This window comes from Nonomuraea sp. NPDC026600 (assembly GCF_040638335.1).
Lineage (GTDB): Bacteria > Actinomycetota > Actinomycetes > Streptosporangiales > Streptosporangiaceae > Nonomuraea.
On the sequence record NZ_JBEZYD010000034.1, the window covers coordinates 1 to 115,343 of the forward strand.

General features: G+C 70.2%; 87 protein-coding genes and 1 pseudogene (1 of these 88 running past the window's edge). 34 read left to right on the forward strand and 54 right to left on the reverse strand.

Annotated features, from left to right (window positions below):
- Nucleotides 1–82: 82 nt before the first annotated feature.
- The 3 genes from AB0F17_RS49025 to AB0F17_RS49035 form a co-directional block, all read right to left on the reverse strand.
- Nucleotides 83–301 carry a nitroreductase family protein gene (locus AB0F17_RS49025; RefSeq protein ID WP_358038391.1) on the reverse strand — a complete coding sequence of 73 codons (219 nt, stop codon included), beginning with the start codon at nt 299–301 and terminating at the stop codon, nt 83–85.
- Nucleotides 298–1,914: an AMP-binding protein gene (locus tag AB0F17_RS49030; protein ID WP_358038394.1), complete on the reverse strand. Its 1,617-nt coding sequence runs from the start codon at nt 1,912–1,914 to the stop codon at nt 298–300. Before AB0F17_RS49030 ends, AB0F17_RS49025 begins: the two co-directional genes overlap by 4 nt.
- Nucleotides 1,915–2,009: 95 nt before the next feature.
- Nucleotides 2,010–3,785: a PA14 domain-containing protein gene (locus AB0F17_RS49035; RefSeq protein ID WP_358038397.1), complete on the reverse strand. Its 1,776-nt coding sequence runs from the start codon at nt 3,783–3,785 to the stop codon at nt 2,010–2,012.
- Nucleotides 3,786–4,056: 271 nt separating this feature from the next.
- On the opposite strand from AB0F17_RS49035, the gene AB0F17_RS49040 reads away from it, so the two are divergent.
- Nucleotides 4,057–5,814: a serine/threonine-protein kinase gene (locus tag AB0F17_RS49040; protein WP_358038400.1), complete on the forward strand. Its 1,758-nt coding sequence runs from the start codon at nt 4,057–4,059 to the stop codon at nt 5,812–5,814.
- Here the strand turns inward: AB0F17_RS49040 and AB0F17_RS49045 are convergent.
- The 5 genes from AB0F17_RS49045 to AB0F17_RS49065 all read right to left on the reverse strand — a co-directional run bounded on the left by AB0F17_RS49045 (nt 5,807) and on the right by AB0F17_RS49065 (nt 10,190).
- On the reverse strand, nt 5,807–6,268 hold the full coding sequence (locus tag AB0F17_RS49045; protein WP_358038403.1) for a hypothetical protein: 462 nt from the start codon (nt 6,266–6,268) through the stop codon (nt 5,807–5,809). The two genes, AB0F17_RS49040 and AB0F17_RS49045, sit on opposite strands and share 8 nt — an antisense overlap.
- Before the next feature lie 60 nt (nt 6,269–6,328).
- A complete protein-coding gene (locus tag AB0F17_RS49050) occupies nt 6,329–7,096 on the reverse strand; it encodes an alpha/beta fold hydrolase (protein WP_358038406.1) in 768 nt (255 codons plus the stop codon).
- A 252-nt stretch (nt 7,097–7,348) separates the two neighbouring features.
- Nucleotides 7,349–8,233 carry an alpha/beta hydrolase gene (locus AB0F17_RS49055; protein WP_358038409.1) on the reverse strand — a complete coding sequence of 295 codons (885 nt, stop codon included), beginning with the start codon at nt 8,231–8,233 and terminating at the stop codon, nt 7,349–7,351.
- Nucleotides 8,234–8,628: 395 nt separating this feature from the next.
- On the reverse strand, nt 8,629–9,192 hold the full coding sequence (locus tag AB0F17_RS49060; protein WP_358038412.1) for a DinB family protein: 564 nt from the start codon (nt 9,190–9,192) through the stop codon (nt 8,629–8,631).
- Nucleotides 9,193–9,317: 125 nt separating this feature from the next.
- Nucleotides 9,318–10,190: a TetR family transcriptional regulator gene (locus tag AB0F17_RS49065; RefSeq protein WP_358038415.1), complete on the reverse strand. Its 873-nt coding sequence runs from the start codon at nt 10,188–10,190 to the stop codon at nt 9,318–9,320.
- A gap of 92 nt (nt 10,191–10,282) precedes the next feature.
- Here AB0F17_RS49065 and AB0F17_RS49070 point away from each other — a divergent pair, with 92 nt between their 5' ends.
- From AB0F17_RS49070 to AB0F17_RS49095, 6 genes are all read left to right on the forward strand, one after another.
- Nucleotides 10,283–11,545 (forward strand): FAD-dependent monooxygenase, encoded by a 1,263-nt coding sequence (locus AB0F17_RS49070; protein ID WP_358038418.1) that lies wholly within the window; start codon nt 10,283–10,285, stop codon nt 11,543–11,545.
- Between the two features lie 134 nt (nt 11,546–11,679).
- Nucleotides 11,680–12,051 (forward strand): nuclear transport factor 2 family protein, encoded by a 372-nt coding sequence (locus tag AB0F17_RS49075; RefSeq protein ID WP_358038421.1) that lies wholly within the window; start codon nt 11,680–11,682, stop codon nt 12,049–12,051.
- Nucleotides 12,052–12,906: 855 nt separating this feature from the next.
- Nucleotides 12,907–13,797, forward strand: a complete 891-nt coding sequence (locus AB0F17_RS49080; RefSeq protein WP_358038424.1) for a hypothetical protein — start codon at nt 12,907–12,909, stop codon at nt 13,795–13,797.
- A 112-nt stretch (nt 13,798–13,909) separates the two neighbouring features.
- The gene (locus AB0F17_RS49085) at nt 13,910–14,323 is read left to right on the forward strand and encodes a peptidase inhibitor family I36 protein (RefSeq protein WP_358038427.1); all 414 of its coding nucleotides are present in this window, start codon (nt 13,910–13,912) and stop codon (nt 14,321–14,323) included.
- Nucleotides 14,324–14,608: 285 nt separating this feature from the next.
- Nucleotides 14,609–15,577 (forward strand): NlpC/P60 family protein, encoded by a 969-nt coding sequence (locus AB0F17_RS49090; protein WP_358038430.1) that lies wholly within the window; start codon nt 14,609–14,611, stop codon nt 15,575–15,577.
- 72 nt (nt 15,578–15,649) lie between these two features.
- Nucleotides 15,650–16,255 carry a Chromate resistance protein ChrB gene (locus AB0F17_RS49095; RefSeq protein ID WP_358038433.1) on the forward strand — a complete coding sequence of 202 codons (606 nt, stop codon included), beginning with the start codon at nt 15,650–15,652 and terminating at the stop codon, nt 16,253–16,255.
- 50 nt (nt 16,256–16,305) lie between these two features.
- Here AB0F17_RS49095 and AB0F17_RS49100 read toward each other — a convergent pair whose 3' ends face one another.
- The 3 genes from AB0F17_RS49100 to AB0F17_RS49110 form a co-directional block, all read right to left on the reverse strand.
- Complete coding sequence (locus tag AB0F17_RS49100; protein WP_358038436.1) at nt 16,306–16,518, reverse strand: hypothetical protein; 213 nt, start codon at nt 16,516–16,518, stop codon at nt 16,306–16,308.
- 9 nt (nt 16,519–16,527) lie between these two features.
- The gene (locus AB0F17_RS49105; RefSeq protein WP_358038439.1) at nt 16,528–17,319 is read right to left on the reverse strand and encodes a hypothetical protein; all 792 of its coding nucleotides are present in this window, start codon (nt 17,317–17,319) and stop codon (nt 16,528–16,530) included.
- Nucleotides 17,320–17,413: 94 nt separating this feature from the next.
- Entirely contained in the window at nt 17,414–18,640 is a 1,227-nt protein-coding gene (locus tag AB0F17_RS49110; RefSeq protein ID WP_358038442.1) for a serine hydrolase, read from the reverse strand.
- A 203-nt stretch (nt 18,641–18,843) separates the two neighbouring features.
- Between AB0F17_RS49110 and AB0F17_RS49115 the strand changes: the two genes are divergently transcribed.
- Nucleotides 18,844–20,391 (forward strand): FAD-dependent oxidoreductase, encoded by a 1,548-nt coding sequence (locus tag AB0F17_RS49115; protein WP_358038445.1) that lies wholly within the window; start codon nt 18,844–18,846, stop codon nt 20,389–20,391.
- Nucleotides 20,392–20,462: 71 nt separating this feature from the next.
- On the opposite strand, the gene AB0F17_RS49120 is transcribed toward AB0F17_RS49115, so the two are convergent.
- Genes AB0F17_RS49120 through AB0F17_RS49135 form a run of 4 tightly spaced genes read right to left on the reverse strand, consistent with a single transcriptional unit; the run spans nt 20,463 to nt 25,790 of the window.
- The gene (locus tag AB0F17_RS49120; RefSeq protein WP_358038447.1) at nt 20,463–20,705 is read right to left on the reverse strand and encodes a hypothetical protein; all 243 of its coding nucleotides are present in this window, start codon (nt 20,703–20,705) and stop codon (nt 20,463–20,465) included.
- A gap of 11 nt (nt 20,706–20,716) precedes the next feature.
- A complete protein-coding gene (locus AB0F17_RS49125; protein WP_358038450.1) occupies nt 20,717–22,897 on the reverse strand; it encodes a hypothetical protein in 2,181 nt (726 codons plus the stop codon).
- Nucleotides 22,894–24,480, reverse strand: a complete 1,587-nt coding sequence (locus AB0F17_RS49130) for a peroxidase family protein (protein ID WP_358038452.1) — start codon at nt 24,478–24,480, stop codon at nt 22,894–22,896. The genes AB0F17_RS49125 and AB0F17_RS49130 overlap by 4 nt, the downstream gene beginning before the upstream one ends.
- A gap of 2 nt (nt 24,481–24,482) precedes the next feature.
- Nucleotides 24,483–25,790, reverse strand: a complete 1,308-nt coding sequence (locus AB0F17_RS49135; protein ID WP_358038455.1) for a cytochrome P450 — start codon at nt 25,788–25,790, stop codon at nt 24,483–24,485.
- A 215-nt stretch (nt 25,791–26,005) separates the two neighbouring features.
- On the opposite strand from AB0F17_RS49135, the gene AB0F17_RS49140 reads away from it, so the two are divergent.
- Nucleotides 26,006–26,962 carry an acyl-CoA desaturase gene (locus AB0F17_RS49140; RefSeq protein ID WP_358038458.1) on the forward strand — a complete coding sequence of 319 codons (957 nt, stop codon included), beginning with the start codon at nt 26,006–26,008 and terminating at the stop codon, nt 26,960–26,962.
- A gap of 71 nt (nt 26,963–27,033) precedes the next feature.
- The gene (ppk2, locus tag AB0F17_RS49145; RefSeq protein ID WP_358038461.1) at nt 27,034–27,930 is read left to right on the forward strand and encodes a polyphosphate kinase 2; all 897 of its coding nucleotides are present in this window, start codon (nt 27,034–27,036) and stop codon (nt 27,928–27,930) included.
- Nucleotides 27,931–27,933: 3 nt separating this feature from the next.
- On the opposite strand, the gene clpB is transcribed toward ppk2, so the two are convergent.
- The 11 genes from clpB to AB0F17_RS49200 form a co-directional block, all read right to left on the reverse strand.
- Nucleotides 27,934–30,549 carry an ATP-dependent chaperone ClpB gene (gene clpB, locus AB0F17_RS49150; protein ID WP_358038463.1) on the reverse strand — a complete coding sequence of 872 codons (2,616 nt, stop codon included), beginning with the start codon at nt 30,547–30,549 and terminating at the stop codon, nt 27,934–27,936.
- Between the two features lie 38 nt (nt 30,550–30,587).
- The gene (locus tag AB0F17_RS49155) at nt 30,588–30,881 is read right to left on the reverse strand and encodes a chaperone modulator CbpM (RefSeq protein WP_358038466.1); all 294 of its coding nucleotides are present in this window, start codon (nt 30,879–30,881) and stop codon (nt 30,588–30,590) included.
- Complete coding sequence (locus AB0F17_RS49160) at nt 30,878–31,819, reverse strand: DnaJ C-terminal domain-containing protein (protein WP_358038469.1); 942 nt, start codon at nt 31,817–31,819, stop codon at nt 30,878–30,880. Before AB0F17_RS49160 ends, AB0F17_RS49155 begins: the two co-directional genes overlap by 4 nt.
- Complete coding sequence (locus tag AB0F17_RS49165) at nt 31,819–32,337, reverse strand: nucleotide exchange factor GrpE (protein ID WP_358038472.1); 519 nt, start codon at nt 32,335–32,337, stop codon at nt 31,819–31,821. Before AB0F17_RS49165 ends, AB0F17_RS49160 begins: the two co-directional genes overlap by 1 nt.
- A 1-nt stretch (nt 32,338) precedes the next feature.
- Nucleotides 32,339–34,237, reverse strand: coding sequence for a molecular chaperone DnaK (gene dnaK / locus AB0F17_RS49170; RefSeq protein WP_358038475.1), 1,899 nt, complete (start codon nt 34,235–34,237; stop codon nt 32,339–32,341).
- Between the two features lie 12 nt (nt 34,238–34,249).
- A complete protein-coding gene (locus AB0F17_RS49175) occupies nt 34,250–34,726 on the reverse strand; it encodes a general stress protein (RefSeq protein ID WP_358038477.1) in 477 nt (158 codons plus the stop codon).
- A gap of 91 nt (nt 34,727–34,817) precedes the next feature.
- Entirely contained in the window at nt 34,818–37,439 is a 2,622-nt protein-coding gene (locus AB0F17_RS49180; RefSeq protein ID WP_358038479.1) for an AAA family ATPase, read from the reverse strand.
- A gap of 146 nt (nt 37,440–37,585) precedes the next feature.
- The gene (locus AB0F17_RS49185) at nt 37,586–38,869 is read right to left on the reverse strand and encodes an FAD-dependent oxidoreductase (protein WP_358038482.1); all 1,284 of its coding nucleotides are present in this window, start codon (nt 38,867–38,869) and stop codon (nt 37,586–37,588) included.
- The gene (locus AB0F17_RS49190; RefSeq protein ID WP_358038485.1) at nt 38,866–39,606 is read right to left on the reverse strand and encodes an amino acid ABC transporter ATP-binding protein; all 741 of its coding nucleotides are present in this window, start codon (nt 39,604–39,606) and stop codon (nt 38,866–38,868) included. Before AB0F17_RS49190 ends, AB0F17_RS49185 begins: the two co-directional genes overlap by 4 nt.
- Complete coding sequence (locus AB0F17_RS49195) at nt 39,603–40,316, reverse strand: amino acid ABC transporter permease (protein WP_358038488.1); 714 nt, start codon at nt 40,314–40,316, stop codon at nt 39,603–39,605. The genes AB0F17_RS49190 and AB0F17_RS49195 overlap by 4 nt, the downstream gene beginning before the upstream one ends.
- Nucleotides 40,317–40,330: 14 nt before the next feature.
- Entirely contained in the window at nt 40,331–41,188 is an 858-nt protein-coding gene (locus AB0F17_RS49200; RefSeq protein ID WP_358038491.1) for a transporter substrate-binding domain-containing protein, read from the reverse strand.
- Nucleotides 41,189–41,369: 181 nt separating this feature from the next.
- On the opposite strand from AB0F17_RS49200, the gene AB0F17_RS49205 reads away from it, so the two are divergent.
- Complete coding sequence (locus AB0F17_RS49205; RefSeq protein ID WP_358038494.1) at nt 41,370–42,533, forward strand: sugar diacid recognition domain-containing protein; 1,164 nt, start codon at nt 41,370–41,372, stop codon at nt 42,531–42,533.
- 8 nt (nt 42,534–42,541) lie between these two features.
- Here the strand turns inward: AB0F17_RS49205 and AB0F17_RS49210 are convergent, their stop codons facing one another.
- Entirely contained in the window at nt 42,542–43,216 is a 675-nt protein-coding gene (locus AB0F17_RS49210) for a neutral zinc metallopeptidase (protein WP_358038497.1), read from the reverse strand.
- Between the two features lie 213 nt (nt 43,217–43,429).
- Between AB0F17_RS49210 and AB0F17_RS49215 the strand changes: the two are divergent.
- Both AB0F17_RS49215 and AB0F17_RS49220 read left to right on the forward strand, forming a co-directional pair.
- Nucleotides 43,430–43,864: pseudogene (locus AB0F17_RS49215) on the forward strand (MFS transporter); the annotation flags it as partial.
- Nucleotides 43,865–43,976: 112 nt separating this feature from the next.
- On the forward strand, nt 43,977–44,360 hold the full coding sequence (locus AB0F17_RS49220) for a hypothetical protein (RefSeq protein ID WP_358038717.1): 384 nt from the start codon (nt 43,977–43,979) through the stop codon (nt 44,358–44,360).
- Nucleotides 44,361–44,503: 143 nt separating this feature from the next.
- Here AB0F17_RS49220 and AB0F17_RS49225 read toward each other — a convergent pair whose 3' ends face one another.
- The 4 genes from AB0F17_RS49225 to AB0F17_RS49240 all read right to left on the reverse strand — a co-directional run bounded on the left by AB0F17_RS49225 (nt 44,504) and on the right by AB0F17_RS49240 (nt 49,936).
- Nucleotides 44,504–44,662 (reverse strand): hypothetical protein, encoded by a 159-nt coding sequence (locus AB0F17_RS49225; protein ID WP_358038500.1) that lies wholly within the window; start codon nt 44,660–44,662, stop codon nt 44,504–44,506.
- A gap of 67 nt (nt 44,663–44,729) precedes the next feature.
- Entirely contained in the window at nt 44,730–45,710 is a 981-nt protein-coding gene (locus tag AB0F17_RS49230) for a hypothetical protein (protein WP_358038503.1), read from the reverse strand.
- A gap of 2 nt (nt 45,711–45,712) precedes the next feature.
- Nucleotides 45,713–49,183 carry a serine/threonine-protein kinase gene (locus AB0F17_RS49235; protein WP_358038505.1) on the reverse strand — a complete coding sequence of 1,157 codons (3,471 nt, stop codon included), beginning with the start codon at nt 49,181–49,183 and terminating at the stop codon, nt 45,713–45,715.
- A gap of 63 nt (nt 49,184–49,246) precedes the next feature.
- Complete coding sequence (locus tag AB0F17_RS49240) at nt 49,247–49,936, reverse strand: response regulator (RefSeq protein ID WP_358038508.1); 690 nt, start codon at nt 49,934–49,936, stop codon at nt 49,247–49,249.
- A 65-nt stretch (nt 49,937–50,001) separates the two neighbouring features.
- Here AB0F17_RS49240 and AB0F17_RS49245 point away from each other — a divergent pair, with 65 nt between their 5' ends.
- Nucleotides 50,002–50,496 carry a hypothetical protein gene (locus tag AB0F17_RS49245; protein WP_358038511.1) on the forward strand — a complete coding sequence of 165 codons (495 nt, stop codon included), beginning with the start codon at nt 50,002–50,004 and terminating at the stop codon, nt 50,494–50,496.
- Nucleotides 50,497–51,019: 523 nt separating this feature from the next.
- On the opposite strand, the gene AB0F17_RS49250 is transcribed toward AB0F17_RS49245, so the two are convergent.
- The gene (locus AB0F17_RS49250) at nt 51,020–52,174 is read right to left on the reverse strand and encodes a hypothetical protein (RefSeq protein WP_358038514.1); all 1,155 of its coding nucleotides are present in this window, start codon (nt 52,172–52,174) and stop codon (nt 51,020–51,022) included.
- Nucleotides 52,175–52,438: 264 nt separating this feature from the next.
- Between AB0F17_RS49250 and AB0F17_RS49255 the strand changes: the two genes are divergently transcribed.
- The gene (locus AB0F17_RS49255; RefSeq protein ID WP_358038517.1) at nt 52,439–53,215 is read left to right on the forward strand and encodes a SpoIIE family protein phosphatase; all 777 of its coding nucleotides are present in this window, start codon (nt 52,439–52,441) and stop codon (nt 53,213–53,215) included.
- A gap of 108 nt (nt 53,216–53,323) precedes the next feature.
- Complete coding sequence (locus AB0F17_RS49260; protein ID WP_358038520.1) at nt 53,324–54,052, forward strand: class I SAM-dependent methyltransferase; 729 nt, start codon at nt 53,324–53,326, stop codon at nt 54,050–54,052.
- On the opposite strand, the gene AB0F17_RS49265 is transcribed toward AB0F17_RS49260, so the two are convergent.
- Nucleotides 53,991–55,028 carry a pyridoxal-phosphate dependent enzyme gene (locus tag AB0F17_RS49265; RefSeq protein WP_358038523.1) on the reverse strand — a complete coding sequence of 346 codons (1,038 nt, stop codon included), beginning with the start codon at nt 55,026–55,028 and terminating at the stop codon, nt 53,991–53,993. The two genes, AB0F17_RS49260 and AB0F17_RS49265, sit on opposite strands and share 62 nt — an antisense overlap.
- A gap of 86 nt (nt 55,029–55,114) precedes the next feature.
- Between AB0F17_RS49265 and AB0F17_RS49270 the strand changes: the two genes are divergently transcribed.
- A complete protein-coding gene (locus AB0F17_RS49270) occupies nt 55,115–56,125 on the forward strand; it encodes an ADP-ribosylglycohydrolase family protein (protein WP_358038526.1) in 1,011 nt (336 codons plus the stop codon).
- A gap of 75 nt (nt 56,126–56,200) precedes the next feature.
- On the opposite strand, the gene AB0F17_RS49275 is transcribed toward AB0F17_RS49270, so the two are convergent.
- Nucleotides 56,201–56,863, reverse strand: a complete 663-nt coding sequence (locus AB0F17_RS49275) for a TetR/AcrR family transcriptional regulator (protein ID WP_358038528.1) — start codon at nt 56,861–56,863, stop codon at nt 56,201–56,203.
- Between the two features lie 177 nt (nt 56,864–57,040).
- On the opposite strand from AB0F17_RS49275, the gene AB0F17_RS49280 reads away from it, so the two are divergent.
- Entirely contained in the window at nt 57,041–57,805 is a 765-nt protein-coding gene (locus tag AB0F17_RS49280) for an SDR family oxidoreductase (protein WP_358038531.1), read from the forward strand.
- 253 nt (nt 57,806–58,058) lie between these two features.
- The gene (locus tag AB0F17_RS49285; RefSeq protein WP_358038534.1) at nt 58,059–59,039 is read left to right on the forward strand and encodes a teichoic acid biosynthesis protein C; all 981 of its coding nucleotides are present in this window, start codon (nt 58,059–58,061) and stop codon (nt 59,037–59,039) included.
- On the opposite strand, the gene AB0F17_RS49290 is transcribed toward AB0F17_RS49285, so the two are convergent.
- The 10 genes from AB0F17_RS49290 to AB0F17_RS49335 all read right to left on the reverse strand — a co-directional run bounded on the left by AB0F17_RS49290 (nt 59,036) and on the right by AB0F17_RS49335 (nt 74,083).
- Nucleotides 59,036–59,782, reverse strand: a complete 747-nt coding sequence (locus AB0F17_RS49290) for a maleylpyruvate isomerase family mycothiol-dependent enzyme (RefSeq protein WP_358038537.1) — start codon at nt 59,780–59,782, stop codon at nt 59,036–59,038. The two genes, AB0F17_RS49285 and AB0F17_RS49290, sit on opposite strands and share 4 nt — an antisense overlap.
- A 60-nt stretch (nt 59,783–59,842) precedes the next feature.
- Entirely contained in the window at nt 59,843–61,966 is a 2,124-nt protein-coding gene (locus tag AB0F17_RS49295) for a hypothetical protein (protein WP_358038539.1), read from the reverse strand.
- Nucleotides 61,966–64,206 (reverse strand): GTPase-associated protein 1-related protein, encoded by a 2,241-nt coding sequence (locus AB0F17_RS49300; RefSeq protein WP_358038541.1) that lies wholly within the window; start codon nt 64,204–64,206, stop codon nt 61,966–61,968. Before AB0F17_RS49300 ends, AB0F17_RS49295 begins: the two co-directional genes overlap by 1 nt.
- A 4-nt stretch (nt 64,207–64,210) precedes the next feature.
- On the reverse strand, nt 64,211–65,377 hold the full coding sequence (locus AB0F17_RS49305; RefSeq protein ID WP_358038544.1) for a hypothetical protein: 1,167 nt from the start codon (nt 65,375–65,377) through the stop codon (nt 64,211–64,213).
- Nucleotides 65,378–65,381: 4 nt separating this feature from the next.
- Nucleotides 65,382–67,898: a hypothetical protein gene (locus AB0F17_RS49310; RefSeq protein WP_358038546.1), complete on the reverse strand. Its 2,517-nt coding sequence runs from the start codon at nt 67,896–67,898 to the stop codon at nt 65,382–65,384.
- Nucleotides 67,899–67,901: 3 nt separating this feature from the next.
- Nucleotides 67,902–69,485, reverse strand: a complete 1,584-nt coding sequence (locus AB0F17_RS49315; RefSeq protein WP_358038549.1) for an Hsp70 family protein — start codon at nt 69,483–69,485, stop codon at nt 67,902–67,904.
- Nucleotides 69,486–70,013, reverse strand: a complete 528-nt coding sequence (grpE, locus tag AB0F17_RS49320; protein ID WP_358038552.1) for a nucleotide exchange factor GrpE — start codon at nt 70,011–70,013, stop codon at nt 69,486–69,488.
- Between the two features lie 225 nt (nt 70,014–70,238).
- Nucleotides 70,239–70,898: a hypothetical protein gene (locus AB0F17_RS49325; RefSeq protein ID WP_358038555.1), complete on the reverse strand. Its 660-nt coding sequence runs from the start codon at nt 70,896–70,898 to the stop codon at nt 70,239–70,241.
- Between the two features lie 356 nt (nt 70,899–71,254).
- The gene (locus AB0F17_RS49330) at nt 71,255–73,213 is read right to left on the reverse strand and encodes a hypothetical protein (RefSeq protein WP_358038558.1); all 1,959 of its coding nucleotides are present in this window, start codon (nt 73,211–73,213) and stop codon (nt 71,255–71,257) included.
- 129 nt (nt 73,214–73,342) lie between these two features.
- Nucleotides 73,343–74,083, reverse strand: coding sequence for an NUDIX domain-containing protein (locus AB0F17_RS49335; RefSeq protein ID WP_358038708.1), 741 nt, complete (start codon nt 74,081–74,083; stop codon nt 73,343–73,345).
- Nucleotides 74,084–74,227: 144 nt separating this feature from the next.
- Between AB0F17_RS49335 and AB0F17_RS49340 the strand changes: the two genes are divergently transcribed.
- Nucleotides 74,228–74,887, forward strand: a complete 660-nt coding sequence (locus AB0F17_RS49340; RefSeq protein ID WP_358038560.1) for a hypothetical protein — start codon at nt 74,228–74,230, stop codon at nt 74,885–74,887.
- A 13-nt stretch (nt 74,888–74,900) separates the two neighbouring features.
- On the opposite strand, the gene AB0F17_RS49345 is transcribed toward AB0F17_RS49340, so the two are convergent.
- From AB0F17_RS49345 to fxsA, 3 genes are read right to left on the reverse strand one after another with little or no spacing between them, the layout of a single operon-like run.
- Complete coding sequence (locus tag AB0F17_RS49345; protein WP_358038563.1) at nt 74,901–76,904, reverse strand: tetratricopeptide repeat protein; 2,004 nt, start codon at nt 76,902–76,904, stop codon at nt 74,901–74,903.
- Nucleotides 76,901–77,791, reverse strand: a complete 891-nt coding sequence (locus AB0F17_RS49350; RefSeq protein WP_358038566.1) for an SIR2 family protein — start codon at nt 77,789–77,791, stop codon at nt 76,901–76,903. The genes AB0F17_RS49345 and AB0F17_RS49350 overlap by 4 nt, the downstream gene beginning before the upstream one ends.
- A gap of 60 nt (nt 77,792–77,851) precedes the next feature.
- The gene (gene fxsA / locus AB0F17_RS49355) at nt 77,852–78,040 is read right to left on the reverse strand and encodes an FxSxx-COOH cyclophane-containing RiPP peptide (RefSeq protein ID WP_358038569.1); all 189 of its coding nucleotides are present in this window, start codon (nt 78,038–78,040) and stop codon (nt 77,852–77,854) included.
- Nucleotides 78,041–78,192: 152 nt separating this feature from the next.
- Here fxsA and fxsT (AB0F17_RS49360) point away from each other — a divergent pair, with 152 nt between their 5' ends.
- The gene (gene fxsT, locus AB0F17_RS49360; protein WP_358038572.1) at nt 78,193–80,721 is read left to right on the forward strand and encodes an FxSxx-COOH system tetratricopeptide repeat protein; all 2,529 of its coding nucleotides are present in this window, start codon (nt 78,193–78,195) and stop codon (nt 80,719–80,721) included.
- Nucleotides 80,722–81,071: 350 nt separating this feature from the next.
- The gene (fxsT, locus tag AB0F17_RS49365) at nt 81,072–83,561 is read left to right on the forward strand and encodes an FxSxx-COOH system tetratricopeptide repeat protein (RefSeq protein ID WP_358038574.1); all 2,490 of its coding nucleotides are present in this window, start codon (nt 81,072–81,074) and stop codon (nt 83,559–83,561) included.
- On the opposite strand, the gene AB0F17_RS49370 is transcribed toward fxsT (AB0F17_RS49365), so the two are convergent.
- Together AB0F17_RS49370 and AB0F17_RS49375 are read right to left on the reverse strand one after the other, a co-directional pair.
- Complete coding sequence (locus AB0F17_RS49370) at nt 83,521–84,825, reverse strand: HEXXH motif domain-containing protein (RefSeq protein WP_358038577.1); 1,305 nt, start codon at nt 84,823–84,825, stop codon at nt 83,521–83,523. The two genes, fxsT (AB0F17_RS49365) and AB0F17_RS49370, sit on opposite strands and share 41 nt — an antisense overlap.
- Nucleotides 84,822–86,039 (reverse strand): FxsB family cyclophane-forming radical SAM/SPASM peptide maturase, encoded by a 1,218-nt coding sequence (locus AB0F17_RS49375; protein ID WP_358038579.1) that lies wholly within the window; start codon nt 86,037–86,039, stop codon nt 84,822–84,824. The genes AB0F17_RS49370 and AB0F17_RS49375 overlap by 4 nt, the downstream gene beginning before the upstream one ends.
- 361 nt (nt 86,040–86,400) lie before the next feature.
- Here AB0F17_RS49375 and AB0F17_RS49380 point away from each other — a divergent pair, with 361 nt between their 5' ends.
- From AB0F17_RS49380 to AB0F17_RS49390, 3 genes are read left to right on the forward strand one after another with little or no spacing between them, the layout of a single operon-like run.
- Nucleotides 86,401–86,553, forward strand: coding sequence for a pectate lyase (locus AB0F17_RS49380; protein WP_358038582.1), 153 nt, complete (start codon nt 86,401–86,403; stop codon nt 86,551–86,553).
- Nucleotides 86,538–88,037, forward strand: a complete 1,500-nt coding sequence (locus AB0F17_RS49385; RefSeq protein ID WP_358038584.1) for a recombinase family protein — start codon at nt 86,538–86,540, stop codon at nt 88,035–88,037. The genes AB0F17_RS49380 and AB0F17_RS49385 overlap by 16 nt, the downstream gene beginning before the upstream one ends.
- Before the next feature lie 51 nt (nt 88,038–88,088).
- Nucleotides 88,089–88,277 (forward strand): hypothetical protein, encoded by a 189-nt coding sequence (locus AB0F17_RS49390; protein WP_358038587.1) that lies wholly within the window; start codon nt 88,089–88,091, stop codon nt 88,275–88,277.
- Between the two features lie 59 nt (nt 88,278–88,336).
- On the opposite strand, the gene AB0F17_RS49395 is transcribed toward AB0F17_RS49390, so the two are convergent.
- Nucleotides 88,337–89,695 (reverse strand): aromatic acid/H+ symport family MFS transporter, encoded by a 1,359-nt coding sequence (locus AB0F17_RS49395; RefSeq protein ID WP_358038590.1) that lies wholly within the window; start codon nt 89,693–89,695, stop codon nt 88,337–88,339.
- A gap of 194 nt (nt 89,696–89,889) precedes the next feature.
- On the opposite strand from AB0F17_RS49395, the gene AB0F17_RS49400 reads away from it, so the two are divergent.
- The 6 genes from AB0F17_RS49400 to AB0F17_RS49425 all read left to right on the forward strand — a co-directional run bounded on the left by AB0F17_RS49400 (nt 89,890) and on the right by AB0F17_RS49425 (nt 95,206).
- Nucleotides 89,890–90,540, forward strand: coding sequence for a GntR family transcriptional regulator (locus tag AB0F17_RS49400; RefSeq protein ID WP_358038593.1), 651 nt, complete (start codon nt 89,890–89,892; stop codon nt 90,538–90,540).
- Nucleotides 90,541–90,583: 43 nt separating this feature from the next.
- Nucleotides 90,584–91,336 carry a PIG-L deacetylase family protein gene (locus AB0F17_RS49405; RefSeq protein WP_358038595.1) on the forward strand — a complete coding sequence of 251 codons (753 nt, stop codon included), beginning with the start codon at nt 90,584–90,586 and terminating at the stop codon, nt 91,334–91,336.
- Entirely contained in the window at nt 91,333–92,043 is a 711-nt protein-coding gene (locus AB0F17_RS49410; RefSeq protein WP_358038598.1) for a 4-carboxy-4-hydroxy-2-oxoadipate aldolase/oxaloacetate decarboxylase, read from the forward strand. The genes AB0F17_RS49405 and AB0F17_RS49410 overlap by 4 nt, the downstream gene beginning before the upstream one ends.
- A 99-nt stretch (nt 92,044–92,142) precedes the next feature.
- Nucleotides 92,143–93,225, forward strand: coding sequence for a 4-oxalomesaconate tautomerase (locus AB0F17_RS49415; protein ID WP_358038600.1), 1,083 nt, complete (start codon nt 92,143–92,145; stop codon nt 93,223–93,225).
- An 11-nt stretch (nt 93,226–93,236) separates the two neighbouring features.
- On the forward strand, nt 93,237–94,187 hold the full coding sequence (locus tag AB0F17_RS49420) for a catechol 2,3-dioxygenase (protein ID WP_358038603.1): 951 nt from the start codon (nt 93,237–93,239) through the stop codon (nt 94,185–94,187).
- A gap of 101 nt (nt 94,188–94,288) precedes the next feature.
- On the forward strand, nt 94,289–95,206 hold the full coding sequence (locus AB0F17_RS49425; RefSeq protein WP_358038606.1) for an LLM class F420-dependent oxidoreductase: 918 nt from the start codon (nt 94,289–94,291) through the stop codon (nt 95,204–95,206).
- A gap of 11 nt (nt 95,207–95,217) precedes the next feature.
- On the opposite strand, the gene AB0F17_RS49430 is transcribed toward AB0F17_RS49425, so the two are convergent.
- Both AB0F17_RS49430 and AB0F17_RS49435 read right to left on the reverse strand, forming a co-directional pair.
- Nucleotides 95,218–95,991 (reverse strand): ATP-binding protein, encoded by a 774-nt coding sequence (locus AB0F17_RS49430; protein WP_358038609.1) that lies wholly within the window; start codon nt 95,989–95,991, stop codon nt 95,218–95,220.
- Nucleotides 95,981–96,850, reverse strand: a complete 870-nt coding sequence (locus tag AB0F17_RS49435) for an MEDS domain-containing protein (RefSeq protein ID WP_358038612.1) — start codon at nt 96,848–96,850, stop codon at nt 95,981–95,983. Before AB0F17_RS49435 ends, AB0F17_RS49430 begins: the two co-directional genes overlap by 11 nt.
- A gap of 252 nt (nt 96,851–97,102) precedes the next feature.
- Here AB0F17_RS49435 and AB0F17_RS49440 point away from each other — a divergent pair, with 252 nt between their 5' ends.
- From AB0F17_RS49440 to AB0F17_RS49450, 3 genes are all read left to right on the forward strand, one after another.
- The gene (locus tag AB0F17_RS49440; RefSeq protein ID WP_358038615.1) at nt 97,103–97,738 is read left to right on the forward strand and encodes a hypothetical protein; all 636 of its coding nucleotides are present in this window, start codon (nt 97,103–97,105) and stop codon (nt 97,736–97,738) included.
- 45 nt (nt 97,739–97,783) lie between these two features.
- Nucleotides 97,784–98,728 (forward strand): alpha/beta hydrolase, encoded by a 945-nt coding sequence (locus tag AB0F17_RS49445; protein WP_358038619.1) that lies wholly within the window; start codon nt 97,784–97,786, stop codon nt 98,726–98,728.
- A 61-nt stretch (nt 98,729–98,789) separates the two neighbouring features.
- The gene (locus AB0F17_RS49450; RefSeq protein WP_358038621.1) at nt 98,790–101,024 is read left to right on the forward strand and encodes an Orn/Lys/Arg decarboxylase N-terminal domain-containing protein; all 2,235 of its coding nucleotides are present in this window, start codon (nt 98,790–98,792) and stop codon (nt 101,022–101,024) included.
- Here the strand turns inward: AB0F17_RS49450 and AB0F17_RS49455 are convergent, their stop codons facing one another.
- Both AB0F17_RS49455 and AB0F17_RS49460 read right to left on the reverse strand, forming a co-directional pair.
- Nucleotides 101,025–110,687 carry an amino acid adenylation domain-containing protein gene (locus AB0F17_RS49455; protein WP_358038624.1) on the reverse strand — a complete coding sequence of 3,221 codons (9,663 nt, stop codon included), beginning with the start codon at nt 110,685–110,687 and terminating at the stop codon, nt 101,025–101,027.
- Nucleotides 110,684–115,343, reverse strand: the 3' portion of a protein-coding gene (locus AB0F17_RS49460) for an amino acid adenylation domain-containing protein (protein WP_358038627.1). 38 nt of this gene lie beyond the right edge of the window; the window shows 4,660 of its 4,698 coding nt (coding positions 39–4,698); its start codon lies off the right edge, out of view; its stop codon occupies nt 110,684–110,686. Before AB0F17_RS49460 ends, AB0F17_RS49455 begins: the two co-directional genes overlap by 4 nt.

Below are 115,343 nucleotides of genomic sequence, written 5' to 3' on the forward strand. Positions count from 1 at the left end.
GGCCCCACCTACTCGACGGCTGTCTCGCCCAGACCGGCCTGATAATCGAACACCCCTTGAACACATGACCGACCCTACGAATTCAGCCTGTGTAGTAGGCGCCGATCTGGCTGCGGAGCTCGGGATCGGTGACCACGATCCAGTGCCAGCCCTGGCGGTTGCCGCCGCTGGGCGCCTGCAGCGCGATGTCCAGGCACTCCCGTACCAGTTCGATCGGGACGGGGCGGTCGAGGTCGAGGCGCTTGCGCACGCTCCGGGTGGTGGTGAGCAGCTCATCGAGACTGAGCGGTGAGATCGTCATGAGCTCATCGTGCCACCGAGCTTCCGCCGGTCCACCTTGCCGGTCTGGTTGCGGGGCACGGCCGTCACGAACTCGATGTCGCGCGGCACCTTGTAGCCGCCCAGCTCGGCCTTGACGGCCTGTTTGAGCTCGCCGGCCGACAGCCTCGCACCGGGCTCCCGGACCACGTAGGCGGCCAGGCGCTGGCCGTACTCCTCATCCGGTACGCCCAGGACGGCCACGTCGGCGACACCCGGATGCCGGCCGAGGAGGTTCTCGACCTCCTGCGGGAACACGTTCTCGCCACCGGAGACGATCATGTCGTCTTCGCGGCCGTCGATGAACAGCCGCCCCCGGCCGTCCCGGTGCCCGAGGTCGCCGGTGCTCAGCAGTCCGTCCGCTTCCGTGCTCGCGTCGTCGCCGCCGCCCGAGTAGCCGCTGAAGGTGAGTCCGCCGCCGACGAGAACGCGGCCCACCTCGTACGGAGGCAGCTCGCGGCCGTCCGGGCCGGCGATCACCACCGTGGTCCCGCGCGCGGGGCGTCCGATGGTGTCCGGGGCGGCCCGCAGGTCGGCCGGGGTGGCGAGCGTGGCCCAGCCGACCTCGGTGGAGCCGTAGAGGTTGAAGAGCACGTCACCGTAGGCGTCCATGAACGCGGTGGCCAGGTCCGGCGGCAGCGCCGACCCGCCGGAGACCACCACGCGCAGGTGCGGCAGCGGCTGGACGCCGTGGGCCAGCAGCCGCTTCAGCATGACGGGCACGGCGACCATGGCCGTGGCCCGGTGACGGTCGAGGGCGCGAAGGACCGCCTCGGGGTCGAAGCGCCGCGTCAGCACGACCGGGCAGCCGAGCACCAGCGCCACGCCGTACCAGAGCAGGCCGAGACCGTGGAACAGCGGCGGCGCGATGAGGATCGGCTCGCCGGTCCGCAGCGGCACGGTGGCCAGCATCGAGGTGAACGGCTCGGCCAGCGCGGTCAGTGACAGCCGTCGCGTCGCCCCCTTGGGCACGCCGGTCGTCCCGGACGTGAGCAGCACCAGGCGTCCCGGCCGGCGCGGCGCCGGCGGCTCGGGCCCGGCGGCGGTCGCGGTGGCGTTGGGGGTCGCGGTGGGGGTCGCGGAGGTGATCAGCTCGTCCAGGTCACCGACGCGGGTCCCGGCGAAGTCCACGGGCGGCAGCTCCGGCGCGGCGATCAGAGTGTGCACGTCCTCGCGCCGCAGGACGTCACGTAGTCGCGGCCCGGCCAGGCCGGTGTTGAGCAGCAGCAGGTCCGCGCCCAGCCGCGAGACGGCCGCCACGGCCTCGACGAAGCCGCGGTGGTTGGGCCACATGATCGCCACGGTACGGCCCGGCCGTACGCCGAACCGGTCGTACAGGGCCGAGGCCAGCGCCACCACCCGCTCGTCGAGCTCGGCGAACGTCAGGCACCCGTCCTCGTCGAGGACGGCGGGGCGATCCGGCCAGCGCGCGGCGGCCATGGCCACGCCCGTGGCGGGGGTGACGTGGAAGTGGCGGAACGCCTCCACCATGCGCGCCAGGTCCGCGGGCGGCACGGGGCGCAGCAGACCGTTGCGGGCGAACGTTTCGACGGCCTCGGCCCCGAAGCCGCACAGCCTGGCCAACCTGGTGATCATCCGGATACCTGTTCTCAAGGGTAAGAAGGCCATACCCATGGGATCCGGTTCTAGCCCGGACGCCCACCCAGAGAGCGGGGTGGGCGCGGGCGTGCCTACCCGGCGAGCAGCTTCTCCGCGGGAATGAACTGGCGGGGGATGCTCGGGCTCTCCCATCGCAGCTCGGCGATGGCGTCATAGCCGCTGTCGTAGAACTCCATCTTGATGTCGTGCGCCCCGGCGCTCAGCGCCACCTGACCGGTGTCGTCGCGCTTGGAGTGGTCGGTCCAGTTGTCGATGAGCGGCTTGCCGTCCACCCACAGCCGTACCCCGTCATCGGTGGTGGTGACGAAGGTGTAGGTCTCCGCCTTGTCGGCCACGACCTTCCCCGTCCAGCGCACGCTGAAGGTGTCGGCGCCGATGGCCGGGTCCGGGGCGGCCGAGCCCCAGTCGAAGTTCACGGTGGGGTCGATCCTGGTGACCGTGGCGCCGGTGAGGTCGGCGTTGTCGAAGTACGTCGCCGACAGCCCCTGCTGGTCGATCACCAGCGTCGTCGCCGAACCCGCCGGCAGCGTCACCGTGGCCTTGCCGCCGGTGATGGCCGCGGTTCCGGTCTGGTGCGGAGTCCAGGCGTCCGACGTGCTCTGCCAGATCGCCGCGGTCCCCGCCGTCAGCCCGGTGAGCGCGAGACCGGCCTCGATCGGGTCGGCGCCGACGTTGACCAGGACCACGTTCTTGCTCTGGTCCGAGGCGAAGACGTGCAGCTTGTCGTTGTTCGCGCTCGCCTGGACGACGGTCTTGCCGAAGGGCCGGAACAGCCCCTCACCGGTGTACATGCCGATGCCGTGGTAGATGGGCAGGGGCTCGTTGCGCGGAATGTTGCCTTCACCCTTCTCACTGGTCAGGCCGAGCTGCCCGTTCTTGTCGCCGTACTGGTAGGCACCGGCGCCCGCGTGCAGGATCTGCCCGAGCGCCGCCGCGCCCCACAGCGTGTTGAAGTGGGTGAGCGTACGGTGGCCGTCGTCGTCCTTGTGGTCGGAGTTGAACTCGCCGATCTGAAGGTCGATCTTCCGGCCCAGTACGGACTCCGCGAGCGCGCTCACCTCCTTGATGTCGGTCTCGTACTTGCGGATCACGCTGCCGAGGAGCTCCTCGTCGGTGATCTGATCGTCGCCGGCGCCGTAGTCGTGGTAGTCGACGAAGTCGACGCGGCTGCCGGAGCCTTCGAGGAACGTCTTGATGTAGTCGCGGTCGTCCCAGGCCGTGGCCGGGCCGCCCATCTTGACCGCGGGGTTCTCGGCCCGCAGGGCGTCGGTGATCAGGTTGAACCGGCTGCTGTACTCCGCCGCCGTCATCTCCGGCTTGTCGGGAGTGCACGCGCAGTTGAGCTCGTTGCCCAGAATGAACCGCTGGACCGGCTTGCCGGTCGCCGCGAAGTGCTTGTAGAGGGCCACCGCGTCACCGCGGTTCACCTCCGCGCTCTGCCGTCCGTCCACCTGGAGGATGACGACCGGTTCGGCGCCGAGGTCGCGGATCGCGGTGACCCAGGCGTCTCCCGAGACCTCCGTGGCGCATTTGTAGCCGCCGCAGACGATCGGGCTGTCATGGTCGCCCGGCTCCTGGTAGTGCAGCTCGATCCGCATCCGGCCCACGCCTAAAGCACGCAACCGGGCCTGGTGCTGGGGATCGTTGGTGATGTACGAGTTCTCGCCGTACCCGGTGATCCCGATGCCGAAATCGGTGGTCGCGATGGTCCGGATCGGCTTGGTGAAGTCCACCGAGACGGTGGCGGCCACAGCCGCCTCCGCCGGTACGCCCGCCGTCCAGACCACCGCGGCGGCCAGACCGCCCGCGAGGGCGGCGTGCAGCGTACGACGTGCCAGTGCGATCATCCTTCTCCTGTCACAAAGTCCACAAATCCCGTGGATCATGACATATGCGGATTACACGGAAGTGACTTCTCTCGTTGATGTGGCGTGTGACACTGCGCTGGTCTCACGGATCGACGTGGTACAAGCGGACAACCCCGCCATCCGGCACAATCGGCTCTATGCAGATGCCGCCCCATCCGCACGAAGGCGACGACGCGGTTCGCCCGCACCCCCGCCGGCCGGATCCCCGAGCTCGCTGTCTGTCGCGGCCGCTGCCGCGCGCGAGGGTCTGATGCGGCCTCTTCGGTCGACCGATCCCCGGGAAGTCGCCGGGTACGTCCTGCGGGGGCGGATCGGCGAGGGTGGCCAGGGCACGGTGTTCCTCGGCACGTCGCCCAGTGGGCAGCGGGCGGCGGTCAAACTCCTGCACACGCACTTCGGCCACGACCTCGACGCCCGGCGGCACTTCCACCGGGAGCTGGCGTCCCTGCAGCGGGTGGCGCCGTTCTGCACGGCCCGCGTCCTGGCGGCCGATCCCGACGCCGACCCTCCGTACGTCATCAGCGAGTACATCGACGGCCCGTCTTTGCAGGACGCGGTGCGCGACAACGGGGTGCTGCGCGGCGCGGACCTCGACCGGCTGGCCATCACGACGGCCACGGCGCTGGGCGCCATTCACGCGGCGGGGGTGGTGCACCGCGACTTCAAGCCCGCGAACGTGCTCCTGGCCGCCGACGGCCCCCGAGTCATCGACTTCGGCATCGCGCGCCCGATCGACGCCACCGCCGCCACGGTCAGCGGTGTCGTGGGCACTCCGGCGTACATGTCGCCCGAGCAACTGGCCGGTCACCCGGCCGGGCCGCCTCTGGACATGTTCGCGTGGGCGTGCACCATCGTGTTCGCGGCCAACGGCCGGCCGCCGTTCGGGCACGAACCGCTGCCCGCCGTGATCAACCGCATCCTGAACGCCGAACCCGAGCTGGGCTCGCTGGCCGGGACCTTACGTGGCTTCGTGGCCGCCTGCCTGCACAAGGACCCCTCGTGGCGGCCGGCCGCCCGGCAGGTGCTGCTGGGCCTGATGAACAAGCAGCCCGGCCCCCCTTCGTACGGGACACCACCGTCTTATGGGACGCCACCCCCCGGAGGGACACCACCGCCCGGAGGGACACCACCCCCCGGAGGGACACCACCCCCCGGAGGGACACCACCGCCCGGAGGGACACCACCGCCCGGGGGGACGCCGCCGCCTGGCGGGGCGCGACCGCCTTATGGGACACCGGCGCCGCTCCGCCAGGGTCCTTGGCCGATCACGCCGCCACCTGCCACGCCTCACCCGACACAGCCGGGCCGTAAGCGCGCCGGTGTGATCGTCGGCACGGTGCTCGCGGCGAGCCTCGTGATCACTCTCACGGTGGCCGCCGCCATCGCCATCAACCAGGACTGGCCATCGAAGCCCAGCACCAGCCCCTCGGCTTCGGGCCCGACCGGCACGTCCCCGACCGCGACGCCCACACCTACGCCCACGCCCGCGGCGCAAGTGGCGCGCTCACCACGCCTGGGGCTGGAATTCTGGCAGGACAAGGCGGCCAGCCCGATGTCCCTGACCGATCTGGACCGGCCCATCACCACCGTCACCTTGAAGCGCGAACCGTTCGAACTGCGATTCCCCACCCTCCCCAAGGACACGGCCGCCCAGGTCTGCGCCTGGACGGATGACTCCGTCTTCTCCATCAAGGACGGACGCAAGGTGGCCGACCATCCCTGCTTCAGACCGGGGACCGGCATCGCCGACTACGAGCACGGATCGGGGACGCTGTATCTGAACGACCACGGCCACAACTACCTGCTCGGAGACCGGGTCGGGCACAGCTCCGACTCCCAGGACACGGTCCTGTTCTCCTCGGTCTTCAAGGACGGCACCTCGACGCTCCTGGCCGCCCAGCAAAAGGATCTGTATCTGACCGTCTTCATCGACCTGGACGGAGACGGGACCTTCAAACGCGCGGCTCCGGGCGAGTACGAATACGTCATCCTGGATTTTCCTAGTTGAACGCTGATCTCCTTGGCAGCTCCATCTCAGTCTCAGCGAACATCCGGAAACTACGCGCCGGACGGCCGGTGACGCGCTCGACGGTGCCGGTGACCCTGTTGTGCGGAACCTCGTCGACCAGCGCGTGCCCGGCGACGGCGGTGATATCCGTCGCGTCGACGAAAGCCACCCGGCCCTCCTTCGTCGCGGTGACGATCTCACCGCTCCCCACGCCCCGGGCGACGGCATGTTCACCGGTGAAGTTCTGCATGAACCACGACGGCCGCAAGACCGTCCACTCGGCCATGGTCGTACGGACGAGACTGTGCACCGCGCCGAGTCCCGGCGTGCCTTCCGGCAGCGCGGACGAGCTGAGCTGCACGACGCGCTCGACGCCCTGGCGGACGGCCTCTTCGAGGAACGGCTCCACCAGCGGGACGGGATCGGGCACACCGACGGGAGGTGGCTCAGACAAGACTGTTTTCTGGCGTCGGGATCGGTGGGCTACGACCGGCCACCATCCGTTGGCTGTCGTCTACCGGGTCGGTTCGGCGAGGAAGGCTGAGATCGCCGACCGCATTCGCGGGTCGAACAGCGCGGTGGCATGACCTCGGCCGGGAAGCAGGACCAAGCGCGCGTCCGGGATGCCGGACGCGGTGGCACGCACCAGATCGGGTGGAACGAGCCGATCACGTGTGCCGCCCACAACCAGCACAGGCACGCCGATCTCGCCGAGCCGCCCGGTCACGTCCCAGGGCTGGACCGCCTCCACCAGCGCGGCCTCACCAGGCGCCCGAGGCCGGCTCCGGGACAATCCGAACGCGGCCAGCAACAGCAGCCGCAGTGGACCGTGCGCGATCAGGTGGCTGCCGATCCAGGCGGCGGACCGCCCTTCGCGTTCAAGCTCCACCATCCGCAAGAGATCACGCAGGCCGTCCTCGCCGACCCGGCTCGCGGCGATACAGAGCACCAGGCGCCGCACAGTCCGCGGATGGTCCAGCGCCAACTGCAGGGCGGTGATTCCCCCGCCCGAGGTGCCCATGACGTCCACCGGCTCCCCGAACCGTTCCCGCAGCGCGGTCGCATGCCATCCGGCCAGTCTGGCGATGGTCATGCCCGAGGGCGGGCGCAGCGGACGATGGATCAGGTGGACCGTCCGCTTGAACCCACTGGCGAGTGCGGTGGTGGACCAGGCCGCCATTCGCGGCACCCGCACGGACAAGTCGGAACCCTGCCCCAGCCCGGGCAGGACCACCAGCGGCGGCCCGTCGCCCACGGCCATCGCCGACAAACCATCGTTCAACCGCTCACCAAGTACGTGTTCCCGATCTCGGCTCCGGCCAGCTGTCATACCTGCTGAACGGTGCCGAACTCGAAAAGTTCCGACACCTCAATACGCGATGCCTTCAGCAGTGGCACGGCACCATGCGGAAATGCTGGTCGACGTGGAGGCACCACGTCACCGGAACCGTGACGTGGCGCCCTTCCATCCGGCATGGGAGGCACCTCGTGCCCGAGGACTGAAGACTCGGACACGAGGTGGTGCTGATTTTCGCTATACGGACAGTTTGTCGAGGATGGCGGCCACCTCTGCCGCTCTGAACAGGAATCCCACATGGCTCGTGTCGAGGGTGTGAACGTCGTACGGATTGTCAGGAGTCAGGGCGTCCGCCTCAGCGATCAGCCTGTCCTGCATGGCCACAGGTAGGGACAGGTCGCCGGTGAGACGAATGTAGGTGCGGGCGATCGTGCCCCAGGTGTCGGCGTGGACACGTGCGTCGGACATCATCACCGCGATGGACTCGTCCGGCTGCAGGATGTTGAGGAAGGCCCGGAACTGGTCGTCGGTCACGTCCGCCATGAGCGCCGCCTTGAGACCGGCGAGCAACGCGGGGTCGGCGGTGCGGTAGTTGGCCCGGCCGACGCCGAGTTGAGCAGGGTCTCCTATGTTCAAGGCGGCCAGCGGGGCCAGCAGGTTGGTGGCGAACTCGGGCTCCGGCATGTATTCGATGGGATTGGCACGTTGTACGCACGACCATGCGGAGATGTAGACGAGCCGATCCACCAGTTCGGGGATCGTGTTGCCCACTCCGGTGATGGCCGTCCCTCCGAGGCTGGCGCCTACGAGCACCACGGGCCCGTGCTCCGCCACGCGACGGACGACGTCAACGACCATGTCGACGTTGTCCTGCAGAGTGACGCCGGCCAACGTCGATGGCTCGCTCGCCCAGGCATCGAGATCCTGTGGGGCCTGGTAGGCGGCCGGGAATTGCGCGTCGAGACCATGTCCCGGCAGATCGACGGCGAAGCTGCGGTGGCCGAGCAACGCGAGTTCGCGCTGGATGGGGGCCCACATGAACGAACTGGAGCCGGAACCGTGAACCAGCACGAATGTAGGAGCGGCATCGGACGTACGTCCGGCGTTCGAGGTCGATGACATATAGATCAGTCCGATCGGATTGCGGCATGGCGAACACGCCTGATGCCGAAAGTCGGCGTGTTGAGCCGCTGATGATGAGAATGGCGAGGCAGACCGCCAGTCGAGTACGCACAATTTCGGCGATGACAAAGGCGATCGGCGACCAGCTGGCAGCACTGTTCCAGCCCCTGGCGGTCACCACGAAACAGAGCGTAGCTGGGGCCGCCAACAATGGCTGCGAGAAGTAGACGGGTCGGTTCGAGCGAAACCCTGTGCGGTGCGGGGTTTCTAGACCGCAGCACCTACTGGAGGGATTTCCTCAACTGCCGCTGATCGCTGAGCGACCAGCAGAACACACCGTCTCAGATAGTCCGAAGCCGTGTATGTCCGAAGCTCGATCGCCGATTACCGAAAAGTCATATTCGGCGCGGTACGGCTCCGTCCTGCCAGCGGTAGAGGTCGCGCAGCAGGGAAATCTCGGCGCCGTGATGGATCAGCTCCCTGTTGACGTGCTGGACGATGACCTCCATGGGAAACCGCTCGGGACCCACCGTGGGCGGATTCTCCAGGTCGGCGTCCGAGAGTTCGCGGACCCCCGCGTTCCATCTCCCGTACATCTCATCGAGCTGTTTCAGCGCCTCGTCAGCGGTCCCCGCGTAGGCGAATGTCTGGGAGTCGACGTCCTGGCCGCCGAAGTGCCATCCGACCCGATAGCCCAGGCACGAGACGATGATGTGCGCCAGCCGCCAGGCAATCGTGGTCACCGGCGCCGGCACCGGGTCAGGGGACGCGGAGTCCATCGTCCACTCCCCCGAACCTGCCGACATCGGTGCGGCCGACCTGCCACGTGGGCGGATGCTCCAGCAGCCGCGCACCGGCTCCCAGAAGTACTCCTCATCGACAAGACCGTCCAGCCGCGGCCGCAGGTTCTTGCGCCAGTGCCGGTCCAACTGCTCCGCGAGCCGCTCGCTTCTTGGCATTTCCGCACACTACCGGCCACGGAGACCTGGCTGCGAGCCTCGCGGACGCCGTCGCCCGGCGCGCGCCGATCAGCACCACTCGGCCGACTGCCGTCTCAAAATGCGTCGCATATTTAGTCTCAAAATTAGTCGTCCGACAAGTGCCGGTACACGGTCGCGCGAGAGACGCCCAGGGCGCGGGAGATGTCGGCGGCGGTGTGCTCGCCGGTCGCGTGCATCCGCCGGGCGGTCTCGATCATGTCCGGGCTCATCGCGCCGGGCCTGCCACGCCGTCGACCCGGCGGCCGAGTGGGCGCGAGCGAAGCGCCGGACGAGGCCCCGGCCTGGACCCTCACAGGCGGCTCGACCCGAACCTCCTCCGCAGACCCCGCCCGAAGGTCAGACGCAAGCCCTGCCTGAAGGTCGGACGGAGACCCGACATCGAGATCGGTCGCGGCCCCGGTCACACGTCCCGGGGCCGTCTCGCCGAGGAGCCGTTCCACTCCGGCCAGTACCGCGGGCCGGATCAGGTCGGCGGGCAGGTCGGCGAACATGACGACCGGGTCGCTGAGCATGGCGAACGCCTGCACGGCCCGGACCTGTCCGGCGAGATCCGCATCGGGGCCGGCGATGAAGTGCTCGGCCATCATCGCGGTGTCGCGAAAGCGCTCGAACGTCGGGCGGTCGGCGCCCAGCGCCAGGTCCTGCGTGTTCATCCGCATCAGGAACCGGTGCCTCAGCCACACGTCGAGCAGCCCCTCGATGACGACCCACCGCTTCCGCCGGAAGTCGGAGCCCTCGATGCCGTTGGCCGCCTCGACGGCGGCCTCCATATCGGCCAGCATCGGCTCCGCCAGCGTGGCAAGGATGTCCTTCTTACTGGGGAAATGGTAGAGGACCGCGGTCTTCGTCAGGTTGAGCCGCTCCGCGATCTCCCGTACCGAGGTGGCGTGATAGCCGAGCGAGGCGAACAGTTCGAGCGCGACCCGCAGGATCCCGGAGCGGGTGTCGTCAGTCATCTCGCAGATTCTAGCCGCTTGACTGACCTCTGGTCGGGACCTATGGTTCAACAACTGACCGACGGTCAGGGCGAAACGAGAGTGAGAGTCTCATGAACGAGCGGATTCTGATCTCTGGGGCGAGCATCGCGGGGCAGACCCTGGCGTACTGGCTGGCCCGGCACGGGTTCCGGCCCACCCTGGTCGAGCGCGCGCCCCGGCTGCGCGAGGGCGGCAACGGCGTAGACATACGAGGTCACGCCATCGACGTGGCCGAACGAATGGGGATCATGCCCCAGATCAAGGCGAGAGCAGCGGACGTACAGGGCATATCCTTCGTGAACGCCGCGAACCGGAGCGTGGCCCGCATCGACACGCAGGCCATGCAGAGCGGTGGCGACGACGTGGAGATCATGCGTGGCGACCTGGTGGCGCTCCTGTACGAGGCGACGAAGCACGACGTCGAGTACGTTTTCGGCGACTCCATCCGGACGCTGGAGCAGAGCGGCGACGGCGTGGCGGTCTCCTTCGAGCACGGCCCGGCCCGCCGGTTCGATCTGGTCATCGGGGCCGACGGCATGCATTCCACGGTCCGCCGGCTGGCCTTCGGTCCCGAGTCGCGGTTCATCCAGCACAAGGGCCACTACTTCGCGTTCTCGAACGCCGAATCGGCGCTGGGCGAGAACCGCTGGGTGACGATGTACAACGTGCCGGGCAAGATGGCCGGAATCTACCGCTCGGGCAACCACTCCCAGGCCAAGGCGTACTTCATCTTCCGCCGGGCCGAGCCGCTGACGTACGACCACTGGGACGTCGATGAGCACAAGCGCTTGGTGAGCGAGGCGTTCGCGGGTGAGTCGTGGCGGGTGCGGGAGCTGCTCGCCGGAGCGCTCGCGGACCCTGACTTCTATTTCGACGCGTTGAGCCAGGTGCGGATGCCGTCGTGGTCGTCGGGCCGCGTGGCGCTCGTGGGTGACGCTGCCTACTGCGCGTCTCCCGCGTCGGGCGCCGGCGCCGAGCTGGCGCTGGTCGGCGCGTACCGGCTCGCGGGCGAGCTCGCGGCGGCCTCCGGGGATCACCAGGTCGCCTTCCGCCGGTACGAGGACGGCCACCGGGAGCTGGTCGATCAGAAGCAGAAGATCGGGCCCAATGTCCGCCTCATGGTGCCGAAGACCCGCCCCGGCAGGTGGGTCCGCGACGCCATGGCCCGGCTGCCGCTGATGCGGACCATGGCGACAGTGGAGCGCATCATGGCGCCCAAGAACACCGAGCCGCTGCCCGACTACGCACGCGACCAGGTGATTCGCGAACCCCAGCTCGTGACTGCGGACCGAGCGCGGGGCATGTTTCCGCGCTGCGATCGCGCGGCCCTCTGACCTCGCGGACCCACGTGACCGCCTCGAGCTCGACCGCCGTAGGACCGCAGCAACCACTCATGATCTCTTTCTCCCGCCGCGGGGTGACACTGATTCGAAGACTGTCAAATCAAAGGTGATATGATGCATGGGTCATGACGACTCATGACGCCGCACAACTCCCCGAAGCCTTCATGGCCGCGTTCAACGCCGGGGACACCCAGCTCCTGGAGCAGCTCTACAGCGACCCGGGCGTGCTCGTCCCCAGACCAGGTCATCCCGTCACGGGCACGGACCGGGCCGCCGCCAACCAGTACCTGCTCGGGTTCGGCCTGCCGATCGACGCCCGGTTACGGCACGCCTACGTCGCGGGCGACACCGCGCTACTCATCGTCGACTGGACCATTCGCGGCCGGGCGCGCGACGGCCGGGAGATCGACCTCCACGGTACGGCGACCGATGTCGCGCGGCAGGGCTCCGACGGCCTGTGGCGCTACCTCATCGACAATCCGTTCGGAGCCGACTGAACCAATATCGCTGCCGCGGTCTGCCGAAGACGCACTTCGCTTCAACGCTGGCCGTTTAGGTGCTGTGTAGTGGCCGGAGAGTGGCCATATAGCCGCCGGTGTTTAAGTCCTTCTTGAGGCAGCCGGTTCCCATACCGACCGCCCATCGAAGGGCGGAGGCACAAATGCGACCCCCCACCGCAAAGACCGAAGGCAACCGCATGCACGGCAAACAGACGATACTGCCCGCGCTAATCGTCGCAGCCGCGGCCCTCCTCACGAGCATTGGCGTAGCTTCGCCAGCTCAAGCCGCCACCTCGGCCACCGCCACCATCGCCGCGCCAGCTCAAATACGTGCCTGGTATATCAAAAGGGTATACGCGTACCTGCCTTCTTGCAAAGCCGCAGGTCAGGCTTACGTAGACACCGACTACGCAAAGGCATATAAGTGCGAATGGGACAGTCCAGGCGTCGCCCTCTGGCTAAATTCGTACTAAGTTAGCAATTCTCTGGAATCAAGGTCTAAGTCCCAGGTATATCGCATGAAGCGGCGGAGCTCCTGGCAGGCGGACCCAACCAGGAGCTCCCCGCCATCGGGCTGAAGCGTTCTCGCGTGGTGTGGCCGAGTGGCATGTGCGCGGCCGCTGGTACCGTCCACGGCACCTTCGCTCACCGTAACGTCGCGGATCAGGTCGGCGACCGCGCGACGCACCTTCCAGAGTGAGCGAAAGACGTTCCGATCACGGGTAGGGCCGGACCTTTTTGACCCTCCACGACGCCCCGACCTGGCCCTTCCCCGCCGAAGCCGGCTCAACGCCCGCATGACCACCAGAACGCTCTTGAATTGCTGTCACGCACGCGAGGATGATCGCCGGTATGCGAGTTGTCGTTCTCGTCTGGGAAGGCTTTCTCGGGATCCTCACGATCGCGCTGATCGTGGTGGCGCTGCTGAGCGCGCCGCCGGGCCAGTATCTGGTCCTCATACTGGCGCAGGCCGGGGCTCTGGGGCTGGTGGCGACGGGGCTCGCGCTGTCGTTCCGTACGGGCACGCCCAACCTGGCCGTCGGGTCGATCGCCGCTTTCACCGCCATGGTCACCGCCTCACTGATGACCAATGGGCTGGGCTGGGCGGCGGCGATCATCGCGATCCTGGTCGCCACGGTCGGCGGGCTCCTCCTCGGTCTGTTCGCCACCGCCCTCTCGGCGCCGGCGTGGGCCGTGACCCTGGGCGCGGCCGTGGCCTGCGAGGCACTGGTCAACGGCATCGCGGACGGCCGCGTCATCCCCATCGACGTTAATTTTCCGACCTATGTGTGGTTCGTGCTGTTCGCCATCGTGTCCCTGGGCGGCGCGCTGGCCTGGCCCGCCCTGCGCGTGGCGTCGCCGTGGATCACGGCCATGGTGGGGCTGGGCGGGTCGAGCCTGCTCGCCGCCCTCGGCGGAGTGGCGCTGCTGACCCGGATCCACGCGGCAACCCCCGCTTCGGGCTGGACCACTACCACGCTGGCCTTGGCCGCGGTCCTGCTCGGCGGGATCAGCGTGCACGGCAAGCGGGGCGGCGTCGCGGGCACCGTACTCGCGGTGCTCTTCCTCTCCCTGGTCCAGGGGCAACTGGTGCTCTGGGCCGCGCCGCCGTGGGTGTTCCAGGTCATCGCCGGAGCGGTGATCCTGGCCGCGCTGCTGGCCGGGCGGCTGGCCGAACTGGTGGCCCAGGAGACACCGGCCCCTGTGACACCGGCCCCTGTGACGCCCGAAGGCAGATCGTAAGCGATTCGCGGCTGTTCAGGCTGCGCTCTCAGCATTGCCTCTTCCACACCGAAGATCGAGTCATGTATGTTCAAGCCCGTCATCGAAAGAAAGTTTCAACCGAAGAGGGGCAATGGGCAAGAAGCTTCAGATGCTCGCGCTACCGATCGCAGCCGTCGCGCTGTCCATCCTGCCGACCGTTCCCGCCCACGCAGCCACGGGCTACGACCGGTGCCATGACGACAACTACTGCATGTTCTCCGGCCTCGACGGCACGGGCGACATCATCGAGATCCAGAGCGATACGCCGGATCTCGCCACGTTGAACATGGGCGGCAAGGCCAAGTCTGACTGGAACCGGACGGATTCCTACATCCACCTCTTCTCCGAAGCCAACTACGGTGGCTGCTCGGCGGTGACCACTCCGGGTGGCAAGGGCAACTTCTTCTCCGCCTACCGCGACTTCTTCGACTCCGTCCGCATCGGCGGATCGAACGGCCCCTCCTGCGGCACCCAGGAGGACTTCCGGGTCAAGTCCCACTCCTGACAACGGCACGAGGCGCCCCGGCATCGCACCCTTCGATGCCGGGGCGCCCGCATGTCCGCTCCCGGGTAGGTGACCGGCTCGGCCGAACACTGAACGCCCCAGCGCGTGCGCGCGTATCTCCAGATGGGACGGCTCATCACCCCCCTATCGCCGGTAGTAGTGGACCTCGCAGCCGTCCCGACGAGAAATGGCGCTGAGCAGGCCATCTCTCCGATACGGTTTCGCCCCATGCAGGGACGGTTACGAGGAGGCGTCGTAGTGGCCATGCCGACAAGGCTTGGGCGGATGGCAGTGGCCGTGGCGCTGGCGCTGGGCGCGCTGGCCGCCACCCCGAGCGGCGCCGTCGCCGCGCCGACGCCCACCCCGCAGGCCAGGGCCAAGGCGAAGGCCAAACTGGTGAAGCTCAACGAACAGGCCGACAAGGTGGTCGAGCAGTACAACCAGGCCACCGAGAGCTACACGAAGGCCAAGAAGAAGTACGACGCCCTCAACGCCGAGGTCGGCCGCAAGGGCGTGCAAGCCGACGCCCTGCGCAGGGACCTCGTGGCGGTGGCGGTGAACAACTACCAGTTCGGCGAGTTCGCGGGCTGGCAGAGGTTCGTCGTCGAGGGCACCCCCGAGACGACGCTGAGCGGCATGGCCTCACTCGACCAGATGACGCAGGCCAGGGTGGCGAAACTACGCGCCTATGAGGCGACCACCAAGGACCTGCGCGATCGGCGCAATGACGCCAAGACCGTCCTGGCCGAGGCCGACGACGCGCGCGACAAGGTACGCGGGGAGAAGACGGAAGTCGAGAAGCTGGTCGCCGAACAGACCAAGATCCTGCGCAAGCTGGGCGCCTTCCAGTCCGGCGACCCCAACAGCACCGGCATCAAGTACACCGGCCCGGCCTCCGGTAATGCCCGGGCCGCGCTCCAGTTCGCCTTCGCCCAGGTCGGCAAGCCGTACCAGTACGGCGCCACGGGCCCGGGCTCCTTCGACTGCTCCGGCCTCACCCAGGCCGCCTGGCGGACTGCCGGGGTCGTGCTGCCCCGTACCACGTACACCCAGTGGAGCTGGGGCGCCAGCCGTCGCGTGGGGCTGGACGAGCTGGAGCCCGGAGACCTGCTCTTCAGCAGAGGACTGGGACATATGGGCATGTACGCGGGCGGCGGGAAGATGGTCCACGCGCCGCAGACCGGCGACGTGGTCAAGGTGGTCGACCTCGACGACTACTGGCGCGCCCGCCTGCTCGGCGCGATCCGCCCCTGACCCGGCGGGCGGTCGCGTGTGCCGTCAGGGCGGATACGATCGACTCGTTCAGCGCTGCGGAGGAGGCGGGCATTGCCGGGCACCGAGAGGCCGAAGACCGGCCGCACTCCCGAAGGCCAGGAGGCCGTCGAGCCGGCGAAGCATGTCACCTGGCTCATGCTGATCTACCGGGTGCCCAGCGAGCCGACCCGGTTGCGCGCCGCGGTCTGGCGGCGGCTGCGCAACCTCGGCGCCATCTACCTGCAGAACTCCGCGGCCGCCGCACCGCGGACACCGCACAGCGAGCGGCTGCTGCGGGCGCTGCGCAACGAGATCGTCGAGTCGATGTCGGGCCAGGCGTTCCTGGTCAGCACCTCCTCGATCATCGGCGAGACCGAGCTGGTCGCCCTCTACAACGCCGCGCGCGACGACGAGTACGAAGAGATCCTCGACAAGTGCGTCGACTTCCACGCGGAAGTGGCCAAAGAGGTGACCGCGCAGCACTTCACCTACAGCGAGCTGGAAGAGAACGAGGAAGACCTCACCAAGCTCAAGGGCTGGTACGAGAAGGTCAAGGCACGTGACGTCCTGGGCGCCTCGCGGGCCGAAGAGGTGACCCAGGCGCTCGAGGGCTGCGCGAAGACGCTGGAGGAGTTCGCCGCCTCCGTCTACGAGGCCGAGGACAGCGCGATCTTCTAGGTCGGCCACCGGTCACGAACGTCGATCCGCAGCGCGATCATCCAGGTCGGCTACCGATCGCGTACGTCGATCCGCAGCGCGATGACGAAAGCGGCCATGAGGCACGCGCCGAGCACCGGCGTGAGCACCACTTCCGGCACCGCGAACGCCAGCAGGACCACCGTGCCGAGCGCCAGCGTGGTGACGACGGCCACGGCGATCTTCCAGTCGTCGCCGATGATCAGGTCGTACCAGAACTGCCCGACTCCTCGGATGAAACCCATGTTCAGCTCCTAGCTGGATGTGCTCGGGACGGCGGTGGACGCGGCCGCGGCGGGCGGCCTGAGGGCATGGACCATCACCCGTGACAGCCCGAGCCACGCGGCGATGAGCACCAGGATCGCCAGGTCGGCGCCCGGCCACTCCAGGCTCTGGCGGCTCGCGGTGAAGATGCCCAGCCCTTCGACCGCCCAGAAGGTGCCGAATGCCGCGAGCAGCAGGCCGACGCCGTACTTCATGGTGTTCTCCGGCACCTTCGACAGGGGCCCCCTGACGGCGATGCCCACGCCGAGGACGAGGAGCACGCCGAGGACCGCGGCGCCGATCGCCACCGGCATGTTGTCCGCGCTCAGGCCGAAGGTGATCACGATGAAGACCACCTCGACGCCTTCGAGGAAGACCCCCTTGAAACTGATCATGAACGAGAACCAGTCGAGGCCCTTGGCCTTGACCGCGCCCGCGCTCTCGGCCGCCGCCACCTCGTCGGCGAAGATCTGGTCCTCGTCGTGCATGGCCTTGCGCCCGGACGACCGCAGGATCGCCTTGCGCAGCCACTGCAGGCCGAAGATCAGCAGGACGCCGCCGATCGCGAGCTGCAGCGCCGCCTCCGGCAACCAGGTCGCGAACGCGTATCCGGCGACGGCGGTGAAGGCCGTCAGCGCGACGAGAGCCGCCGCCACACCCGCGAACGTGGAGCGCCAGCTCCGCGTCACGCCCATCGCCATGACGATCGTCAGGGCCTCGACCATCTCCACGATCGAGGCGAGCAGCACCGCCGTGCCCAAGCCCCATGCGGCCGCGTCCATCGGCCCACTTCCTTCCGTTGCTTCTCCACCGGCGAACCATCACTCGCAGCAGAATGTAACAGTTGTTAGTTTGCGCAGATATCCAACGCTATGTCTACAAGGAGTCGGCCGACAGCGCGTCGGCGATGGCCAGGCAGCCCGCGATGCTCCCCCGCGCCAGGTCGTCGATCCACGGCTCGGGCCAGGAGGAGAACTTGGCGATGACCACCCCGGCCGCCTCGTGGACGAACAGCATCTGACCGTGGATGCCCAAGGCCATGTACACCCCGCCCCCGTCCGAGGTGCGGGGCGCGGCGACCCACCACTGGTTGCGGTAGTAGGCGCCGGGCACGGTCAGGTACGGCGAGCCGTGCCGGAGAAAGGCCGCGGCCTGGTCGCCGTCGGGGGTCAGGGTGTCGGCGACCCAGCTTTCCGGCACCACCCGCGTCCCGTCGGAGCGCAGCCCGTCTCGCCGCAGGGCCTCGCCGAGGCGGGCCAGATCGCGGGCCGTACAGCAGACCCCGATGTCCGCCAGGGCGTGGCCGTTGCGGTCGACCGTGATCTCGGCGTCGTGTTCGGCGCCCAGTCGCCGCCACAGATGCCGGGAGATCAGCTCCGGCACCCGCAGGCCCGTCGCGCGCTCCGCCAGCAGCGCCAGCACGCAGGTCAGGGTCGAGCGGTACTCGAAGTCGCCGCCGTGCGGGCGCACCTGGGCCAACCGCCAGAAATGGCTGCGCGAGTCCTCGTCCGGCGAGCTCGCCGGGGGCGCCCACTGGCAGATGGAGAAGTAGGCGCGCTGGAGTTCGAGCGTGGTGATGTCCTCGCGCGTCCCCGTGCGCATGTCCAGCAGCTGCCGGACGCTGGCCCCGGCCAGCCCGGTGCCACGGAACTCGGGCACGATCGCGCGGACCTCGTCGTCCGGCGACAGCGCCCCGGACTCGATCACCGAGCCGACGGCCGTGGCGGTGATGGACTTGGACACCGACATGCACAGATGCCGGGTGCCCGCCCGCATGCCGTGGTCGTACTGCTCGTGGACGAGCCGGCCCCGGTGCAGCACGACCAGGGCGTCGGTGTGCGACCACTCGACGAGTTCCGCCACGGTCAGACGGCGCCTCGGGCCATCCTGGAGGCGCAGTTCCAGCGAGCCCAGGCTCGTCCCCTCGGCGATCAGATCGTGGACGAGCCCCTCACCGCGGGAGATCGGCGCGGTGGGGATCAACTCTCCGATGCGCTGGTACGCGCTGACGTTGTACGGCGGACGCATCCAGTTCTCCAGCGTCACCGGTCCCGTGGCGTCGAAATGGTCATATCCGGCTATAGGTGATTCCGCACGCGACATGGGCCTGATTCTCCTATGACGAAACCTTTCGGCAAGGCTAGAAATGGCCTGATCCGCCCGCGCGCTGCGCTCCGGCCGGACCGGGGTCTTCGCCATGTGCCTGCCGCCGGGTCACGTCGGCGTGGGCGACTGGGGGTGGCTGCCGCCCCTGACCCGGCAGGGCGCACGCCGGCCTCTTGGCAAATTCATCACTTAGAGCAATCATGTACTTGCTTTACGTGATGATGAAGGAGCGTGACGTCCTGGAAGAGAGCCCGTCGATGTCGACACCACTGGGTTCGGCCATGCCCGCCGAGCTGGCCGACGCTGGAGTGCCGAGACCGAGTCACGACCTCAGAGTGCCGGCGGACCTGATCGCGACAGCCGAGCATGGCCTGGCCGCCGGCGGCCGGCCCCGCAAACGCGTACTGATCATCGGGGGCGGGATGGCCGGTCTGGTCGCCGCCTACGAGCTGATGCGGCAGGGTCACGAGCCCGTCGTCCTGGAGGCCCAGCAGCGGGTCGGCGGGCGCGTGCTCACCCTGCGCGAATTCGCGCCCGGCCTGTACGCCGAGGCGGGCGCGATGCGGATCCCGCGCGTGCACGACCTCACACTCGCCTACTGCGCGAAGTTCGGGCTGACGCTGCGCCCGTTCGTCATGGGCAATCCCCACACCCTGGCCTACATCCAGGGCGTCAGGACCACGATCCGGGAGCTGAACGACAACCCCGAGATCATCGACTTCGGCCTGGCCGAGCACGAGCGCGGTCGCACCTACGAGGACCTGTGGCGCACCGCCACACAGGAGATCCACGACCTGTACGCCCAGGAGGGCGAGAACGCGCTCGACCGCATCTGCGCCGAGTACGACCGCTACTCCATCCGCAGCTTCCTGCGCGAGCGCGGATTCTCCGAGGGGGCCATCGAGCTCTACGGCGTCATGAGCTTCCGGGAGGCCAACCTCAACGCGGCGATCATCGAGCAGTTCCGTGAGATCATCGGGCGGGCGTTCGAGGACATGCAGGAGATCGAGGGCGGCGCCGACCGGCTGCCGGACGCCTTCTACCGGGAGCTCAAGAACCACATCCGGTTCGGCCACGAGGTCACCGCCATCGAGCAGGACGACCACTCGGTCACCTTGCACCTCAGGACGGGCGCGGGCAAGACCACGCTCACCGGCGACTACGCCATCTGCACGATTCCGTTCTCGGTGCTGCGCGACGTCGAGGCCAGGCCCGCCTTCTCCCGCCGCAAGCAGCGCGCCATCCGCGAGCTGAACTACAACGCCTCCACCAAGATCCTCTTTCAGGTACGGCGGCCGTTCTGGGAGCAGACCGATGGCATCGTCGGCGGCACCACGGTCACCGACCTGCCGATCCGGCGCATCTGCTACCCCTCGCACCCCGCGCCCGACGACGAGCGTACGGTCCTGCTGGCCAGCTACACCTGGGGGCAGGACGCGCTGCGGTGGGGCGCGATGTCGTCGCAGAAGCGGGTCGATCAGGCGCTCGAGGACGTCGCCAAGATCCATCCCCAGATCCACGACCACTTCGAGTTCGGCGTCACCCACGCCTGGTACAACGACCCCTACGCGGCCGGCGCCTTCGCCCTGTTCGAGCCGCACCAGCAGAGCAACCTGCATGACGCGATCATCGCGCCGGAGGGCCGCGTGCACTTCGCGGGCGAGCACTGCTCGCTGTGGCACGCGTGGATCGAGGGCGCCCTGGAGTCGGGGCTGAGCGCGGCACGGGCCATCCACGAAGCAGACTGAACGCAGCGCGGACCGTACAACGAGGCGGGCCGAACGACGAGGCGGGCCGTGCAACGCGGCGGGTGGGCGCGTCAGGGGCGCGCCCGCTCGGCGTACTGGCGCAGGTACGCCGCCGCCGTGGTCAGATCGGCGGCGGCCGTCACGCAGGCGGCGTGGTGGGCGGTCACCGCGTCGCGCAACCAGGGCGGCGCGCCGCCGCCGGCCATCAGCCTGGCCTCGATCTCGCGCAGGCGTACGGCGCAGTCGGCGAGCGCGCGGATGTCGGATCGCAGGATCGCGGCGTGGGCGGCGATCGCCGCGGGTTCGGCTGACATCGGTCCTCCGGTCAGGGGATCAGCACCGGGACGGCGGCGCCCCGGAGCGTCTGGTGGGCGGTGGCCGACAGGCACAGCAGCGGCCGGGCGCCGTCGAGACCCAGCTCGCGAAGCCGCTGCGCCAGCGGGTGCGCCGACTGCGGCTCGACGACCAGCCGCACCCGAGGCAGGGGATGCAGACGGCCCAGACCGCGGGTCCGTACACATGAGCGCAGCATCGCGTCCGCCGCCCCCCGCGCGTAGCCGACCAGATCGCGGTCACTCACGGGCAGCCAGGGGCCGAGCAGCCCGCGCAGCGTGAGGATCCGGTCATCGGCCGGACCGACGTCGACGCGCGCGGCCCTGGTGGTGAGCTCGAACTCCAGCGGTGCCAGGTACGGCTCGCCGCCCCACAACCGCGGCGCCACGGAGTGGACGGTGGCGTCGTCGAGCACGGAGCCGGCCAGGAAGCTGCCCGAGCGCCGCCGGTCGGCGCCGCGCAGCAGATCGGGCCAGACGCGCGGCGACCGCGACCGCCACGGTCCGGGCACCACGATCCCGAGCTGGACCTCGCGGTAGCCGCCCACGCTGGTATGCCGGTTCCAGAAGGCGTGCACGGCCACGAGGGCCCGCCCCGCGACCCGCACGGCGGGCCCGAACCCGGCCCCCTCCAGCAGGGCTGCCGCCACCGCCGGGTCCGCGGCGAAGTACGCCGTGAGGGCGCTGCCGTCCTGGCACCTGATCGGCAGCTCGACGGGCCCCTTCGAATAGGTGGGGACGGCGAGGAAGGCGGAGCCCTCGGGGCCGGGTGGGCGGTCGGACAGCAGGTACGCCTGTGAGCGCACGACCGGCCCCCGGTACGGCGTGAGCCGCCCGTCGATCCGGCGCCGCGCCTCGGGCAGGTCGTCGGCGATGTTGGCGATGTAGTGCTCGATGCTGTGGCAGAGCGGGAACAGGTGGGTGGAGTCGAAGTAGTCCACCACGTACCAGTCGGGATGCAGGTCGAAGCAGTTGCCCGCGCCCTGGCCGTCGAGGGTGGGGACGATGTCGTGCTGGTTGGTGACGCTGGCGACCCAGGTGCGCGGATCGGCGGGGACCTTGAAGTCGACGGGCGAGCCGACCGCGACGGCATGGGTGACCATGTAGCGAGCGCAGAACTCGGCGTCCTGAGCCAGGTTCATGATGGCCGCGCCGCCCGCGCTGTGCCCGATGAGCGCCAGCTCGGCGCCCTGGGGCAGGCCGTAGTCGTCGACGGCCTTGACCAGCGAGCGGCTGTAGGGGCTGCTGGCCAGCACGGCGCTGCTGAAGGCGCCGAGCAGATCCTGGGGTGAGTCGCCGTCCGGCCGTCCCGCCCGCATGCCGGGCGCCTGGACGATGTGCCGCTCCACCCCGTCGGGACCCTCGACGCTCTGGATGAGCATCCGGCCGGTCGTACCGACCACGCTGATGTTGCGCAGGAAGCCGAGCAGCGACCCCTGCGAGCACAGCCGCACGGATTCGGCGGCGGGCAGGTCGACGCGGCGCGCGGCGCCCTCCCCCGTGTCGAGGGCCGCGACGGCCCTGTTGCTCATGCCGGTGATCGGGTCGGCGGTGGCGTAGCCCTTTCCCGTCGCGATCAGCCAGGCGGTGTCGTCGTTGAGCGGGTTCTCGTCGAGCAGCGCCCGCAGGGCGAGGACCTCGCCGAAGATCGGGGCGAGGCCGCTGAGCGCGCGTACCGCCCCACGGTTCTTGATCAGGGCGCGGAGCGCGCGGATGGCCTCCAGGTCGCGGTCGGCGGCGGCCGCCTCGATGAGCCGGGCGAGCATGGGGTCGCCGGTCAACTCGGGGTGGCCGACGGAGACGGCGGCGATCCGCAGTCGCAGCGAGGTGGCCAGCACCCGGACGGCCAGGCTCTCCGCGCCGGCCATGCCGCCGAGTCTGGCCGCCAGGGTGCCCAGCCGGCCGCCGGTGACCGCGTAGCCGAGGCCCTTGCGGTTGAGGATCGCGCGGAGCAGCGCGCGGTGGGCCAGGTAACCCGGCGAGGGGGCGTGCGGCAGGGCACGGAGCAGGGCGCCGTCGGTGAGCGCGGCCGTGGTGTGGACCGCCGCCTCCCGGATCGTGACCCCGATGTCGACCAGCTCGCGCGCCGCGGCCCGCAACGACCCAGCGGCGGGGCCGCTCTCCGACGCGGTCGAGCCGATCTCCGGCCCGGCCGGGTCGGTCTCCCCGCTCACCGGACTCCCCTTCGCGCCATGCTGACGAAGCGGGGGCTCGGATCCTCTGGGATGTTGCGGTGCAGTACGTCCGACAGCGTCCGCGTGCTCGCGATGATCCGCATGCCGTGCGGGGAGAAGGTCGCGGCGTTGGACACCCGCGGGGCCAGCAGCGGGTTGGTCAGCGCCTGGGAGAAGGCGTCGATGGCGATGATCTTCGTGAGCAGCGGCGGCAGAATGGCGTCGGGCGCACTGGGCTCCTCGGCGAACAGGCCGACGTACAGGTCGAGGTCGTCGACGCTGCGGTAGAGCTCCCGCAGCGCGCCGCTGACCCGCTCGTCGCCGGAGACATGTTCGAACCCGCGCACCCGGGGGAAACGGCAGTGCTCGCGGTAGCTGTTGTAGGGCGCCAGGCCGAGGGTGCGCGAGTCGGCGATGCTGGCCACGTCGACCTCCCGAAGGAGAGGGTCGGTGTTGAACAGCCCGATGCGCCCGGCGCGCTGGCGGGAGGCGTCCTCGAAGAGCCGGCCCAGGCCGTGTTCGGTGATCAGCGCGCCGCCGAGCAGGGTCCGCTCCATCGGCAGGTCGCTTCCGCCGACCGACAGCCGGGAGGGGATCAGGCTGTGCCAGCGGTAGACGAGGTTGAACTCCACCGAGGCCCAGTTCTCCCGGTGCCAGGGCACGCGGGCCAGCATCGTCGACAGCCGCGAATCCAGGGCGAAGCGGAAGTGGTAGGGCGTGATGTGGTTGATGTACTCCTCGACCACCAGCTTGATCAGCAGCACGATGAGGATGTTGCGCGCCGTCTGGAACAGGCGCTCGTCGTCCCAGCGCGGGCAGAGCTGACTGAGCAGGCGGGCCACCCTGTTGTGCTCGCGCAGGAACAGCACCGTGAGCATGGTGAAGCCGACCTGGATGTTGCCCCGGTCGCTCCCGGTCGCGAACAGCGTGTCGCGCTGCGCGTCGGTGAGCTCCGCGAAGCGGATGACGCTCAGCGGGGCGAACTCCGGTTTGATCTTGCCGTTCTCGCACAGGTAGGGCGGGAACTCCCCGCCGTTGATGAACTGGCTCTTGAGCAGCCCGCCGTCGAACGTACGCAGCGCGTCCGTCACCGCCTCGCGCAGGCCGTAGAGCTGGTTCAGGTCGATCTGGTGGTTGGAGCTGTTCTTGCGGGGGTCACGCGGGATGTGGGTGTCGCCGCGCAGGAAGCCGTCGGTGAACCACTGGGCGAAGTAGGCGAACAACACCGTGGAGCGCGGGCAGGCGATCATGTTCTCGCCACGGGTGAACAGGTCGGCGGCCCGCTCGGGCGTGGGACGGGCACCCTCGGCCACCGCGACGGGGGGCATGTGCCGGCCGCTGTAGGTGCGGTCGGTCAGCGAGGCCCATGAGGTGTAGTCGGCCATCGTGCTCAGCGGCTCCGGCCGTGGCGGCATCTCGCGGATCGCGTGGTCGATCAGCATGGCGTTGAGCCGGCTCCGTAGCGGCCGGATGGACTGGACGAGATCCCAGAACGGCCGGCCGTTGGTCAGGGCCAGGAACCTGAGCCGGTTGGCGACCCCGTCGGTGGCGATGGTCCGCGCCGTCGCGTCGCGGTGCGCCATCGTCATCCTTCCTGGTCCGCGGAGCCGAGCCCGAGGACGAACCGGTCGGGGAAGATCCCGTCGGCGCGTTCGATCCGCCCTTCCGGCGGTGGGAGCAGGCGCACGCCGGGGCGCAGCAGCAGGCGGCGTACGGCTTCGCAGATGATCGCCCTGGCGGGATGCACGCCGAGGCAGGCGTGGTGGCCGTAACCGAAGAACAGCTGGTGGTGGGCCGGCCGGTCGAGGCGGAACTCGCCGGGCTCGGCCACCACGTCCGCGTCGAACATGGCCGAGGCCGGCGCGGCGAGCACGAACGTGCCCGCGGGGATCACCGTGCGGCGCGGGGTGCCGGCGGCCAGCACGTAGTCGCGCTCGCACAGCCGGGGAAGCAGCTTGAAGAACGGATTGAACCGCAGCGCCTCCCATACATAACGGTCGAAGCGCGTCGGGTCGGGGTCGCCGGCGGCCTCGACGGCCTGCGCCAGCACCTGCGGGCGCAGCAGCAGTTGTTCGGCCGCCTCGACCATGGCGCCGGGCCCGCTCTCCACGAACCCCAGAGGCAGGCCGGCCATGTTGATCAGGATGCGCTCGTCGTCCATGCCGATCTCGGCGGGCAGGGTGGTGCCGGCGAGCCGGGCGAAGACGTCGTCGGGCAGCTCCCGTCCCGCCCGCAGCGCGGCCCGGTGTTCGGCGAGCCGGCCGCGCAGGTATGTGACCATCTCCGAGCCCGCGCGGGCCGACGCCGCCTGGATCTCCGGATCACCCAGGAAGTTGGCGAAGCCGTCGGTGACGATGGCCCGCGTCCACCGCGACAGGGTCTGCGCGTCGGGGCCGGGGAAGCCGAAGTACTGCGCGGACACGCCCAGGGCGACGGTGCGGAACAACCCGTGGACCGCTTCGATGCGGCCGTACGGCAAGGCGGCGTCGAGCAGCTCGTCGGCAAGGCGCCCGGTCAGCTCGCGCACCCCGGCCACGTCGCGCGGGTCGAGCATGACCCGCATCAGCCCTTTGTCCCGCCAGTTCATCGGGGTGGCGTCCCGGCCCAGCATGAACGGCCCGCCCAGGGCGGCGTCGAGGCGCGGGCCGAAGGCGCGGACCGAGAAGACCTCCTCGCGGGAGAGCACCTCGGTGACGTCGGCGAAGCGGGTCACGATCGTGAAGATGGGCGTGACGAAGATGGGGCGCCGCTCGCGGAGCTCGGCGAACAGGTCTCGCCAGTCGGTCCGCATCCACTCCCGGACCAGGCCGAACGCGGCCATCGGAGCACGGGCCAGCGCCTCGTCGTATCTCTCCAGATGGCCGCCTGTGGTCGTCTGATCGACAGCACCCATGCTGTAGGCCCTTCCGTCGACGCCGGAGCGCACAAAGATCATTACGATGTGTAGCCACAACCTAGGCAGGCGATACCCATTTCTTGATGACTACCGTATGGATTGTTTTGATTCCCCTGAGTGATGGCTTCGTCACTTCCAGGTCATTGCCGTGCTCTGGGCACGCGGCCGTTGAATGAGGAGCCGTATCGTCTTCGCCGATCACGGGAGATAGCGTGAACTCGTCATCCATCCCGCAGCCGGATTCGGGGACGGCGGAGACGGTGACGGCCACCACCGGCCGCCGGACCGTCTACCTGATCGTCCTCGTGGTGCTCCCCGTGCTGCTCCCGGCGCTCGCCGTGCCCGCCGCCTGGGGATGGGGCATCGGCCCGCGTGACGTGGTCATCGCGGTGGTGATGTACCTGATCAGCATCTTCGGGATCGCCATCGGCTACCACCGGCTCTTCACCCATCGGGCCTTCAAGTGCCACCGGCCGCTGCGCATCGCCCTCATGCTGGCCGGCGGCATGGCGGTCGAGGGCCCGGTCACCCTGTGGACGGCCGAACACCGCCGGCACCACAAGTACGCCGACCGCGACGGCGACCCGCACTCGCCGTGGCGTTACGGCGACGACGGCCTGGCCCTGCTGCGCGGCATGGCGCACGCCCACATCGGCTGGTTCTACACCGCCCGTCAGCGCTCCAGCCGCCGGCACTGGGTGCCGGACCTGCTGGCCGACCCGGACGTACGGCGCTTCGACGCCGCCTATCCGGCTGTCGCGGCGTTGTCGTTCGCGCTGCCCGCCGTGGTGGGCGGGCTGTGGTCGATGTCGTGGGCGGGCGCGTGGACCGCCTTCTTCTGGGGCGGGCTGGTCCGCTACGCCGTGGTCCACCACGTCACATGGTCGGTCAACTCCATCGCGCACACCTTCGGCGATCGCCCCTTCCGTACCAGGGACCGCTCGTCGAACGTCCGGTGGGTGGCGATGCTGACGCTCGGCGAGGGCTGGCACAACTGGCACCATGTGGAGCCGGCCTGCGCCCGGCACGGGGTGCTGCAGGGCCAGCTCGACCCCAGCGCCCGGTTGATCCGCTGGTTCGAGCTGGCGGGCTGGGCGCACGGCGTGCACTGGCCCGACCCCGACCGCCTGGCCGCCCGCCGCGTCGACCCGCGCGATCCACACCCGTGACGAAAACGAACTGCTCCTGAACACCACTCGAAAACGGCATCGCCGGGCGAAATTTGGGCAAGTCGGGTGTCATGGAACGGGTTTCACTGCTGGACTCCACCCCCGGCCTGCTGGTGGATGACAGCGACGATGACGATCCGGTGCTGCTGCGGCCGGACGGCAGCCGGGTCGACACCTGGCGCGAGCACTACCCCTACCCCGAGCGGCTGCCCCGGGAGGACTACGAACACGACAAGCGGCTGCTGCAGATCGAGCTGCTGAAACTGCAGTACTGGGTCAAGGACACCGGCCAGCGCCTGGTGGTCCTGTTCGAGGGGCGTGACGCGGCGGGCAAGGGCGGCACGATCAAGCGGTTCATGGAGCACCTCAACCCGCGCGGGGCCACCGTGGTCGCGCTGGAGAAGCCGTCCGAACGCGAACGCACCCAGTGGTACCTCCAGCGCTACATCGCCCACCTGCCCTCCGCCGGGGAGATCGTGCTGTTCGACCGGTCCTGGTACAACCGGGCCGGGGTCGAGCGGGTGATGGGGTTCTGCACCGAGGCCGAGTGCCGGGAGTTCATGGTGCAGGTGCCGCAGTTCGAGCGGGCCCTGACACGCGACGGCATCCACCTGGTCAAGCTGTGGTTCTCGGTGACGCGCTCGGAGCAGCGCACCCGGTTCATCATCCGGCAGGTGGATCCGGTGCGGCAGTGGAAGCTGTCGCCGATGGACCTGGCCTCGCTGGATCGGTGGGACGACTACACCGGCGCCAAGGAGGAGATGTTCCTCAACACCGACATCCGCGAGGCGCCGTGGACGGTCATCAAGAGCAACGACAAGAAACGGGGCCGCCTGGAGGCGATGCGCCACGTGCTGAACCTGTTCGACTACGACAACAAGGACCACGAGGTGGTCGGCGCCCCGGACCCGTTCATCGTCAGGTCGGCGTCCGACATCTACGACGAGGACCACACCGCGGAAACATAGGCGTCACCCCGCTCCGTGGAAGGTGACGTTCAGCTCGCCCTTGTCGACGTCGACGGCGATGGTCGAGCCTTCGGGGATGTCGCCGCTGAGCAGGGCGCGCCCGATCCTGGTCTCGACCTCGCGGGCGAGGAAGCGGCGTAGCGGCCGGGCGCCGTAGACCGGGTCGTAGCCCTGGTTGGCGATGAGCCGCCGCGCCTCGTCGGTGACCTCCAGCGTGAGACGCCGGTCGGCCAGCCGCTGCCGGATGTCGTGGAACATCAGCTCGACGATCCGTTCGATCTCGGCCTCGGTCAGCGGCTTGAACAGCACGATGTCGTCGACCCTGTTGAGGAACTCCGGCCGGAAGTGCCGGCGCAGCTCCCCTATCACCCGGTCGCGCGCCTCGGGCTTGATCTCGCCGTCGGAGGTGACCCCGTCGAGCAGGTACTGCGAGCCGATGTTGGAGGTCATGATGATCACGGTGTTGCGGAAGTCGACCGTGCGGCCCTGCGCGTCGGTCAGCCGCCCGTCGTCCAGGACCTGCAGCAGCGTGTTGAACACGTCCGCGTGCGCCTTCTCGATCTCGTCGAACAGCACCACCGAGTACGGCTTGCGGCGCACCGCCTCCGTCAGCTGACCGCCCTCCTCGTAGCCGATGTAGCCGGGAGGCGCGCCGACCAGGCGACTGACCGTGTGGCGCTCCTGGTACTCGCTCATGTCGATGCGGATCATGTTGTCCTCGGTGTCGAACAGCGCGGCCGCGAGCGACTTGGCCAGCTCGGTCTTGCCGACACCGGTCGGCCCGAGGAAGAGGAAGGATCCGATGGGGCGCCGGGGGTCCTTGATGCCGGATCGGGCGCGGATGACGGCGTCGGCGACGAGCCGCACGGCCTCCTCCTGGCCGATGACCCGCTCGTGCAGGATCTCGTCCAGCCTGAGCAGCTTGTCGCGCTCCGCCTCCTGCAGCCGGCTCACGGGGATGCCGGTCCAGCGCGAGACGATGGAGGCGATCTCCTCCTCGGTCACGACCTCGCGCAGCAGCCGGTGCCCGTTCTGCCGGCTGCCCAGCCGCTCCTCCTCGGCACGGAGCCGGCGTTCCAGGTCGGGGAGCCTGCCGTGGCGGAGTTCGGCGGCGCGGTTGAGGTCGTAGTCGCGTTCGGCCTGCTCCGCCTCCCGCCGTACGGTCTCCAGTTCCTGCCGCAGGGCCTGGACCTTGCGCAGGGCCGAGCGTTCGGCCTCCCACTGCGCCCGGGTGGCGCCGGCCTGGGCGCGCAGGTCGGCCAGCTCCTTGCGGAGGTCGGTGAGGCGGGCCTGGCTCGCCGGGTCCTCCTCCTTGGCCAGCGCGGCCTCCTCGATCTCCAGTCGCATCACCCGCCGGGTCAGCTCGTCGAGCTCGGCGGGCATGGAGTCGATCTCGGTACGGAGCATCGCGCACGCCTCGTCGACCAGGTCGATGGCCTTGTCCGGCAGGTACCGGTCGGCGATGTAGCGGTGGCTCAGCGTCACCGCGGCGACGAGCGCGCTGTCCTGGATCTTCACGCCGTGGAAGATCTCCAGCCGCTCGCGCAGTCCGCGCAGGATCGAGATGGCGTCCTCGACGGAGGGCTCTTCGACGAGCACCGGCTGGAAGCGCCGCTCCAGGGCCGCGTCCTTCTCGATGTGCCGGCGGTACTCCTCGATCGTGGTCGCGCCGATCATGTGCAGCTCGCCGCGCGCGAGCATCGGCTTGAGCATGTTGCCGGCGTCCATGGCGCCTTCGGCCGCCCCGGCTCCGACCACCGTGTGCAACTCGTCGACGAACAGGATGATCCGGCCCTCCGCGCTCTTCACCTCGTTCAGCACCGCCTTGAGGCGTTCCTCGAACTCCCCTCGGTACTTGGCGCCGGCCACGAGCGAGCCCATGTCCAGGCTGAAGACGGTCTTGTCGCGCAGCCCCTCGGGCACGTCGCCGTGGGCGATCCGCTGGGCGAGCCCTTCGACGATGGCCGTCTTTCCGACACCGGGATCACCGATCAGGACGGGGTTGTTCTTGGTCTTGCGGGAGAGGATCTGGATCACGCGGCGGATCTCCGTGTCGCGGCCGACCACCGGGTCGAGTTTGTCCGCGCGGGCCTCGGCCACCAGGTCGCGCCCGTACTTCTCCAGCGCCTCGTAGGCCACTTCGGGCATGGCCGAGGTGACCCGCTGGTTGCCCCGGATGGCGGTGAGAGCCTGGAGGAAGCGGTCCCGGGTCAGTCCCTTGCCGTGCAGCAGGCGTCCCGCCGGGGTCGCGCTGCCTTCCTCGATCAGGGCCAGCAGCAGGTGCTCGACGGAGACGTACTCGTCCTTGAGCCGCTTCGCCTCCCGGTCCGCGGTGTCGAGCAGCCGTGACAGCCGCTGGGTGACGAAGACCTGGCCGGGTGTGGTGCCCGGCCCGCTGACCTTGGGCCGATGGGAGAGTTCCGCCTCCAGGTCGGCGCGCAGGCTCGCCGGGTCGGCCCCGGCCACCTCCATCAGCCGGGGTGCCAAACCCTCCGGCTGTTCGAGCAGGGCCAGCAGGAGGTGCTCGGCGTCGACCTCGGTGTGCCCGTGACGCAGGGCCTTGGTCTGGGCGTCGTGCAGGGCCTCCTGCGATTTCTGGGTCATCCGGTTCGGGTCCACTCCACTCTCCTCAATGTCGTCTCCTCAATGTCGTCCCCTTAGTGTCGTGTGGACAGGCTCCGCAGGGTCGTCTCCAGTTCCTCGATCCGGTCGAGCAGGTCGATCACCAGGCCGATGGCGGCGTAGTTGAGCGACAGGCCCGCGTGCAGCCGCTGGATCCGGGCGGCCAACGTCACCTGGGCGGGCGGAAAGCACAACTCCCCCTTGGCGTCCCTGACCGGTTCGAGCAGGCCCAGCGCCACGAGCCGGCGGACGGCCTCCGGGTGCAGCCCGGTGGCGTGCGCGAAGGAGTTCAGGTCCAGCAGCATCGGCCGTACGAGCGCATAGGTCATGAACGCCCCCTCGGATCGAAGGCCGAGACGGCGGCGAGCTGCTCGAACAGGCGCCGCTCCTCCTCGGTGAGCCGGGCCGGCACCATGATCCGCACCTCGGCGAAGAAGTCGCCCGGGCCGCCGCGCGGGCTGGGCATGCCGCGGCCGCGCAGCCGCAGGCGGCGGCCGGTCGAGGAGGCCGGCGGCACTTTGAGTTTCGCCTCGCCGCCCGGCGTGTCGATGGCGACCGTGGCGCCCAGCGCGGCCTCCCAGGGGGCGAGCGGCAGGACGGCGTGGATGTCGCGGCCCTCCACGCGGTAGCGGGGATGCTCGGCGAGCCGCACGATGAGGAAGAGGTCGCCGCGCTTGGCGTCCTCGCTTCCGTGCCCGCCTTGGCCGGCGAGCCTGATGCGCTGCCCGTTGGTGACCCCCGGGGGGATCGCGACGTCCAGCCGCCGGCCGCCGGGCAGCGTGATGGCCCGACGCCCGCCCTGGTAGGCCTCCTCGACCGTGAGCGTCAGCTCCGCCTCCTGGTCGGCGCCGGGCACGGGCCCCCAGCCCCGCCCGCCGCGGCCACCGAACATGCCACCGAGCAGGTCCTCGATGTCGATGCCCTCATCCGTGCCGAACCCGAAGTCCGGCGTCCCCGCCGAGCTCCGCCGGCCGCCCCGGCCCGCGCGTGCTCCGCCGGCGCGAGCCCGCGCCCACTGCGCGGGGTCCACGTCGGGCGGCACCTGGCGGAAATCAGGCCCGAACGCGTCATACCGCCGGCGCGTGCCGGGGTCGGAGAGTACGGAGTACGCCTCCGAGATCTCCTTGAACCGGTCCTCCGCGCCGGGATCCTTGTTGACGTCGGGATGGTGGGCGCGTACGAGTTTGCGATAGGCCCGCTGGATCTCGTCCTGGTCGGCCTTCCTGTCGACGCCGAGCACTTCGTAGAAGTCCCGCCGGGCCACCATCACTCCGCCTTCTTCGCGACGACCACGATCGCCGGGCGGAGCTGCCGCAGACCGTCGCCGTAGCCCGGACGGACCACCTGCACAACGGTGCCCGGCTCGACGTCGTCCCGTTCGACGGTCGCCACCGCCTCGTGGTGAACGGGATCGAACGGCACGCCGGTCTCGTCGTGGCGGGCGTAGCCCAGGCGGGACAGCACCGCGAGAGCCTGGTCCCGCACGGCCCGTACCCCTTCGGCTATCGCGCGCGCGTCGCCTTCCTGACCGGCCGCGTGGCCCAGCGCGAGCTCCAGGTTGTCCAGGATGGGCAGCCACTCGGCCGCCACCCTGTCCCGTTCCTCGGCCCGCAGCCGTTCGGTGTCCCGGGCGATGCGCTTGCGCACGTTGTCCAGCTCGGCGACCGAACGCAGCCAGCGGTCCTCCAGCTCCGCGAGCTTGGCGTCGGTCTCCTCGGGCGCGTCCGCCGTCGCGGGCGCGCCCGGCGCCTCGGTCTCGTCCGTCCTGTCTTCGCGGTCGTTCATGTCACTCCGAGTCGGACGTGGTGTACTCGGCGTCGATCACGTCCTCGTCGCTACCGGCAGCGGTCTCCGTCCTTCCCTGTGGTGGCACGCCGGACCGGCCCTCCTGCCGGCTGGTGGCCGCGAGCCCGTGGAACACCTGCTGAAGTTCGCCGGTGAGCGAACGCAACCGGTCGGCCGGCGCCTCTTCCTTGATCGCCTGCCGGGCGTCCTGGACGAGCTGCTCCGCACGCGCCTTCTCGTGTACGGGGACGGCGTCGCCGAGCTCCTGCAGGCGGCGTTCCACCTGGTAGGCGATCGAGTCCAGCTCGTTGCGGGCGTCGATCGTCTCCCGGATCCTGGCGTCCTCGGTGCGGTTGCGCTCGGCGTCGGCGACCATCCGCTCGATCTCCTGCTTGTCCAGGTTGGAGCTCTCGCTGATGGTGATCCGCTGCTCGGCGCCGGTATCCTTGTCGCGGGCGGAGACGTTGAGTATGCCGTTGGCGTCGATGTCGAAGGTGACCTCGACCTGCGGCTCTCCCCGGGGCGCGGGCCGGATGTTCTCCAGCCGGAAGCGCCCGAGCACCCGGTTGTCGGCCGCGCGCTCCCGCTCCCCCTGCAAGATCACGATGTCGACGGCGCCCTGGTTGTCGTCGGCCGTGCTGAAGGTCTCGGTCCGGCGGGCCGGGATCGTCGTGTTGCGTTCGATGACCTTGGTCATGACGCCGCCGAGCGTCTCGACGCCCAGCGAAAGGGGCGTGACGTCGAGCAGCACGACGTCCTCGACCTCACCCTTGATGATGCCCGCCTGGATCGCCGCGCCGATGGCCACGACCTCGTCCGGGTTCACCGTCATGTTGGGGTCCTTGCCGCCGGTGAGCCTGCGCACCAGGTTCTGCACGGCGGGGATCCGGGTCGACCCACCGACGAGGATCACCTCGTCGATGTCCGCCGGCCTGAGCTTGGCGTCCTCCATCGCCTGCTCGACCGGGTGGACGCAGCGTTCGACCAGGTCGGCGGTGATCTGCTCGAACGTGGAGCGCATGAGCGTGGTGTTGAGGTGCTTCGGCCCCGAGGCGTCCGCCGTGATGAACGGCAGGCTGATCGTGGTCTGGGTCACCGAGGACAGCTCGACCTTGGCCTTCTCCGCCGCTTCGAAGAGCCGCTGCAGGGCCTGCGGGTCCTTGCGCAGGTCGATGCCCTGTTCCTTCTGGAACTCGTCGGCCAGGTAGTCGACGATGCGGCGGTCGAAGTCGTCGCCGCCCAGGTGTCCGTCGCCGGAGGTCGAACGTACCTCGACGACCCCGTCACCGATGTCCAGGACGCTGACGTCGAAGGTGCCGCCGCCCAGGTCGAAGACCAGCACGGTCTCGTTGGCCTTCTTGTCCAGCCCGTAGGCCAGCGCGGCGGCGGTCGGCTCGTTGATGATCCGCAGGACCTCCAGCCCCGCGATGCGCCCCGCGTCCTTGGTCGCCTGGCGCTGGGCGTCGTTGAAGTAGGCCGGGACGGTGATGACGGCCTCGGTCACCTTCTCGCCGAGATACTTCGCCGCGTCGGCGACGAGCTTCCTCAGTACGAGGGCCGAGACCTCCTCCGGAGCGTACTGCTTGTCGCCGACCTGGAAGCGTACGGCTCCGTCCGGCCCTTCCACCACGTCGAAGGAGACCGCGTGGAGCTCGCTCTCGACCTCGTTGTAGCGGCGGCCGATGAAGCGCTTGGCGGAGTAGATCGTCCCTTTCGGGTTGAGTATGGCCTGCCGGCGAGCCAGCAGGCCCACCAGCCGCTCGCCCTGGTCGGTGAACGCGACCACCGACGGCGTCGTCCGGAAGCCCTCCGCGTTGGGAATCACCGTGGGATGACCGTCCTCCGTGGCGGCGATCACCGAGTTGGTCGTACCGAGATCGATGCCGACTGCTTTCGCCATGGCGAGCTCCCCCTAGCCCGTTGTTTTTCCGATCTGTCCGAGTAGTGTCTGGGCCTTGGGCACGTTCTCGGACTCGACGAGGACCTCGTACTTGTCGGCGACCAGCCCGCTCTCCGAGACGAAGTCCCGCCGTCCGCCGTGCACCGAGTGCGCGATCAGACCGTAGATCGCTCCGGCGATCGCTCCCCAGATCAGCCCCCACAGCACGACGGCGAGCGTCATTCTGGGGGAGAAGATCCCCAGGAACAGGCCGATGAGCACGCCGAACCAGGCGCCGGACGCGGCGCCCATCCCGATCGCGCGCAGGTAGGTCATGCGCGAGACCACTTGCTCCACCGAGCGCAGCCCCACGCCTACGATCAGCGTTCCCTGCACGGGGAATCCGTGGTCGGACAGGAAGTCGACGGCCTTCTCGGCCTCTTGATATGTCGGGTAGCTGGCGACCGGCACCCGGTTCGCCGTGATGGGACCATGCGGTGCTAGGGACACGGCTCCTCCTCGTTTCAGGCGCGATACCTCTGCGTACGCTTTAGAGGCTTCACCAGGCCTCCACGCGCCACATCCCCCAGATGTGTAGTCATCAGGCTTCCGCCGTACCGGACGGGCGGGGGTCGGTCCTTCCCTGTGTCACCACGAGACGGACGAGCTCGATGCGGGAGTTGATCTGCAGCTTGCGGTAGACGTGGCGCAGATGGAAGGCCACCGTGTGCACGCTGATGAAGGTCTGCTCGGCGACTTGCCGGTTCGTCCATCCGTCGGCGACGAGCAGCGAGATGTTGCGCTCGGTCTCGGTGAGGCTCTCCCAGCCGGTGACCGGCCGTTCGGCGTAGCTCCAGTGGCGGTGGCGTACGCCCATGCCGCGCAGCCTCCGGCGGACCCGTGCCGAGTCCCTGGCCGATCCGATGTCCTGGTAGATCGCGAGCGCGCGATCCAGGTGGCCGGCGGCGTCGGCGTGCCGCCCGGCCGCGACGAGCAGCACGCCGAGGTCCTCCGCGGCGGAGGCCCGCGCCCATAGGTCGTCCGTCTGCTCGGCGGCCCGCGCGAGGGCGTCGCCGTCACCGTCGAGCAGGCCCCGGGCGTGCGCGGCCGAGGCGACCAGCACGGCGAACTCCGGGTTGGCCCGGCTGAGCGCCTCCGCGGTGGCCACGACGGCCTCGGCCGCCGTGCGGTCGTCGGTGGCGAGGGCGATGCGGACCATCCACGCGCCCGCCGAGGGCTCCATGGTGAGCATCGAACGCTGCCGCCCGAGTGGGCCGGGAAGTCCCGTGAGCAGCGTCATCGCGCTCAGCGGGCCGTCGCGCACCTCCGCGACCTGTGCGGTCAGCAGGGCGTGCCGCGTCTGCCCGTCGAGCGGACCACCGGCCCCCTCCATGGCGTACCGGGTCGCCGCCCGCAGGTCGCCGCGCCGCAGCGCTACGGTGGCGAGAACGGCGTTGGCCCCCATGACCGACAGCGGCGTGCCCAGAGCGGTGGCCAGGTCAAGGGCCCGCTCCGCCTCGGTGACGGCGCTGTCGAACCGGCCCGCGGTGAGCTCGGCTCGGGCCTCCAGCGCGGAGACGTCCGCGAGCCAGGCCAGATGACCATGGGCGGACATGTCCGCACGAGCCTCCTGGAGGATCACCAGTGCCTCGTCGAGGCGATGAATGTCCATGAGCATCGCGGCGGAGACGAGCAGCGAGTCGTAGCGATGCACTCCTGACTCGTCCGCGCCGGCCAGCCGCCGGGCGTCCTCGGCGAACGCCAGCGCGGCGGACAGCCGCCCCTCGTCCCACTCGGTCACCGCGAGCGCGACCAGGGCCGCGACCGTGGCCCCCGGACCGTGCCGGGCGGCCCCTTCCATGACCTCGTGCGCGTACGCCCGCACCGAGTTGCCGGAATCCGGCCGGTGCGCCAGGGCGTACAGCCGGACCAGGACCGCCCGATCGCGTACCGGGCTGGGCAGGTCCGGCACGGCCAGCACCGTCTCGGCCTCCCGCAGGGCCTCCTCGATCTTGCCGGTCAGATACAGGATGTCCGAGAGAACGCCACGCAATTCCACCACGCCGTCCACCGAACCGCTGTCGGCCAGGCCCTCCCTGACCAGTTGCTCGGCCTCCTGCAGCCGGCCCTCGGCGATCGCCGTATCCAGGAAGGCCACGACGTGGCCGAGGCTGGAGCCGGCCGGTGGCCGGCTCGCCGGTAGGGCACGCGTACGGACGCCGAGCTGGTCCAGCAGCGCGTGCCGTAGCGGCTGCGGGACCCGCGTGGCGACCACGAGCCTGACCAGCTCGTGACGGAAGGTGAGACCGCAGGCGTCGGCGGTCAGGATGCCCGCCGCCATGGACTCCTCGACCAGGGGAAGCAGCGCGGCCGGTGTGGTGCCCAGCAGGGACGCGGCCTGTTCCGGCGAGAACGACCGGCCGAGCACGGCGACGGTCTCCACCAGGTTCCTGGCACCGGTGCTGAGGGTGTCGATCCAGCGCCGCACGACCATCCGCAGCCGGAGGGGAACATGCGCGTACGGCAGGTCGGCACCGTCGATCACGGCGCCCAGCAGCCCTTCGTCCCGGAGTCCGGCGAGGAGTTCGTTGATCAGCAGCGGATTGCCGCCGGCGGCGCCCACCACCCAGGCCAGCGTCGCCGGATCGGGCGGCACCCCGAGCGCCTCCGTCACCAGCCCGGCGGCCGCCTCCGGGGAGAGCGGCTCGAGTTCGACCCTGGTTGCCCCTTCGCGCTCCAGGAGGTCGAACAGGAAAGCGGCCCGGCCGTGCTCCAGGACGGTCGAGCGGCTCAGCAGCCAGCCGATGGGCCGGGGCGCCAGCACGTGGTGGAGGGCGCGCAGCACCATGAGTGTCATCGGGTCGGCCGCGTGCAGATCGTCGAGCACGGCCAGCATCGGTTGCGTGGCCCGTTCCTCGAAGCCCGCCCTCAGCCGTTCGAGGGTCCGCGTACGAGAGGCGCCGGCATCATCGCAGGCCGCCGGCTCGAATCGCAGGTCGAGAGCCTGGAACAGCATGCCGCACGGGATCAGCTCGCCCATGTCCTCCGGGCTGCCGCGGACCACGGTGATGTGGCGTCCGGCCGCGGCGGCGGCTGCTTCGGCGAGCAGCCGCGTCCGGCCGGCTCCGGGCTCGCCGTCCACCAGCAGGGTCCCGCCCGCGCCTCCTTCGACCGTGCGCAGCAGGCTCTCGACGTGACGCCATTCCCGTTCGCGCTCCCACATCTCGTATCCCCTAGATGCATGGCTTTCCGGACAGAGACCCATGAACCTCATGCCGGGGGAGATCTTTCGGACCGCGGTCCGGTAGGTCACCGCGGGAATCGGGGATGTGGCGCGCCTTCGCGCCTTCCCGCCGAGCGGCGCGTTGGCTATCGCCGGGCGGTCCGGAGGGGCGGCCGGTCGCCGCGGAAGGCCTCGAGCTCGGCCGGGCGGCGGCCGGTGACGACGTAGTCGGCCATCGCCCGGCCGCTGGCCGGGGCGAGCGTGATGCCGAGCATCCCGTGGCCGGTGGCCGCGTAGGCGTTGGGAGTGCCGGGAACCCGGTCGAGCACCGGCAATCCGTCGGGGAGCATGGGCCGCCCGCCCACCCAGGGGTCGCGGATGAGCGCCATCAGGTCGTCAGGGGTGTCGTACCACGGGCCGAGGTAGTCGCGGCTGGCGCGGGCGATGGCCACCACGCGCCGCCAGTCGAGGCGCCGGTTGTTGCCGCTGAGCTCCATGGTCCCGGCGATGCGGGTGCTCCCCGCGATGGGCGAGACCGCGACGTGCTTGTCCCCGAGGTACAGGGGGTGCTCGGGGGTGGGGTCGAGGTCGACCGAGAAGCTGTAGCCCTTGCCCGCCTGCAGCGGCATCCGCATACCCAGGCCGCGCAGCAGGTCCGCCGACCAGGACCCGGCCGCGACCACCACGGCGGAGCAGTCGAGGTCACCCTCGGACATGCGCAGCGCGGCCACCTGACCGCCGCGCACGCGGAACCCCCGCACGGCCGCGTGCTCGGTGATGCGCACCCCGGCCTTGCGCAGGTGGGCGGCGAGCGACTCGACGAAGGCCGTCGGGTCGAGGACGCCCTCCCCGCGCACGCGGTAGCCCGCCGTGACCTTGCCGCCGAGCGCGGGATCGAGGTCCAGCAGGTCCCTGCCGGTGAGGATGTCGGCGGGCACGTCGTACCCGGCCCACGTCATGGCGCGCTGGGTGCGGTGGAAGCGTGTGGCCTCCTCCATCGAGGTGAACGCGTGGACCAGGCCGGGCCGGGTCAGGGTCGTGTCGACCCCGGCCGCCGCCAGCTCGCCATAGCGGTCGAAGGCGGGCTCGGCGAAGCGGGCGACGGCGGCGTAGCCCCGCTCGAACGCTTGTCTGGTGCTGCTCCGCCGGAACATCAGCAGCCAGCGGGCGAACGCCAGCGTCGCCTGTGGCCGCACGTACAACGGGGAGTCGGGACGACCGATCGAGCTGACGGCGTACCGGACGACGCCGGGCGCGGGCACCGGCGCGGAATGGCTCAGGCAGACCCAGCCCGCGTTGCCCCGCGAGGAGCCGCCACCGACGGGACCCCGGTCGACGACGTGCACCTCCATGCCCTGCCGGCGCAGGTAGAAGGCCGTGCAGAGGCCGACCGCGCCGCCTCCGATCACCACCACGGGCGGCGCGCTCACCGTGCCGACCCGTAGGACGTGAGGAAAGCTCTCGTCCGTGCCTCCCGCGGGTCGTCGAGCACCTTCTGCGGCGGCCCCTCCTCCACGATGCGGCCCCGGTCGAGGAAGGCCACCCAGTCGGAGATCTCCCTGGCGAAGGGCACCTCGTGCGTGACGATCAGCATGGTCATGCCGTCGTCGGCGAGGGTGCGCATGACGCGCAGCACCTCGCCGGTCGACTCGGGGTCGAGGGCCGAGGTGGGCTCGTCGAACAGCAGCACCGCGGGCCTGAGCGCGAGCGCCCTGGCGATGGCGACCCGCTGCTGCTCGCCGCCGGACATCTGCCCGGGGAAGGCGAGCGCGCGGTGCGCCAGTCCGACCCTGCGCAGCAGGTGTACGGCCGTCGCCACCGCCTCGTCCTCGCCGATGCCGGCCGCCTTCATCTGCGCGAGCACCACGTTCTCCACGGCCGTCAGGTGGGGGAAGAGATGGAAGCGCTGGAAGACCATGCCGACGCGCTGGCGCAGCCTGGCCAGGTCGCCGCCCGCCGGGTGGATCCGCTCGCCGGCCAGCTCGATGATGCCGGCGTCCGGTCGTTCCAGCAGGTTGACGCAGCGCAGCAGCGTGCTCTTGCCGCCGCCGCTCTGGCCCAGGATGCTCACGATGTCGCCCGGCCGTACCTCCAGGCTGACATCGTCGAGCACGCGGCGGCCGTCGAAGGACTTGATCAGCCCGTCGATTCTCACGAGCGGTGTCATGAACCCTCTCCCAGCAGTGCGCGGGCCTTGCGCAGGCGGCGACGCCTGCTCATGAGCAGCGGCGAGCCCGCCCTGACCCGCCGTTCCAGCCAGAGCAGCGCCTGCGACAGCGGGTAGCAGAGCGCGAAGTAGATCGCCGCGATGACGAGGTAGACCTCCAGCGCCCTGAACGTGTCCGACGTGATGAGCTGCGCCTGGGTCATGAGCTCGGCCGCCGAGATCGTCACCAGCAGCGAGGTGGACTTCAGCAGGTCCACCAGCATGGTGTTGGTGCCGGGCAGGGCGAGCCTGAGCGCCTGCGGGAAGATCACGTGGGTGAACGTGCCGAGCGGGCTCATGCCCAGAGCCTGGGCGCTCTCCCGCTGGCCGCCGTCCACCCCGGCGAGCGCGGACCGGAAGGTCTCCGACAGGTAGGCGGCGTAGAAGACCACCAGGCTGAGCGCGCCCGCCTCGATCGCGCCCAACCGCACGCCGATCGAGGTCAGCCCGAAGTAGGTGACGAAGATGATCGCCAGCAACGGGATGTTCTTGAAGACCTCGGTGTAGATCGAGGCGGGCAACCGCACCAGGCGCGACCTGCTCAGCCGCATGAGCGCGAGGAGCAGCCCGAGCACGACCGCTCCCGCGAAGCCCAGTGCCGCGTACTCCACGGTGCGCAGCAACCCCTGCAGGAGCGCGTCGGTGTAGTCGGACCAGGGAACCTTGAACACGTCGCGCCTCCGTCTTACAGGCTGGGGGGCTGCCAGCCGGCCGGGCGATCGACACCGCGCCGCTGCTGGGCCATCCAGGGTGAGGGCTTGAGGAACTGCTGGGCGTCGCCGCCGTACTTCTTGATCAGCGCGGCCATCTCGCCGTTGGCGTACATGCCCCTGATCGCCTCGGACACGGCCTGCTCCAGCTTGGGTTCCTCCTTGGGGATGTAGAAGCTGGTCATGTACGGCCGCAGGTACTCGTACGCCGCCTGCTTCTTGACCTCCTCATCCGTCGGCGCGGTGAGGTATCGGGTGCTGAACCGCATGTCCGGGCGTTTCTGCTGGGTGTAGATGATCAGCAGCGGGTCGAGGAAGCCCACCTGGATACGGCCGGCGGACAGATCGTTGAAGACGCCCTGCGCGTCGGGGTAGGCGTGCAGCTTGGCTCCGGGGATGGCCTGGATCGACTTCACCCAGACGTAGCCGGTCACGGTGCCGAGCGGGAGTCCTTCGAGGTTCGCGACCGTGGTGTACTGCTGGTCGCCGTGCACCGCCATCGCCGGCGGCGAGTAGTAGGGCGGGTCGGTGAACAGGCCCTGCGCCTGCCGCTCCTTCGTCCACGCGATGCCGCCGATGGAGATGTCGACCCTGCGGGCCTGCACGTTGCCGAGCATCCCGCTGAAGTCGGTGACCTGGGGTTCGATCCGCAGGTTCAGCTTCTTCGCGACGGCCTGGAGGATCTCGCTGTCGATGCCCACGAGGTCCTGGCCGCGGACCGCGGTGTAGGGCATGTACGGCTGGACGGCGACCTTGAGCACGCCCGGTTCGATGGTGTTGTAGGAGTTCTCGATGGGTTTGTCAGATCCACACCCTGCCAGGGCGGTAATCATGATCAATGCGACTATAACGCCGCTTTTCCGCCTCATGGCGACCTCTTTCCGATATATCCCCCAGAACTCGTATTGCGCCCACCGTAGACGAGCTTCACTCGCGCGTCATTGGACGATAAATTCATAGTTAGCGGGCTTTTTCGGCACGTTGTCGTACGATCCGCACGATAGAGGTGGATGTATGTCCCAACCCTGGCCACCGGTCCTTACGCCCACGCTCGCCCAGGGGATCGCCGGTGACACCAGCGACATCATCGGCTTCAACGTGCTGATCACCGATCCGGACGGCGTGGTCATCGGCAGCGGCGACACCCGCCGCATCGGCTCGTTCCATGAGGCGTCGGTGGAGGTCATGCGCACCCTGAAGTCCGCGGCGCACTCCGCGGAACAGGCTCGCCGGCTGCAGGGGGTGCGGCCCGGCATCACGCTGCCGATCATCATCGACGGCCGGGCGCTGGGCACGGTCGGCATCACCGGCTCCCCCGCCCGGGTCCAGCGATTCGGGCTGGTGGTCAAGCGGCAGACGGAGATCATGCTGCAGGAGTCGATGCGGCTGCGCTCCAGGTTGGTGCTGGAGCGGACGGTGGAGGACCTGCTCCGCGACATCGCGCAGTTCGACCCCGACGTGATCAATCCCGAAGATCTCGTCGCGCGGGCCGGCGAGCTCGGCTACAACCTGCGGGCGGAGCGGACCGCGGTGATCATCGACGTCGGCGAGGGCGCGCCGAGCCCCGACGGATCGGGCACCCGGTCGATGCTGCTCCGTGCCATCCGCGAGACGTTCTCCGGTTCCCAGGACCTCGTCGCCGCGATGACCTCCAGCCGGTTCGCCGCGCTCCCCCGCCGGCCCGCCGGCACCGACCTGCGCTCCCTCTGCCTGCCGCTCGCCGACCACATCCGCCAGCGGATCGGGCTCCGGGTCGCGATCGGCCTCGGCATCGCGGCCGACTCGGTCCCCGGGCTGCACGACTCCTACCAGGACGCGGCCGCCGCGCTGCGCCTCGGGCCGCGCGTCCAGGCCGACGCGCAGGTCCACTCCATCGGCGACCTGCGGGTCCACCAGTTGCTGGCCGCGGTGCCGCGCAGGGCACGGTCGCGCTTCGCCGGCTTCTCCATCGCCGGGCTGAGAGCCCGTCCCGACTGGCCGGTGCTGCGCCAGACCGTCATCGCGTACTGCGAGAGCGGCTGCAACCTCGTCCGGGCCGCGGCCGCGCTGAACATCCACCGCAACACGCTGCTCTACCGCCTGGACAAGATCTCCCAGCTGTCAGGCCGGCCGGCGGACGATCACCGGGCCCGCCTGGCCCTGTACCTGGCCTGCGTGGCCGACCAGGTAGAACCCTGAGCAATGGATCAATCGGGCAGGCAGCCGTCCACTCCCCCGTCGGCCCCTCTGTTGAAAGCCGACAGCCGCTGCGCCGGGGTTCCGTGGTCGCTCTCCTTCGTCCACGGCGTCCTGTCGCCCAGCCTGTCGAAGGCGGCGACCAGTTCGTCGACGTCACCTTCCTCGAATTCCAGCGCCCCGTCCTCGGCGGCACCGAACAGCGCCGCACCCGCCAGGCAGTCCGCCTGCAGTTCTCTGCCGCGCCACCTGAGCGAGGGATCGATCCGCGCCTGGACGGCATGCCCCCACTCGTGCGCGATGACCAGGTACACCCACGCGTCGCCGGAGCGATAGCCGCTCTTCAGGAGATCGATATCCCACGTGATGTAGTCCCCGGAAGGGCAGTAGAACGCGTTGTTGTACGAGACGCGTTTGTTTCCGCAGTAGGGCGGGAGCTTGCCGGAGCGGGAGTAACCGCCGACGATCTTGGGACGGGAATATCTGCCGTCGAAGAAGTCTCCCCAATGCCGCGCCCAGAACCGGTTGACCTCGGTGGTCGCCGTGGAGATGTCCTGTCCCATGTCGTCGAGAGCCGCACTGGTGCCGGCATTCCGGCTGGCCGCCTCGCCGGGGCCGCCGGTCGCCACTACGACGGCGGCCGCGGAAAGGGCCGCGAGGAGCAGGGAGGTCGATAAACGTCGCATGGGGGGCTTCTCCTGTCGTGGGGTACGGCTTACGGCGCTGGCCAAGCACCTCGGGGAGCTGTTGACTCGATAGTTCAGGCGTTCCATTCCGTTCCACCGGTATGCACCGGCCGACCCCCAGGAGCGACGATTCTCATCGACGTCAGGGCCATCGCCAACGCTCGATTCCGGCTGCTCCTGCTGAGCCAGACGGCCTCGGTGATGGGCGAGCAGATGCTCGCCGTCGCGATCACCGTTTCGGTGCTCGGCGCCGGAGGTGACGCCTCGTCACTCGGGCTGGTGCTCGCCGTCCGCGGCGTCGCCCTGGTGATCTTCCTGCCGATCGGCGGCGTGTGGGCCGACCGGCTGCCGCGACGGCGGATCATGATGGCCGCGTACGGGGTCCTGGCCGTCGTGGTCGCCGCGCTGGCGCTGGCTCCCGCCCTGCCGATCTGGACCTCCGCCGTGGTCATCTTCATCGCGGGAGTCACCGAGGCGTTCATCCGGCCCGCCTTCAACGCGATACTCCGAGGTGTCCTCGCGGAGGACGAACGGATGTCCGGCCGGTCCCTGATCGCCGTCTCGATTCGTACCGGCCTCATGGTGGGGCCCGCCCTGTGCGTGGCCTTGGTCGCCGCCACCGGAACCCGCGCCGCCTACGCGATCACCGTGGCGGTGTTCGCGGTGACGGCCGTGGTGTTCTGGCGGATCAGGGAGCCGTGCTGGACTCCCGCGCCGCACGCCTCGTTCGCCGACGACAAAAGCCGTCGGGGTGCTGGCCATGGCGTCCATGGCGCTGTACGCCGCGGCGCCGCTCTCGCTCCTCCTCGCCACCTCTCCGCTCCCCATCCTCGCCGCGTACGTGATCGCCGGAGCGGGCGTCGAGATCTACGCCATCCACTGGGAGGTGGCCCTGCAGCGGGCTGTCCCGGACCAGCTCATCGGACGGATGACCTCGTTCGCCTGGCTGTGCGGCTTCGGGCTGCTGCCCTTCGGCCAGGCACTGACCGGGCCGCTGTCGGAGCTGACCAGCCAGGCGGCCGTGCTCGCGACCGCCGCGGGCATCGCCCTCGTCGTGCCGCCCGCTCTGCTCCTGGTCAGGGGCATGCCCCACCTTCAGGAACCCGGCCTGAAAGACGAGCCGTGTTCATCGTTGCCCAAGTGAGGGTGGCGACGGCTGCCCGAGGGCAACCCACGACGAGTGCATCGTTCGACTGTCAGGAAGCCCTCGCGGGCTCTCCGTTCCCTCGCGCCGAGTGCACTTCATGATCGGTATTGTTCCAGTGCCCGCGGCAGGGCGAGGAGATGTCAGTGCGAGGTGGCAGGGCCGACGGGGCGGTCTCCGCGCAGGGTGATGCGGTGCATGACGCGGTGGGCGGTGCCGTAGTCGCGGTTGGCGTAGTGGGCGGTGCTGCGGTTGTCCCACATTCGGCGCGGCACCGGCTGGTCCGGGGATCTTCGGTACACATGCATTTCCTACTAGTTTAGAGGGGTATAGGCAAGTGGCGGCCCACCGGACGGTGGTGGCCCCCCCTCAGCTGACGGTCACCTTGATCTCCGCGAACTGGTTGCCGGAGCTGGAGATCCTCACCCCCCACGTACCGGTGCTCACCGCCTTGGCGTCGATCTGGTATTTGCCCATGCCGCTGGTGTTGCCCGTGCGGTTGGTAGCGGATCCGTTGAAGAGCAGCTCGACCCGCTCGTGGTTGAGTTTGGTCCACCGAGCGTTGACGTTGTCGCGCTTCTGCACCTTCCCGGTATGCCGGACGTTCGTGTTCCTCGGGACCGACTGGTCACTGACCGTGTGGGACACCTGGTACAGGCCCGCCTTCTCCACCGCCGAGTGCTGCTGGGCGCTGCGCGAGCCGCGCAGCGCCTGGGCGTCGGCGGCGGACAGCCCTCTCCCCGTGCCTCTCGTCCCGGTGCCGGGGAACTCCGCCCGCCAGAAGCCGGAGTTCCGCGCGATCACGACGGCGGTGAACTGCCCGCCATCCCCAGTATCCGTACGGGTGATCTCGGTCCACGCGAACTCGTCGTCCTCGCGGAACTCCAGCAGGATGGGCAGGCCGCTGACATCAGCGTCGTCCGCTCGCAGGACACCGGTGAAGGTCAGCTCGTCGCCCTCGCGCACCGGATCGGGGAAAAGGCCGAACCCGTCGAACCGCGTCTCCGCGCCCGCCTCGGACTCGGTCGCCACCGTGAAGGTCTCCTCCACGGCGTCACCGCGGGCGCGGAGGAGCACCCGCCAGGTCCCCGTGGCCTTCACCACGCTCTCCGCCCGCCACAGGTCGCCGAACTCGCCGGCCTCGACGCGTTCGAACGCGAGCATTTCCCGCTCCCCGCCGGGGCCGCGCAGGAAGCCTCGGAGGTCGCGTACGCCGGAGGTCGCGACGTCGACGGTCAGCGGTGCTTCGGAGATCACGGGGACCGGCGTGATGTCGACCGACTCGATGAGGCCGTCATCTCGCAGCAGCTTCCACAGGATCGTCCGCGGGGTCGTTCTCGGGGTCGCCATGGTCAGCACACCTCTCTGAAGGAGATCTCGGGAATGAACCTCTCCCAGTCGGCCGGGGCCAGGCCGACGCCCGCGCGGGCGCAGATCCGGGCCACGGCCGCGGCGGGATCGACCGGGATATCGTGAATCGTGCCGTCGTCCGCGATGCTGAGCAGGTGCCGGCCGTCGCCGGAGAATCCCAGGGCCAGCACCCCACCGGCGTGCGCCTTGAACGGATCCCCCAGAGCCGTGCGGGCCGCCACGTCCCACAGCTGGACGCTTCCGCTGCTGCCACCGGTGGCCAGGATGGCGCCGGCCGGGTGGAAGGCGATCGCCATGACCGTGTCGAACTCGCCGCGTCCGGGCGCCAGCCGGCCCAGCTGACGGCGGCCGAGCCCGTCCCACAGGTCGACGCCGAGCTGGCGGAAGCCGACCGCGATCGTCGAACCGTCCGGGGAGTAGGCCAGCGACCGGACCCCGTCGACGCTGCCGCCGAACGGCCTGTCACGGATGGCGTTCCCGGTGGCGAGGTCGATGAGGGCGGCGTCGCTGCCGCCGATCACCAAGGTCTTGCCGTCGGGCCGGAAGGCCATCGCGTCGAACCCGTCCCGCGGCAGGTCGGGCAGTCGCTGAGCACGGCGTACGTCCCACCGCTCGGCCCGGCCCCCGGCGGGCGCCACGACCAGGGTCCGTCCGTCGGGGCTGAAGGCCAGGCCGTCGATGTACTGCCGGCCGCCTATCGGCAGCCGCGCGGTCTGGGTCCGGCTCGCCACATCCCACAGCGTGACCGTGGTCGTCCCGGCCGATCCGGCCGCCAACGTCCGCCCGTCGGGGCTGAACGCCAGGGCGTACGCGCCGTCGGCGTCGCTGTCATCGGTGCCGGCGGAATCCTGGTAGCCGAGCGTGCCCGGTGACCGGCCGGCGGCGACGTCCCACAGCATCAGGCCACGTTCGGTCTGCAGCGCGGCGAACCGTCCCGCGGGGTCGAACGTAGCCGCAGTGGCCGAAGCGGCCACGTGGCCGCCCATGGTGAGGTCCAGCACCGCCACCGCGCCCCTGCCCAGCAGGTAGCTGAGCCGCGTGTGCCCGGGGTCGAGCCGGGCCGAGGGCATGCCGGAGGTGTCGGTCAGCGGGTAGTGCAGCGTCGGTTCGCCCGTCGCGACGTCCCAGATGGCGATGGCCGCGCGGTCGTAGGAGATGAGCAGCCGCCCGTCGGCGCTGAAGGACAGCCAGGCCGCCGTGATGCCGTCGACGAGCGACTCCCGGCGGAACCGCCCGGCGGCCAGATCCCACAGCCGGATCTCGCCGCCCGTGGCGATCGCGGCCGTCCCGGGCCCGAAGGCGACCGCGCTGCCCGACCCCTGGATCCGACGTCGCGGACCCAGCTCCCACAGCTCGTAGCGGCCGTCGGTGAAGGTGGCGGCGGCATACCGATCGTCGTCGGAGATCGTGATCCGGTCGATCCGCTCGTCCCGCGTGCCCATGACCCGTTCTCCGGTACGGACGTCCCTGACCTCGCCCCTGCCGTCGGTCGTCGCCAGGCCCAGCAGCCGGCCGTCACGGCTGAGCGTCGCGCCGAGTGCGGTTCCGGCGATCCGCGGCCCGGGCCGGCCCGTCGCCACGTCCCACACGCGTACCGCGTCGGGGCCGCAGACCACGACCTTCCTCTGGTCGCCGCTCAAGGCGATCGCGCGCACGCCCGTACCCACTCCGGCGACCGTACGGACCGGCCGGCCGGCCTCTCGCAGGGTCACCCGGCCCGCGTCGGCGACGGCCAGCACGCGGCCGTCGGCGCTGAGGTCGAAACGCGCGTCCGCCCCGGCGGCCGGCGGCGGCAGCACGGTCAGCTCGCGCTGCGCGAGAGCGCTGTACAGGACTGCCCGCGCCTCCTGGATCGGGGCGATCCGCCAGGCCGCCACGCTCAGCAGCATGGCCCTGACCGGGTCGGAGGTCTGCAGCGTCTCGGCGAGCATCGCGGTCTTGCGGGCCACGGCGATGTCCCGTTCCCGTACCGCCGCCGCCCGCTGTCCGGCGGCCACGCCCGTGGCGGCCAGCGCGATGACCAGCATGGTGGCCAGCGCCGCCATGACCTGCCGCCGGCGGCGGGCCCGGACCCGGCTGTAGGCCAGGCCCGCTTCCAGGAAGGCGTTCTCGAGGAGGTTCAGCGTCACGTGCTGGCGGCCGGTCGCGGCCCAGCTCAGCGCGGCCTCAAGGGAGCCGCCCTGGTAGAGGTCGCCGAGACGGCGCCCGTGCGCGTCCCATCGCTGGGCGGCTTCGCCGAGCCTTCGGTGGATCCGCAGCCCGGCCCGGTCGGCGTCGATCCACCCGCGCATCCGCGGCCAGGCGCGCAGCAGGGCCGCGTTGGCCAGCGACACGGTGTCGTCGTCGCGGACCACCAGCTCGGCCCGGGTGAACCCGAGCAGCACCCGGTCCAGCATGGGCGAGTCGACAACGCCGTCGTCGAGTTCGTCGGCCGGCACCTTGCGCAGCATGTCCTCGGCGCCCTCGCCGGGCATCACCAGGCGCAGCATGATCTGCGGCACGACCGCCTGGTCGGTGCCGCGCAGCCGCCGGTAGATCTGCTCGGCCACCAGCTCCAGGGGCGGCTGCGCGAGCCGGGCGGGCGGGCGGATCATCTCGGCCGCCCGGCTGCCCTCGGTCAGCAGCGCCCGGGTGCCGCCGTCATCGTGCGGGGTGACGTCCTGGCCGCCGACCAGGGCCAGAAGCAGAGCGCGGGAGCTGGGACGGCCGGCCGGGTCCTTCGCGAGGGCCGCCGTCACCAGGGCGCGCAGCGGCTCGGCCAGCCCGGACACGTCGGGGACGGCGGCGAGGATCTGGTGCAGCAGCCCCGCCAGGTTCTCGCCGGTGAACGGGTCCCGGCCGGTCGCCGCGTACAGGACGACGGCGCCCCACGCCCAGATGTCGACGGCCGGGCCCGCGCGCTGGCCGATGACGCTCTCGGGGGCCATGAACGCCGGTGTCCCGGCGTTCTGCCCGGTGGGGGTGAGCGACATCTCCGACGTCCTGGCGATCCCGAAGTCGATCACTCGTGGCCCGTCGGGACCGATCAGGACGTTGTCCGGCTTCAGGTCGCGGTGGATCACCCCGGCCTCGTGGATCGCGGTCAGCGCGGTGGCGATGCCGGTGGCCAGCCGGTGCAGGTCGTCCGGCCGGTACGGCCCGGCGGTCTCGACGGCCCGGCGCAGGCTGGGGCCGCCGACGTACTCGCTGACGATGTACGGCCGGGGGTCGTCGAGCCGGACCGACAGCACCCGGGCCGTACAGAACGCCGACACCTGCCGGGTCGCCGCGGCCTCCTTGGCGAACCGGAGACGCAGCTCCGATCCGGCCCCGGGGTGCAGCACCTTGATCGCCACCCGCTGCCCGGCCGGGTCGTACGCCTCGTAGACCACACCCTGTCCGCCCTCCCCCAGCCGTCCCGCCAGCCAGTACTCACCGAGCTGGCGCGGGTCGCCGGGGACGAGGGCGGGCATGTTCACGATGGTGCAACGGCATCACCTAATCGAGAAGGGGTTGCGGCACAGGTTTGCGGCCGGTCACCTTTCCTGCTGTGCGGCCAGGGAGGTGTAGACGGTCACCTCGTCGGGGCGGATGAGGCCGTCCTGGATGGCGCAGATGAGCAACTTCTCCTTGGTGGGCGCGGGCCGTCCCGCCGCCGCGTACTTGACCCGGGCCCGGTCGATGTACTGGCGTACGGTCCGCTCCTTGATCCCCATCCGGGCCGCCACGGACGCCTTCGACATCGACTGGAACCAGAACAGCAGCGCGGCCCGCTCCTTGTCCGACAGTTGCGGCCGGTGCGGGCCCTCGTCGGTCGCGATCGCCTGCGCCATCGGCGGCGTCATGCTCGGCTTGTCGGCGGCCACCTCCAGGATGGTCTCGAGGCAGGACTCCCGGGTGGCCCGGCCCTTGCCGATGAACGCCGAGGCCCCCGCGTCCAGCACGGCGCGTACCGTCTCCGGCTCCTCGTGCTCGGAGAAGACGATGACCCGCTGCCCGCCCCCGCACAACTCGGCGACGCGGTCGATGACCAGGGTGCCGTTGAGGTTGAGATCGAGCATCAGCACGTCGGCGGCTGTGCCGCGGACGGACTCGATGGTGGACCCCTGGGCGACCAGCTCCACCGGGCTCGGCGGCCCGAACCACGATCTGACGCCGTCCACCACGACCTGGTGGTCCTCCACCAGGGCGACCGTCACGGGCCCTGCCAGATGCTGTTGACCCATACCTCCCCTCCCTGCCGCTGATAGGTGACGACGACCCCGCTGGGCTCGCGGATCGGGTCGGGCTGATGGGCAGGTCGTCGTTGTCGGCCACGACGGCCACGCTCATCATGGTGGACATCGCGGACACGGTGACCCTGGCCCGCGATCTGGCGCCGTCCAGTGCCAGGATCGGCGCTCTGAGCAGGTCCTCTCGTACGCCCTCGGGCAGGTCGGGCAGGTTGTCGCCGAACGGCGGCGCCGTCACCAGGACCTTGCGCCGTTCGGCCGCGTCGATGCGTTCGCGCAGCGCCGACACCAGTTCGTCGGGCACATCCTCCCGCTCGGTGATGAGGCGGCGCAACCGCATGGCCCCGGCCGTGCAGTCCGCGCGTACGCGCGGATCACCGGGATCGGCGCCGTCGGCCAACTGCTTCAGCAGCGACTCCGCCACGTCGCGGATGGCGTCGTACCTGCGCAGCCGGTCGGCGTGGATGCGCCGGGCGGACTCCCGCCAGGCGTCGTCGGCGGCGAGCCGGCGGGCCAGCAGCACGGCGTCCTCAGCGCGGACGCGCAGGGTATGACAGCCCGCCAGGTAACCGAGCTGCAGGGTGATGCTGCCGACCTCGACCATCAGGTACTTGGCGATGGAGACGCGGTCGAGCGTCCCGGTCACGGCCATCGCCGCCAGCATGATGCCGGCGTTGGCCATGAGGAAGGCGAGCAGCTCGCCCCGGCCGCGCGGCCGGTTCCACAGGAGCATGACGCCGAGCCAGCCGACCGAGCCCCAGCCCCAGTCGATGGGGGCGATCAGGTCCTTCGGGTAACAGGCCACGATCACCGCGATGTCCAGGGCCAGCACGGGGATCGCGAGCTCGCGACCTCTGGGCGGCCCGCTGGAGGTACGCAACAGCGCCCGTGCGGCCACCACCGCGATCACGGTGTAGAGGATCCAGGACGCCGCCGCCACTGCCGGCCAGCGGAAGTCGTCCCAGCCGGTGATCGTGACCGTCAGGTCGTAGCCGGTGTGCCAGAGCAGGGCGATCATCACCGCGCCGATCGCGGTGTAGCGGGCATAGCGCTGCGCGACCTGCTCGATCTCCTCGGTCACGGCCGCCACCACAGTCTTACCCGGGTGCCCTGGCCGCCGGAGGAGATCTCGGCGCCGCCGTTCGGCAGGGACCGCATCGTGTCGAGGATCGATCCGCGCACGCCGAACCGGTCGGGCGGCAGCCGGTCCTGGTCGAACCCGCGGCCCTCGTCGGCGACCTCCACCCGGATCTCGCCGTCGTGCCTGCTCGAGAGCAGCTCCGCTTCGTGTACGCCGGCATGCAGCGCGACGTTCGCCAGGGCCTCGGTGACGGCGCGGGCGAAACTCTCCGCGACGTCCCCCGGCACCGTCTCCGGCAGCAGGCTCCGGCGGACGTCCAGGCCCGTCATCCGCTCGGCCACCTCCTCCAGCAGGGTGTCCAGGGCGATGGAGGCGGAGCCGGCGCGCGGCGTGTCACGGAGTTTCTCCAGCGCCGTCAGGTCGGTCGCCGCCTGGTCGCGCAGGGTCGGCGAGGGCCCGTCGTAGGTGCCGAGCCCGACCATCGTCAGCGTGTGCAGGGACGTCTCGTGGATGCTGCCGACCTGCCGCAGCTCGTCCTCGCGCCGCAGCCGCTCCACCATGAGCGCGATCTCGGCGCGCGCGCTCTCCCTCAGGAAGGCGTCGGCCGAGGCCGAGGAGCGGCGCAGCAGCATCATCAGCCCCACGATCGAGAGAATCTGTACGAGATGGGTCCCCGTCGTGATGATCACGTCCGGGGAAGGGGACGCGAGCCGCGCCCCGGCCAGATACGCCCCCGAGATGACCACACCGGTGGGGATGACCACCTTGGGCCGCCATGCGACCCCGGCGACGACGATGGTCATCGTGACCAGCCCCGCGATCCAGCTCGCGCCGGCCTCCAGCGCCTCTTTCGCCACGAGGTCGCGCTGCGCGAGGCATAACGCGACGGTGATGGCCACATCACCGGCCGCCAGCCAGGTGGGCAGCAACTCCCTGCGCCACACCAGGCGGGCGAACAGCAGGGTCCACCCGAGTTCCACCACCAGCAGGGGCGCCAGCCACCGGGTGGAGACCGGCGGGACGGCGCCGATCGTCGCGGCGATGACCGCCACCAGGCCCACCGCGACACGCGCTCCCGCGGCCGTACGCGCGATGGCCTTCTCCAATTGCCTGGCCGCCGAGTCGTATCTCGTGGAACCGGGGTGAGCCATGCGCCGTCCGCTCGCGATGAGAGCACAAAACGGGTCTCACGATAACGCACCCGGTAGGGACGAGCGGGGTGTGGCGGCGGATGGGGTCATGGGTCCGCATGGCTGTTTTCCTCGGGCCGGCTCTCCTGCGGTATGCACCGCGTCTTCGAACCCTGGACCAGCGGCGGGCGGGCCGCATGACGGCTGATCGGCCGTCAGTCGTCATCGTCTCGCGCGGGCGTGTACTGGGCGCGTGTCGCGATGACCGCGACGAGAGGGGACCTCATGACCTTCATCGTGATCACGATTCTGCTCTCCTGCCTTTCCGTGATGGCGGTTCGTGGTCACCGCGGCACCTGGCCGCCCGGCATGCCCGTGGCGCGGCCGCGGCTGTCGGCGGTGGGCGGTACGTACGAGGGCTCGCACCGCCGGCCGTCCGACGCCTACGTCATCCAGGAACGGCTGATCGCGGCGGCCGGCGGCGCGGACGGCGAAGCGGAGGACGCAACGGGCGGCCAGGCCGCCGCCGCCTTGGCCCTGGGTGCCGTGGTCGCCGCCCGGCCGCACTACGCCGGGACGCGGGAGGTGGACATGGACGGCTGGGTCCAGGCGGTACATCACTCCGTGCGTACCGCCTCCCTGCGCGACCCCGCCACGTCCGGCCTGGTCAGCACATTGGACCTGATCATCCTCGATCCGGAGGGCGGCCCGTGCCTGCGCTTCGCGCACGTCGGCGACGGCGCGATCTGGCACTGCGCGAAAAGCGAGCAGCCTCAGCCGCTCACCACGCCGCGCTCCTTGACGGACGGCTCGCCGCCGCACGGGATCGGCCTGGCGTCCGACCCCGATCCGCAGGTCGGCACCGTGTCGCTCCGTCCGGGTGACCGCGTCGTCATCGTCACGAACGGCGCGATCCGCGCCCTCGGCGTCCCCCGCATGAGGGAGCTGTTCGCCGGTGGGCCGTCCCCCGCCGCCTGCCTGGACCGGGTGTTCGACGAGATGGCCGCCGTGGAGCCGAAGGACGACGCGACCGTGGTCATCGCGGACTTCGTCACTACCTGAAGCTTCCCGTGGCGGTAGGTAATTCTGCATGGTCCGCGCGCGTCGGCACTGCTTCCATGAGGAGGGTCTCCGGTGGGGCCGGAGTCGCGAGGAGTGGAGGAACCTCTCATGGCCGACCGCCGACTGCTCGACGAGACGTGGTTACGGGGCACTCCCGGGGACTGGGCGGGGATCAGGGGCAAGGTCACCTTCCCCTCCCGTGCCCAGGTCATCGAGCTGTCGGTGCAACTGGCCCGCGCCGTGCCGGGCCACATCGTCGAGTTCGGCGTCTGGAAGGGCTACTCCACCCGGGTGATCAGGGATGAGCTGTGGCGTAGCAGCCTCTGGGATCGCCGGCAGCGCAGGAAGCGGATCTACGCCTGCGACTCCTTCCAGGGGCTTCCGGAAAGCTACGAGAACCTGCGGGCGGGCACCTTCGCGACGCCGGTGCCACGGCTCAGGGGCGTACGGATCGTCGAGGGGTTCTTCGAGGACTCCCTCACACCGGAGCTCGCCGCCGAGGTGAACCAGGTCAGCCTGGTCCATTTCGACGCCGACCTCGAATCCGCGACGGCCCACGCGCTGGCCTGGGTGACCCCGCTGCTGTCCGACGGCTGCCTGCTGCTGTTCGACGAGTTCTTCGGCGAGGATCCCGCCGAGTGCCGCGCCCTGGTGGAGTGGAGCGAGAAGACGGGCACCAGGACGGCCCTGGTCGCGATTTTCGGCAGGGAACCGAGCGGCAAGGGCGACATGACCGACAGGCGAGCGCTGTTCCAGGTGATCGGCGCCCGCGCGGTCAGGAAGGCCCCGCCGCTGTTCCCGGCCCGTCTGCGGAGGAAGCTGGCGGCGAACTGGTGAGCCACCCCGCATACCGCGAGGCGAACAACCCCGGCAGACCACCGGTATGCAGGAACACCACCCGCATCCCCGGCGAAGCACGCACCGCGGCGAACAGCCCCGCCATCGCCTTGGCCGTGTAGACGGGATCGAGCAGCAACGCGTCGGTCCTGGCCGCCACCCGCAGCGCCACCAGCGCCGCGTCCGTCGGCGCCCCGTACCCGGCCCCGACCTGCGCGGTGTCCATCCGGCACCGGCCCGCCGGCCGGGGCAGCCCGGCCTGGCTCGCCGCCTGGGCGGCGAGCTCCTCCACCGCCGCGCTCAGCCCGGGGCGCGCGCCGACGTCGATGCCCAGCACCTTGCCGTGGTCGCCGAAGCCGGCGACCAGGCCGGCGTGCGTGCCGCCCGAGCCGGCGGCCACCACGACCAGGTCGGGGTCCAGCCGTTGCCTCAGCTCGCGGGCCACCGATATGTAGGTGGCCGCGCCGAGCGCCGATGAGCCGCCGATCGGGATGGCGTACGGTCTGCGCCCCTGCTCGGCGAGCCGGCCGGCGCGCGCCTGGATGGCGGCCTCGAGCTCGTGGTACGGCATCGCCGCGGCGTCCAGGTGGTGAATGTGCGCCCCGAGTATCCGGTCCAGCAGGAAATTGCCGCTCTCGCCGCCTGGAGCGGTTGGCGCGCCTGGCGTGGTCGCCGTGGCGGGCGTGCTCGGCCTGCTCGTTGTGAGGACAAGGTCGCAGTCGAGGCCGGCGATGTTGGCCGCGGCGGCGGTCATCCTGGCGTGGTTGCTCTGCGCGCCCCCGCCGGTCACCAGGTGATCGCATCCCTGGGCCACCGCGTGCGCGACGATCGCGGCCAGCTTGCGCGCCTTGTTACCACCGCCGGCCAGGCCCGTCAGGTCCTCCCGCTTGACCCACAGGTGGTCGGCGTCCATGCCGAGGTGCCTCGCCAGATTCGGCAGCCGGTGCAGCGGGGTGTCCTCGATGGGGAGAATCATTGGCTCCTCCTGTCTGCCGCCGGGCGAGCCGCCCTCGATGACCTGCGGTCTTTCAGTCGCCCTTGGGGACCTGGCAGGATCTTCCCATGGATGTCCGGGATCGAGTTCGAGGCTGCCTGCTCGGCGGGGCGATCGGCGACGCGCTGGGGGCGCCGATCGAGTTCCATTCACTCAGGGAGATCCGCAAACACTGGGGCAATGACGGCATTTCCGGATATGCCGCCGATTGGCGGGGCAAGACCGGGTTGATCACAGATGACACGCAGATGACGCTCTTCACGGTGGAGGGCCTCACCCGCGCCGAGACCGCGGACGGCGCCGTGGAGTCCGTACGGCAGGCGTACCAGCGCTGGCTGGACACCCAGGACCATCCGGCACCTCCGCCACCGGACCGCCCGCACCGTACGGGCCGGCTGCGCGAGGAGGGCTGGCTGTACTCCCGGCGGGCCCCGGGCAACGCCTGCCTGTCGGGGCTGCACCGGCACTTTCCCGGCCCGGCACCGCTCGGCGAGCCAGGCCCGGTGAACCCCGATTCCAAGGGTTGCGGCACGGTCATGCGCTCGGCACCGTTCGGGCTGGCCGTCAGGGACCCGCGGTCCGCCTTCGACCTGTCCGCCGCCTGCGCGCAGATCACCCACGGGCATCCGACCGGCTCCCTGGCCGCCGGGGCGTTCGCCGCGATCGTCGCGCTGCTGGTGGCGGGGAAGCCCCTGACGCACGCCGTACGGGACACCCTGGATCTGCTGGCCACGTACCCCCGGCACGAGGAGACGGCCGGCGCGCTCCGCGCGGCGGAGGAGCTGGCCCGCAGCGGCGAGCACACGCCGGAGGCGGTCGAGTCGCTCGGCGGGGCGTGGGTCGCGGAGGAGGCGCTGGCGATCGGGGTCTACTGCGCGCTGGTGGAGCCGTCGGTGGAACGCGCGATGCTGCTGTCGGTCAACCACTCGGGAGACAGCGACTCCACGGGATCGGTCTGCGGCAACCTCCTGGGGGCCGCGCACGGCGCCGCCGTGTTCCCGGCCGAGTGGTCGCGTCCGCTGGAGGGGCGGGAGACGATCGAGCGGCTCGCCGACGAGCTCTCGGCCGCGTACGGCTGATCTGGCCGGGCCCTGGACAGGCGGTAGGTTGGCCTGCCTGGGAACAGCGCGGCGCGCTTGGTCAGGGGCCCATGCCTAGGGGGAGAGACCACGGGCTGCGGCCAGCATTGCCTGGTTCACCGTCGCTTCCAGCAGACCCGCCTCCTCTGCGGCGGCCGGGTCGGTGTGGAAGGCGTAGTGCTCCACCGCTGTCCGCAGCGCCGTGTTGATCATGGCGGCCTGCACGGTGATGACCAGGTCGGGGCTGGACATCCCGGCGCGCTGGGCGAGCGCGGCGGCGAAAACCGGCTCGGCCTCCCTGTGCGCCTCCAGCCACACCGCGCGTAGTCCCGGCTCGCTGCCGGTCAGCCGTACCAGGTTGAGCAGCGCCGTTCTGTCGGCGGCGAGCTCGCCGGCACTGTCCCGCATGGCGTCGAGCAGCTCCGTCACTCCCTGGTCGGGGCGCCATGAGCGCAGGCAGCGCCTGGTGACTTCGATCCCGCCGGTCAGCAAGGGCAGGACGCAGCTCTCCTTGTTCGGAAAGTAGCGCCACAGCGTGCGAGCGGAGATTCCGGCCGCCGCGGCGATCTCCTCGGCGGATGTGCCGCCGACGCCGTTGGTGGTGAACAGGCGGACCGCCTCTCGGGCGATCTCCAGACGGGTCGCGGCCTTGCGCCGTTCGGTCAGGGGCGGGCGCCCCATCCGCGCGGTGGAGGGAGTCATGGCCACCCCGACCGGCGCCCGTGCGTCGCGAGACACCTCTTACCTCCCGGGCCTGTCGTGCACACGACCTTGGGGACGCTACCACTTCTTGTCGCCCCCTGACTATCTGGCGCATCGCGACAAAAAGTCGTACGGTCTCCTGACCAGGTCTTATCGGCGAGCACCTGAAGCCCTGATGAGAACCCCGTGACGTACGACCGCGAGGAGCGGAACATGAGCAGCAGTGGCCTGGAAGACAGCGGCGTCATCGTGACCGGCGCCGGATCGGGCATCGGGCGGGCCGCCGCTCTGCGTTTCGCCCAAGAGGGGGCCAAGGTGGTGGTGGCCGATCTCAACGGTGAGGCCGCCAAGGCCGTCGTGGCGGAGATCCAGGAGGCCGGCGGCACCGCGGTGGCGGTGGCCGGCGATCTGAGCGACCCCGCGGTGGTCGACCAGGTCGTCGCCACCGCCGTGGACACCTTCGGCAGCCTGGACGTCCTGGTCAACAACGCCGGCATCATGGACCAGATGTCCGGCACGGCCGACGTCTCCGACGCCGAATGGGAACGCGTCATCCGGGTCAACCTGACCGCGCCGTTCCTGCTCACCCGCGCCGCACTGCCGCACATGCTGGCCAAGGGCAAGGGCGCGATCGTCAACACCGCATCCGAGGCGGCCCTGCGCGGCAGCGCGGCCGGCACCGCGTACACCGTCTCCAAGCACGGCATCGTCGGACTCACCCGGTCGGTCGCGGTCATGTACCGCAACGCCGGCATCCGCGCCAACGCCATCGCCCCAGGCGGCACCAAGACCGGCATCGTCGTCAACGCCGACCCCGCCGCGCACGGCCCGCAAGCCATCGGCGCGTACATGCACAACGTCGGCCGCCCCGCCGAGGCCGACGAACAGGCCGCCGCCATCGTGTTCCTCGCCTCGGACGCCGCCAGCAACATCAACGGCGTCGTCCTTCCCGTCGACAACGGCTGGGCCGCGGTCTAGCCCGAGCGGCGGCGCGCCTTCGTCGAGAGCCCATGCGGGCGGGCGCGGGAAATATCATGATCGGTCATGAGATTCGTGGCCGTCCTCGTCCTCCTGCTCGCGGTGTGCGGCGCAGCGCTCGGCCGAGCGCCCACGATCACCAGCCGACCGCTGCATGTCCGGAAATTTCCGTCATATCGGCATCTTCGGGTGGCGAAAGTCGCCATGATATGTCCCGATCTTGCTGTGCCGTCTGACAGATAGGAGCCGACGCATGTTACGTACCGTTCCGGGGACCGCGGTCACCCGCAGGGCCCTGCTCAGCGCGGGGATGGGCGCGGTGGCGCTCGGCCTCACCGCCTTACGCGGCGCCCCGGCCACCGCCGCCTCGCGCGCGGCGAACCGCTTCGAGCTGACCTCCTCCCCGGCGGCGCTGATGACCGAAAAGGCGCTGTACGACGAGACGGTGCTGCAGTCCTTCGCCTTCGACAACGTCAACGGCCACCTCTACACCGTGCAGGTACGCAACGGCTCCGGCTCCGCCGCCGCGGGAAACCTGTGCGTCACCAAGCTCAGCCTGTCCGGTGCGATCCTCGGCTACATGTACCTCACGGGATTCGGGCACGGCGTCCAGATCGGGGTGGAGCCGTCGGGCACGTCGGCGTACCTCTGGACCGAAACGGATGGGGTGTCCGAGGGCTCCGACTCCTGGGGCAGCAAACTGGCCCGGTTCAAGTTCGTGAACGGCCAGACGCTCACGACCGCGTCCACCGCCCTGACGAAGTACGCGCCGGTCGCCGGCGCCGACAGCACGACCTGCGCGATCGACCCCTCCACCAACCGCCTCATCATGCGATACCGCCTGAACGACCAGCGCCGCTTCGCCGCCTTCCCCCTCTCGGCGGTCAAGGCGGGCGGCCGGCCCACTCCCCTGTACGACATCACCCAGCCTGCCGGGCTGGGCACATTCCAGGGGTACACGGCTTACGGGCAGTACCTGTACCTGCTGGACGGCACCGCGTACAGCGACGGCAACCCCTCCCCCGGCAACACCTACCTCACCTCCGTGGACCTGGCGACCGGCGAAGTGGTACAGCGGTCCTTCACCCAGGCGTGGAAGTCACTGACCTTCCGCGAACCGGAGGGCATGGCGATCCAGCTCACGGGCAGCGCACCGCGCCTGTGCTTCGGCTTCGCCACCGGCGTGTCCGGCGCCCGCCAGACCGCCATCATCTACAAGAACACCTTGGTCTAGTCCTGCCGATCGACGACGCGGCCCGAAGCCGTCAGAGGGCGTAGTTGCGGAGGACGGCGAGCGCCTGGCGGCCGTGCGGGCCCGTTGCCTTCAGCGTCGAGTCGGCGGGCGCCGACGCGGCAGAAATCGGCGGCGGGGCCCGTGATGGTGGAGGGGGCGGCGGGATCGCCGAAGTGCCAGAGGTCGCCGTCGGGTGAGGTGAGCTCACAGTAGACGGGACCGCCCTCGACTCCCTCGACCTCGAAGGCGTACGGCAGGGTGCGGTGGCCGAGCCAGGCGATGTGGCGCAGGCGCGCGGTGTCGGGGTAGGGGATGCCGAGGGGGGCGGTGATGTCGTAGGCGTGGGCCCAGTGTTCGGCCAGGCGGGTGGTGGCAAGGGTCGCCGGGGACAGCGGGATGGCCACCCAGGACAGCCGTGTGCCCTTGGGCTGGGCACGCAGGGCGGCGGGGGTGGCGGAGGCGGCCGTGCGCCAGCGGGCCAGCAGGTCGGCGGGGGTGATGTCGCGCTGGGCGGCCACGAGGGTGTCCGCCACGGCGTCGATGCCCTCGCCACCGACCCCGACGTCGTCACCCGCTACCGAGGCGGCGACGAGTTCCTCGGTCTGGGCCAGGTGGAGGACCACGTCGGAGACGGTCCAGCCCGCTGCGGCCGAGGGGTGGGACCACTGGGCGGGGGTTAGAGCGGCGAGGACGGCGTCCAACTGCTCGTACTCGGCTTTGAGGTCGTCGAATATGTCCGTCATGGAGCACAACACTACCGAACAATATTCTGCTATGGGTGGGCCGGCTGACGCCTGGAGCAATCACGTCCTCCTGTCCAGCTTCGCGATGACTCCGGGAGTCCCTCCTTCGGAGACGTCGTCAAGGAGTGAGAACCACCGGTATTCGAGCTTGCCGTCCGACATCCGCGCCAGCGCGATCCACCCGGTGGCCACACATCTGTCCCCGGGGTCTTCGGTGATCTCCTGCCGGATCACGGGCGCGCCGGAGGAGTCCGCGACCGGTTCGAGGGTGAGGGTCCCGGAGCACCGGAGTTCCGGGTAGTCGACGGTACCGGCCCGCTCGCCGGCCGCCGCCCCCTCGGTAAGAGCCAGTCGTACGCGGTAGTCGTCGGAACCGGTCGGGCGGACGATCCCCTGCCAGCGTCCGGCCAGTTCCAGGGGGATCGGCGCAGCCTGCGGCGCGGCAGATGCGGCCAGCGTCGCCGACTCGTCGTTCGGCATCCATGTGCTCAGCAGGAGCAGGCTGAACATGATGAGCATCAGCGCGGAGGTCATCATCGTGGCGCCGGCGAGCGCCCGGCGGAAGATCAGGTAACTCAATGGCAGGTGGCCGACGGGACGCGGCTTGGTGTCCCAGGGCCTTCGCACATCACCCGCCGTCAACTCGACCGCGGCCGGGCTCGATCCGTCGGCCAGGTGTCCGGTCAGCCGCAATCCGCTCAGCCAGCCCATCAGCTCGGCGATCTGCGGCCTCTGCGGCGGCAAGCCCGAGGCGAGGTAGCGGACCTCCGCCCCCTGATGGTTCAGCTCCCGTACGAGGTTGCCAAGCCCCATGAGCGTGAGCCAAGCCGCCAGGTCGTCGATACCGCGTCCGGATGTGGTCTGCCGGAGCAGATCGGCCTTCGTGAGTACGACCGCGACCCGGCGCTGCTTTCCGCCGTCCGCCCGGCTGGCCAACTCGTTGCGGAGCCGGGTGAAGGTGTCGGCCGGATCCTCACGAGACAGCACGACCCCTTTGGCGGTCAACGCCTGCCGCTCGGACTCGAGCAGGTGGTCCTGCACGTCGGGGAGCGCGAAGGGGTCGATGACCAGGATCAGCGCCTCCCCATGCGCCAGGTAGCGCATCTCCTCGACCTTGCTGGCCCCGGTGTAGTGCTCACCGGACGGATCGAACAGATAGAGGATCCGGCTGTCGCCCGTCCTCCCGGGCAGCGCCACGTCCAGCATCACGGCCTTGGGCAGGTCGGGCAGGGTCTTGCTGATCCTGCCCGATGACAGCTCCCCGCGTAGTTTCCGAAACGCCTGCTCATCGCTCTTGTCCGCGAAAAGGACCTGGCCGCCGGCCGCGTCCACCGCGCCGTGGATGGCGTCCACTCCGAGCGCCATGAACGTCGTCTTGCCGGCATCCGGCCCGCCGACGAACGGCAACGGTTCGATGCGCACCCGGCCGACCCTGGTCGGCAGCAGACGATCGCAGTGCGGGCAGTACGCCTGAAGGCGATAGCGGCCGAGCGGGATGGTCGTCGGCAGCCGCGTGCCGCACTGGCAGACGTGCCGGGCGGCGCCGTTGAGGTCGGGTCGCAGATTCGCGTGCTTACGGCCACAGGTCGAGCACGCGTAGACGGGCAGCGTGAAGCGTGCGTAGCAGCCGGGGTACGGGCAGGTCTGCAGAATCCGGTGGGCCAGCATGAAGACCGCCTCCACGGCCCGGAGCATCCCCACGCAGACCAGCCAGACGAGCATGCCGAGCGCGACCGTCACCGCGTACATCAGCATGATCAGTACGCCGATCATGAAGACGGGCACCACAGCCGACACGATCCCGCCACAGATGCCGAACCAGACAGGGAACAGGAACCAGGCTCGCCGGCCGCTCATCAGGGCGTTGGTGACACTGCGCAGCGTCTTGTCCGTCTTGATCCTGATGCTTGGAGCCGTGGTACGCAGGATGGCCCGCCCGTCCTTCCATACCTGGGAGGACAGATAGTGAGGGTAAGCGGGGTCGCGCCCCTTCCCGGTTTTCGGTGGGGGGACCGGCGACAGGCCGGCCGAGGAGTCCGGCACCAGGATGGCCCGGGCCTGCAGCAGATAGAGCCCGACCGCGACGAGCGTACTGCCCAGCAGCGCGATCGGGAAGATCATGGTCGCGAAGACCACACCGGCCCATACCACCGCGACCCAGACGATGAGCACCAGGAGCCACATCAGTTGCCCCTCCAGCGCAGAATTCCACGGCGTTTCGGCTTCATGAGCTCCCGCAGGCCCTCGGACAGCTCGCGGTCCTTCTTGAATCGGTTCTCCATGGACCCGAACGGCGACCAGCTGTTCACCAGGGACCGCGCCCACTCCTCCAGACGGGGAATCCGCACACCGGCCCCGCGGAGCCGAATCGCGATCTCCAGGAGCGCTGCCTGCTCATCCCGGTTCGCCCGCGCGGCGAGCCAGAGGTCGAGCAGCCATTGGCTGGACGGCCTCGACAACTGCCGCATCAGCGCCAGTCGAAACCCCGGATCCTGCTTGGCCAGTGTCTTCGCCGCCCAGGTGCGAACCAGGGTGGCGAGCTCCTGGTCGACTTCACCGGCCAGGGCGGTGAGGCGTTCCACTTCCCCGACGGCATGACCGGGAGTACATGCGTCGGCCAGCCCGGTCGCCAGCAGCACCGCCTCGGCGTCGTCGGCCACGAAGCCGGCCAGCCCGGCGTCGCGGATCCGGCCGGCGATGTCCGCGGCGTCACAGCTCTTCAGCCCCACCTGTACGAACAGGCGGGCGGGCAGGCTGCTCAGCGCGTGATAGTTCGACATCTGTCCGCCTACCGCCTCAATGAGGCGACGTAGTTCAGCGGCCGTCGGATCCTCCCGCCAGATCCCCTTCAGCGCCGTGTCCCGCTCCCCCGCCGTTCGCGGTGCGTGATCCAGTGACAGGAGCCGGATGGTCGCGTCCACGCGATCGAGGCCGCCGGATTCGGCCTGCCAGATGATCACAGCGGTACCGGTGACCGGCGCGGCCCGCAGATCCCGGTCGGCCAGCGACCGGCACAGGTCCGCGGTGAGTACGCCGGCGCGTACGGCGGGCGAGGCGTGTTCCAGCCCGGCGACCAGCCCGGCCAGCAACGACTCGCGCCAGCCGAACGGGGCCCGATCGAGCTGCCCGGGCACGCCGGTGAGCTCGGCCCCGACGAGTGAGGCCGCCAATCGCTCCACCTGCGCGGTGGGCAGTTCCAGACCGGTCGCGTCAGCCACCCGGAGGATGCCGACGAGGTGGTCGAGCCGGTCCGTGGTGTCCAGTTCGGCCTGGGCCGCAGCCGTCACCTGCCGGCGATACGCCTCGGGCAACGGCCGGCGGGGCGGTGCCAGCGCCGGGTCGCGCAGCGCCAGCAGGACGCACCGTGCGACGCACGGACCGGCCGCCTCGATGGGACCGTGCGCGATGACCGCGGCCGCGAGACGGTATCCGAGCAGGTCGGCTCGCTGCCCCAGCAGGGGCCACACCCACTCGGGCAGCCCGTTCCCGACCAGATCGGTGACCGCCGACTGCTCGTCCGCGGAGAGCGAGGCACCGGTCCGGCAGAGGGCTACCAGTGCCGCCGCCGTATCGGGGTCCGCGGCGTCGAACGCGGCGAGTTCGTCGATCCCGTCGAAGTCCATGGACCGCCACAGCTCCCGCACGGTGTCGGAGAAGCGGCCGGTCTCGATCGGCTGCGACTCCTCGGCCAGCGCGACCACGGTCGCATCCACGTCGGAGGGGATCCACACGTCCGGCGTGGTGCCCACGATGAGCTGCGTGGTCGAGGCCGGGTCTCCGCTGTAGGTGACGAAGGACAGCCGGGTGACCGCCTCCCACGGCAACGAGTAGGAGATCACCGCGATCCAGCGCACGATCTCCTCGCCATCCGCGCTGACCAGAATGAGCCGGCCGTGCTCCTGGACGAGGCTCCGCCGAACGAGTTCGAGCAGGATGCTCAGCCGCTGGTAGGCGGCCGGCCCGCCGGCCCGGAGCCACTGTCCCAGGGACTCCGGGTCCAGCGCGGTGCCCGGCATGAGGTCGGCCAGCTCGGGCAGTTCGGAGCCGGGCCGGGCCGGTGAGTCCGCCCAGAGCGACGCCCGCCAGAACTCGATCGGCCGCAGTCCCATCAGATCGCCGTCGGCCGGCATGAGGGCATGGCCCAGGAAGTTGCCGTACCGGCCCGAGTAATCCTGGCCCAGATAAACGCAACGGACCAGGGCGAACTGATCACTGACCGGACCGTACGACAGGGCCACCGGCATCGCACGGATCCGCTCCGGCGAGGGCGCCGTGGGCGTGTTCGGTGGCGGCCGGTAGGTGAGGTAGGGCGTGACCCGCGGAACCAGCCCCGCGGGCAGCCCTGGACTCTCGGCCACGATCTGGAAACCGGCGCGCCCGGACGGCCCTGCCGCCGCCGAGGTGTAGTGGAGCTGCCAAGCCACGGGGCTACCTCCGTATGCCGTCGAGCATCTTGAACCGGTACAGCAGCCACAGCAGTGGGTCTTCTATGCGATACGGGCGGATCCCGCTGCGCGCGACCGTCTCGCCTTCCGGCACCGCGCCGAGGGCGGACAGCCCGAACAGGGCATAGTCGTCGTACTGCTGGCTCAGGTAGCGGTCCACCATGCCCGCCTGCCACTGGTGCAGCAGAGCGCGAACCTGCTCGTCCACCGCCTCCCGGTCGTTCAGGTCCAGCGCCCCGATCGGATCACGGGTCCGGTGCAGAGCCGACTGACGCTCCATCGACTCCCGCAGCTCGTCGATCTTGCTGAGGGCGACGGCCGCCGGGATGGTCAGCCGCCCCTTGTCCCGCTTGCGCAGCAGTTCGGTGACCCGGACGACGACGTCCATCTGGTCACTCATCAGGTCGCCGGCGAGCGTTCCGCTTCGTTCCTTGGCCGAGCCGTGCAGCGCCGCCTGCGCGCCGGGCAGCTCGAGCGGATCCAGCAGGAAGATGACGGCGTCGGCCGCGTTCAGGTAGCGCAAGTGCAGTTCGCTCATCTCGCGCTGACGGAGGTCCTCGCCCGCGGTGTCGAACAGGACCAGGGTCAGCGAGGCCGTACGGCTGCGCAACCGGCCGGCGATGGTGCGCGTGAAGAGATAGACCAGCGGGTCGCGGGGCACCGCTGACGACGACTGCGTGCTGTCCAGGAGCTTGTGGTCGCCGTAGAGCGGACGGGCGAAGTCTTCTTTGTAGCGTTTGATGGTCCGGTCGTCGCACGGCACAAGGGAGGCGTCGAGCTCCTCTCCCACCCGGTTCATCAGTTCGTGGATCAGGACCGCGATGTAGGTGCTCTTGCCCGCGTGTTTCGCCCCGACGAGCGCGACGATCTTGCCGGGATTGGCGCAGTACTCTGCCGGAAGCCTGTTGTGGCACGACGGGCAGGCCCGCGACGCGGTCTCCCGCGAGCAGGACGGGCAGACGGCGCGTCGTCCCGGACGCCGGACGAAGAACACCGGTGGCAACACGGGCGCGTTCGGGGCGCCGCGGAACTTCCCGAGTGCCTCGTCCGGTTGCGGAGCACAGCCCGTGGTCCGGCCGCTCGGTCCCAGGCATCGGAAGGCGATGCGATGGGGCGCGACCTTCACGAAGCAGAACGGACACGTGATCACAGCTTCACCCCATCTTGAGGACGCGTACCGGCGGATCGATGAGCTCGACCGGGCCTTCGGCGAAACAGCGCACCCAGTACGGCTTCGGCTGTCTGGGCAGCGCAACGGCCAGCCGGGCCGGAGGGCTGATGTCGGACCACTCACCGAGTACGCGGCCGTCATCGGCCGAGCCGGGTTGAATCCGGCCCGGCTTGATCACGAGGACCAGCCGCGACACGTGCGCCGGCTGCTCGGCGGTCAGGTTGACGACCAGTTCACGGCGCCAGAACGCGCCCTCTGTCCGTATGTCGTAACGGATGGGCACGACAGCGGAGAGCGGCGCGAGGACCGCCGGGCCCCGGATCCGCGTGCCCTTCAGCACGGTCGTCGGAGCCAACTGGATCTTCGGCGCCTCTCCCTCGGGGATGTCGAGGCGGATGCCGCCCTGCGAGCGGTAGGCCGCCGACGAGACGACCAGGCGCCGGTCACCCCACTGAACCTCGATCTCCGGCACGTCCTTGGGCCACTCCAGACCCACGTGGACCGTCGTGCCTCGGCGCACCGCGCTCACCTGCCGAGGTGCCGTCAGATTGACGTGCTCGCGATGCGCACCGACGGTGGCGCTGTCTCCCACGACCGTGACGGCCAGGAGCACGCCGGACACCTGGGCCGAGCGCAGCACGTACCCGTCCCGTGTGGGCGCGGCCGGCAGGACCCGGCCGGCCGCGCGCACTTCCTCGACGGGGATGTCCGCCCCGTACGGCCAGCGGGGTTCCGCCGTGAGCAGCACGAACTCCAGCACGCCCGACGGCGGCTCGCTACAGCGAATCAGCAGTTCGCCCCGGCCGCCCGGCCCGGACTCCACCGTGAAGTCGGCGACCGGTACCGGCTTGGCCTGAGGCGTGACGGCGCGCCGCAGCCCAGGTGTGGTGACCTCGCCCCGGCCGTCGGGATAGACGGTCGCGATGAGGTAGTCATAGGTGGTCCCGTCGCGCACGTCACGGTCGCGGAAACCGGAGCCCTCCACCGGTATGGGCCTGCCGTCACGCTTGACCACGACGCGCAACGCCTCGGCCGGCATGCGCCACTGACCGGCGACGACGCCGTCCACCGCGGTCAGCCGCAGTTCCTGCGCCTCGGGGCGGAACGTCAGCGGCGCGCAGGCCACCGGAGCCGACGTGGCCTGCCTGCGGCGGGCCGCGACCGAGTAGATCACGGGCGTGTTCACCGACGGACGCTCGTCGGAGGCGTTCGGGCGCGTCACCTCGGCGAACGGAACGCCGTTCCGGTACACCTCGTAGTCGATGTCACCGGCTCGGGATGGTGACGGCTGCCAGACAATGGCCACCACGTCGCCCTGCAGCCTCGCCCGCGCCTCGCCCGGCGGCTTCGGCGGGAGCCCGGCGAGCAGATCCTCGACACCCAGCAGGTCCGGAGCCCGGCGCAGGGCGTCCTCCAGCATCATCCAGGCCTGGTCGGGATCGGCCTCCGTACGCGCCCCGTCGCGCAGCGACACGGCTTTGGCCAGCCGGGCGCGCACCTCTGTGGCCAGTTCGGCCGCCTCAGCGGTCAGCGCTTCGGCCTGGAGCGCGTCCACGAAGTCGGCGGCCGCCTGGATCTGCCCCGCGTCGACCAGCTCGCGCAGCCGGCCCGCCGGGCCACCCGGCACACCGCTCTCCTGACGAATCGCGAAGATCAGCCGCTTGGCGTCGTCCGGATCGAGCCCGAGGTCGTCGGTGGCGTGCCGCATCAGCGTGTCGTCGTAGGGATGCTCGCGGACGCGCTCGCGGAGCCTGGCGGCCATGTCGTAGCGCAGGAGCGCTGCCGGGTCCGGTGTGTTGCGCAGACCGGCGAAGACCGCTTCGGCGCTCACGGTCCACGGGCCCCGTGTCTTGCGCTGCGTCTCCTCTTCCAGCTTGGCGACCCGATCGAGGATTCCGGGAATCTCGCCCATGACCCGGATCCCGCTACGGAGGCCGACGAAGCCGGCGAGGTGGCGCTGGTCCAGCGTGTCGAGTGCCGCGCGGAGCTTGGGGTAGGCCGCGTACGGCGGCGACTGCGGGAGCTGGTCGGGTTCACGTACCTCGATCCCGAGCTCGGCGGTGAGGCCCGCGGCATCCGGCGCGCCGAGCCCGGCCGACTTGGCGATGCCCGCGACGACGTCGGGCGTCAGCAGCCGGAGCTTTCCAGCCGCGTCGTCCAGCCGCCGCCGCACGTCGGCCAGGCGCTCCCTGTCCCGCTCGGCGGAGCGTTCGAACTCGGCGTGCAACGGACCGAGTTCGCCGTCCGCCGCCGCCTGGAAGATCGAGGTGTACCGCTCGGTGTGATCGGCCTCGAGGGCGTCGATCACCTTGCGGAACTTGAGCTTCTGCCGCGAACGCCGCCAGCACTGCCGGACCTGCCGCACGGTCTCGGTGACCTCGGCGGCGCCCATCTCGTCCCTGAGCTGGTAACGCCGGCGCAGGTCCACCGGAGGCGCGCCACCGGCCTGCCTGGCCGGATCCAGCACCTCCCGCACATATCGGTCCTCCTCGAAGGGCATGGGTCAGTCCACGCGGACCTGGGACAGGGAGTCCCGCGACGACGCGACCTCTTCCTCGGACATGCCGCCGATCTGGATGTCGAGATCCAGTTGCCGGCCTTGCTCGTTCTCCCGGGCGGTGACGTGCAACAGGCCAGAGGCGTCCAGGGAGAAGGTCACCTCGATCGGGAAGCCCGCGGGTTTGCCGGGCGGGATGCGCAGGTCGCCCTCCCCGATCTTGTTGTTGTCATCGACCTGCTCGGACTCGGCACTGCCCGCCTGCTCCATCACGCGGATGGCGACGGTGTCCTGGTTGTCGTCCAGGGTGGCGAAGCCCTCGGTGGTCGCGGCGGGGAGCGAGTCGTTGGCGTGCACGAGGTGGGCGACATAGCGGCGGCGGGTTTTGGGCTCCATGGAAATGATGCCGAAGGCCCGCGAGGCGACCGTCTTGATCGTCCGGCCCTCGATCTGCCGCTGCTGCGTGCCGGACAAGCCCGCCTCCAGCGCCATCGCCTCGGCCTTGGCCCGCTCCCCCGAGCTCAGCAGCCGCCGGTAGGTCTCCTCGAACGCGTAGAGCGCGGCGCCCTTGGCCACGGCCAGGTCGGGGTCCTGGAGCCGGGGGGTCAGGCCGAATTCCTTCCGCAGGATCTCGGTCACCGCGGGCATCTTCGACGAGCCGCCGACCAGGACCAGGTGGTCGAAGGCGGTGACCCCCTTCTCCCGTGCCGTCTCCAGGGTCCGGCGCGTGATGGCCACGGTACGGTCCAGCAGGTTCCGGGTGAGCGCCTCGAACGCGTCCCGGGTGAGCTCGACCGTGGTCACGCGTCCCTCATGCATCACCCGGGCCGTCTGCTTGACCCGGGAGGACAGGGTCTTCTTGAGGTCTTCCGCGATCTTGCGCAGATCCTGCTCGGTCGCGCTGCTCTCCAGCGGGTCGCTGACGTCCGGGTGCTCCCGCCTGAAGCTGTCCGCCAGATGCTCGACCAGATGGTCGTCCCACTCGGCGCCGCCGAGGTTGTGGTCGCCGTCGGTGCACACGACCTCGATGTCGCCGCCGCGCAGAGTGATGACGGTCGTGTCGAACGTGCCTCCGCCGAGGTCGTAGACGAGGATGTGGCAGTCCTCCTCCGGGTTGACCACGCCGTAGGTGATGGCCGCGGCGATGGGCTCGGAGATGATGTCGATCACGTTCAGCCCGGCGATGCGGCCGGCCTTCCTGGTGGCGTCGCGCTCGGCCACGCCGAAGTACGCGGGGACCGTGATGACCACGTCCGATACGGTCTCCCCGGTCGCGACCTGCGCGTCCTCGGCCAGCTTGCGCAGCACGAACGCCGAGATCTCCTCGGGCGAGTACGCGCGTTCGTGCAGAGTCCTGGTGACTTCCTGGCCCATGTCACGCTTGATACGGCTGATCACGAGGTCCGGATAGATGACCGCGCTGTCCTTGGCGGGCTGTCCGACCACGACGTTGTCCCGCGTCTCGAAGAAGACCACGGAAGGCGTGGTGTCGGAACCCTCCCGGTTGCGGTGCACCTCTGCCCGGCCGATCTGGTCGATGCTGGCGATGCACGAGTATGTGGTGCCGAGGTCGATCCCATATACGGCCATTTATCCGTCCTGCCTCTGCTGGTCCGCCGGCCCCTGCGGCTGTGCGGTGCGGTCGTCGCCGGCGCTGCCGATCACCACGTCGGCCTTGCGCAGGACGCGTTCCTCCTGCTGGAAACCGACCGCGAGCACCGCCACGACCCGGCCGTCCGGCCCCGGCTCCCTCCTGATCGCCCGGTGCCTGGCGGAGTCGTACGGGTCGCCCGGCGCGACTTCCAGCAGCTCGGCTCCGGTCCTGGCCAGCACCTCCGCCACCTCGGCGGCGATCGCCTCCAGGAGGGAGCCGAAGTGGCCGTCCCCCGGCGTGCCGCGGAGCCTGGCGGCCTCTCGATCGGTCAGGTCGTACAGGCGGTAGAGGCCGGCCCGGACCGGCGTCAGCGCCTCCTGGAGCAGGCCGTGGCGGAGAGCCTGGTTGTCCGCGAAGAGCCGGTCGATGATCTCCTCCCGGTGAACGGCACGGTCGTGATCATGCTTGAACTTCGCCCTGATTTCCTCGGTCAACCGGTCGATTGCGGCCGTACCAGGGCTCATATCCGACATAGTGCGTATTTCAGGAGATTCCGGCGGAGCTTCGGGGTCGGAGGGAGGAATGGTCATAAGGAGTTTCCGTTTACTAGAGGGAACTTTGAAATTCGCGATCCAGAGTGTATCGATACTTCTGGCGATATGAGGACGGCCGAAGCAGACCCATGCGCTAAACAGGATGAAGTCGCCGGCGGCACCTGGATCCGGCTTGTTCTTATTCAGGATTTCGGGCTAACGACGCGTGAGTTGCTGACCGGTGGCCGCGGCGAGCACCTTGCCGTACAACAGACTCAGGGCCTCGGCGTCGTCGAAGCCGTCGGTGACGACCGCGGCCAGCCGGGCGTCGGCGGCGAAGAGCGTCGGCCGATAGCCGGACTCCTGGTCGGGCACGGCCAGATAGACCCGGTCGAAGTGGCGGATGAGGGGCACGAGCTGCTTCACGTCGTCCGCGAACTCGCCGTCGGTGATCGCGACGAGGACCCGCCTGGCGCAACTCCCGCCGTCCTTGTCATGGCCACGGTCGAGAGCCTTGATCGCGGGGATGAAGTACGTGTCCTGGCCCAACTCCACGCCACCCCCGGACGATTCGGCGGCCCGCATGAGGCCTGTCGCCCGAGTCGGAGCGAGCGTCAACGAGGCCGTCCGGGCGAACTTGACCGTCGTCAGCAGGTCGTCCGGCCGCATCTCACGGGCCATGAAGGGCTTGAGCAGAGCCAGCGCCTCGTTCCTGGTGTCCACGCTGTCGTTCATCGAACCGGAGAAGTCACCGGCCACGTCCAGGCAGACGACCCCCTTCGTCTGCCGCGCCCCGGCCAGGGTGGCGTCCCCCAGCGAGTCACGGTGGCCGCCCCCGTTCAGGTACCAGATCACACCTGCCGCGGCAACCGCCAAGAAAAGAACACCAATTACGGCAATTCCAGATAATCTCCCCGAGCTGCCCGGCAAGTCCCCACTTATCCTGCCGGGCAGCCGCCTCGGGGAATTCCCCGGGAGCCGGGGACGATGTGCGAACATGATCGGCCTCCCCCACGATAGGCAGCGAGGAATCAGGATATGACGCCGCTTGCCGCCGGGAGCGGCATTTATCGGCAAGACATATATGCAAATCTGGATATTCATGCGATATCGCATATATCACGAAGAGAGCCACGCGCCCGGCGCCCGACGATCAAAGCGCCATCTTAAGGTCATCCAGACCATATCCCCTTTGCCCGCTTTGAGTCAAGGTGACCTAAAGGCCGAGGACTTCATGATTGTTTGGGGGGCCGGTCCAGCCCGCCGTTGCGCAGCACGTCGAGGATGAACTCGGCCGCGTTGCGCGCTGCCTGCTCATGCCACTCATCGTCCTTGGCCATCCCCCAGTCGCAGATGGCCTTGACCACGATCCAGTCGACCTTCCCCTTGGCCGCCGCCGCGTAGACCCCGAGTCCCTCCATCTCGCCGCCGATCGCGTCGGGCTCCGCCTCGATCATGCGTTCGCGCATCGTCGGCGAGTTCATCAGCACGTTCCCGGACAGGAGCGGACCGAAGTGAACCTTGGGGCCGGTTTGTGTCAGCCGCGCGTTCTGGCATCGGTCGAAGAGCGTCACCGACGGCGTGACCCGGTCGCCCCGCGAGATCTCGACCGGCTTCCCCGGCGTAGGTTCGACGATCTTCTTGTGATCCATGATCCGCAGCTGGTTGCCCACGAGGATGTCCCCGAGCTGCTGCTTTCCCTCACGCAGGCCGAAGCAGATTCCGGTGAGCAGCAGGTAGTCGGGGTTGAGCTGATCGATCAGCGATTGGGCGGTCAAGGTGGCGCCGCCGGGGTCGGTGGACCCCGGCCGGGTCTGCGCGAGCAGCACCCGGGCCCGGCTCACCACGCCCAGCTCGAACGCGGTGTGCATGTTCAGATGGCGACGTTGCGGGTCCGTCCCCGTGACCCCGGTGACGGCCTCGATCACGGCCTGCCGCTCCTCGGGCGTGGCGACCATGATCAAGACGGTTGATGTTCCGAGCACCGGCTCCATCCCCTTCCAGAAGCTGTCAAGTCGCGCCCTGCGCACCTCGGGCGCTCGCCATACCATGACCAGGAACAGCAGCACGGCCATGCCTCCCATGCCCGTGCTGATCCACCCGAGCACCCAAGCCTCGGTGGTGGCGGGCACGAGGTCGGCCGGGTCGCCGCCGATCAGGCGCCAGGCGAGCCAGCGCAGCGCCGTGCCGTAAGTAGCGGGCCGGCCCGCGCAGTCCCCGGCGCACGCCGCCCGCTCCAGGTTCGCCAGCACGCGCGCCGAGACCGCCACGATGATCGCGACTGCGAAGGCGTACAGAGCCAGTCCCGGGCCGAGGCCGACGACCTTCGCGGTACGCACGTCCGATCGCGACCCCGTCGCCAGGAACGTCACCCCGCCGACGCCGGCCCCGTCGGTCGCCGTCGTGATGGCCTCGCGCATCGCGCTGCTCGTCGCGCCATCGAGGAGGCAGAGCAGCGGTTCATTGACCTCGACGGTCCGCGTACGCGCGTCCAGGTCCTCGACCGCCCGCGCCACCTGGGCGCGCACCAGCCCGCGCAGCCGCTCGGTGACCTGGCTCAGGAACGCGGGCGCGGCGGCGGGGTCGGCGCAGTGGCACAGCGGCATCGACCAGTGCAGGAACCTCATCTCCTCGGCCGTCCCCCGATCCCGGCGACCGCGGACCCGCAGGCCCAGGACCCCCCTGACGATCCCGGTACCGACCATCGCGACCATGAACAGGGCGACGTACAGCAGGGCCAGCAGGCAAAGCAGCAGCGCACCCCCCAGCAGCAGGGGGGACCGCTGCCACAGCATGGCCAGTGGAATCGCCGCCAGCGACAATCCCATGAGCACGGCCGGCGGAGCGAAGAACAGCACGAAATCCCAGTGCCTGTCGACGAGGCGCAGCAGCCTGCCCGGCCGGCCGGTGAGCCGCGCGGCGCGCGGCGGCTCCAGCACCGCGAAGGCGTCGGTGCCCCGCCAGACGAGTCGCCCGTCCCGCGCCGCCACGTACAAGATGATCGGCAGTGGCGCGCGCTCCCGGATCAGGCCGAGAATTCCTCTCGGCCGGATCGTGCCGGCCACCGCGCGACCGTGCTCGGCGCGGCGCAGCACCGCGGCCGCCTCTCGCGCGGCACGGAACGATATTCGCAGCCGATCCGAGCTCGCCTCCCCCGGCGGGCGAGTCTCCGGCGAACGCTCAGGAGACACGGAATCCACCTTGCCTCATCCACGGACGAGGCGCGGCGGTCGCGTCCGGACCGTGTCGCCGAGCCCTCCCGGGCAAGCGCGGATCCGGCGTCTTCAGCGAGTGCCGCGACCTGAGCCAAGAGCCGCCCGTCAGGCGGTGACCGTCGACGGGTGGGCCTCACGACCCTCATCGCTCGACCGCGGCATGGGCGGGAACAGCAGCGCGGCCGGCCCCCGGCGATACAGCGCGGCGGGACGGCCGATCTCCGGCGTCCGCGACTCGCCGGTAGGCTCCACGAAGTCCGCCGCCTTGGTCACCTTGCGGCGGAAATTGCTGGGATCCAGCGGGAATCCCCAGATGACCTCGTAGATGTGGCGCAGGTCGGCGATGGTGAACGGTTCGCGGCAGAACGCCGCCGCCACCGTCGTGTACTCGAGTTTGGCCCTGGCCCGATCGAGCCCCTCCTTGAGAATCGCCAGGTGGTCGAAGGCGAGCTCGGCCGACAGGGCTGTCTCGACGGGCACCCAGTGAGCGGTCGCGGCGTCGGTGCCGGCGACCGGCGTGGGCAGGTCAGGGCCCAGCGCGAGGTAGGCGACAGTGAAGGTCCGGCCACGCGGATCGCGCTCCGGCGCCCCGAACGTGCGCAACTGCTCAAGGTACAGGCGGCGGCCATCGACACCCGTCTCCTCGGCCAGTTCGCGCAGAGCGGCCTGATCGAGGTCCTCGCCGACCCGGACATAGCCTCCCGGCAGAGCGAGTCCGCCTTCGAAGGGCGGCTTTCCCCGCTCGATCAGCAGGACACGCAGGCCGGCCTCGCGCACCGTGAAGATCACCAAGTCCACGGTCACCGCCGCCGACGCCGTCCCGTCATGCTTGGATGCCCGATTCACCACACCCACAGAATACCTATGGTCACCTTGACCTCTGCGGCGGCCCAGCGAGCCGCACCGCCCTGATCCCGCCTTGACCCAGACGGCCGCACCACTTATGGTCAGTTAGACCTTAATAGGTGGGCGGCGACCATGGAGACAAGCATGAGTGAGTTCATGCTCGGCGTGGTGAGCTCCTTGCTCGCGACCGCGCTCACCGTTGTCGGCGGTTGGGCCTTCTCGCTACGCTCCCGCCGATGGCCGGCCCTTGTCCTGTCCCGGCTGACCGGGCTGGGAGTGCTCCATGTCCTACCGCGACAACAGCTCGCCGCCCAGGAACTGTCGGCTGAGCTGGCCCGTGCGCGGTGGGTGCGCGTTCTCGCCGGACGTGGAAACGAACTGACGCGTGACAGTTTCGCCACGGTCTGGGACGCGGCGGGCAAGCGTCTGGAATCCGTACAGGTGCTCCTGCCCGACACCACGACCGGCTACGATTCCTGGCTCTCCAGGCGAGAATCGGACCTGCGCCGCGTCGATCCGGGCTTCTCCCCCGGCCTGCTCGCCGAGCAGGTGCGGATAAACGCCACCTACGTGAGCGAGATCACGCGGCATCATCAGCCGGTCTCGCTCCGCTTTTACGATCTGCCGAACCTGCACCGTCTCGTCATCACCGACAACGTCGCCTATCTCACCATGTACCGACAGGGCGAACACGGCCGAAACTCCCCCTGCATCGTCGCGCACCGGCCCGGGGTCCTGTACGACTACGCATTGCTGCTGTTCACCACCGCTTGGGAGCACAGCCGCCCCGCGGAGGCCGGCTGAGAATCCCAGAGCGTCAGAGCAGGTCCGCCAGGACCCTGCGCTGGTAGGAGGTGAGTGGCGGCCGGGTCGCGTCGCGGGCGATCTGGGCGGCGCGGGCGCGGTCGCCCATCCGGGACAGGGCCCGCGCGCACAGGTACGCCACCAGGCCGTGATCACGCCCGCCGACCAGGGCCGCCTCCACCTCGACGGACGCCTCCTCGACGCGGTCCAGCTCGGCCAGTGCCAGGGCGCGGGCGGCGATGGTGGCCGGTTCGGCGGGCTCGCGTACCCGGTCGAGGTCGCGTAACGCCTGTACGGGCTTGCCCAGGTCGGCCAGGATCTCGCCGCGTGCCCGCAGCGCGATGGGGGTGTCGCCGTCCACCGACAGCACGCCGTGCAGGATGGGCAGCGCCGCCTGCGGGTTGCCCGTGTGCCACACCGTTATGGCCAGCTCGACCTGGACGGTGAGGTCGCTCGGCACCCGGCCCACGGCGGATCGCAACTCGTTCATGGCCTCGTCCGGGCGGCCCTGATGCAGGATCACCCGGCCGGCCGCGGCCAGCGAGCGGCCCACGGCCGGGGTGTCCCGCAGCCGCTCGTACACCTGGCTGGCCTGCTTGTAGCACCGCTCGGCGGTCGGCCAGTCGCCGCGCGCGTGCGCGAGATTGCCGAGAAAGGACTCGATCTCCGCGCGCGTGCGCAGCTCGTCCTCACCGCAGGACCGCCTGGCCTTCTCGCCGTGTGTCTCGGCCAGCGTGAGGTCGCCGTCCGCCAGCACCTGCTCGGCCACGCGCAGGTGCTCGGCGGCGCTCACGGGCGCCTGGCCGGAGCCGGGCTGGGGGCGCGCGCCGCCGAGCGCGTACAGCACCGGCTGGAGCAGCCGGTCGTGCTGGAGTTCGCACCAGCGCGAGCCCGAACGCATCTCCGCCTTGAGGACGTGCCGGTCGATCAGCGCCTTGACCACGCTGTTCGGCATGCCGGCGGTCTGGGTCTCGCCCTCGTAGGCGGTGCCGCGGGTGCCGAGCGTGGTGACGAAGGTCTCCCGCAGCCAGGCGCTGAGCCGGTCGAGGGGGATCTCGTGGTCGTGCGCGATCTCCGCCAGGGCCTGGTCGAGGAAGTCGCCCAGGGAGCGGTCGACGTCCGCGTGCCGTTCCACGTACTCCGGCGTGATGACCGTCAGGTCGGGCGGGCACGAGTTCCACAGCGCGGAGCAGACGATCTGCAGCTGAACCGGCTCGACGGTGTCCACGGTGTAGGAGGCTGGGGCGCCGGTGCCGTGCAGCCGCACCGTGCGCAGCTCCTTGACCAGGGTCTCGGCGGCTTGGGGCGCGTAGGAGCGCTCTGTTCCGGCGAGTGGTTCCTTGATCGCGGCCAGCGCCTCCTCCTCCTGGAACGGGGTCAGCACCACCGACGCCGACGGCCCGCCGCTGCGCAGCGGCTCCCCGTGGGCCATGAGCCTGGCCAGGTAGTCCTCCCTGATCGACAGGAGCAGGCGCAGGTCCTCGTTGTCGTCCAGGGCCTCGGCGAGCTGGGCGATGAAGGGGTCGCGGAAGCCCTGGCGGTAGGGGAAGTCGAAGAAGAGCTCTTCGGCCTGGTCGATGGCCACCAGGATGGGGATGGGGTCGCCGTACTTGTCGATCCTGGGCCCGCGACGCCGCAGGAACTGCTGGACGGTGAGCCCCGACAGCCGCGTGAGCGACTCGCCCGGCGCCCACGACGACAGCAGCGCCACCGTGAACGGATTGCGCTCGGGCAGCGCGGCCATCGGGAAGGCGGAGCCGTGGGAGAGCCGCCCGATCGGCAGCACGTCCACCCGTTTGTCCGCCAGCTCCGGCAGCACTCCCGCCTCCAGCACGGACGTCTTGCCCACTCCGGACGGTCCGTGCAGCATCGTGAGCCGGTGCGCCTGCCACATCACGGAGATCTCGTACGCCTTGGCGTCCCGCCCGAAGAAGCGCTCCTGGTCCTCCTTCGTGTACGAACGCAGGCCCACGTACGGTTCGGCCTCGAAGGCGCCGGTCGGCGGCTCGGCGATCACGACCGGTTCCCCATTCGCTCGTCCAGTTCCGCGCAGAACTGGCGGGGGGTGCCCCAGAAGATGGAGACCTCCCATCCGTCGAAATACCGGTCGAGATATTCCTTGGCGCGCAGGGCGGCTCCGGGTTTGACGTTCTCGTTCTCGGGTGTGAGCTGAACACTGACATGACGCCGGCGGCGGATGGCCGGGTAACGCCTGATCAGCCCATGGAACATCACCCGAAATGTCCATTCCTGAAGTGTGTAGCCGAGAAGGAGCAGGGGCCGGTTCGCCAGGGCGTCGAGAATGATCGGCGGAATCACGTGCCGGTTGTTCTGGGCTCGCGCGGTCGTCAGGTGGACCAGGAAGTCGATGTAGTCGTCTTCGGTCAGCACCATGGACGACGGGAGGCTCGTGCTTCCGTGGAGATGGTAGACCATCGGCCGGTTGGCGTCGGGACGTATTCCCGCGCCGCGCTCGAACAGGTTCCGGTCATACGGCACGCCCTCGTGCCACGGGCAGATCGCCGCGCTGGGCTCCTTGCCGGCACCGCGCAGCGCCCGTACGAGGAAGTCGTCGTAATTGGTGGTCAGGAACACCGGGATGGGAAAGGCGGCGATGGACGAGTGGATTTCGCCCGGAGCCGTGAAGTCGGGCGGGCCGATCGCCGTGAGGCGGCGGCCGAGTTCGTGCTTGAGCCCGGAGTCGCCAAGGACACTACGGACATACTGCATAACTCTGGCTAAATCGCCATCATCAGCGAAGGGATAGTCGAAACGGGCCGCCCACTCCCGGCTCAGCTCTCCGCTGGACGGGAGGTTGCCGTCGCTGGCCCCCGCACCGATGAACGGCGTGCAGTCACCGGTACGGAGCTGATCGATCAGCCGGGCCCAGTCGGAATCCTTCATCCGGGACGACCTGCTCTCCTGGCACGATGAGGGCGTGGAGCACGAGGTACGTCCCTATTTTTAGCCGGTCACGGCGGGCCCGTCGATGCTCTGGCTGAACCCCGCGATCGGTCCCATCGCGTCTTCGCCCGCACGAAGCAACATCCGCAGGGCATGGGCGAGCGCTGACTCGTCCACCTTGTCGAGGTCGGCGAGCGACAAGCCACTCACATCGACAAGGCCGGGCGGTTCGGTCAGCTCATCGCTCATTGAAGCTCCTATGTTCCGGAACTCGGGACACAAAAATCACGCCAACCCTATCGGTCTCCATATGGCGCCGTCCGTAAGGGAGGCGTAAATGTTCGTTCGACGCGAAAAGCTCTAAGATGACGGCGGATGTGGTCGTCAGCCGGAGGCGTGACGTGACAGGTTCGCAGCCAGAGTTGGTCCGAACGTCGGGACGGGTTCCCGAGGTCTGGGGCAAGGTCCCCGCCCGCAACGTCAACTTCACCGGCCGGTCCGTCCTGCTTGAACGCTTGCACGCGGGCCTGTCCACCGAGGTGACCGCCGTCGTCCCGCACGCCCTGCACGGCCTGGGTGGAGTGGGCAAGACCCAGCTCGCCGTCGAGTACGCGCACCGTTTCAGGTCCGAATACGACGTGGTGTGGTGGATCCCCGCCGATCAGCCCGTCCTGGTCAAGTCCTCGCTGGCCGGTCTGGCGCCGCATCTCGGCCTCCAGGCCGCCACCCGAAGCGGGGCCGAGGACGCGGCCGACGCGGTGCTCGACGCCCTGCGCCGCGGCGAACCGTACGACCGCTGGCTCCTGGTCTTCGACAACGCCGACCAGCCGGAGGAGATCAGCGAGCTCATCCCCCAAGGGCCGGGGCAGGTGATCGTCACCTCGCGCAACCACCGCTGGCAGGGCATCGTCGACACCGTCGCGGTGGACGTCTTCGACCGCCAGGAGAGTGTGGAGTTCCTCTCCAGGCGCGCGTCGCTCTCCAGCACCGACGCCGACCGGCTCGCGGAACAGCTCGGGGACCTGCCGCTGGCGCTGGAGCAGGCGGGCGCGCTGCACGTGGAGACCGGCATCTCGGTGGACGACTACCTCCGGCTGCTGAAGGAGCAGACCAGCGCGCTGCTCTCGGAGAGCAAGCCGTCCGAATACCCGATGCCCATGACCGCCGCGTGGGCGCTGTCGGTCGCGCAACTGCGCAGCAAGCTGCCCGAGGCCGTCGACGTGCTGCGCTGCTGCGCCTTCTTCGGCCCGGAGCCGATTCCGCGCGACGTCTTCCGCCGGGCCGGCCATCAGGCGTCCGACGCCAAGTTGAGCAGCATCTTCGGTGACACGATCCTGCTCACCAGGGCGATCAGGGAGCTGGGCAGGTTCGCGCTGGCGACCATCGACTCGCAGGCGCGCACGATCCAGGTGCACCGGCTGGTCCAGGCGCTGCTGCGGGACGAGCTGGACGAGGACGAGCGCCGCCGCTTCCGGCATGAGGTGCACCTCCTGCTGGCCGGCGCGGCGCCGAAGGTGCCCGACGAGACGGCCAGCTGGCAGCGTTACAACGAGCTGATCGCGCACATCCTGCCCTCGCAGGTGGCCGACTGCGCCGAACCGGCGGTCCGCACCATGGTGCGCGACGTCCTCTACTACCTCTATCGATCAGGCAACTACCAGTCCGCGCGGATCTTCGCGGAGCGGTTCGTGGAGCGCTGGACCGAGAGATCGGGGCCCGAGCACCCCGACGTGCTGATCGCCCAGCGCCACCTCGGTGGCATCATCCGCGAGCTGGGCGAATACCGGGCCGCCTACGATCTCGACAGCACCACGCTGGCCAAGATGACCGAAGTGCTGGGCGCGGAGGACTCCGAGACCCTGGTGCTCAGCAGCGGGTTCGCGGCCGACCTTCGGGCCGCCGGCGACTGGTCGGCGGCCAGGGAGCTGGACGAGAGGCTGCAGGCCCAGCACACGACCGTGTTCGGCGAGCAGGCGCCGGCGACCCTGCAGATCATGAACAACCTGGCCGTCGACTACGGCCTCAACAGCGACTACACGGCGGCCAGGGCCCTGCACGACGTCGTGCACCGCAAGCAGAACGAGAGCGCGGAGCGGATCGGCGAGGCCGACGTGCTCAACAACTGGAACGGCCTGGCCAGGGCCGTCCGGCTGAGCGGCGACTCGCGGGAGGCGGTCGACCTCGGTGAGGACGCCTACGCCTACGGCGTCCAGGAACTCGGCGCCGAGCACCTGTGGACCCTGAAGACGGCCCGCGACCTGTCGATCGCCAAGCGCAGGGCAGGCGACTTCGACGGGTCGCTCGAGCTCGCCAAGGACGTGCACTCGCGCCTGCAGCGCATCATGGGCGATCACCATCCCGAGACGGTCGCGGCGGCCAGCAACCTGTCCAACGCCCTGCGCGCGACGGGCGACATCAACGCCGCCTACGACATCGCCGAGCAGGCGGTGGCGAGATACCAGGCCATCTACGGGGACGCTCACCCCTATGTGTACGGCTGCGCGACCAATCTGGCGGTCCTCCAGCGGCTGCGCGGCGACGCCGAGGCGGCCATGCACACCGACGAGCGGGCGCTGACCGGCCTCGACGGCAGGCTCGGACGTGACCATCACTACGCCCTGACCTGCGCCGTCAACCTCGCCAGCGACCATGCCGCACTGGAGGACCACGAGGAGGCGAGGCGGCTGGGCAGGGAGACGCTCGACAGGCTGCGCAGGATCTTCAGCGACGAATACCCGCTGCTGCTCGCCTGCCTGGCCAACCTCGTCCTCGACACCCGCGCGTGCGGCCGGCAGGAGGAGGCCGACGCGCTGTACGCCGAGGCCCAGCGCGGTTACGCCGGAGCCATGGGCCTCGATCATCCCGACGCGCGGCTCGCCCTGGAAGAGGGCGCGCGGATGGACTGCGACTTCGACCCTCCGCCCATCTGATCCGGCCCCGGATGGGCGCCTCTCATCGCCATGGCGAAGTCGTGATATAAGGCCGCATGATCGCTCTGGCGTGCCTTGCGCAGCGTAAGTCGAAGCCCCAGGAACAGGATCAGGAAACGCAGCGCACCCAGCAGAAAAGTGGCGGCCGAGAAAAGCAGGATGGTTTCGGGCCACATTGTGCCTCCCTTGCGATATGTCCTGTATTCAGGGAAGCCGGGGGCGGCGGTGTCCCGCAATGATCCTGGTCAATGCAGGAAGAGTCCGGACGACCCGGTACATCTCCTTGGTGGAACGCTCCGATAAAGCGGATAATCCTGAATGACTTCGTACGGAATCCGACAGGGGGGACGATGCCCGAAGAATCCCTCCAGGCTTTCCTCGCCGCTCTCAGCGAACTACGCGGGCGGGCCGGCGGCCCGTCCTATCGCGAACTGCGGCGGCTGAATCCCGAGCGGCTGGCTCCCAGCACGGTGCAGAGCCTGCTGGAGGGCGACCGCAAGCGACCGCCCTCGTGGTCGCTCGTCGACGCGTTCGTCCGCGCCTGCCTGGCCTTCGGGCGGGAGAACGGGCTGCGCCTGGAGGACGATGAGGAGGCGTACGTCCGCGGCTGGCTGGAGCGGCACCGGAGCGTTTCCGCGAGCATGAGTCAGGCGGCCGAGCCGGCACCGGACGACCGGGACGATTCCCTGCCGCGGATCCTGGGCGGCGGCACGCCGCCGGTCAGGGGCCACTTCTCCGGCCGCCGGAAACTGCTCACCGAACTCGACACCGCGATGCTCGCGCAGACGGACTGGCCGGTGTGCCTGGTCGGGCCCGGCGGGCACGGCAAGACGCAGCTCGCCTCCGAGTACATCCACCGGCATTCCTCCAGGTACGTGACCGTCTGGTGGATCAGGGCCGAGCAGCCGAGCCTGATCCGGACCGATCTGGCCTCGCTCGGCAGGCGGCTGGACGGGGACATCGGCGAGGCCGAGATCGTCTCGGAGACGCTGAAACTGCTGCGGGAGGACTCCCGCTGGGCGCCGTGGATGATGGTGTTCGACAACGCGGGGCATCCGGAGAGCGTGGGGGCGTTCCTGCCGCGCGGCGGGTCGGGTCATGTGCTCATCACCTCCCGCGAACCCGCATGGGACGAGGTCGCGGTGCCCATCGAGGTCGGCGCGTTCGAGCGCGGGGACAGTGTCGAGCTGCTCACCCGGCGGGTGCCCGGGATGTCCGTCGACGAGGCCGGGCAGGTGGCCGAGGAACTGGAGGACATGCCGCTCGGCGTCGTGCAGGCGGTCACCTACATCAAGGGCTCCGGCCTGGCCCCCGGGGCCTACGTCGCGCGGCTGCGCGAGCAGCCCGGCCGGATGCTGGACAAGCATCCGCCGGTCGACTACGGACGCGGCCTGGCGTCGGCGTGGGACCTGGGCTTCGAGACGCTCAGGCAGACCTGCCCGGAGGCCCTGTCCCTGCTGCGACGCTGCGCGTTCCTGCGGCCGGAGTCGATCTCGCGCGGCCTGCTGCGCCAGGGCCGCCTGCCGCTGTCGGGCGATTCGGTCGCCGTGTTCCAGGATCCCGTGCTGGCCGACAACGCGATCCGGGTGCTCACCCGCTACGGGTTCGTCCGCCTGGCCGGCCAGGGCACGGTCCAGGTGCACCGCCTGCTCCAGTCGACGGTCAAGGAACGCATGACCGGCGAGGAACGGGAGCGGGCCCGGCGCGACGTCCACCGGCTGCTGGCCGGATCCGACTGCGGCGATCCGGAGGACCGGGCGAACTTCCCCCGATACGCCGAGCTGGCCGGCCACGCCGAGGCGTCGTCTCTGGCCGACTCCACGGACGAGGAGGTGCGGGGCTTCGTCGCCCGGCTGGTCACGTACTTCCTGGCGATCAACGACGGGGAGGGCGCCGAGCGCTACAGCGGCGTCGTGCCGGAAGCCGGGGGCCACACGGCCGTTTACGACAGTGCGCTCCCCCGGCCCGCGCCCGCGCCGGCCGTGCCGCGCCGGGCGCTCATGGCGCGGGAGATGGAAGGCGACGACTGGGCGCGGCTGATCTACCAGGTGACCACGGGTGACTGCACCCCGATCGTCGGCAGCGACATCTCCAGGGAGAAGGCCGCCAGGGTGCGGGCGATGAGCTGGGAGTGGGCCGGCCGGCTCGGCTACCCGTTCGCGGACCCGTGGAACTTCGAGTCCGTCCTCGACTACGCGGTGACGCTGCCCGACCAGTCGGCCATGGCCGAGGAGATCCTGGAGGGACTGCGCCGGGAATGGGAGCAGCAGGACGAGGAGGACCCGCACGCCTTCCTCGCGAAGGTGCCCGCCACCTCCTACCTGACCACCAGCTACCACGGCCGGCTCACGCAGTCACTGCTGCGTGCGGGCAGGGAGCCCGTGATGAAGGTGTTGCCGTGGCGGCCGGAGTTCGGGGCGGCGGAGCCGGTGGTCGCGCCCACCCCTGAGCGGCCCCTGGTGTGCCATCTGGCCGGATCGTACGACCTGCCCGGCTCGCTGGTGCTGTCGGAGAGCGACCGCCTGAGGTGCCTGCGGGTCGAGCACGGCAAATGGTCGCCGGACATCGTCGGGGCGCTGGTGACGTACCCGTTCCTGATGATCGGCTACAACCCGCGGTCCTCGTCGTTCGACCTGCTGATGTCCCTCCTGTCGGGTGTCTCCACCCCCAGGAGGAACATCATGGCGCTGTACGATCCGGGCCCCGGCGGGATGGAGGAGGCCGCCAGGAAATATCACCTGGCCCGGATCGCCCGGCTGAACATGCGCGCGGCCGTCTTCTGGGGAGACGCCCGCGACTTCATCCAGGAATTGTCACGCCGCCTGGAGACGACGGCGTGATCCCGTTGCGTTCCGCCCACATCGCGCGGTGGGCCGCGGCGTCCCGGTGCGCCTTCTCGATGGCCTCGCCGGAGACCTCCTCCTCCCGCCAGGCCCGCAGGGTCGCGGCCATCCGGGCGATGAAGCGCTCGCCGGGCGGGGTGAGGAACCCGCTGTCGGCGATCACCTGGGTCGCCCCCACCGCGGCCTCCCACCACCGGTAGAACTCGGCGCTCGCGGCGAGCGCGGCCTCGCCCTGCTCGTGGTGCCGCTGCCGGCGCCAGAATCCGCTGACCCCGACGTAGGCGTACGCACCCTGGAACAGGCCGCCCAGCGGGCGGGGATCGTTGCGCCACGGCGCGTAGTAGCGCCTGTCGCCGGACGGCCGCAGCAAGGGGATCACGTCGAGCAGCGCCGACAGCTTCCCGTGCTGGACCTCGTGCGCGAACGTCAGCGCCAGCGTCGTCGCGTCGGGCGGCGTGGACAGCGCGACGCAGCCGAACGCCTCACGGGAGCTGCCGCTGATCTGGTCGCCGGGGACGTCGGTCAGCGGCGTCAGCACGCTCGTGGCCACGGACACCTCGTCGGCGACGGTCGGGTGATGGCCGAGCAGCAGCTCCCAAGCGCTCCGCAGCGCCTCCCGCCAGACGGCCAGCTCGTCCTCGGACAGCCGGTCCGCGGCCAGCCGGGCGCCGGGCATCCGGTACGGGTCGAGGTCGTCGACGCAGAGCGTGAGGGTCCTGCCCTGGGCCGTGGCCTCCAGGCGGCGCAGCGCCTGCCAGCCGGGGGCGTCCTGATGGGGGTCGTCGGGGAGGCGTACCGTCTCGTCGCCGATCACCTCCACCGGGCCGCCCGCTCGCCGGACCCTCGCCGACGGGCCGGCGAGTACGGCACGACCGAGCGACGGCAGCGTGATGCCGCCTTCGTCGGCGGGCACCTCGATCTCGAAGTCCAGGCCCGAACGGACGGCGGCCGCGGCGGCGACGGCGGCGAGCCGGGCGGGCGAGTGTCCGCCGGCCCCTGTCGCCAGTGCGTGGTAGGTACGCCAGGCCCAGGCGCCGACGGCGGGATGGCGGAGCACGGCGTCCACCGCTCGCGGCCGATGCCCCTGGGCCGCGCTCAGCAACCGGTACGCCTCCGGGGCCGCGCGGCCGATCCCGTGCAGGAGCAGGACGTGCTTGCTGTGCTGGGCGCCGAGCAGGAGGCGAGCCGCCTCCGCGCCCCCTCCGCCCGAGCCCAGCGCCTGGAAGTGCTCGTCCGGGATGATGTGCTGCTTGAGGCTCATCGGCGCCCTTCCAGCAGGGTGGCGACGTCGCGTTGGACTTCGCCGCGGATGTGATCGATCAGGCGGAACAGGTCGTCGCAGTAGACCGAGCGATTGCCGAAACCGTTGTCCGGGTCGTAACGGTGCGCGTAGAGGCCGCCGCCACAGACGGACAGGATTGGACAGTCCCGGCATTCCTTCGCGAGGGCGTCGGCGCCGAGCTGGCGGGTCATGACGGCCGGATGCCGCAGCACCGCGTCGAAGGTGTCGCGGGCGACGTGGAATCCGGTGACGGGCGCGCCGGGATAGGCGGACTTCAAGGTGTCGGACTGCTGGATGCCGCCGTCGGCCTCGATCACCACCATCCGGGCCGGCCCCAGTCCCAGGGTCTCGCCGGACGACGTCCCGCCAATGAGGAGGTGCAGGATATCGGCGAACAGCCGCACCTCGGTCTCCCTGCGCGCCGCGCCGTACCACCGGTCGAAGATCGGGATCAGCCAGTCGGCGTACGGCGTCGCGCCGTCCTCGGCGGGAAGGCCGGGCGGCGGCTCGGCCCAGTTGCCGTGCGGCAGCAGGAAGTCGATCCGGGGCGGCCCGGATTCGAGCAGTGCCTCGTAGGTGGTGAGGGGATCGTTGTCGAGGTCGACGGTGCAGAGCAGGCCGCCGTACAGGTGGGGGTAGCGCTCGGTGATCAGGTCGAGCGCGGCGGAGATGGTGGCGTGGCTACCGCTCCCATCGGGCCGCCGCCGATGCCGGTCATGATCGTCGGCGCCACCGTCCATGCTGACGCCGACGCGGACTCCGAGATCATCGAACAGTTTCAGGTACGTCTCGTCGAGGCGCATCCCGTTGGTCTGCAGGCTGACGTCGAGACGGACGCCCGGCCCCAGGGCCTGCCGGACGGCGTGGACGGTATGGGCGATGTGGTCGGCACCGGCGAGGAGCGGCTCCCCGCCATGCAGGATCAGGTGGACGGAAGGCATCCGGTGCGCGTGAGCGTGCTCAGCGATCCGGAAGGCGGTGTGTGCGATGACGTCTTTTGAAACCCGACGCGGCTGCTCTTTCCAGCTTTGATCAGCCATTTCATAGACATAACAATAATCGCACCTCAGGTCGCATCTACTGTGTATTTTTAGGATGAACTGGCACAAAGGCCACGGCTGCCATCCTTCGGGTGGCAGCGGTGTGACCTGGGGCTTTACCTCGCCCAGCCGGCTTCCATTCGAGCGTGACACGTGGCCGAACCTTACGCTTATTCATTCGGCAGTGGCCACTTGACGCACGGCCCGCCACCGGCAGGTCGCCACGCGGAAGCCTCCGGACCTGAAAGTTTCACTCTTGGCAAGAGGCTTTGTCATGCCCTGGCCAGCCACGACGCCTTCTCGCCGAAGGCCGAGCCCAAGATTCACATTGACGACTGGAAGGCGCCTTCCTACATCGACCCCGGAGACCTGGGCAGCGGCGGGCAGGACGAGGGCCAGAGCCCGATCCTCAGCTCGCCAACGGCGCGGTGCTGAAGAACGTCATCCTCCGACTCCCCGGCAGCCGACGGCATTCACTGCCGCCACATTCAAGGGCACCTCCTCATCCCAGTCGATGACGATCAACGTCGGCGGGGCCAGGTCGGCCAGCGACAAGGGCTTCCAGCACAACGGCCCCGATGCCATGTACGTCAGGAACTTTCAGGGTAGAATTTCTCATCGGGCAATACTTCCCCGGGCAGGAGGCAAAGAGTGTTCGATGAGCTAGTGCCTGTGGCCGCCTACGCGCGTGCGAGTCTCGACCTGGCGAAGGACGCGCACACCGTCCAGGAACAGCACCGGATGAACCAGCAAACCGCCGCTTGTCACGGGTGGCGGATCGTGCATTCTTACACGGACAACGATCGGTCGGCAGTCAAAGAAGGCGTGGTCCGGGAAGATTTCGAGGCGATGCTCAAGGCCCTTCGTGCGGGCATGTTGCCGGACGGAACCCCTGTGATGGGCGTTATCGTGACGGCGGATGACCGACTCGCCCGGAAGGCGAGCGACTACGAGCGCTTCATCGACGCTTTCACCTCCGTTCCGAACCGCGTCTTTGCGGACAATAGGACCACCAAGTACCTATACAGCGAAGAAGCCGAGTCGATGGGCCTCCTGGGTGCGTTGCTGTCGCGCGCGGAAGCGAAGAAGATCCGCAGACGGGCAATTGACAAGCACCGGGGCATCGCGGAGACGGGGAAGATCGCGATCACCTATCGTGCGTTCGGCTGGAACAAGGACAGGAAGACTCTCAATCCTGTCGCGTCTGCGGCGGTACGTAAGGCTGTTGAGCAGGTAATTGCGGGCCGTTCCTTGAACTCCATCGTTCTGGAGTGGCAGGAGCGGGGTTTGATGACGACACGTGGAAATAAGTGGTCAACGGCGGCACTTAAGCAACTCCTCCTCAATCCCCGCACATGCGGCTGGCGCATGTTGCATGGGGACTTGGTGATGGATGCCAAGGGTGAGCCGGTGGTGGGCGAGTGGGAAGCGATCGTCACTCCTGACCAGTGGTGGGCGGTCCGGGCCATCTTCGAGCAGCGTCGGGGCAAGCGGGTGAACAGGTACGGGGTAGTGGGTGATCTGCCCGACGATTACCGGGATCACCGTTACCTTCTTACCGGCGTTCTTCGCTGCGGCAAGCCGCTCCCGGATGGCGCTATGTGTATGACGAAACTCCGGGTGGGCGTCCGTAAGAAGCTCGGGGACTATGCGTATTCCTGCATGGCCAAGAGCGAGGGCGGATGTGGCGGTCTTGCTCGCAAGGGTGAAATGATCGATATGCACGTCTCGGAAGCCGTCATTTCTAAGCTCGAAGAGATTTCACTGAAGGCTCCTGAAATGGGGCCTTGGGAGGAGGCGGAGCTCGAAGAGTTCAAAGAGCAGAAGATCGCTCTACGTCAAGCGTTCGCGGCGCGGGACATCAAACCCGGCGACTTCTTCGCCGAGATGAAGCGAGTAGACGCTGACATCGACCGCCTGGCAAGGAAACGTCAGGCGCACGCGGTAGCCGTAGAACGCGCCCAGGCGGATGTGACGGACATCAGGCGACGGTGGTACTCCGACACTGACTCGGACCGCCTGGACCTTTCGCAGAAGCGTGCATACGTGCGACGAGTGCTGCACGCGATCATCGTTCTTCCCAGCGGTAGGACGGGCCGTGCTCCGTTCGATCCCAACCTGCTCGATCTCGTCTGGCGTGAGGACGTCTAGGAAACTGGTGTTTTCTGACGATCTCGCGGTGGCCTCTTCTGGTGTGTCAGGGTGATCGGTGTTGGTCATCGGGAGCGTGGAGAGATCCGGCTGATCATCGCCGATGGGTCGCATCTGCGGTACGCCCGCAACCCCGGCACCGGCGAGAAGCCCGACACCTGGACGGGACTGGTGCCTGCCCGGCACTCGATCGTTCACGTTCAGGGCTCCGCGTCACGGCTACTGCCCGTCGCCCCCTGACCGATTCACCCCAGAGCTGACTGCGGGCGCGGCTCCCGGAAGCCGCGCCCGCCACCGCGTCAGGTGGCCACGGCATCACCGGGCCGCCCGGAAGGGACGGACGGGGTGGACGGAGCGGACGGCCTGCCGCTGCGGCCGCTCAGCGTGATCATGATCGAGCCGAAGACCGCGGTGATGGCGAACACGGTGAAGCCCCAGTTCTGAGCGTGGTTGGCCAGCAGGACGCCGCCCAGCCAGGGCCCGAAGACCGCGCCGAAGCGGCCCATGCCGGCGGTCCAGCCCAGCGCGGTGGCCCGGCTCTCGGTGGGGAAGCGTCCGGCGACCGCCGCGTACACCATCGTCTGGGCGCTGAACAGCCACACGCCGGTGAGGAAGACGACGACGTAGGTGATCGGCAGGGGCATGCGGATGCCCAGCAGGAAGGTGCCGACGGCGGTGAGCGCGAACCACAGCGCGGAGACGCGGGTGGCACCGAAGCGGTCGGCGATCCGCCCCGCGACGAGCATGCCCACGATGCCGCCGAGGTTGATGACGAGCAGGAAGCCGAGTGCGGAGCCGAGTTCGTAGCCGTTGGCGCGCATCATGGTCGGCAGCCAGGTGTTCACGCCGTAGACCAGCAGCAGGCCGCCGAAGGAGGCGAGCCAGAACAGCACGGTGGGCAGCCACAGGGAGTTCTGGAACAGGCCGCGCAGGCCGGCCCAGCGGTCGGCGCGGGCGGCCGAGGCGTCCTGACCGGCGGGGAACTCGGCCAGATCGACGCCGTGCCTGCGGGCGAGCGCCTCGGCTTCGTCGCGGCGGCCACGGGTCACCAGGAAGCCCAGCGACTCGGGGAGGAACCGGGCGACGAGCGGCACCGCGATGATCAGCGGCACGACCCCCACCCAGTACAGCGAGCGCCAGCCGAAGGGCGCCACCAGCCACAGGCTCAGCGCGGAGGCGAGGATGCCGCCCGCGTGGTGGGCGGTCATGAGCACGCCGATCATGAGGTTGCCGCGGCCGCGCGGGGCGTACTCGACGACCATGGCGATCGCGATCGGCAGCAGGCCGCCGAGACCGAGACCGGCCAGGAGGCGGCCGAAGCCGAACACGCCGAGCGACGGAGCGGCGGCGCAGACGGCCGACGCGATCGAGAACAGCGCGCAGCATCCGGCGATGACCTTCTTGCGGCCCGCCCAGTCGGTGACGGTGCCCGCGGCGAGCGCGCCGACGAGCATGCCGAAGGTGGCGTAGCTGCCGATCTCGCCGCCCTTCGCGGCGGTCAGGCCCAGGGTGGGGTCGTCGAGCATCTTGGGCAGTACGGCCCCGTACATGAACATGTCGAGCCCGTCGAAGAGCACGACCATCCAGCACAAGGCGATCACCAGGACGACGAGCCTGGTGGGCCGTCCCGAGGCGACGGCAGGTGGGGTGGAGGACATCCTGATTCCTCTCAGAAGGTTTCCTGGGGGGGTGGAATCGCGATCAGGTGTGGCGGCGGTGGGGGTGCGGGCCAGCCCGGTGCCGCCGACCGTAACTTGCCAGAATTCTGTTGGCAATATGGCGAACAAGATTGTTGACATTTTTGTTGCCCTAGATTTAGCCTCGACACGCACGTACAGAGGAAGGGCGGCCGATGCCGTACGAAGACGGCCCGATCAGCGGTGAGCAGGCGAAACAGCACGCGCTCACGGGCCTGCGCGAGGCCATCACGCAGGGTGAGATGGCTCCCGCCCAGCGCCTGGTCGAGGGCGAGCTCGCGGAGCGGTTCGGGGTGACCCGAGGGAGCATCCGGGCGGCGCTGATCGACCTGACCGCCGAGGGGCTGGTGGAGCGCATTCACAACCGGGGCGCCCGGGTGCGGGTCGTCTCCGTCGAGGAGGCGGTCGCCATCACCGAGTGCCGGATGGTCCTCGAGGGGCTGTGCGCGGCCAAGGCGGCGGCGCAGGCCACCGACGAGCAGTCGTCCGAGCTCGCGGCCCTGGGCCAGGCGATGGTCAAGGCGGTCGCCGACGGCGAGCCGCTGACGTACTCGGCGCTCAACCACGAGCTGCACGCCTACATCCGCGACATCTCCGGACAGCAGGTCGCGGTCGAGTTGTTGCAGCGGCTCAACGCCCAGCTGGTCCGGCACCGCTTCCAGCTCGCCCTGCGCCCCGGGCGGCCGCAGAAGTCCCTCAACGAGCACCTGGCGCTGATCGAGGCGATCCGCGCCCGCGATCCGGAGGCGGCCCAGGTGGCCGCGCACGCCCACCTGGCCAGCGTCATCGAAGCCCTGCGCGAATGACGCCCTCCGCCGGCCCAACCCCCATACCGCGAGGAGAACGACAATGACCGACGACGGGAAGCCGGCAGCTCCCGCGCAGTCCACCCTGGTCATCAGCGCGCACGCCGGCGACTTCGTCTGGCGCGCGGGCGGGGCGATCGCCCTGGCCGCCGCGCGGGGCGAGAAGGTGACCATCGTGTGCCTGTCCTTCGGCGAACGCGGCGAGTCCGCGAAGGCCTGGCGCGAAGGCAGATCCCTCGACGAGATCAAACAATTGCGGCGGGCCGAGGCCGAGCAGGCCGCCGCGACCCTGGGGGCCGGCATCCGGTTCCTGGACGCCGGTGACTACCCGCTGCGGGAGACGCCGGAGCTCGCGGACGAGCTCGTAGGCGTCTACCGCGAGGTGGTGCCGACCGTGGTGCTCACGCATCCGCTGGAGGATCCCTACAACGGCGACCACCCCGCGGCTGCCCGGATGGCGCTGCAGGCCCGCGTCCTGGCGCAGGCGATCGGCTACCCGGCCTCGGGTGAGCCGCTCGGCGCGCCGCCGGTGTTCTTCTTCGAGCCCCACCAGCCGGAGATGTGCGGCTTCACCCCGCAGGTGCTGCTCGACATCACCGAGGTCTTCGACACCAAGCGCAAGGCGATGGAGTGCCTGCCTGCCCAGCGGCACATGTGGGACTACTACACCGACCTGGCCACGCGCCGCGGAGTGCAGCTCAAGCGCAACGCCGGCCCGAATCTGGGGCTGCCCCACACGACGTACGGCGAGGCGTACATGCGGCCTTACCCCCAGGTGACGGCGGTGCTGGCATGACCGGGGTGATCGTCACCGGCCCGTCCAGGGCCGACGCCGCCGAGGTGGCCGCGCTGGCGGGGTTCGGAGTGGCCACGGTGCACGAGGCACTGGGCCGCGCGGGAAGTCTCGGCCCCGGGCTGCGGCCCATCCAGCAGGGCGTGCGCATGAGCGGCACCGCGGTCACCGTCCTGTGCCGGCCCGGCGACAACCTCATGATCCACGCGGCGGTCGAGCAGTGCCACGAGGGGGACGTGCTGGTCGTCACCACCACCTCGCCGTCCACCGACGGCATGTTCGGGGAGCTGTTCGCCACGGCGCTGCGGCGGCGCGGCGTGCGCGGGCTGGTGATCGACGCCGGCGTACGTGACACCGCGGAGCTGCGGGCGATGGGATTCCCCGTCTGGTCGGCGGCCGTCTGCGCGCAGGGCACGGTCAAGGCGACCGCGGGCTCGGTCAACGTGCCCGTGGTGGTCGGCGGGCAGGTGATCAGGCCCGGCGACGCGGTGCTCGCCGACGACGACGGGGTGATGTGCGTCCCCCGCGACCTCGTCGCCACGGCCGTGAAGGCGGCCGAGGCCAGGACGGCCAAGGAGGAGGCCGCCCGAGCGGCGTTCGCCGCCGGCGAGCTCGGCCTCGACCGCTACGGCCTGCGCGAGACGCTGGCGCGGCTGGGCGTGCGCTACGTGACGGCGGAGGAGTACGACCGCGAGGGGACTGCGACATGACGGCCGAGAGGTACGACCGCGAGAGGACGGCGACATGACGGCCGAGAAGTGCGACCGCGAGAGGACGGCCGAGGAGCGCTACCGCGAGAGGGCCGTGACGTGAGCGCCGGCGAGCGCGGTCTGCGCTGCATGCTGATGCGCGGAGGCACCTCCAAGGGAGCCTATTTCCTCGCCGAGGACCTGCCGGCCGACCGGGCGGCACGCGACGACCTGCTGCTGCGCGTCATGGGCAGCCCCGACCCGCGCCAGATCGACGGCCTGGGCGGCGCGCACCCGCTGACCAGCAAGGTGGCCGTCGTCTCCCGCTCCGGCGACGACGCCGCGGACGTCGACTACCTCTTCCTGCAGACGGGCGTCGAGACCGCCGAGGTCTCCGACCGGCAGAACTGCGGCAACCTCCTCGCCGGAGTGGGCCCGTTCGCCGTCGAACGCGGACTGGTCCGGGCCGCCGACGGCGAGACCACCGTACGGATCCGGATGCTCAACACCGGCGACCTGGCCGCGGCGACCTTCCCGAGCCCCGGCCGGGTGGTGAGCTACGACGGTTCGACGGAGATCTCCGGCGTGCCGGGAACCGCCGCCGCCATCGTGATCGAGTTCCCCGGCGGCGAGGACCAGCGGCCGCTGCTGCCGACCGGCAACGCCCGCGACGACGTGGCCGGTGTCGAGGTGACGTGCGTGGACAACGGCATGCCGGTGATCCTCGTCCGGGCGGCCGACCTCGGCGTCACGGGCTACGAGAGCCCGGCCGAACTGGAGGGCGACACCGCGCTCGCCGCCCGGCTGGGCGAGATACGCCTCGCGGCGGGGAAGCTGATGGGCCTCGGCGACGTCCGCGACACGACCGTGCCCAAACTGACCCTGCTCGCGCCGCCCCGCGATGGCGGCGCCGTCTGCACCCGTACGTTCATCCCGATCCGCTGCCACACCTCCATCGGCGTGCTGGGCGCGGCGAGCGTCGCCGCCGGCCTGCTCGTCCCCGGCGGCACCGGCCGCGACCTCGCCGTGCTCCCCGGCGCCGGGAGCCGGCTGCGCGTCGAGCATCCGACGGGGTTCCTCGACGTCGAGACCACCGTCGCGGAGGGGACGTCCGGTTCTCTTCACGCGGCCCGTACGGCCGTCGTCCGCACCGCCCGCAAGATCTTCGACGGCACGGTCCACCCGCGCCCATCCGACTCCTAGGAAGGCTCCTCATGGCCCCGCCCCTGGGGGACATCGCCCATCTCGGGCATGTCCAGCTCCTCACCCCCGACCCCGACCGCAGCCTGTGGTTCTTCACCCAGCTGCTCGGCATGACCGAGAGCGGCCGCTCGGGCGACTCGGTCCACCTCCGTACCTGGGACGACTACGAGCACCACAGCCTCACGCTCATCGCCCACGCCACGTCCGGCATCCGCCGTACGGCGCTGCGGACGTCGAGCGAGGAGGCGCTGAACGCGCGGGTCAAGGCGCTGGAGCACGCCGGCCTGACCGGCTCGTGGGTGGAGGACGAGCCCGGGATCGGGCCCCTGTACGTCACCCGCGACCCCGACGGGCACGAGATCGCCCTCTACTGGGAGAGCGAGTGGTACCAGGCGCCGCCCGAGCTGCGCCCCGGGCTGAAGAACCAGCCGCAGGCCAAGCCCTGCCAAGGTGTCGGCGTGCGGCGGCTCGATCATGTCAACTACCTCGCCGCCGAGGTCGCCCCCAACGCCGACTTCACGTACCGGCTGCTCGGGGCCAGGCCCACCGAGCAGATCGTGCTCAACTCCGGCAAGGTCAGCGCGCAGTGGCTGACCTTCACCAACAAGTCGTACGACGTGGTCTACACCGAGGACCGGTCGGGCACGCGGGGGCGCCTGCACCACATCGCGTTCGCCACCGACAGCCGCGAGGACATCCTCCGCGCCGCCGACCTGTGCCTCGACAACGGCGTCCACATCGAGACCGGACCGCACAAGCACGCGATCCAGCAGACGTTCTTCCTGTACGTCTACGAGCCCGGCGGCAACCGCGTCGAGCTGTGCAACCCGCTCACCCGCCTGGTGCTCGCCCCCGACTGGCCGCTGATCACCTGGACGGAGGCGGAACGCGCCAAGGGACAGGCCTGGGGGCTGAAGACCATCGAGTCCTTCCACACGCACGGCACCCCTCCGCTCGGCTGAGGCGCCGCGGGATCAAGTCAACCCGTGAATCGGGCATTAACCAGCCCCGGTGATGCGCTACGTATCGTGAGATGCGCGAGTCAACGGATGGTGGAGGTGTGATGCCCGAGATGACGATCGATGTCGCGGCGCTGAAGCGGCGCATGGGCCGAGTAGGGGTCTGGAACAGCGCGCTGAGCGGCGAGCCGGCGTCGTTCGAGCGGGAAGCGGCCGCCGAGCTGGAGGACCTGGGCTTCGGGACACTGTGGATAGGAGAGAGCCCGAAGGGCAAGGAGGCGCTGGCCCATTCGGCGATCCTGCTCGGCGCGACACGGCGGATGCTGATCGCCACCGGGATCGCCAACATCTGGGTCCGCGACGCCACCGCCGCCTCGAACGGCGCGAACGCCCTCGCGGAGGCGTTCGACGACCGCTTCGTGCTCGGCCTGGGCGTGAGCCACGCGCCCTTGGTGTCGTCGAGGGGCCACGATTACGCCAAACCCGTGTCGGCGATGCGCGCCTACCTCGACGCCATGGACGCGACGGAGTACGGCGGCCCGCTGCCGCACCCGGCCCCACGGCTGCTGGCCGCCCTGCGCGGCAAGATGCTGGACCTGGCCGCGACGCGCACCCAGGGCGCGCACCCCTATTTCGTCACCCCCGAGCACACCGCCCGCGCCCGCGCGATCCTCGGCCCCGATCCCGTGCTGGCCCCGGAACAGACGGTCGTGCTCGACACCGACCCGGATCGGGCGCGGCGGACCGCCCGTCGTTTCATGTCCCTCTACCTCGCCCTGCCGAACTACACGAACAACCTGCTCGATCTGGGCTGGGATGCCAAGGACCTCACCAACGGCGGCAGCGACGCGCTGGTCGACGCCATCGTGGCGTGGGGCGACCCGGAGACGATCATCGAGCGGGTACGGGCTCACCTCGACGCCGGCGCGGACCACGTCTGCGTCCAGCCGCTCGCCGAGACCGCCGGCGACGTGCTGGAGCACTTGCGCGTCCTGGCCCGGAGCGATCTGACCTCGACCTGATGTCGCCTGGGCTAGTCGCCGGCGTTCTCGTAGGTGAACGGGATGAAGCTGATGGAGTCGAGACGCCCCTTGTACTCGGTGGTGAGCCCAGCCAAGGTCATGGTCGCGCCTGGCGTGGCGGCGACGTTCGCCTGCGAGGTGACGAGCGCGGTGATGCCGGTGGAGTCCCAGAACGTCATGCCGCTCAGGTCCAGGACGAGCCGGAGGGAGGTCGTCGTCGAGATCAGGGCCTGGACGGCGGCGATGACGTCGGAGGCGGTCCGCTGGTCGAGGTTGCCCGCCAGAGTCAGTGTGGTGCGGTCGCCGCGGTCGTGGCGGGTCAGCTGGAAGGCCGTGGGAACGGAGCGGGGAAGGGTGAAGCCGCCGGTGACGACGGTGCCCGCGGGGCCACGGCTCACGGCGTGCAGGTCGCTGAGGCAGCGGGCCATCCACAGCCCGTGCCCGAACTCGTACGGCCATCCGGGAGTCTCCTGCTCCGGGGAGGTGGCGTCGCCGTCGATGACCTCGCAGCGCAGCATGTCGTCCACGACACGCAGGCGCACCCATCCCCTCCCGGAGCCGTGCAGGATGACGTTGCTGGCCAGCTCGTGCCCGATGAGCACCAGGTCGGTGCTTCGGCCCTCGGGCAGGCCGGCCCGGATCGCGTGCGCCTCCAGCGTCGCCCGCAGCGCGTACATCGAGTCGCGGTCGAAGGGCTGCTCCAAGAGGGTCTCCGGCTCAACGGGCCGCTTCATGTCCCGCTGACCGTCCAGCCCGCCGGACGACGGCGGACGGCTAGCCATCATGAGCGGTCACCAAGCTGATTCCGGGCATCGCGGACGCACCGAGCAGGAGGAATCGCGTGTGGGTCGCAGGGCTGCAGCGCAGTACGGCTCTGCGAGGCGTGGGCAGGCTACGGGCGGCATCTATGATCATACGAGCGCAATACAGGTCGATGAACGACAATTCCGCCATGTTAACGGTGATGTCGCCGTCAACCCGGATGGTTTCGCTCAAGGCCAGCCTGAGCGCGCCTTCGGCCGACCGATCGATCTGCCCGGCCAGCCGGATTCCCGGCGGCGCGTACTGGCGGCAGATGCGCAGCAACGCGTCGTGATGATAGGTGGCCGCGGCGACCGTGCGGGTGTGAAATCCGGAGACCGAGGCGAGCGTGATCGGGTCGAAGCGTTCGCGGTCGTACTGGCACAGCACCGCCGCGCCGCCACCCGACAGCGTGGCCGCGATCTCCTCCTCGAAGGCCGGCAACTGCTCGATGCCGCTCACGGGCTGTAAGGCCCAGCTCATGTCGAGCGCCACGCGTAGTCCCGGATAGCCTTCGCGCGCCGTGCGTGCCATCTGACCGTGCAGCCACCGCGTGGCGTGCTCCACCGTGAACCCCTGCCCGTCCAGCAGTCCGTCCTGGCAGGCCATGACCGTCATGCGCCCGGCCGTCGTGGCCTCCTGCGCGACCACGCCCCGCCGTCCCAGCTCCGCCAGGCCGCGCGTCGGCTCTTCTGTCAGCCAGACGACGCGCTGACCCTCGGCCAGCCCATCCCGTACGAAGGCCGTGGTGAGATCGAGCAGCTCCTCGTGCTCACCGAACGTCAGGCAGGCGTGATCGTTGATCGTCAGATCCGTGATCTGCGTTTCAGCACCGACCGTCACCCATGTCACCTTCCCGACAGCGGCCACCTCCCGGAGCCCGCATCGCTGCGGAACTTAGAGTAGTGATCAACAGGCTGCGGAGCATCCCGGACCCCGTGACCCGCACTACCGGTGTGCCATCTGCCCAATGGACACCAACCCACACGCGAGACGGCGCCGCAGCTCAGCCAGGCCGTCCATGCTGAAGCGGTCGGCGGGTTAATGTCGGCCCGTGCATTCACTGTGGGAGAACGGGCGACCGAAGGGGACGCTGTGAACACTTCTGCCGGCGACGTCTCAAGGGGTCAGGCGGCCTACCGGCGGTCGGCGGGGTCGCCGCGCGGCGAGGCCAGGCGCCGGGAACTCCTGGATCGCGTCACCGACGACCTGGCGGTCAACGGGCTCGTGGACTTCTCGCTGCGGCGCGCCGCGCGGGCGGCCGGGACCACGCACAAGGTGCTGCTCTACCACTTCGACGGAGCCGACGACCTGCTCAGGCAGGCAATCATCAAGCTGCGCGAAAGACGCATCGGCAACGCGCTGGCCGCCACCACCCGGGAACCTGGCCGCCAGACGCTGGGGGCTTGGGTGCGCACCGTGTGGCCCGTCCTCATGAGAGCGGAGTCGGGACTGCGGGTCCTCGATCAGGCCATCGGCCTGGCGATGTACGACCCCGACCGCTATGGCTGGCTCGGCAGGGAGGCCTCGCGGCAGTACCTGCCCATGCTGGTGTCGATCTGCCCGGCGGGCTGGCCGGAACAGCGCAAGATCGAGGTCGCCGAGATGGTTCTCGCGACGCTCCGGGGCTTCCTGGTGGAGTGGGCGACCAGCGGGGACACCGCGGGGATCGCCGCGGGGCTGGAGGCCCTGGCCCGCGCGCTGGAGCGAGAGGAGACCGCCGCCGAATAGCCGCGCATGGACAATTTGCGAACCAGGTGGTTCACTTCATCGAAGATGAACGTGAACCACCTGGAGGTCGGCATGCGGGGATCCACGGAGCGGGAGAAGGTCCGCTTCACCAGCGACGGCACCGAGTGCGTCGGCATGAAGGAGATCGAGCTGTCCGCCGGGACGATCGCCTACGAGGACACCGGTGGCGATGGCCCTACGATCGTGCTGCTGCACGGGCTGATGATGGACGCCTCACTGTGGGACGGACCGATCGCCGATCTGTCCGCCGACCACCGATGCGTGGCACCGACCCTGCCCCTCGGCGCGCATCGTCACCCGATGCGCGCCGACGCCGACCTGTCGCTTCCCGCGATCGCGCGGCTGGTCGCGGAGTTCCTCGACCGGCTCGATCTGCATGACGTCACCCTCGTCGGCAATGACACCGGCGGGGCGCTCGTCCAGTTGCTCATGTGCGACGGCGCCGCGCGCGTGGGACGGGTCGTGCTCGCCTCATGCGACGCCTTCGACAACTTCCCGCCCGGGCTGACCGGCAAGACGCTCGTACTCACCGGCAAGCTCCCGCCCCGGATGTTCGGGCTGTTCATGCAGCAGATGCGGCTTCGGCCGCTGCGGCGGCTGCCGATCACGTTCGGGTGGCTGACCAAGCGAGGAGACGCCGCCACCGCCCGCTGGGTGAAGCCGGTCATGCGGCAGGCCGGGATCCGCCGGGACGCCGTGCGAGCGCTGCGCGCGGCGGCGGCGGACCCCGGCCTCCTGCTCGCCGCGGCCGAACGCCTGCCGAGTTTCGACCGCCCCGCCCTCGTGGTCTGGGCCGTCGGCGACCGTGTGATGCCGCCCGAGCACGGCCGGCGCCTGGCCGAACTCCTCCCGCAAGGACGGCTGGCCGAGATAGCGGACAGCTACACGCTCATCCCCCTGGACCAGCCGGCGAGACTGGCTCAGACCATCCGGGAGTTCGTCCGGCGAGCTCGCGCCAAAACACCCTGAGTGACGATCTACGACTCAGGGTAAGGGGCGGATCAACTGTCCCCCCAGCCATGGAGCTCGCATGGAACGAACGGTCCTCGCCGCAGTCGCGGAACGCCCCGACGCCGACACGGCACTCGCCGAGCAGATCCGCCGCGTCAGCGCGGCCATGGACGACCTCGGCGTCCAGTTGCGCTGGACGCACCGCACGCAGGACGCGCTGGCGGTGATCGGTTCGGACGCCTCGCTGGCCGGGATGCTGGCCGACTGGGACGCGCCGGGCGCCGATCAGGTTCTGGGCGCGGTCACCCAGCGCTTCCACGGCCTGCCGGTCTTCCTCATGACCGCCGAGCAGGAACTCCCCCTGTGGGTGTACGAGGTCATCCAGGGCTACGTGTTCCCCCTTGAGGACACCCCTGACTTCATCGCCGGCCGCATCGCGCACGCGACCGAGGCCTACACCGAGCGGATCCTGCCGCCGTTCTTCCGCGCGCTGCGCAAGCTGCAGGACCACCACCAGTACTCCTGGCACACCCCGGCGCACGCCGGCGGCGTCGCGTTCCTGAAGTCGCCGGTCGGGCGGGCGTTCTTCGACTTCTACGGCGAGCGCCTGCTGCGCACCGACCTGTCCATCTCCGTGCCCGAGCTCGGCTCGCCGCTGGACCACACGGGTCCGATCGGCGACGCCGAACGCAACGCCGCCCGCGTCTTCGGCGCCGACCGCACCTTCTTCGTGATGAACGGCAACGCCACCGCCAACCGCATCGTCGGCCACCACGCCATCGCCCGCGACGAGACCGCCCTGGTGGATCGCAACTGCCACAAGTCGCTGCAGCACGCGCTGACCATCAGCGGCGCGCGCCCCGTCTACCTGGTGCCCGAACGCAACGGCCTCGGCCTGGCCGGGCCCATCCCGCCCGCCGAGCTGCGGGCCGACACCCTGCGCGCCCGCCTGTCCGGCCACCCGCTCGCGGAGACCGACCCGGCCTACGCCGTGATCACCAACTCCACCTACGACGGGCTCTGCTACGACGCCGTACGGGTCGCCGAGCTGCTGAGCGAGAGCGTTCCCCGGGTGCACTTCGACGAGGCGTGGTTCGCCTACGCCCGCTTCAATCCGCTGTACGCCCGCCGCTACGGCATGGCCGTGGACGAGCGGACGCTGCCGGGGGCGGACCGGCCCACCGTGTTCGCCACCCAGTCGACGCACAAGCTCCTGGCGGCCCTGTCGCAGTCGGCGATGCTGCACGTCCGGTCGGCCGGACGCGCTCCGGTGGACTACGAGCGGCTCAATGAGACGTACCTGATGCACTGCTCCACCTCGCCGCTCTACCCGATGATCGCCTCGCTGGACGTGGCGGCGGGGATGATGGACGGCGCGTCCGGACCGTTCCTGACGGGTGAGGCCATCATCGAGGCGGTCCGGTTCCGCCAGGCCATGGTCCGGCTGGCCGCCCGCATCCGGGAGGACGGCCGGCGGCCGGACTGGTACTTCGGTGTCTGGCAGCCTGCGCAGGTCACGGACCCCGGCACCGGCCTGTCCGTCTCCTTCGCCGACGCCGACCCCGCTCTGCTGAGCACCCATCCGGAGTGCTGGACGCTGGAGCCGGGCGCCGCCTGGCACGGCTTCCAGGGCCTGACCGACGGCTACTGCCTGCTCGACCCCATCAAGGTGACGATCACCTGCCCGGGCGCCGACGCCGCCGACGGCACGCTCGACTGGGGCATCCCCGCCCGGATCGTCGCCACCTACCTGCGGCAGCGCGGCATCGTCGTGGAGAAGACCGGGGACCACACGCTGCTGGTGCTGTTCTCCATGGGGATCACCAAGGGCAAGTGGGGCACGCTGATCGACGCGCTCACCGACTTCAAGCGCGCCTACGACGACGACCTGCCCCTGGCCGAGGTACTGCCGGGTTTCGGGCCGCCGGCCACCACGCTGCGCCGCTTCTGCACCGACGTACACGACAAGCTCCGCGCCCTCGGGCTCGGCGAGCTCCTCGACCAGATCTTCACCACCCTCCCCGAACCCGTCCGTACCCCGGCCGACAGCTACCAGGCCCTGATCCGCTCGCGCACGGAACGCGTCTCGCTCGCCGACCTGCCCGGCCGCGTCTCCGCCGCCACCGTCGTGGTCACCCCGCCGGGGATCCCCATGCTGATGCCCGGAGAGGCGACCGGGCCCGCCGACGGCCCGCTGATGGCGTACCTGCACGCCTTGGAGGATTTCGACCGCTGTTATCCCGACCTGGCCACCGACATCCACGGCGCGCACCGCGACGACGGCGGTCGCTACCACGTCGAGGTCGAACGCTGATCAAGCGACGAGCTGCTTGTCGGCCTCCCGCTGGATCAGGTCCTTGTCGGTGATGACCACCGCGTCGGGGATCGCGTCGGGCAGCTCGTCCTCCAGGTAGCGGACCGGCCGGTAGCGGAAGGCCACCAGGCCGATCAGCACGGTCACCGCGCCCGCGACGAGGGTGAGCAGGGCGATCCCTCTGCCATGCGCGGAGCCGGCGATGGGGTTGAAGACCTGCTCGACCAGCGGTCCGGCCAGCAGGAAGCCCACCGGGACCATGGCCCAGCTCAGCATCAGGTTGGTGGCGATGACCCGGCCCTGCAGGTCGAGCCCGACCTTCTGCTGCACGATGGCGAACCAGTGCGCGTTCAGGAGCGCGGTGAGCAGCCCGATGCAGAACAACCCGATCGCGGGCAGCGCCGGGTGGGGGGCGATCCCGATGACGGCGAAGGAGACGCCCAGTGCCATGAAGCAGCCGAGGATGCCGTTGGTGCGGCGCTCCAGGCCACCGGTCACCGTCATGATCACGCTGCCGGCCAGGAGTCCGATGCCGGTCATCGAGAGCGCTATGCCCAGGCCCCGGGTGTCGGTGAGGCTGAGCAGCAGCGGCGTGGCCAGGACCTCGACCATGGCGAAGGGGAGGTTCAGGAACGAGGTGAACAGGATGATCGCCAGCAGCCCGTGCCTGCGGGTGACGTAGCGCCAGCCGCCGGTCACCTCCTGCCAGAACGGCTCCTCCCGCTTCTTGAACAGCGTGTCCGGGAAGCGGACCGCCAAGGTCACGGTGACCGCGAAGGCGAAGGTGGTCAGGTCGATCACGATGATGCCGGGCAGTCCGATGGCGGCCACGAGCGCGCCGCCCAGCAGCGGCGCCAGTACGGTCCCCGCCGCCGGTCCGAGCTGGGCCAGGCCGCCGGCTTTGCCGTAATAGCGTTTGGGCACCAACTGGGCCATGGCCGCCATGTAGGCGGGCTGGTGGAAGGCCGTCGACACCGCGCCGACGGCGACGATGACGTAGACGTGCCAGAGTTGGAGCCCGCCCGTCCAGAACAGGGCGGCCAGCGAGGCGGAGGCGCAACCCGCCGCCGAGTCGGCGGTGATCATGACTAGCCGGCGGTTCCAGCGATCCGCCACCGCCCCGGCGATCGGCGCCAGGACGACGGCGGGCAGCAGCGCCATGACCGAGACGATGGCGAACATCGAGATCGACCGCGTCTGCTGGTAGACCCACAGCCCCAGGCCGAACGTGGTCAGCCCGGTGCCGATCAGCGACACCAGCTGGCCGAAGGCCACCAGGAGGAACGTCTTCAGGCCGGCCTGCTGGTAGCGGGGCGGCAGCGGCGCCGCCGGCCGGTCGCCACCACCGAGGATCTCGGCCAGCTCGGGCGCCTGGTGCTTCTGGAAGTAGTGCCCGGCCTTGGGGATGACCTCCAGCGACACCGCGTCGGAGAATGCCTCCCACTCGCGGAAGCGCTCCTCGTGCAGCTCGGTGGCGCGGTCGTTCTCGCCGACCACGCACACCAGCGGCGCCGCCAGCTTCTTGATGGGCGCCTGGTAGAGGTCGGTGTAGTAATCCTCGCCCTCCTGGGTGTCGTGGAGGAAGACGCCCATGAGGAAGTCGCGTTCGCGACGGTCCAGCGCTTCGGTGAAGAAGCCCATGGCCCGCAGGAACTCCAGCGCCTGCCGCTTGGACGTCCACCGCTCCATCGGGAAGATCTCGCGGATCCAGGCGAAGGCCTTGCCCGGCAGGCGGGGCGCCGGGAAGTGCCCGCCGATGACCACCTTCACCAGGCTGACGCCTTCCTCCTCCAGCCTGCGCGCCAGTTGGACGGTGAGCGCGCCGCCCATGCAGTGACCGTAGAGCGCGAGAGGCCCGTCGACCTTCTCCTTGATCTCCTTGACGCAGCCCTCGACGAGCTCGTGGAAGGGCAGCACGGGCTCGCCGGAGTTGCCGGTCTCGTGGCCCGGCGGCTCCAGCGCGAGCATGGTGAGCTGCTCGGGCAGCGCCGCGGCCAGCGGCTGGTACGTGATCGCGCCGCCGCCCGCGAACGGCACGCAGACCAGGGTCAGCGAGGCCGCGGAGCGTGGCGGCGTCAGTTCATGCAAGAGGCCGAAATTTCGGGATGAACCGTCGAGTGCGGCGAATGCTCGGATCGTCGGGTTCTTGAAGAGGTCCAGCACGGTCGCCTGGATCCCCGAATCCCGTACGGCACGCACGGCCTTGAAGGAGTCGCCGCCCAGCGCGAAGAAGTCGTCGTCGATCCCGATCCCCCGCACGCCCAGGATCGCCGTCCAGAGCTCGGCCAGCTCGACCTCGGCCGGCGTCCGCGGCGCCGTGCCCTCGGCGCGCACCTGGCCGACCGGCTCGGGCAGCGCCTTGCGGTCCACCTTGCCGTTGGGGGTGAGCGGCAGCGCGTCCAGCGGCACGAACGCCGAGGGGATCATGTAGTCGGGCAGCTTGAGCCGGAGGTATTCGCGCCAGTCGGGCCCGGAATCGGCGGCGGCGTCAGCGTCGGTGCCGGTGCCGGTGACCAGGTAGGCGGCGATGCTCTTGGCCTCGTCCGCGCCGCGCACCACCACGGCCGCCTCGCGGACCGCTGGGTGCGCCAGCAGCAGCGACTCGATCTCGCCCAGCTCGATCCGGTAGCCGCGGACCTTCACCTGCTTGTCGGCCCGGCCGAGGAACTCGATCGAGCCGTCGGCCCGGCGGCGGGCCAGGTCACCGGTCCGGTACAACCGGCGCCCGTCCCGCCAGGTGATGAAGCGCTCCGCCGTCAGCTCGGGCCGGCCGAGGTAGTCGCGGGCCAGGCCCGCCCCGCCGATGTAGAGCTCGCCGACCACGCCCGTGGGAACCAGCCGCATCGTGGCATCGAGCAGGTGGATCCGGGTGTTGGCGATCGGGTGGCCGATCGTGATCGGCCCGTCGGTGACCCGGGTGAGGGTGGACCAGATCGTGGTCTCGGTCGGCCCGTACAGGTTCCACAGTTCGGCCACCCGGCCGCGCAGGTCGGTGGCCAGGTCGGCGGGGAGCGCCTCGCCGCCGCAGAGCGCCTTCAGCCCCGGCTCGCCCTGCCATCCCGACGACAGCAGCAGCCGCCAGGTCGCCGGAGTGGCCTGCATGACCGTCGCGCCGTCCAGCAGGGTGGCCAGCCGTACCGGATCGTAGGCCGCCTCGCGGCTCGCGATCAGCACGCGACCGCCGACCGTGAGCGGCAGGAACAGCTCCAGCACCGAGATGTCGAAGGCGGACGTGGTGACGGCCAGGAGCGTGTCCTGACCGGTCAGGCCGGGCTCGCGGCTCATCGAGGTGAGGAAGTTGACCACCGAGGAGTGCTGGACGCGCACGCCCTTGGGGCGCCCGGTGGAGCCGGAGGTGTACAGGACGTAGCAGGGGTTCACCGGCGCGGGTCGCCGTCCGGGGCTCCCGCCGGGGACGTGCCCGCCGCGCGTCTTCGGTACGGCCTCGTCCCTGTCGAGCGCCTCAGGCCCGGCCTCGTCCCTGTCGAGCGCCTCAGGCCCGGCCTCGTCGTCGGCGAGGATGAGTTCGCCCTGGTAGCCGGTGTAGCGCCCGGCCAGCTCGCGCTCGGTGACCAGGACGCCGATGCCGGAGTCGTCCAGGATGTGGTCCTGGCGCTCCTGCGGGTACATCGGGTCGAGCGGCACGTACGCGCCGCCCGCCTTCAGCACGCCGAGCAGGGTGACCAGCATCGTGGCCGACCGCTCCATCGCGACGCCCACCAGCGTCTCGGGCCCCACCCCCGCCGCCCGCAGGCGCCGGGCGACCCGCCCGGCCCGCTCGTCCAGCTCCCGGTACGTCAGCGAGGCGCCGTCGAAGGTGACGGCCACGGCGTCGGGCGTCCGGCCGACCTGGGCTTCCACCAGCTCGTGGACGCACAGGTCGGGCACCTCGACGTCCTGGCCGTCCAGTTGCTCGGCCAGCTCCTCCCCGGTGAGGAAGACCAGGTCGGACAGCGCGGTCTCGGGCGCCGCGACGATGGCGCGGAGCAGGCTCTCGTAGTGCCGGAGCAGCCGCCGGGCGGTGCCGGCATCGTAGAGCGCGGTGTTGTACTCCAGCCGGCACAGCAGCTCAGCGCCCTGTTCCTCGACGTAGAGCACCAGGTCCACCTGGGCGGTGCCGGTCTCCACGGCCAGTTCGGACACGGCCAGGCCGGCCAGGTTCAGGTCGCTCCTGGGCAGGTTGAGCAGGTTGAACAGCACCTGGAAGAGCGGATTGCGCGACAGGTCCCTGGGCGGGTTGAGCTCCTCCACCAGGCGTTCGAACGGCACGTCCTGATGGGCGTACGCGCCCAGGGCGTGCGCGCGTACCTGCGCCAGGAGCTCCGTGTACGGCCGGCCGCCGTCCATCGTGGCCCGCATGACCAGGGTGTTGATGAAGCAGCCCGCGATGCCTTCGAGCTCGGGGCGGGTGCGCCCGGCCACCGGCGAGCCGACGCAGATGTCCTCCTGGCCGCTGTAGCGGTACAGCAGCGTGTGGAGCGCGGTCAGCAGGGTCATGTAGAGCGTGGCGCCGCGCTCCTGGCTCAGCTTGCGCACCCCCGCGGTCAGCTCCGCGGGGAGCAGGTGGGTGGCGACCGCCCCCTCGAAGGTCTGCGTCGGCGGGCGCGGCCGGTCCGTGGGCAGGTCCAGGCTGTGCGGGATGCCGCGTAGCCGTTCCTTCCAGAAACCGAGATCGGCGGCCTGCTCCCGCTGCCGGCGGGCGTAGTCGCGGTACCTGACCCGCGGCTCGGGGAGCGTCTCGCCGTTGTACAGCGCGGCCAGCTCGGTCCGCAGCAAGGTGATCGACCAGCCGTCCACGACGATGTGGTGGAAACCGAGCGACAGGACGTGATGGTCCGGGGCGAGCCGCAGCAGCCGGGCTCGGAACAGCGGGCCGTGCGCCAGGTCGAAGGGCTGGGCCGCGGCCTCGCTCAGCGCCCGCTCGGCGTCGTGGCAGTCCTCGACCGGCAGCGGCGTCTCCCCCGCGGGCAGCACCACCTGCACCGGCTCGCCGTCCGGGGCGTGGAAGACGGTCCGCAGCGACTCGTGCCGCCGCACCAGCTCGCGCAGGGCGCCGTGCAGCCGCGCCACGTCCAGCTCGCCCCGCAGGTCCAGCGCCGTGGCCACGGCGTAGGCGGCCGAGCCGTGCACCTGGTCGATGAACCACATGCGCCGCTGGATGAACGAGACGGGAGCCGGACCGGGCTCCTCGACAACCGGGATCATCTCGCGGGCCACCGCCGAAACGTCGGCCGGGATCGCCTCGCGAGGGACTGCCGAGGCGACGAGCACCTGCTGGCCGGCCAGCGTGGGGTGGTCGAAGATCGCCTCGATGGGCAGGCCCAGGCGGGAGGCGAGCTGGGTGGCCACGAGGGAGTCGCCGCCCAGGTCGAAGAAGTCGTCCTGGGGGCCGGTGGGCGTGATGCCGAGCACATCCCGCCAGGCGGCGGCGACCACGTCGAGCTCCTGAACCGCGTCGGTCGTGTGGACCCCTCGGACCCCTTGAACCGCGTCGGTCGCGTGGACTCTCTGAACCGCCTGAGCCGAACCGGCCGTGTGGACCTCCTGATTCGCCCCCGCCACCGGCGCGATCTCGAAACGCCGGGCGCGCGGCTCGATCCAGTAGCGGCGCCGCTCGAACGGATACGTGGGCAGGGGCACCCGCCTGCCCGGTGGGCCGAACGCCGCCCAGTCGACGTCGGCCCCGCTCGCCCACAGCCGCCCGACGCCCTCCAGCAGGGCGGCCTGTCCGCTCTCCGGCTCGGCGAGCGGCGCGACCGTGGCCTGGCCGCCCTGGCGGCGCACCAGCGTGGTCAGCGTCCGGCCCGGCCCCACCTCCACCACCGCGGCGTCGGCCGCCACCAAGGCGCGGGCGCAGTCGGCGAACCGCACGGTTTCCCGCAGATGGCGTACCCAGTAGGCGGGGTCCTTGGTCTCGGCGCCGGACACCCAGCCGCCCGTGACGTTGGAGAGGTACGGCAGGTCTGGGGTGCCCAGCCGCACGGAGGCGACCTCGGCGGCGAAGGCGTCGAGCACCGGATCCAGCATGGCGGAGTGGAAGGCGTGGGAGGTGCGCAGGGTGCGGCAGGCGATGTCCTGGCGTACCAGCCGCCGCTCCAGCTCGGCGATGGCCGGCTCCGGGCCGGACAGGACGCACAGCTCGGGGGTGTTGACCGCGGCCAGGGAGACGTCCTCGCCGAGCAGGTCGCCCACCTCGGACTCGGGCAGCGGCACGGCCAGCATCGAACCGGGAGGCAGGCTCTGCACCAGGCGGCCGCGCGCGGCGACCAGGCGCAGGGCGTCCTCCAGGGTGAGGACTCCGGCCAGGCAGGCGGCGACGTACTCGCCGATGCTGTGCCCGGCCATCATCGCCGGGCGGATCCCGCGCTCGATCAGCGTGCGGGCGAGCGCGTACTCCGTGACGAAGAGCGTGGGCTGGGTGAGCCAGGTCTGGTCGAGATCGCCTGCCTCGCCGTACAAGGCCTGGCGCAGGTCGAGGTCGAGGTACGACGTGAGGATCGTGGAGCAGGCGTCGACGGCGGCGCGGAAGTCGCTGTCCGACCGGTACAGGCCCGCGCCCATCCCCCGGCGTTGCGCGCCCTGGCCGGGGAAGACGAAGGCGACCTCGCGGGGGTGTGACTCGCTTGTGACGAGCTCGGCGTCCAGTGCCGACCGGCCGTCCTCGGCGACCATGATGCCGCGGTGCCGCAACTGGCGGCGGCCGAGCCGGAGAGTGGCGGCGACGTCGCCCAGGTCCGTTTCCGGACGCGCGCGCAGGTGGGCACGGAGCCGGGTGGCAATGTCCGCCAGCGCCGGGCCACTGGCGGCCGACAAGATGAGCAGGTGCTGTCCGGTCGCCGATGGGACGGCGGGTGGTTCGGGTGCTTCCTCCAGTACCACGTGGGCGTTGGTGCCGCCCATTCCGAAGGCGCTGACGCCCGCCCTTCGCGGTCCCGGGCCCTGCGGCCATTCCGCGCCAGCGGTGGGCACGTAGAACGGGCTGAAGTCGATGCGCGGGTTGGGCGTCGTGAAGTTGACCGTGGGCGGCAGTGTGCGGTGCTTGAGCGCCAGCACGGTCTTGATCAGCCCGGACATCCCGGCGGCGGCGTCGGCGTGGCCGATGTTGGACTTGACCGAGCCCAGCGCGATCCGCCGGTCCCCGGTGAAGACCTGGGAGAGCGCCGCGACCTCGACGGGATCGCCGAGCGCGGTGCCCGTGCCGTGCGCCTCGATGTAGCCGATGGTGCCGGGGTCGACGCCGGCCGAGGCCAGGGCCGCGGTGATGACCTCGGCCTGGCCGTCCACGGCGGGCGCGGTGTAGCCGACCTTCCTGGTGCCGTCGTTGTTGACCGCGGAGCCGCGCACGACGGCGTGGATGGTGTCGCCCGCGGCGATGGCGTCCGCCAGCCGCTTGAGCACGACGACGCCGACGCCGCCGGCGCCGATCGTGCCCCGGGCCTCGGCGTCGAAGGGACGGCAGTGGCCGTCGGGCGAGCCGATGCCGCCGCTCTGGTAGAGGTAGCCGCGGCGGGTCCAGGCGTTGACCCGCACCGCCCCGGCCAGCGCGAGGTCGCAGTCGCCGGCGATCAGGCTCTGCCGGGCCAGGTGGAGAGCGACCAGCGAGGTGGAGCAGGCGGTGTTGACGCTGACGCTCGGCCCGCGCAGGTCGAGCTTGTAGGAGGTCCGGGTGGGCAGGGAGTCCTTGTCGTTGCCGAGCATGACCTGGTACTCGCCCACCGCCTTGAGCACGTCGGGCGCGGCCAGCAGGTTCTCGATGAGGTAACCGCTCATCGCCGAGCCGGCGAAGACGCCGATCTGCCCCGGGTGGCGGGCGGGGTCGCAGCCGGCGTCCTCCAGCGCCTCCCAGGCGGTCTCCAGGAACAGGCGCTGCTGCGGGTCGAGGATCTCGGCCTCGCGCGGGGTGAACTCGAACAGCGTGGCGTCGAACAGGTCGATGCCGTTCAGCACCGTCCCCGATCTGACGTAGGCGGGGTCCGCCAGCCGGTCGGGGTCCTCGCCGTCGGCGAGCAGCTCCTCGTCGGTGAAGTCCTGGACGGCTTCCACGCCGTCGCGGATCGCCGCCCAGAACTCCTCGGGCCCCGTGGCGCCGGGGAAGCGGCAGGCCATGCCGACGATGGCGAGCGCGCCGCCGGCGGGCGCGGTGGCCGAGACCGGCTTCGGCGCCGGACCGTCGGAGCTGAGGTAGGCCGTCAGCGAGGCGATCGTCGGGTACCTGAACAGGTCCGTGACCGTCAGGCTGAACCGCTTGCGCAGTCGCTCGTGCACCTGCAGGACCAGCAGCGAGTGGCCGCCCACCTCGAAGAAGTTGTCGCCCGGACCGAAGGCGCCGTTGCCCAGTGCCTCGCGCCAGGCCCGGGTGATGAGCTGGGAGATCTCGTGGCGCGGCAGCTCCCCGGACGCCTCGTTCCCGCCGATCGCCGCGGCCAGCACCTGCTGGAGGTCGGCCACCAGGCCGCGGATCGTCCCGGCGTGGAACAGGTCCGTGTTGTACTCCACGAGCCCGTCCAGGCTCTCGCGGACGCCCACGGTCAGGTCGAACTTGGCCGTGCGCTCGGGGATCTCCACGGGGGTGACCGTCAGGCCGGCCAGCTCCAACGTAGCCGTGGCCGCGGGCAGCATGGCGAACATCGTCTGGAACACCGGGCCGCGGTCCAGGTGGCGCTCCGGGTTGAGCTCCTCCACCAGCCGCTCGAAGGGCATCCCCTGGTGGTCGTGGGCGTCGAGCACCGCCTCCTTGACCCGCTCGGCCACCTCGGGCAACGACGGCTCGCCCGACAGGTCGGCGCGGATGGCCAGGGTGTTGGTGAAGAACCCGATCAGGCCCTCGAACTCGATCCGGTCCCGGTTGGCGATGGGCGTGCCCACCACCAGGTCCGGCCGGCCGGAGCGCCGGGAGAGCACCACCAGGTAGGCCGCGAACAGCACCATGTACGGCGTGGCGCCCAGGCTCCGGCAGTACGCCTGGAACTCCGCGCGCGGAAGACCGAGGGAGAAGGGCAGCTCGGCGCCCGCGTAGGTCTGGACGGCCGGCCGGGGCAGGTCCGTCGGCAGCTCGGTGAGCGGCGGCGCCCCCGCCAGCTTCTCGCGCCAGTAGTCCAGATCCCGGCTGTGGTCCTTCTCCCGCTGCCAGATCGCGTAGTCGGGATACTGCTGGGACAGCGCCGGCAGCTCCTGGCCGTTGTAGAGCGCGCTCAGCTCCCGGCGCAGCACCTCCAGCGACCAGGCGTCGGCGACGATGTGGTGGAGCGTGAGGTGCAGGACGTGCCGCTCCGCGCCTTCGCGCAGCAGGTGGGCGCGGATGAGCGGGCCGGTGGTCAGGTCCATCGGCGTGCCGTCCGCGGCGTCCGCCAGGTCGAGCGCCAGTGAGCCGGCCACGATCTGGTACGGGCCGTCCTCGTCCATGGCGAACGTGGTGCGCAGGCTCTCATGCCTTGCTACCAGGGCGTTCAGCGCGCGGTGCAGCGCTTCGCGGTCGAGCGGGCCCTCGATGCGGAAGGCGAGCGGTATCAGGTAGTGCGCGGCGCCTGGCGCGATCTTGTCCAGGTACCAGGAGCGAAGCTGGGCGAAGGACATCGGCAGCCGTTCGGGCCTGGACCGCCCGGCCTGCTGTTTCTTCTTGCGTAACGCGTCCAGGAGCTGGCGCTGCTGGGCTGACAGGCTCATTGGCCGCCTTCCATCGACCGCAGCAGGGCCTCGGCCTCTTCGTCGGAATACGCGGCGACCATGAGATAGAGCTCGGCGGCCGCCTCCACGTCCGGCGACGTGAGCCGCGCGCCGAGCTCGGCGACGGTCGGGTGGGCGAAGAGCGTCCGCAGCGGCAGCGGCACCTCCAGCGCCTCATGTAATCGGGAGGCGATCTGGGTCGCGTTGAGGGAGTTGCCGCCCAGCTCGAAGAGGTTGTCGTGCCGCCCGACCGGCCCGCCCAGCACCTCCTGCCAGACGGCGGCGATGGCCTGCTCCACCGGGGTGGCCGGGACCGTGACGGTCCGCGCACTCTGGCCGGGGGCCGGCAGGGCGTGCCGGTCGACCTTGCCCGAAGGGTTCACCGGCAAGGACTCCAGGGCGACGTACGTGCTCGGCACCATGTACTCGGGCAGCCGCTCGGCCAGGTAGGCGCGCAGGTCGGTGGCGCTGTCGGCGGCCACGTAGGCCACCAGCCCGCCTTCCCGGGCCATGACGAACGCCTCACGCACGGCGGGATGCCCGGACAGCACCGCGGCGATCTCGCCGGGCTCGACCCGGTAGCCACGGATCTTGACCTGATCGTCCACGCGGCCCAGGAACTCGATCTCCCCCGCCTCGTTGCGGCGGGCCAGATCCCCGGTCCGGTAGAGCCTGCGCCCGTCCCGCCAGGTGATGAACCGCTCGCTCGTCAGCTCGGGCTGGCCGTAGTAGCCCCTGGCCAGGCAGGCGCCGCCGAGGTGCAGTTCGCCGGGGACGCCGTCGGGCGCCTCATGGCCCAGGCGGTTGAGGATCGGCGTCTGGATGCCGGTGACGGGCTTGCCGATGGGCGGCAGCCGCGGCCAGTCCGCCGGTCGGCCGGTGAGCGTGTGGGCGATGTCGATGATCGCGCCCTCGGTCGGCCCGTACTGGTTGTGGAGCGTCATCCACGGCTTGATGAACCGCTCGAGCTGCGGGGTGACCTGGAGCTGCTCGCCCGCGGTGATCACCTCGCGCAGCGTGGCGGGCGGCTCGAGCCCGGCGCCGGCCAGCGACTGCAGCGCCACGAAGGGCAGGAAGATCCGCTCCACCCGGGTCCTGGCGATGTGGTCGAGCAGGGCGGCCGGGTCGCGCCGCACCTCGTCGCCGACCATGACCAGCGTCCCGCCGTACGCCCAGGTGCTGAAGATCTCCTGCACGGAGACGTCGAAGCCGAGCGCGGTGAACTGCAGGCTCCGGTAGGCGCCGCTGTGCCAGGCCATGAGGTTGGCGACCGGGCGGTGCGGCATCGCCACGCCCTTGGGCCGGCCGGTCGAGCCCGAGGTGAACAGGATGTAGGCCAGGTTGTCGGCCGTGACGCCGCTGTCCGGCCGGTGTTCCGGCCGGCCGTCGAGGTCGGTGTCGACGTGGACGGGCCGCTCGTGCGGCAGGCCGCCGGCCAGCGCCCGGTGCGTCACCAGGACCGGGGTGTCGACCCGGCCGAGCACCTGGGTGAGGCGTCCTCGGGGGTAGGAGGGGTCGAGCGGTACGTAGGCACCGCCGGACTTCAGGATCCCCAGCAGCGCCACCGGCAGGTCGAGCGAGCGCCGTACGTGCAGGGCGACCGGCACCTCGGGGCCCACCCCCAGCTCGCGCAGCAGGTGAGCCAGCCTGTTGGCCCGCCGGTCGAGCTCGGCGTAGGTGAGGGCGGCGCCGTCGAACTCGACGGCGACCGCGCCGGGCGTTCTGTCCGTCTGCTGTTCGAAGAGCCGGTGAAGGCACTGGTCGGGACCGTGACCGGCGGGCTCGTGCCGCCGGGCGAGCAGCGTGGAGATCGGCGCGGCCGGGTCGGCCGCCACCTGCTCCAGGACGCGCACGTAGTGTCTCAGCAGGCGCTCCGCGCTGGCGCGCTCGAACAGGTCGGTGGCGAACTCCAGGCTCATCTCCTGCCCTTCGGCGTAGAGCACCAGGTCGGCCTTGGCGCCGCCGTTCTCCACCTCCTCGAGCATCCGGAAGGTCAGCCCATCGGCCCGCTTGGCGTCCGGCGGCTCCTGCATCGCGAACATCACGTCGAAGGGCGGCCGGCCGTCGGGACAGAGCTCCCGTACGATCTCCTCGAGCGACACGTCCGCAGGCGTGGCCAGGACCGTCGCCCGCACCTGTGACAGCAGGCGCTCGAAGGAGGGGTCGCCCGCCAGGCCGGTCCTGATCGGCAGCGTCTCCACGAAAAAGCCGATCATGGAGTCCGCGCCCGGCGCCTCCCTGCCGGAGAACGGCACGCCCGTCACGATGTCGTCCTGGCCGCTGTAGCGGTGCAGCAGTGCCTGGAAGGCGGCGAACAGCACCATGAACGGGCTCGCCTGAGCGCGCCTGCCCAGCGACTCCACCTCGGCGAGCAGCCCGTCCGGCAGTGTGACCCGGACCCGGGCGCCGCGCCGGAGCGGCCCCGTCGATCCGGGGCGGTCGGCGGGCAGCCCCAGTCGTCCGGGCGGCGACTCCAGGGCCTTCTTCCAGTACGGCAGGCGGTCGAGATCCGGCGTGCGCCGGTACGGCCCGGCCGGCGGGGGCAGGCTCTCCCCCGAGTAGAGCCGCGCCAGCTCGTCCAGGAAGACCCCGGCCGACCAGCCGTCGAAGGCGATGTGGTGGACGGTCACCAGCAGCCGGTGCCGGTCGTCCGCGAGCCGGAGCAGCAGCGCCCGCAGAACAAGACCGTCGCGCAGGTCGAAGGGGTCACGAGCGGCGTGCCGGGCCAGCGCGTCCGCGCCACGCGGGGTGGCGTCCACGACCTTCATCGGCACGAGCCGCGTCTGCTCGACGACGGGCACCGGCTCGCCGTCGTGCTCTTCGTAGCGGGTACGCAGGGGCGGGTGCCTGCGGACGATCTCGTTGATCGCGTTCTCCAGGCGCCCGGCGTCGAGGGGACCGTCCAGGGCGAACAGGATGGGCACGTTGTACTGCGCGCCGGGCGCCACCTGGTCGATGAACCAGAGCCGGCGCTGCGCGGGCGTGAGCCCGCCCTCGGCCGGGGTCGCCGCCGTCGCCTCCGGCAGGCCGTCGATCGCACGGGCGAGCGCGGCGAGCGTGGGGTGTTCGAAGAGCATCCGGGGCTCGACCGGCTTGCCCAGCCTTTCGCAGGCACGGGCGGCGATGCGCATCGCCAGCAGCGACTGGCCGCCCAGCGCCAGGAAGTCGTCGCCGGCGCCGATCGGCCCGGCATCGAGGACGTCCCGCCAGATCTCGGCGAGCAGCAGTTCGGTGGCGGTGCCGGGCGGCGTGATCGGGCGGGACTCGCGGACCGGGTCGGGCAGCGCGGCACGATCCACCTTGCCGTTGCCGGTCAGCGGGAGCTCGTCCAGGAAGACCCAGGCGGTGGGGATCATGTAGTCGGGCAGGAACCTGCGAAGGTGGGCCTGCACCTCCTGCTCGGTCGCCGTGCCCACGATGTAGGCGACCAGTTCGTGACCGCGGAGGGCGGTGGTGGCGGCCCGGACCCGCGGGTGACGGCCGAGCACGGTCTCGATCTCGCCGAGCTCCACCCGGTTGCCGCGGATCTTGACCTGGTCGTCGAGCCGCCCCAGGAACTCGATGAGCCCGTCGGGCCGCCGCCTGGCCAGGTCACCCGTGCGGTAGAGGGGCCGCCCGTCCCGGTCGCGGACGAAACGCTCAGCCGTCAGGTCGGGCCGGTCGAGGTAGCCCAGACCGACGCACACGCCGCCGAGGTACATCTCGCCCTCCTCGACCGGCCGCATCGCCTCGTCCAGGAGGTGGACGGTGACGCCGGGCAGTGGCGTGCCGAGCGCGGGCGGGCGGCTCTGGCCGTCGTGGACCGGCACCTCGCCGGCGATCGCGATGACGGCGCATTCCGCCGGGCCGTAGAGGTCGATCAGCCGAAAGGGCAGCTCGGGTCTCGGGTAGGTGGTGAGCCGGTCGCCGCCGGTGCCCAGCGTCGCCAGCTCGGTCCGCGCCGGCCAGGACAGGCCGAGCAGGCCCTCGGCGATGGGGGTGGGGGCGAAGCAGGTGGTCAGCTCCCGCTCCACGATCCAGTCGCGCAGGGCGGGCAGGGAGAGCCTGGTCCGCTCGCTGGGGATGACCATCGTGGTGCCCGCGGTCAGGTACCGCCAGATCTCCCAGACCGACGCGTCGAAGTTGGGGCTGGTGAGCAGCGCGGCCCGGCCGCCCAGCCCGAAGGCCTCGTGCGACCAGCCGATCAGGTTGGTCAGCGCGCGGTGCGGGACGAGCACGCCCTTGGGAGCCCCCGTCGAGCCGGAGGTGTGGATGACGTAGGCCAGTGCGCCGGGCTCGACGTGGGGCGGGGGTGACGCGTCCGCCTCGACGGGCGTGTCGATCACCGGGATGCCGTCGGGGACCAGGGATCTCCACTCCGGCGCCGTGACGACGGCCGCGGCTCCCGCCAGCATGGCGTGGATCCGCTCCGCGGGCGTGGCCGGGTCGATCGGGGCGAAGGCGACGCCCGCCTTCATGGCACCGAGCTGGCCCGCGACCAGCCGGATCGAGCGGCCCGCGAGCACGGCCGCATAGCGCTGCCCGGTCATCGTGAAAGGGCGCAGCTCAGCGGCGATGCCGTTCGCGAGGCGATCCAGCTCACGGTAGGTGAGTTGTTCTTGACCGGCCGAAACGGCGACCTTTTCTGGGGCCGCGCTCAGCTGATCTTGATAAAGG

Coding starts and splice junctions, on each gene's coding strand:
- AB0F17_RS49025 (WP_358038391.1), bottom strand. CDS start 301: ATGACGATCTCACCGCTCAGTCTCGATGAGCTGCTCACCACCACCCGG.
- AB0F17_RS49030 (WP_358038394.1), bottom strand. CDS start 1,914: ATGATCACCAGGTTGGCCAGGCTGTGCGGCTTCGGGGCCGAGGCCGTC.
- AB0F17_RS49035 (WP_358038397.1), bottom strand. CDS start 3,785: ATGATCGCACTGGCACGTCGTACGCTGCACGCCGCCCTCGCGGGCGGT.
- AB0F17_RS49040 (WP_358038400.1), top strand. CDS start 4,057: ATGCGGCCTCTTCGGTCGACCGATCCCCGGGAAGTCGCCGGGTACGTC.
- AB0F17_RS49055 (WP_358038409.1), bottom strand. CDS start 8,233: ATGTCATCGACCTCGAACGCCGGACGTACGTCCGATGCCGCTCCTACA.
- AB0F17_RS49060 (WP_358038412.1), bottom strand. CDS start 9,192: ATGCCAAGAAGCGAGCGGCTCGCGGAGCAGTTGGACCGGCACTGGCGC.
- AB0F17_RS49065 (WP_358038415.1), bottom strand. CDS start 10,190: ATGACTGACGACACCCGCTCCGGGATCCTGCGGGTCGCGCTCGAACTG.
- AB0F17_RS49070 (WP_358038418.1), top strand. CDS start 10,283: ATGAACGAGCGGATTCTGATCTCTGGGGCGAGCATCGCGGGGCAGACC.
- AB0F17_RS49075 (WP_358038421.1), top strand. CDS start 11,680: ATGACGACTCATGACGCCGCACAACTCCCCGAAGCCTTCATGGCCGCG.
- AB0F17_RS49080 (WP_358038424.1), top strand. CDS start 12,907: ATGCGAGTTGTCGTTCTCGTCTGGGAAGGCTTTCTCGGGATCCTCACG.
- AB0F17_RS49085 (WP_358038427.1), top strand. CDS start 13,910: ATGGGCAAGAAGCTTCAGATGCTCGCGCTACCGATCGCAGCCGTCGCG.
- AB0F17_RS49090 (WP_358038430.1), top strand. CDS start 14,609: ATGGCAGTGGCCGTGGCGCTGGCGCTGGGCGCGCTGGCCGCCACCCCG.
- AB0F17_RS49100 (WP_358038436.1), bottom strand. CDS start 16,518: ATGGGTTTCATCCGAGGAGTCGGGCAGTTCTGGTACGACCTGATCATC.
- AB0F17_RS49105 (WP_358038439.1), bottom strand. CDS start 17,319: ATGGACGCGGCCGCATGGGGCTTGGGCACGGCGGTGCTGCTCGCCTCG.
- AB0F17_RS49110 (WP_358038442.1), bottom strand. CDS start 18,640: ATGTCGCGTGCGGAATCACCTATAGCCGGATATGACCATTTCGACGCC.
- AB0F17_RS49115 (WP_358038445.1), top strand. CDS start 18,844: ATGTACTTGCTTTACGTGATGATGAAGGAGCGTGACGTCCTGGAAGAG.
- AB0F17_RS49120 (WP_358038447.1), bottom strand. CDS start 20,705: ATGTCAGCCGAACCCGCGGCGATCGCCGCCCACGCCGCGATCCTGCGA.
- AB0F17_RS49130 (WP_358038452.1), bottom strand. CDS start 24,480: ATGGCGCACCGCGACGCGACGGCGCGGACCATCGCCACCGACGGGGTC.
- AB0F17_RS49135 (WP_358038455.1), bottom strand. CDS start 25,790: ATGGGTGCTGTCGATCAGACGACCACAGGCGGCCATCTGGAGAGATAC.
- ppk2 (WP_358038461.1), top strand. CDS start 27,034: ATGGAACGGGTTTCACTGCTGGACTCCACCCCCGGCCTGCTGGTGGAT.
- AB0F17_RS49155 (WP_358038466.1), bottom strand. CDS start 30,881: ATGACCTATGCGCTCGTACGGCCGATGCTGCTGGACCTGAACTCCTTC.
- AB0F17_RS49160 (WP_358038469.1), bottom strand. CDS start 31,819: ATGGTGGCCCGGCGGGACTTCTACGAAGTGCTCGGCGTCGACAGGAAG.
- AB0F17_RS49165 (WP_358038472.1), bottom strand. CDS start 32,337: ATGAACGACCGCGAAGACAGGACGGACGAGACCGAGGCGCCGGGCGCG.
- dnaK (WP_358038475.1), bottom strand. CDS start 34,237: ATGGCGAAAGCAGTCGGCATCGATCTCGGTACGACCAACTCGGTGATC.
- AB0F17_RS49180 (WP_358038479.1), bottom strand. CDS start 37,439: ATGTGGGAGCGCGAACGGGAATGGCGTCACGTCGAGAGCCTGCTGCGC.
- AB0F17_RS49190 (WP_358038485.1), bottom strand. CDS start 39,606: ATGACACCGCTCGTGAGAATCGACGGGCTGATCAAGTCCTTCGACGGC.
- AB0F17_RS49200 (WP_358038491.1), bottom strand. CDS start 41,188: ATGATTACCGCCCTGGCAGGGTGTGGATCTGACAAACCCATCGAGAAC.
- AB0F17_RS49205 (WP_358038494.1), top strand. CDS start 41,370: ATGTCCCAACCCTGGCCACCGGTCCTTACGCCCACGCTCGCCCAGGGG.
- AB0F17_RS49210 (WP_358038497.1), bottom strand. CDS start 43,216: ATGCGACGTTTATCGACCTCCCTGCTCCTCGCGGCCCTTTCCGCGGCC.
- AB0F17_RS49220 (WP_358038717.1), top strand. CDS start 43,977: ATGGCGTCCATGGCGCTGTACGCCGCGGCGCCGCTCTCGCTCCTCCTC.
- AB0F17_RS49230 (WP_358038503.1), bottom strand. CDS start 45,710: ATGGCGACCCCGAGAACGACCCCGCGGACGATCCTGTGGAAGCTGCTG.
- AB0F17_RS49235 (WP_358038505.1), bottom strand. CDS start 49,183: ATGCCCGCCCTCGTCCCCGGCGACCCGCGCCAGCTCGGTGAGTACTGG.
- AB0F17_RS49240 (WP_358038508.1), bottom strand. CDS start 49,936: ATGGGTCAACAGCATCTGGCAGGGCCCGTGACGGTCGCCCTGGTGGAG.
- AB0F17_RS49245 (WP_358038511.1), top strand. CDS start 50,002: ATGGGCAGGTCGTCGTTGTCGGCCACGACGGCCACGCTCATCATGGTG.
- AB0F17_RS49250 (WP_358038514.1), bottom strand. CDS start 52,174: ATGGCTCACCCCGGTTCCACGAGATACGACTCGGCGGCCAGGCAATTG.
- AB0F17_RS49255 (WP_358038517.1), top strand. CDS start 52,439: ATGACCTTCATCGTGATCACGATTCTGCTCTCCTGCCTTTCCGTGATG.
- AB0F17_RS49260 (WP_358038520.1), top strand. CDS start 53,324: ATGGCCGACCGCCGACTGCTCGACGAGACGTGGTTACGGGGCACTCCC.
- AB0F17_RS49265 (WP_358038523.1), bottom strand. CDS start 55,028: ATGATTCTCCCCATCGAGGACACCCCGCTGCACCGGCTGCCGAATCTG.
- AB0F17_RS49270 (WP_358038526.1), top strand. CDS start 55,115: ATGGATGTCCGGGATCGAGTTCGAGGCTGCCTGCTCGGCGGGGCGATC.
- AB0F17_RS49280 (WP_358038531.1), top strand. CDS start 57,041: ATGAGCAGCAGTGGCCTGGAAGACAGCGGCGTCATCGTGACCGGCGCC.
- AB0F17_RS49285 (WP_358038534.1), top strand. CDS start 58,059: ATGTTACGTACCGTTCCGGGGACCGCGGTCACCCGCAGGGCCCTGCTC.
- AB0F17_RS49290 (WP_358038537.1), bottom strand. CDS start 59,782: ATGACGGACATATTCGACGACCTCAAAGCCGAGTACGAGCAGTTGGAC.
- AB0F17_RS49295 (WP_358038539.1), bottom strand. CDS start 61,966: ATGTGGCTCCTGGTGCTCATCGTCTGGGTCGCGGTGGTATGGGCCGGT.
- AB0F17_RS49310 (WP_358038546.1), bottom strand. CDS start 67,898: ATGCCCTTCGAGGAGGACCGATATGTGCGGGAGGTGCTGGATCCGGCC.
- AB0F17_RS49315 (WP_358038549.1), bottom strand. CDS start 69,485: ATGGCCGTATATGGGATCGACCTCGGCACCACATACTCGTGCATCGCC.
- grpE (WP_358038552.1), bottom strand. CDS start 70,013: ATGAGCCCTGGTACGGCCGCAATCGACCGGTTGACCGAGGAAATCAGG.
- AB0F17_RS49340 (WP_358038560.1), top strand. CDS start 74,228: ATGAGTGAGTTCATGCTCGGCGTGGTGAGCTCCTTGCTCGCGACCGCG.
- AB0F17_RS49350 (WP_358038566.1), bottom strand. CDS start 77,791: ATGAAGGATTCCGACTGGGCCCGGCTGATCGATCAGCTCCGTACCGGT.
- fxsA (WP_358038569.1), bottom strand. CDS start 78,040: ATGAGCGATGAGCTGACCGAACCGCCCGGCCTTGTCGATGTGAGTGGC.
- fxsT (WP_358038574.1), top strand. CDS start 81,072: ATGCCCGAAGAATCCCTCCAGGCTTTCCTCGCCGCTCTCAGCGAACTA.
- AB0F17_RS49370 (WP_358038577.1), bottom strand. CDS start 84,825: ATGAGCCTCAAGCAGCACATCATCCCGGACGAGCACTTCCAGGCGCTG.
- AB0F17_RS49380 (WP_358038582.1), top strand. CDS start 86,401: ATGACGATCAACGTCGGCGGGGCCAGGTCGGCCAGCGACAAGGGCTTC.
- AB0F17_RS49395 (WP_358038590.1), bottom strand. CDS start 89,695: ATGTCCTCCACCCCACCTGCCGTCGCCTCGGGACGGCCCACCAGGCTC.
- AB0F17_RS49400 (WP_358038593.1), top strand. CDS start 89,890: ATGCCGTACGAAGACGGCCCGATCAGCGGTGAGCAGGCGAAACAGCAC.
- AB0F17_RS49405 (WP_358038595.1), top strand. CDS start 90,584: ATGACCGACGACGGGAAGCCGGCAGCTCCCGCGCAGTCCACCCTGGTC.
- AB0F17_RS49410 (WP_358038598.1), top strand. CDS start 91,333: ATGACCGGGGTGATCGTCACCGGCCCGTCCAGGGCCGACGCCGCCGAG.
- AB0F17_RS49420 (WP_358038603.1), top strand. CDS start 93,237: ATGGCCCCGCCCCTGGGGGACATCGCCCATCTCGGGCATGTCCAGCTC.
- AB0F17_RS49425 (WP_358038606.1), top strand. CDS start 94,289: ATGCCCGAGATGACGATCGATGTCGCGGCGCTGAAGCGGCGCATGGGC.
- AB0F17_RS49430 (WP_358038609.1), bottom strand. CDS start 95,991: ATGATGGCTAGCCGTCCGCCGTCGTCCGGCGGGCTGGACGGTCAGCGG.
- AB0F17_RS49445 (WP_358038619.1), top strand. CDS start 97,784: ATGAACGTGAACCACCTGGAGGTCGGCATGCGGGGATCCACGGAGCGG.
- AB0F17_RS49450 (WP_358038621.1), top strand. CDS start 98,790: ATGGAACGAACGGTCCTCGCCGCAGTCGCGGAACGCCCCGACGCCGAC.
- AB0F17_RS49455 (WP_358038624.1), bottom strand. CDS start 110,687: ATGAGCCTGTCAGCCCAGCAGCGCCAGCTCCTGGACGCGTTACGCAAG.